At 65.4% G+C, this 115343-nt stretch carries 113 protein-coding genes (2 of these 113 cut by a window edge); 78 read left to right on the forward strand and 35 right to left on the reverse strand.

The annotated features are described in order from the left end of the window. Positions 1-288: the final stretch of a class II fructose-bisphosphate aldolase gene (gene fbaA / locus DFR67_RS02990; RefSeq protein WP_110467961.1), read on the forward strand. The gene continues 750 nt to the left of window position 1, outside the view; 288 of the gene's 1038 nt are visible here — the last part of the coding sequence; the start codon falls outside the window, past its left edge; its stop codon occupies positions 286-288. Between the two features lie 7 nt (positions 289-295). Here the strand turns inward: fbaA and DFR67_RS30155 are convergent, their stop codons facing one another. Both DFR67_RS30155 and DFR67_RS02995 read right to left on the reverse strand, forming a co-directional pair. Further along, positions 296-739: a hypothetical protein gene (locus DFR67_RS30155; RefSeq protein ID WP_146240351.1), complete on the reverse strand. Its 444-nt coding sequence runs from the start codon at positions 737-739 to the stop codon at positions 296-298. A gap of 75 nt (positions 740-814) precedes the next feature. Next, a complete protein-coding gene (locus DFR67_RS02995) occupies positions 815-2173 on the reverse strand; it encodes an Rv0361 family membrane protein (RefSeq protein ID WP_158539882.1) in 1359 nt (452 codons plus the stop codon). A 308-nt stretch (positions 2174-2481) separates the two neighbouring features. Between DFR67_RS02995 and DFR67_RS03000 the strand changes: the two genes are divergently transcribed. Further along, entirely contained in the window at positions 2482-2898 is a 417-nt protein-coding gene (locus tag DFR67_RS03000) for a DUF3151 domain-containing protein (RefSeq protein WP_110467963.1), read from the forward strand. After that, positions 2861-4033, forward strand: coding sequence for an FUSC family protein (locus DFR67_RS03005; protein WP_110467964.1), 1173 nt, complete (start codon positions 2861-2863; stop codon positions 4031-4033). The genes DFR67_RS03000 and DFR67_RS03005 overlap by 38 nt, the downstream gene beginning before the upstream one ends. A 10-nt stretch (positions 4034-4043) precedes the next feature. On the opposite strand, the gene DFR67_RS03010 is transcribed toward DFR67_RS03005, so the two are convergent. Next, positions 4044-5231 (reverse strand): Cmx/CmrA family chloramphenicol efflux MFS transporter, encoded by a 1188-nt coding sequence (locus DFR67_RS03010; protein WP_110467965.1) that lies wholly within the window; start codon positions 5229-5231, stop codon positions 4044-4046. Positions 5232-5534: 303 nt separating this feature from the next. Here DFR67_RS03010 and DFR67_RS03015 point away from each other — a divergent pair, with 303 nt between their 5' ends. Continuing rightward, positions 5535-6452: a cation diffusion facilitator family transporter gene (locus DFR67_RS03015; protein WP_110467966.1), complete on the forward strand. Its 918-nt coding sequence runs from the start codon at positions 5535-5537 to the stop codon at positions 6450-6452. Between the two features lie 72 nt (positions 6453-6524). On the opposite strand, the gene glgX is transcribed toward DFR67_RS03015, so the two are convergent. The 3 genes from glgX to DFR67_RS03030 form a co-directional block, all read right to left on the reverse strand. Beyond that, positions 6525-8636 carry a glycogen debranching protein GlgX gene (gene glgX, locus DFR67_RS03020; RefSeq protein WP_110467967.1) on the reverse strand — a complete coding sequence of 704 codons (2112 nt, stop codon included), beginning with the start codon at positions 8634-8636 and terminating at the stop codon, positions 6525-6527. A 95-nt stretch (positions 8637-8731) separates the two neighbouring features. Beyond that, entirely contained in the window at positions 8732-9520 is a 789-nt protein-coding gene (locus tag DFR67_RS03025) for a site-2 protease family protein (protein WP_110467968.1), read from the reverse strand. A 13-nt stretch (positions 9521-9533) separates the two neighbouring features. Continuing rightward, positions 9534-10223 carry a hypothetical protein gene (locus DFR67_RS03030; RefSeq protein ID WP_245937691.1) on the reverse strand — a complete coding sequence of 230 codons (690 nt, stop codon included), beginning with the start codon at positions 10221-10223 and terminating at the stop codon, positions 9534-9536. A gap of 165 nt (positions 10224-10388) precedes the next feature. Between DFR67_RS03030 and DFR67_RS03035 the strand changes: the two genes are divergently transcribed. The 8 genes from DFR67_RS03035 (at position 10389) to DFR67_RS03070 (ending at position 20969) form a co-directional block, all read left to right on the forward strand. Further along, a complete protein-coding gene (locus DFR67_RS03035) occupies positions 10389-11675 on the forward strand; it encodes an adenylosuccinate synthase (protein ID WP_110467969.1) in 1287 nt (428 codons plus the stop codon). 111 nt (positions 11676-11786) lie between these two features. Beyond that, a complete protein-coding gene (locus DFR67_RS03040; protein ID WP_110467970.1) occupies positions 11787-13595 on the forward strand; it encodes a hydroxysqualene dehydroxylase in 1809 nt (602 codons plus the stop codon). A gap of 20 nt (positions 13596-13615) precedes the next feature. Continuing rightward, positions 13616-14248 (forward strand): TetR/AcrR family transcriptional regulator, encoded by a 633-nt coding sequence (locus DFR67_RS03045; protein WP_110467971.1) that lies wholly within the window; start codon positions 13616-13618, stop codon positions 14246-14248. Positions 14249-14387: 139 nt separating this feature from the next. Further along, a complete protein-coding gene (locus DFR67_RS03050) occupies positions 14388-15338 on the forward strand; it encodes a type IV toxin-antitoxin system AbiEi family antitoxin domain-containing protein (RefSeq protein WP_110467972.1) in 951 nt (316 codons plus the stop codon). A gap of 205 nt (positions 15339-15543) precedes the next feature. Further along, entirely contained in the window at positions 15544-16980 is a 1437-nt protein-coding gene (locus DFR67_RS03055) for a CitMHS family transporter (protein ID WP_110467973.1), read from the forward strand. 59 nt (positions 16981-17039) lie between these two features. Then, complete coding sequence (locus DFR67_RS03060) at positions 17040-18707, forward strand: ATP-binding protein (RefSeq protein ID WP_110468290.1); 1668 nt, start codon at positions 17040-17042, stop codon at positions 18705-18707. Beyond that, positions 18704-19369 (forward strand): response regulator, encoded by a 666-nt coding sequence (locus tag DFR67_RS03065; RefSeq protein ID WP_110467974.1) that lies wholly within the window; start codon positions 18704-18706, stop codon positions 19367-19369. The genes DFR67_RS03060 and DFR67_RS03065 overlap by 4 nt, the downstream gene beginning before the upstream one ends. A 52-nt stretch (positions 19370-19421) precedes the next feature. Then, entirely contained in the window at positions 19422-20969 is a 1548-nt protein-coding gene (locus DFR67_RS03070) for an adenylate/guanylate cyclase domain-containing protein (RefSeq protein WP_110467975.1), read from the forward strand. Here the strand turns inward: DFR67_RS03070 and DFR67_RS03075 are convergent. Continuing rightward, positions 20966-22561, reverse strand: a complete 1596-nt coding sequence (locus DFR67_RS03075) for a Na+/H+ antiporter (protein ID WP_110467976.1) — start codon at positions 22559-22561, stop codon at positions 20966-20968. The two genes, DFR67_RS03070 and DFR67_RS03075, sit on opposite strands and share 4 nt — an antisense overlap. Positions 22562-22699: 138 nt before the next feature. On the opposite strand from DFR67_RS03075, the gene DFR67_RS03080 reads away from it, so the two are divergent. The 3 genes from DFR67_RS03080 to DFR67_RS03090 all read left to right on the forward strand — a co-directional run bounded on the left by DFR67_RS03080 (position 22700) and on the right by DFR67_RS03090 (position 25158). After that, positions 22700-23038 (forward strand): UBP-type zinc finger domain-containing protein, encoded by a 339-nt coding sequence (locus tag DFR67_RS03080; protein ID WP_110467977.1) that lies wholly within the window; start codon positions 22700-22702, stop codon positions 23036-23038. A gap of 198 nt (positions 23039-23236) precedes the next feature. After that, positions 23237-24673: a formate-dependent phosphoribosylglycinamide formyltransferase gene (gene purT / locus DFR67_RS03085; protein ID WP_245937728.1), complete on the forward strand. Its 1437-nt coding sequence runs from the start codon at positions 23237-23239 to the stop codon at positions 24671-24673. 5 nt (positions 24674-24678) lie between these two features. Then, positions 24679-25158: a DUF456 domain-containing protein gene (locus tag DFR67_RS03090; protein WP_110467979.1), complete on the forward strand. Its 480-nt coding sequence runs from the start codon at positions 24679-24681 to the stop codon at positions 25156-25158. A gap of 128 nt (positions 25159-25286) precedes the next feature. On the opposite strand, the gene DFR67_RS03095 is transcribed toward DFR67_RS03090, so the two are convergent. Genes DFR67_RS03095 through DFR67_RS03105 form a run of 3 tightly spaced genes read right to left on the reverse strand, consistent with a single transcriptional unit; the run spans position 25287 to position 28262 of the window. Then, the gene (locus tag DFR67_RS03095) at positions 25287-26099 is read right to left on the reverse strand and encodes an ABC transporter ATP-binding protein (RefSeq protein WP_110467980.1); all 813 of its coding nucleotides are present in this window, start codon (positions 26097-26099) and stop codon (positions 25287-25289) included. Continuing rightward, positions 26096-27196 carry a FecCD family ABC transporter permease gene (locus DFR67_RS03100; protein WP_110467981.1) on the reverse strand — a complete coding sequence of 367 codons (1101 nt, stop codon included), beginning with the start codon at positions 27194-27196 and terminating at the stop codon, positions 26096-26098. Before DFR67_RS03100 ends, DFR67_RS03095 begins: the two co-directional genes overlap by 4 nt. 13 nt (positions 27197-27209) lie before the next feature. Next, positions 27210-28262: a FecCD family ABC transporter permease gene (locus DFR67_RS03105; RefSeq protein ID WP_110467982.1), complete on the reverse strand. Its 1053-nt coding sequence runs from the start codon at positions 28260-28262 to the stop codon at positions 27210-27212. A gap of 188 nt (positions 28263-28450) precedes the next feature. Between DFR67_RS03105 and DFR67_RS03110 the strand changes: the two genes are divergently transcribed. The 5 genes from DFR67_RS03110 to DFR67_RS03130 all read left to right on the forward strand — a co-directional run bounded on the left by DFR67_RS03110 (position 28451) and on the right by DFR67_RS03130 (position 31745). Continuing rightward, a complete protein-coding gene (locus tag DFR67_RS03110; RefSeq protein ID WP_084891202.1) occupies positions 28451-28864 on the forward strand; it encodes a hypothetical protein in 414 nt (137 codons plus the stop codon). Positions 28865-29093: 229 nt separating this feature from the next. Then, entirely contained in the window at positions 29094-29537 is a 444-nt protein-coding gene (locus DFR67_RS03115; protein ID WP_110467983.1) for a DUF6325 family protein, read from the forward strand. A 21-nt stretch (positions 29538-29558) separates the two neighbouring features. After that, on the forward strand, positions 29559-29849 hold the full coding sequence (locus DFR67_RS03120; RefSeq protein ID WP_110467984.1) for an SHOCT domain-containing protein: 291 nt from the start codon (positions 29559-29561) through the stop codon (positions 29847-29849). Positions 29850-29940: 91 nt separating this feature from the next. Further along, positions 29941-30588 (forward strand): response regulator transcription factor, encoded by a 648-nt coding sequence (locus tag DFR67_RS03125; RefSeq protein WP_110467985.1) that lies wholly within the window; start codon positions 29941-29943, stop codon positions 30586-30588. Continuing rightward, positions 30585-31745, forward strand: a complete 1161-nt coding sequence (locus DFR67_RS03130; protein ID WP_110467986.1) for a sensor histidine kinase — start codon at positions 30585-30587, stop codon at positions 31743-31745. Before DFR67_RS03125 ends, DFR67_RS03130 begins: the two co-directional genes overlap by 4 nt. Positions 31746-31821: 76 nt before the next feature. On the opposite strand, the gene DFR67_RS03135 is transcribed toward DFR67_RS03130, so the two are convergent. Next, entirely contained in the window at positions 31822-33246 is a 1425-nt protein-coding gene (locus tag DFR67_RS03135) for an FAD-dependent oxidoreductase (protein WP_110468291.1), read from the reverse strand. A gap of 185 nt (positions 33247-33431) precedes the next feature. Further along, positions 33432-34448: an ABC transporter substrate-binding protein gene (locus tag DFR67_RS03140; protein ID WP_110467987.1), complete on the reverse strand. Its 1017-nt coding sequence runs from the start codon at positions 34446-34448 to the stop codon at positions 33432-33434. Between the two features lie 137 nt (positions 34449-34585). Here DFR67_RS03140 and DFR67_RS03145 point away from each other — a divergent pair, with 137 nt between their 5' ends. The 6 genes from DFR67_RS03145 (at position 34586) to DFR67_RS03170 (ending at position 38802) form a co-directional block, all read left to right on the forward strand. Further along, positions 34586-35056 (forward strand): Rv0361 family membrane protein, encoded by a 471-nt coding sequence (locus tag DFR67_RS03145; RefSeq protein WP_146240352.1) that lies wholly within the window; start codon positions 34586-34588, stop codon positions 35054-35056. Then, on the forward strand, positions 35053-35466 hold the full coding sequence (locus DFR67_RS03150; protein WP_110467989.1) for a rhodanese-like domain-containing protein: 414 nt from the start codon (positions 35053-35055) through the stop codon (positions 35464-35466). The genes DFR67_RS03145 and DFR67_RS03150 overlap by 4 nt, the downstream gene beginning before the upstream one ends. A 45-nt stretch (positions 35467-35511) precedes the next feature. Then, positions 35512-36708, forward strand: a complete 1197-nt coding sequence (locus DFR67_RS03155; protein ID WP_110467990.1) for an O-succinylhomoserine sulfhydrylase — start codon at positions 35512-35514, stop codon at positions 36706-36708. 40 nt (positions 36709-36748) lie between these two features. Beyond that, complete coding sequence (locus DFR67_RS03160) at positions 36749-37372, forward strand: DedA family protein (RefSeq protein ID WP_245937692.1); 624 nt, start codon at positions 36749-36751, stop codon at positions 37370-37372. Positions 37373-37501: 129 nt separating this feature from the next. Continuing rightward, entirely contained in the window at positions 37502-38323 is an 822-nt protein-coding gene (locus DFR67_RS03165; RefSeq protein WP_146240353.1) for an aminotransferase class V-fold PLP-dependent enzyme, read from the forward strand. After that, positions 38320-38802, forward strand: a complete 483-nt coding sequence (locus tag DFR67_RS03170; protein ID WP_110467993.1) for a hypothetical protein — start codon at positions 38320-38322, stop codon at positions 38800-38802. The genes DFR67_RS03165 and DFR67_RS03170 overlap by 4 nt, the downstream gene beginning before the upstream one ends. Before the next feature lie 100 nt (positions 38803-38902). Here DFR67_RS03170 and alc read toward each other — a convergent pair whose 3' ends face one another. Then, the gene (gene alc / locus DFR67_RS03175; protein WP_245937729.1) at positions 38903-39901 is read right to left on the reverse strand and encodes an allantoicase; all 999 of its coding nucleotides are present in this window, start codon (positions 39899-39901) and stop codon (positions 38903-38905) included. Between the two features lie 217 nt (positions 39902-40118). Between alc and DFR67_RS03180 the strand changes: the two genes are divergently transcribed. Further along, on the forward strand, positions 40119-40589 hold the full coding sequence (locus DFR67_RS03180) for a MarR family winged helix-turn-helix transcriptional regulator (RefSeq protein WP_110468293.1): 471 nt from the start codon (positions 40119-40121) through the stop codon (positions 40587-40589). After that, complete coding sequence (locus tag DFR67_RS03185; RefSeq protein WP_245937693.1) at positions 40586-42280, forward strand: MDR family MFS transporter; 1695 nt, start codon at positions 40586-40588, stop codon at positions 42278-42280. Before DFR67_RS03180 ends, DFR67_RS03185 begins: the two co-directional genes overlap by 4 nt. A gap of 59 nt (positions 42281-42339) precedes the next feature. On the opposite strand, the gene DFR67_RS03190 is transcribed toward DFR67_RS03185, so the two are convergent. Beyond that, entirely contained in the window at positions 42340-42852 is a 513-nt protein-coding gene (locus DFR67_RS03190) for an inorganic diphosphatase (protein WP_110467994.1), read from the reverse strand. Positions 42853-42970: 118 nt separating this feature from the next. Between DFR67_RS03190 and dacB the strand changes: the two genes are divergently transcribed. The 3 genes from dacB to tilS are packed head-to-tail and all read left to right on the forward strand — an operon-like array spanning position 42971 to position 46304. Further along, on the forward strand, positions 42971-44344 hold the full coding sequence (dacB, locus tag DFR67_RS03195; RefSeq protein ID WP_245937694.1) for a D-alanyl-D-alanine carboxypeptidase/D-alanyl-D-alanine endopeptidase: 1374 nt from the start codon (positions 42971-42973) through the stop codon (positions 44342-44344). Continuing rightward, on the forward strand, positions 44341-45357 hold the full coding sequence (locus DFR67_RS03200) for a zinc-dependent metalloprotease (RefSeq protein ID WP_110468295.1): 1017 nt from the start codon (positions 44341-44343) through the stop codon (positions 45355-45357). Before dacB ends, DFR67_RS03200 begins: the two co-directional genes overlap by 4 nt. Further along, entirely contained in the window at positions 45354-46304 is a 951-nt protein-coding gene (tilS, locus tag DFR67_RS03205; protein ID WP_110468297.1) for a tRNA lysidine(34) synthetase TilS, read from the forward strand. The genes DFR67_RS03200 and tilS overlap by 4 nt, the downstream gene beginning before the upstream one ends. A 9-nt stretch (positions 46305-46313) precedes the next feature. Here the strand turns inward: tilS and DFR67_RS03210 are convergent, their stop codons facing one another. After that, the gene (locus tag DFR67_RS03210; RefSeq protein ID WP_110467995.1) at positions 46314-46967 is read right to left on the reverse strand and encodes a DUF8020 domain-containing protein; all 654 of its coding nucleotides are present in this window, start codon (positions 46965-46967) and stop codon (positions 46314-46316) included. 291 nt (positions 46968-47258) lie between these two features. On the opposite strand from DFR67_RS03210, the gene hpt reads away from it, so the two are divergent. From hpt to DFR67_RS03290, 16 genes are all read left to right on the forward strand, one after another. Further along, on the forward strand, positions 47259-47822 hold the full coding sequence (gene hpt, locus DFR67_RS03215) for a hypoxanthine phosphoribosyltransferase (RefSeq protein WP_084837317.1): 564 nt from the start codon (positions 47259-47261) through the stop codon (positions 47820-47822). 8 nt (positions 47823-47830) lie between these two features. Next, on the forward strand, positions 47831-49255 hold the full coding sequence (locus DFR67_RS03220) for an amidase (protein WP_110467996.1): 1425 nt from the start codon (positions 47831-47833) through the stop codon (positions 49253-49255). Between the two features lie 318 nt (positions 49256-49573). Next, a complete protein-coding gene (gene ftsH / locus DFR67_RS03225) occupies positions 49574-51955 on the forward strand; it encodes an ATP-dependent zinc metalloprotease FtsH (protein ID WP_110467997.1) in 2382 nt (793 codons plus the stop codon). Then, positions 51952-52554: a GTP cyclohydrolase I FolE gene (gene folE, locus DFR67_RS03230; protein WP_110467998.1), complete on the forward strand. Its 603-nt coding sequence runs from the start codon at positions 51952-51954 to the stop codon at positions 52552-52554. Before ftsH ends, folE begins: the two co-directional genes overlap by 4 nt. A gap of 25 nt (positions 52555-52579) precedes the next feature. Further along, the gene (gene folP / locus DFR67_RS03235) at positions 52580-53473 is read left to right on the forward strand and encodes a dihydropteroate synthase (RefSeq protein WP_245937695.1); all 894 of its coding nucleotides are present in this window, start codon (positions 52580-52582) and stop codon (positions 53471-53473) included. Beyond that, complete coding sequence (gene folB, locus DFR67_RS03240) at positions 53466-53840, forward strand: dihydroneopterin aldolase (protein ID WP_110467999.1); 375 nt, start codon at positions 53466-53468, stop codon at positions 53838-53840. The genes folP and folB overlap by 8 nt, the downstream gene beginning before the upstream one ends. Further along, positions 53837-54370: a 2-amino-4-hydroxy-6-hydroxymethyldihydropteridine diphosphokinase gene (folK, locus tag DFR67_RS03245; RefSeq protein WP_110468000.1), complete on the forward strand. Its 534-nt coding sequence runs from the start codon at positions 53837-53839 to the stop codon at positions 54368-54370. Before folB ends, folK begins: the two co-directional genes overlap by 4 nt. Further along, complete coding sequence (locus tag DFR67_RS03250; protein ID WP_245937696.1) at positions 54367-54867, forward strand: DUF3180 domain-containing protein; 501 nt, start codon at positions 54367-54369, stop codon at positions 54865-54867. The genes folK and DFR67_RS03250 overlap by 4 nt, the downstream gene beginning before the upstream one ends. A 112-nt stretch (positions 54868-54979) precedes the next feature. Then, entirely contained in the window at positions 54980-56158 is a 1179-nt protein-coding gene (locus DFR67_RS03255; RefSeq protein WP_110468001.1) for a DUF6779 domain-containing protein, read from the forward strand. A gap of 151 nt (positions 56159-56309) precedes the next feature. Continuing rightward, positions 56310-57203, forward strand: coding sequence for a Rossmann-like and DUF2520 domain-containing protein (locus tag DFR67_RS03260; protein WP_110468300.1), 894 nt, complete (start codon positions 56310-56312; stop codon positions 57201-57203). 46 nt (positions 57204-57249) lie between these two features. Further along, on the forward strand, positions 57250-58152 hold the full coding sequence (panC, locus tag DFR67_RS03265) for a pantoate--beta-alanine ligase (protein ID WP_245937697.1): 903 nt from the start codon (positions 57250-57252) through the stop codon (positions 58150-58152). Beyond that, positions 58149-58577 (forward strand): aspartate 1-decarboxylase, encoded by a 429-nt coding sequence (gene panD / locus DFR67_RS03270; protein ID WP_110468003.1) that lies wholly within the window; start codon positions 58149-58151, stop codon positions 58575-58577. Before panC ends, panD begins: the two co-directional genes overlap by 4 nt. Before the next feature lies 1 nt (position 58578). Further along, a complete protein-coding gene (locus DFR67_RS03275) occupies positions 58579-59391 on the forward strand; it encodes a type III pantothenate kinase (protein ID WP_110468004.1) in 813 nt (270 codons plus the stop codon). 177 nt (positions 59392-59568) lie between these two features. Beyond that, a complete protein-coding gene (locus DFR67_RS03280) occupies positions 59569-60036 on the forward strand; it encodes a hypothetical protein (RefSeq protein WP_245937698.1) in 468 nt (155 codons plus the stop codon). Between the two features lie 165 nt (positions 60037-60201). Beyond that, complete coding sequence (gene lysS, locus DFR67_RS03285) at positions 60202-61659, forward strand: lysine--tRNA ligase (RefSeq protein ID WP_245937731.1); 1458 nt, start codon at positions 60202-60204, stop codon at positions 61657-61659. Between the two features lie 146 nt (positions 61660-61805). Further along, the gene (locus DFR67_RS03290; protein WP_110468006.1) at positions 61806-62138 is read left to right on the forward strand and encodes a histone-like nucleoid-structuring protein Lsr2; all 333 of its coding nucleotides are present in this window, start codon (positions 61806-61808) and stop codon (positions 62136-62138) included. A 185-nt stretch (positions 62139-62323) separates the two neighbouring features. Here the strand turns inward: DFR67_RS03290 and DFR67_RS03295 are convergent, their stop codons facing one another. Continuing rightward, a complete protein-coding gene (locus tag DFR67_RS03295; protein ID WP_245937699.1) occupies positions 62324-63919 on the reverse strand; it encodes a FadD3 family acyl-CoA ligase in 1596 nt (531 codons plus the stop codon). A gap of 139 nt (positions 63920-64058) precedes the next feature. On the opposite strand from DFR67_RS03295, the gene DFR67_RS03300 reads away from it, so the two are divergent. The 6 genes from DFR67_RS03300 (at position 64059) to DFR67_RS03325 (ending at position 70892) form a co-directional block, all read left to right on the forward strand. Continuing rightward, positions 64059-65309, forward strand: a complete 1251-nt coding sequence (locus DFR67_RS03300) for an acyl-CoA dehydrogenase family protein (RefSeq protein WP_110468302.1) — start codon at positions 64059-64061, stop codon at positions 65307-65309. Next, positions 65309-66139: an SDR family oxidoreductase gene (locus DFR67_RS03305; RefSeq protein ID WP_110468008.1), complete on the forward strand. Its 831-nt coding sequence runs from the start codon at positions 65309-65311 to the stop codon at positions 66137-66139. Before DFR67_RS03300 ends, DFR67_RS03305 begins: the two co-directional genes overlap by 1 nt. Before the next feature lie 60 nt (positions 66140-66199). Then, the gene (locus tag DFR67_RS03310; RefSeq protein ID WP_110468009.1) at positions 66200-67354 is read left to right on the forward strand and encodes an acetyl-CoA C-acetyltransferase; all 1155 of its coding nucleotides are present in this window, start codon (positions 66200-66202) and stop codon (positions 67352-67354) included. Between the two features lie 190 nt (positions 67355-67544). Beyond that, positions 67545-69059 (forward strand): aldehyde dehydrogenase family protein, encoded by a 1515-nt coding sequence (locus DFR67_RS03315; protein WP_110468010.1) that lies wholly within the window; start codon positions 67545-67547, stop codon positions 69057-69059. A gap of 124 nt (positions 69060-69183) precedes the next feature. Then, the gene (locus tag DFR67_RS03320) at positions 69184-69813 is read left to right on the forward strand and encodes a TetR/AcrR family transcriptional regulator (RefSeq protein ID WP_110468011.1); all 630 of its coding nucleotides are present in this window, start codon (positions 69184-69186) and stop codon (positions 69811-69813) included. 98 nt (positions 69814-69911) lie between these two features. Next, positions 69912-70892, forward strand: coding sequence for a DUF389 domain-containing protein (locus DFR67_RS03325; protein WP_110468012.1), 981 nt, complete (start codon positions 69912-69914; stop codon positions 70890-70892). Positions 70893-70926: 34 nt separating this feature from the next. Here DFR67_RS03325 and DFR67_RS03330 read toward each other — a convergent pair whose 3' ends face one another. The 4 genes from DFR67_RS03330 to DFR67_RS03345 are packed head-to-tail and all read right to left on the reverse strand — an operon-like array spanning position 70927 to position 74481. Next, a complete protein-coding gene (locus tag DFR67_RS03330; RefSeq protein WP_110468013.1) occupies positions 70927-72003 on the reverse strand; it encodes an NAD(P)H-dependent flavin oxidoreductase in 1077 nt (358 codons plus the stop codon). Further along, positions 72000-72779 carry a CoA-transferase gene (locus DFR67_RS03335; protein ID WP_110468014.1) on the reverse strand — a complete coding sequence of 260 codons (780 nt, stop codon included), beginning with the start codon at positions 72777-72779 and terminating at the stop codon, positions 72000-72002. The genes DFR67_RS03330 and DFR67_RS03335 overlap by 4 nt, the downstream gene beginning before the upstream one ends. After that, positions 72776-73681, reverse strand: coding sequence for a CoA transferase subunit A (locus DFR67_RS03340; RefSeq protein WP_110468015.1), 906 nt, complete (start codon positions 73679-73681; stop codon positions 72776-72778). Before DFR67_RS03340 ends, DFR67_RS03335 begins: the two co-directional genes overlap by 4 nt. Before the next feature lie 20 nt (positions 73682-73701). Continuing rightward, positions 73702-74481, reverse strand: a complete 780-nt coding sequence (locus DFR67_RS03345; protein ID WP_110468016.1) for an enoyl-CoA hydratase family protein — start codon at positions 74479-74481, stop codon at positions 73702-73704. 91 nt (positions 74482-74572) lie between these two features. Here DFR67_RS03345 and DFR67_RS03350 point away from each other — a divergent pair, with 91 nt between their 5' ends. The 3 genes from DFR67_RS03350 to DFR67_RS03360 are packed head-to-tail and all read left to right on the forward strand — an operon-like array spanning position 74573 to position 76723. Continuing rightward, entirely contained in the window at positions 74573-75343 is a 771-nt protein-coding gene (locus DFR67_RS03350) for an SDR family oxidoreductase (protein WP_110468017.1), read from the forward strand. 46 nt (positions 75344-75389) lie between these two features. After that, positions 75390-76310, forward strand: coding sequence for an SDR family oxidoreductase (locus DFR67_RS03355; RefSeq protein ID WP_110468018.1), 921 nt, complete (start codon positions 75390-75392; stop codon positions 76308-76310). A 47-nt stretch (positions 76311-76357) separates the two neighbouring features. Beyond that, on the forward strand, positions 76358-76723 hold the full coding sequence (locus tag DFR67_RS03360; RefSeq protein ID WP_110468019.1) for a nuclear transport factor 2 family protein: 366 nt from the start codon (positions 76358-76360) through the stop codon (positions 76721-76723). 76 nt (positions 76724-76799) lie between these two features. On the opposite strand, the gene DFR67_RS03365 is transcribed toward DFR67_RS03360, so the two are convergent. The 5 genes from DFR67_RS03365 to DFR67_RS03385 all read right to left on the reverse strand — a co-directional run bounded on the left by DFR67_RS03365 (position 76800) and on the right by DFR67_RS03385 (position 82764). Beyond that, positions 76800-77453 (reverse strand): GNAT family N-acetyltransferase, encoded by a 654-nt coding sequence (locus DFR67_RS03365; protein ID WP_110468020.1) that lies wholly within the window; start codon positions 77451-77453, stop codon positions 76800-76802. Positions 77454-77506: 53 nt separating this feature from the next. Beyond that, entirely contained in the window at positions 77507-79087 is a 1581-nt protein-coding gene (locus DFR67_RS03370) for a hypothetical protein (RefSeq protein WP_170135190.1), read from the reverse strand. Between the two features lie 221 nt (positions 79088-79308). After that, on the reverse strand, positions 79309-81012 hold the full coding sequence (locus DFR67_RS03375; RefSeq protein ID WP_110468021.1) for an alkaline phosphatase D family protein: 1704 nt from the start codon (positions 81010-81012) through the stop codon (positions 79309-79311). Between the two features lie 99 nt (positions 81013-81111). Then, complete coding sequence (locus tag DFR67_RS03380) at positions 81112-81591, reverse strand: nitroreductase family deazaflavin-dependent oxidoreductase (protein ID WP_110468022.1); 480 nt, start codon at positions 81589-81591, stop codon at positions 81112-81114. Positions 81592-81597: 6 nt separating this feature from the next. Next, entirely contained in the window at positions 81598-82764 is a 1167-nt protein-coding gene (locus DFR67_RS03385; protein ID WP_110468023.1) for a steroid 3-ketoacyl-CoA thiolase, read from the reverse strand. 154 nt (positions 82765-82918) lie between these two features. On the opposite strand from DFR67_RS03385, the gene DFR67_RS03390 reads away from it, so the two are divergent. Continuing rightward, the gene (locus tag DFR67_RS03390; RefSeq protein ID WP_110468304.1) at positions 82919-84187 is read left to right on the forward strand and encodes a cytochrome P450; all 1269 of its coding nucleotides are present in this window, start codon (positions 82919-82921) and stop codon (positions 84185-84187) included. Positions 84188-84305: 118 nt separating this feature from the next. On the opposite strand, the gene DFR67_RS03395 is transcribed toward DFR67_RS03390, so the two are convergent. Genes DFR67_RS03395 through DFR67_RS03410 form a run of 4 tightly spaced genes read right to left on the reverse strand, consistent with a single transcriptional unit; the run spans position 84306 to position 88044 of the window. Next, complete coding sequence (locus DFR67_RS03395) at positions 84306-84749, reverse strand: nuclear transport factor 2 family protein (protein ID WP_110468024.1); 444 nt, start codon at positions 84747-84749, stop codon at positions 84306-84308. A 36-nt stretch (positions 84750-84785) separates the two neighbouring features. Further along, entirely contained in the window at positions 84786-85961 is a 1176-nt protein-coding gene (locus tag DFR67_RS03400) for a thiolase domain-containing protein (RefSeq protein ID WP_110468025.1), read from the reverse strand. Further along, positions 85961-87007 (reverse strand): thiolase domain-containing protein, encoded by a 1047-nt coding sequence (locus tag DFR67_RS03405; protein WP_110468305.1) that lies wholly within the window; start codon positions 87005-87007, stop codon positions 85961-85963. The genes DFR67_RS03400 and DFR67_RS03405 overlap by 1 nt, the downstream gene beginning before the upstream one ends. A 17-nt stretch (positions 87008-87024) precedes the next feature. After that, positions 87025-88044, reverse strand: a complete 1020-nt coding sequence (locus DFR67_RS03410) for a Zn-ribbon domain-containing OB-fold protein (protein WP_110468026.1) — start codon at positions 88042-88044, stop codon at positions 87025-87027. Positions 88045-88110: 66 nt separating this feature from the next. Here DFR67_RS03410 and DFR67_RS03415 point away from each other — a divergent pair, with 66 nt between their 5' ends. After that, positions 88111-89148: an LLM class F420-dependent oxidoreductase gene (locus DFR67_RS03415; RefSeq protein ID WP_110468027.1), complete on the forward strand. Its 1038-nt coding sequence runs from the start codon at positions 88111-88113 to the stop codon at positions 89146-89148. A gap of 87 nt (positions 89149-89235) precedes the next feature. On the opposite strand, the gene DFR67_RS03420 is transcribed toward DFR67_RS03415, so the two are convergent. Continuing rightward, positions 89236-90156 carry a hypothetical protein gene (locus DFR67_RS03420; protein WP_110468028.1) on the reverse strand — a complete coding sequence of 307 codons (921 nt, stop codon included), beginning with the start codon at positions 90154-90156 and terminating at the stop codon, positions 89236-89238. Positions 90157-90311: 155 nt separating this feature from the next. Beyond that, entirely contained in the window at positions 90312-91736 is a 1425-nt protein-coding gene (locus tag DFR67_RS03425; protein WP_110468029.1) for a cytochrome P450, read from the reverse strand. 75 nt (positions 91737-91811) lie between these two features. Here DFR67_RS03425 and DFR67_RS03430 point away from each other — a divergent pair, with 75 nt between their 5' ends. From DFR67_RS03430 to DFR67_RS03450, 5 genes are all read left to right on the forward strand, one after another. Then, complete coding sequence (locus tag DFR67_RS03430) at positions 91812-92465, forward strand: TetR/AcrR family transcriptional regulator (protein WP_158539883.1); 654 nt, start codon at positions 91812-91814, stop codon at positions 92463-92465. Then, positions 92458-93822, forward strand: coding sequence for an ABC1 kinase family protein (locus tag DFR67_RS03435; RefSeq protein WP_425451246.1), 1365 nt, complete (start codon positions 92458-92460; stop codon positions 93820-93822). Before DFR67_RS03430 ends, DFR67_RS03435 begins: the two co-directional genes overlap by 8 nt. A gap of 66 nt (positions 93823-93888) precedes the next feature. Further along, positions 93889-94245, forward strand: coding sequence for a hypothetical protein (locus tag DFR67_RS03440; protein ID WP_342766707.1), 357 nt, complete (start codon positions 93889-93891; stop codon positions 94243-94245). A gap of 11 nt (positions 94246-94256) precedes the next feature. After that, positions 94257-94934, forward strand: coding sequence for a TetR/AcrR family transcriptional regulator (locus DFR67_RS03445; protein WP_110468032.1), 678 nt, complete (start codon positions 94257-94259; stop codon positions 94932-94934). 6 nt (positions 94935-94940) lie between these two features. Next, a complete protein-coding gene (locus tag DFR67_RS03450; protein WP_110468033.1) occupies positions 94941-95579 on the forward strand; it encodes a TetR/AcrR family transcriptional regulator in 639 nt (212 codons plus the stop codon). On the opposite strand, the gene DFR67_RS03455 is transcribed toward DFR67_RS03450, so the two are convergent. Next, entirely contained in the window at positions 95580-96371 is a 792-nt protein-coding gene (locus DFR67_RS03455) for a crotonase/enoyl-CoA hydratase family protein (RefSeq protein ID WP_110468034.1), read from the reverse strand. It lies immediately after the preceding gene. 104 nt (positions 96372-96475) lie between these two features. Here DFR67_RS03455 and DFR67_RS03460 point away from each other — a divergent pair, with 104 nt between their 5' ends. The 5 genes from DFR67_RS03460 (at position 96476) to DFR67_RS03480 (ending at position 101449) form a co-directional block, all read left to right on the forward strand. Beyond that, complete coding sequence (locus DFR67_RS03460) at positions 96476-98113, forward strand: acyl-CoA synthetase (RefSeq protein WP_110468035.1); 1638 nt, start codon at positions 96476-96478, stop codon at positions 98111-98113. Between the two features lie 5 nt (positions 98114-98118). Next, complete coding sequence (locus DFR67_RS03465) at positions 98119-99246, forward strand: NAD(P)H-dependent flavin oxidoreductase (protein ID WP_110468036.1); 1128 nt, start codon at positions 98119-98121, stop codon at positions 99244-99246. A 9-nt stretch (positions 99247-99255) separates the two neighbouring features. Then, positions 99256-99672 (forward strand): DUF1810 domain-containing protein, encoded by a 417-nt coding sequence (locus DFR67_RS03470; protein ID WP_110468037.1) that lies wholly within the window; start codon positions 99256-99258, stop codon positions 99670-99672. Positions 99673-99777: 105 nt separating this feature from the next. Next, on the forward strand, positions 99778-100572 hold the full coding sequence (locus DFR67_RS03475) for an enoyl-CoA hydratase (RefSeq protein WP_110468038.1): 795 nt from the start codon (positions 99778-99780) through the stop codon (positions 100570-100572). Positions 100573-100579: 7 nt separating this feature from the next. Continuing rightward, the gene (locus tag DFR67_RS03480; protein WP_110468039.1) at positions 100580-101449 is read left to right on the forward strand and encodes an SDR family oxidoreductase; all 870 of its coding nucleotides are present in this window, start codon (positions 100580-100582) and stop codon (positions 101447-101449) included. A 67-nt stretch (positions 101450-101516) separates the two neighbouring features. On the opposite strand, the gene DFR67_RS03485 is transcribed toward DFR67_RS03480, so the two are convergent. The 3 genes from DFR67_RS03485 to DFR67_RS03495 are packed head-to-tail and all read right to left on the reverse strand — an operon-like array spanning position 101517 to position 105460. Continuing rightward, positions 101517-103109: a long-chain-fatty-acid--CoA ligase gene (locus tag DFR67_RS03485; protein WP_110468040.1), complete on the reverse strand. Its 1593-nt coding sequence runs from the start codon at positions 103107-103109 to the stop codon at positions 101517-101519. A 2-nt stretch (positions 103110-103111) separates the two neighbouring features. Then, positions 103112-104248, reverse strand: coding sequence for an acyl-CoA dehydrogenase family protein (locus DFR67_RS03490; protein ID WP_110468041.1), 1137 nt, complete (start codon positions 104246-104248; stop codon positions 103112-103114). A 24-nt stretch (positions 104249-104272) separates the two neighbouring features. Continuing rightward, positions 104273-105460, reverse strand: coding sequence for an acyl-CoA dehydrogenase family protein (locus DFR67_RS03495; protein ID WP_110468042.1), 1188 nt, complete (start codon positions 105458-105460; stop codon positions 104273-104275). Positions 105461-105599: 139 nt separating this feature from the next. Here DFR67_RS03495 and DFR67_RS03500 point away from each other — a divergent pair, with 139 nt between their 5' ends. The 10 genes from DFR67_RS03500 to DFR67_RS03545 all read left to right on the forward strand — a co-directional run. Further along, positions 105600-105791 carry a ferredoxin gene (locus DFR67_RS03500; RefSeq protein ID WP_084892462.1) on the forward strand — a complete coding sequence of 64 codons (192 nt, stop codon included), beginning with the start codon at positions 105600-105602 and terminating at the stop codon, positions 105789-105791. A 158-nt stretch (positions 105792-105949) separates the two neighbouring features. Then, positions 105950-106855 (forward strand): 3-oxoacyl-ACP reductase, encoded by a 906-nt coding sequence (locus DFR67_RS03505; RefSeq protein WP_425451240.1) that lies wholly within the window; start codon positions 105950-105952, stop codon positions 106853-106855. A 270-nt stretch (positions 106856-107125) separates the two neighbouring features. Further along, complete coding sequence (locus DFR67_RS03510; protein WP_110468044.1) at positions 107126-107890, forward strand: MlaE family ABC transporter permease; 765 nt, start codon at positions 107126-107128, stop codon at positions 107888-107890. Positions 107891-107894: 4 nt separating this feature from the next. Next, positions 107895-108746, forward strand: coding sequence for an MlaE family ABC transporter permease (locus DFR67_RS03515; protein WP_110468045.1), 852 nt, complete (start codon positions 107895-107897; stop codon positions 108744-108746). Positions 108747-108750: 4 nt separating this feature from the next. Continuing rightward, a complete protein-coding gene (locus DFR67_RS03520) occupies positions 108751-109929 on the forward strand; it encodes an MCE family protein (RefSeq protein ID WP_110468046.1) in 1179 nt (392 codons plus the stop codon). 38 nt (positions 109930-109967) lie between these two features. Continuing rightward, positions 109968-111029: an MCE family protein gene (locus tag DFR67_RS03525; RefSeq protein WP_110468047.1), complete on the forward strand. Its 1062-nt coding sequence runs from the start codon at positions 109968-109970 to the stop codon at positions 111027-111029. Beyond that, complete coding sequence (locus DFR67_RS03530) at positions 111029-112222, forward strand: MCE family protein (protein ID WP_110468048.1); 1194 nt, start codon at positions 111029-111031, stop codon at positions 112220-112222. Before DFR67_RS03525 ends, DFR67_RS03530 begins: the two co-directional genes overlap by 1 nt. Before the next feature lie 14 nt (positions 112223-112236). Next, positions 112237-113487, forward strand: a complete 1251-nt coding sequence (locus tag DFR67_RS03535; RefSeq protein WP_245937700.1) for an MCE family protein — start codon at positions 112237-112239, stop codon at positions 113485-113487. Next, on the forward strand, positions 113487-114758 hold the full coding sequence (locus DFR67_RS03540) for an MCE family protein (protein WP_110468050.1): 1272 nt from the start codon (positions 113487-113489) through the stop codon (positions 114756-114758). The genes DFR67_RS03535 and DFR67_RS03540 overlap by 1 nt, the downstream gene beginning before the upstream one ends. Next, positions 114755-115343, forward strand: the 5' portion of a protein-coding gene (locus DFR67_RS03545; protein WP_110468051.1) for an MCE family protein. It continues 932 nt past the right edge of the window; only the first 589 of its 1521 coding nucleotides appear in the window; the start codon lies at positions 114755-114757; its stop codon lies off the right edge, out of view. The genes DFR67_RS03540 and DFR67_RS03545 overlap by 4 nt, the downstream gene beginning before the upstream one ends.

Raw genomic sequence — 115343 nt, forward strand, 5'->3', positions numbered from 1 at the left:
GTCTTCCACGGCGGATCGGGCTCACTCAAGAGCGAGATCGAAGAGGCCCTGGGTTACGGCGTCATCAAGATGAACGTCGACACCGACACCCAGTACGCCTACACCCGGCCGATCGCCGGTCACATGTTCGCCAACTACGACGGCGTCCTCAAGGTCGACGGCGACGTGGGCAACAAGAAGGTCTATGACCCCCGCGTCTACAACAAGAAGGCCGAGGCGTCGATGACCGAGCGTGTCATCGAGGCCTGCACCGACCTCAAGTCGACGGGTAAATCCATCAGCGCCTGATCGGCACCTAGAGGAGAACCCCCACCAGGACGGCGACTCCCAACAGCACCAGCGCAGCGGCCGCACACAAGACCGAGGTATCCACCCGGCGGTGTGGCCGCTGTGTCGTTGTGATGCGCGGCGGGTCGAACGGGTACGGATCGGCCGCGGGCGGGAACTGTTGCGCCGGCGGGGCGATGTACTGCTCGGGCCGCTGGACGTAATGCCGGGGTGGGCCCTGCGGGGGATAGGGCGCCGGTCGAGGTGCGGCCTGCGGTGGAGTCGGGCGCCTGACCGGTGCCGGCCCTCGAGGGACCGGATTCGGTTGCGTCGGTGGCTCATACGCGCGCGGCGACGCAGGTGCGGGAGGCCGTTGCGACGCGATGGGCATCGTTGCGGCATTGACGACCCGCTGAGCGGGTCGCTGAGGACGAACCGGTTGCCACGGCGGCCGATCTTCCGGAGAGGACACTCCGAAAGCCTATCTGCCGCGCCCCGCCCGCGTGTCAACATGCGGGCGGGGGGTCATTCGGTCAGTGGTACGCACCTACGCCTTGCAGACTTTCCATTCGCCGTCGATCTTGCTGAGAGTCAGGGCGACATCGAGCTTTTCGTCGGGCGTCGCCGTCTTGAACGCGATCACCTCGACCACGGCGCTGTTTCCGTCTTCGACAATCTTGGACGCCTTGACGCCGTCGACCCCGACCAATTCGTTGTTGGCCTCCTGGATCCGGTGATCTTCGGCGAACTCCTCGTCGGACATCGCCGCAAAACGTGCCTGCGCTTCGCCGCAGGTGATGGAGCGGAGTACGACGATGTCACCGTCGCGAAGCGCCGTCGCGTATTCCAGCGCGGTGTTCGCGGCGACATCGGCAGCGGGTACCGGCTCGTCCTTGTTCGCAGCGGCCACGCCGATTACGGCGGCCACCACTCCGACGATCACGATCAGCGCCGCGAGGCCGATCCACAGGCCTTTCTTGGATTTCTTGGGTGGGCCGCCGGTCGGCCGATCCTGCGGGGTGCCGCCAGGCGCGATGTACTTCGGTGCAGACGGCTCGGCTTTCCACCCGGACTCCGGGGCCGGTCGCTGCTGGGGTCGGGTCGCCTTGGTGACGCTGATCCGCTCGGTTTGTGCGTCGATGACCTCAGTCGGTGCGGAGGAGTCGGTCGCGATCACCTGCGTCTCGGTCTCGTCGGCCGGCGACCCGACCGCCGGCGGTCGTGGCTCCTCGGGTTTTGTCTTCTTCTGGAGGCCGGCCGGCACAGCCGCTGCTGCGATTTCGGTGGTGGGCTCGGCTGTCTCGCCGGCGACGATCGCGGCGGTGTCTGCGTCGGATTCTGCGGTGGCGGTCGATTCCGTTTCGGCGGTGTCGTCGACTGCATCGGTGGCTGCGACCTCTGCGGGCGACGGTTCCGGGGGCAGAGCTTCTGTGGTCTCTGGAACCTCGACAGGCTCTGCTTTCTCGCCGGTCTCTGCTGCCGCGACAGGCTCTGCTTTCTCGCCGGTCTCTGCTGGCTCGACAGGCTCTGCTTTCTCGCCGGTCTCTGCTGGCTCGACAGGCTCTGCTTTCTCGCCGGTCTCTGGTGCCTCGACAGTCGCTTCGTCCTCGACCTCGGCTTCTGCGTCACCGTTGGCTTCGTCGACCCCGACCACGTCGTCGGCCTCAGTTACTTCCTCGGCCTCAGCTACTTTCTCGACCCCGGCTTCCTCGTCGACCCCGGCTTCTTCGTCGCCCCGAGCTTCTTCGTCCGAGATCTGCGGGTTTCCATCGAGCGCGGTGTCATCGTCGGCGGACTCCGGTTCCGCGGAGCCGGGAGCGGCGGCCCCGGATTCGGTCGCCGGAATGTCGGTCGAATCGACGACCGGTTCCGTCGGCTGATCCCGGTCCGGTTCTTCCTGCGACAACTGTTCCCCCTGTGGTGAGTGATCCGGACCTGGAGCAGGCTCCCGTTGCAACGAGGCCTGACCCGGGCCCGTTTTTACTTCGCGACGCTTACGGATTGCCGAAAGTGCGCGGCTGACAACAGAATTGCCTTCATCGTTAGGATGTGACATGCACCAAGCCTCGTCCTCGAGCGAAATCGATTGCGACCTGCGAGGTCGCGGCCGATGATCGGCTCGACGTTCCCGCGCAGCGTCGGGCCCACCCTATCGAATCGATCGACGACCGGACGGGTCGCCCGGGCCGCGACCGAAGCTGCGACAATGGGCCGATGACGTCGTTCGGAGATCTTCTCGGCCCCCAGCCCACCTTGTTGACCGGAGACGATGAGGCGGAGTCGGAATTGCTCAATGGAGCCGACCCTGCCGCCGTCGCAGCCGCCCACCCCACCGCGTCCGTGGCGTGGGGCGCCCTCGCCGAAGCGGCCCTGAACGACGGCGCGACCATCACCGCGTACGCGTATGCGCGCACCGGATATCACCGCGGACTCGATCAGTTGCGTCGCCACGGCTGGAAGGGTTTCGGTCCGGTGCCGTGGAGCCACGAACCGAACCAGGGATTCCTGCGTTGCGTCGGGGTCCTGGCGCGCGCTGCGCAGATCATCGGTGAAGAAGACGAATACCTCCGCTGCCTCGACCTGCTGAACGAAAGTGACCCCGCAGCCGCCGGCGAGCTCGGACTCGCCTGAGCCGCGCCCGGCCGGTCCGCCGGTCGAGCGGATAAAGCTCCTGCCGACCCTGGGTCGCGACCGACTGCCACCGCGCGTGCGAGCGCCGCTGCATCGAGTTCGGCTGTCGCTGCTGCCCGTTCTGCAGTGCTCTCTGGCGGCTGGTCTCGCGTGGTGGATCGCAACCCAGATCTTCGATCACGAACGGCCATTCTTCGCGCCTATCGCTGCAGTTGTGTCCCTCGGGCTGTCGCTGGGGCAGCGCTGGCGTCGCGCTCTCGAGGTGGCCATCGGCGTCACCGTCGGAGTCGCGGTCGGCGACCTGATCATCTCGGTCATCGGCTCCGGGACTTGGCAGATCACGGTGGTCGTCGCCATCGCGATGTTGTGCGCGGTGCTCGTCGACAAGGGGCCGCTGGTCCCGATTCAGGCGGCCAGCTCGGCGGTGTTGGTGGCCACCCTGTTGCCGCCGGGCGGAGTCGATGGCTACCACCGGGTGATCGACGCGCTGATCGGTGGTCTGGTGGCGATCGGTGTGGTCGCGCTCATCCCAACCCACCCCGTCCTCCGCGCCCGCCGCGACGCGGCCAACGTGCTGACCACCATGTCTGACGTGCTCGCAGAGGTTGCCGAAGGTCTTCGGCGCATGGACCATGAGCGGCTCAGCGAAGCCCTCGAGAATGCTCGGACAACGCAGGCCGGCATCGACGCGCTGCGGTCGGACATCTCCGGCGGCCAGGAGATCAGCCGGATCTCGCCGCTGCACTGGGCACGTCGTTCGCGACTCGATCGTGTCACTGCGATGGCCGACCCGATCGACAACGCCGTCCGCAACGTCCGCGTGCTGACACGTCGCGCCGCGTCCTCGACCGAACGAGGTCAGAAGATCAAACCCGAGATCGTCGACCTCATCGGCCAGCTCGGCCATGCCTTCGACGTCCTCAACGACATGATGCTCGCCGATCCCGGGCAGATGCCTGACCAGGCCGAGGCGGCCAGGGTGTTGCGGAGTATCGCGCGCCGGGCCAAACCCGAACTGGTCGAGGGCAGCGCGCTGTCGGAGACCGTGATCCTCGCCCAGCTCCGCTCGACGCTTGTCGATCTCCTCATGGCCTGCGGGCTTTCCCGAGTCTCTGCGATGGCGACGTTGCGGTAGTTCCCTTCGGTCACTCGCGAATCGGGATACCTCCGGAACGGGGTGCGACGACACGCAGCAGCGGTAGGGCAACCACCAGTGCGAGTGCGACCAGTGCGCTGCTCACCCAGACCGGTCCGAGTTCACCTGTGCCTGCACCGAGAAGGACGACGGCGAGCGCCGGGCCACCGGCCGCGCCGATGTTGAGTGCAGCGGTTGCATACGATCCACCCATGGTCGGTGCGCCTTCCGCTTCATACAGAACCCGTGCGATCAGGGTGCTGCCGAGTGCGAAAGAAAGCGCTCCCTGGACGAACACCAGACATACGAGCAGTTCTGGGATCGCGGCCAGCATCGCCATCGCGATCCAGCCGAGCGACAGCAACGGGCCGCCGACAGCGATGAGGGTGGCAGGTCGTCGGTCCGAGACCCGCCCGGCAACGGTGATGCCGACGAACGATCCCAGCCCGAAGAGTGCCAACACCGCGGGAATCCAGATCGCATCCAGGCCCGCAGTAGCGGTCACGATGGGAGCAAGGAAGGTGAAGGTGGCGAAAGTTGCCGCGTTTATCAGCGCGCCGAGAACGATGACCAGTATCAACGTGGGTTTGGCGAGCTGTGCGATCTCGGTCCGGAGCACCGGCGACTGCCGAGCGCAGCCGGTGGTTCTCCCGACTCTCACGGGAACTCCCTTGGCCACCCCGATCGCAGCAGGCACACAAAGCAATGCGATCGCCCAGAACGTCGCCCGATAGCCCAGCAGCTCACCGAGCACTGCACCCCCCGGGGCTCCGGCCACGGTCGCCAATGTCGTACCCGACAGCAAGATTGCCAGAGCGCGTCCCTTCTGGTCCGTAGCGACGATGGTTGCGGCAGTGGTCAGCGCGACGGCAAGGAACCCGGCGTTCGCCAGCGCCGCCACGACCCGGCCGACCACCAGTCCGGCAAAACTTGTGGTGAGCGCGCCGGTGACGTGGGCAACCGCAAAGACCGACACAAACAGCAGCAGGGTCTGTCGGGGCGGCCAATGCCGTGCCAACGCTGCCATCAGCGGCGCCCCCACGACCATGCCGACCGCAAACGCAGAGGTGAGTAGCCCGGCCGCACCGATCGATACATCGAGGCCGGCAGCGATGTCCGGCACCAGTCCGGCGAGCATGAATTCAGAAGTGCCCATCGCGAAGGCTGCGAGGGCAAGCATGTAGAGCGGAAAGAACATCGGAACTCCGAGGTGAGAGAACGAGTGAGGAATTTCTCGTCACCGCGGTCAGCGCCCGGATGCGTGCTCTGTCACCCCCGTGCAGCGAGGGCTGCGGGTTGCGAACTAGGGGTTCAGGAGTTCAGGTATGAGGGGGCTGACGGCGTGACCGAAAGCCCCGCCCCTGTCCGATTCCGGGCTCGACATGACTGTCACGTTAGCCCATCACGACGAAGCGCGGTTCGCGCGGTTGCAACTCATGCGTACTCATGCATATATTGATGATCGGTCCTGGCGTCAGGACAAGAACAGGGGATTGAACTGATGGGTCACACGCACAGCCACGGTCCTGGTGCGTCCGGCGAGGCCGACGGCACCGAGCGCAGGCTCTGGCCGATGGTGGCCGGTGCGGTCATCATCTCGGTGTTCTTCGTCGTGGAACTGACGGTCGGCATCTCGGTCAATTCGCTTGCCCTCATCGCCGACGCCGGGCACATGCTCACCGACGTGGTGGCCATGCTGATGGGTCTCGGTGCGCTGCTCCTGAGTCGGCACGGTAGCTCGGACGGAGTGAAGACCTTCGGCTGGCATCGCGCGGAGGTCTTCACTGCCGTCGCCAATGCGATTCTGCTCATCGGCGTGGCCGTGTTCGTGCTGTACGAGGCCATCGAGCGCATCGGCACCGACCCGCACGTTCCCGGGCTGACCCTGGTGGTCGTCGCCCTGGTCGGTCTCGCCGCGAACATCGTCGTCATGCTGCTGCTGCGCAGTGACTCCAAGGGCAGTATCGCCGTGCGCGGTGCGTACATGGAGGTTCTGGCCGACGCCGTCGGTTCGGTCGGAGTCCTGATCGCCGGCATCGTCACCATGACGACCAGTTGGCCATACGCCGACCTCGTCGTGGCCGTTCTCATCGCGCTCTGGGTGGCGCCCAGAGCCGTGCGGCTCGCGCTCGACGCGCTGCGCATCCTGGCCCAGCAGGCACCCCAACATGTGGACGTCGACAAGGTCCGCGCCGACCTCACCGAACTCGCAGGAGTCACCGAGGTCCACGACTTGCACATCTGGACCCTGACCACCGGGATGGACGTCGCCACGGTGCACGTCACCGCCACAGCGGACAATGCCCAGGTACTCGGTGCCGCTCGCCGGGTTCTCGACTCACACGGCCTGACTCACGCCACAATCCAGGTCGACCCCGTCGGCACCCAGGCCGACTGCCACAAGAAGATCACCTGGTAACACCGAAAATGGGGCCTTCTGGCGAAGCCCACCAGGGCTTTTGCTCGCCAGAAGGCCCCACTATCGAGCGGGTCAGGAGTCTTCGGGCTCGATCCGCCGCAGGACGGTGATGGCGCGGGGGCCGACGGAGATCGTCGCCGGCGACGACAGCGGATCGACCTCCTCGTCCGAGTGCATCGTGTCGATCACGACCTCCCACTGGTCGCCGTACTCCGCGGGTACGGCGAAATCGATGGGCTCGTAGTGCGCGCTGAGCAATAGTAGGAATGAGCTGTCGGTGATCCGTTCACCGAAGTCATCGACCTCGGGGATCGCGCTGCCGTTGAGGAACAGTCCCACCGCGCGGCCGAAATCCGCGGACCAGTCGTCCTCGGTCATCTCGCTGCCGTCGGGCCGGAGCCACGCGATGTCGGGCAGGGCGTCGGCGGACCGTTGCATAGGCCGGCCCTCGAAGAACCGGCGGCGACGGAAGACGGGATGCGCGGCACGCAGTGCGGTGACCTTTCGGGTGAAGGCGAGCAGGCCTTCGTCGACGTTCTCCCAGTCGATCCACGTCAGCTCGTTGTCCTGGCAGTAGCCGTTGTTGTTGCCCTGCTGGGTGCGGCCGAGCTCGTCGCCGTGGCTGATCATCGGGACACCCTGCGACAGCAGTAGAGTCGCAATCATGTTGCGGCTCTGACGCGCTCGCAGTTCGAGGATCTCCGGATCATCCGTCTCGCCCTCGACGCCACAGTTCCATGACCGGTTGTGGCTCTCGCCGTCGGCGCTGTCCTCGCCGTTCTCCTCGTTGTGTTTCTCGTTGTACGACACCAGGTCCCGCAGGGTGAAACCGTCGTGTGCGGTCACGAAGTTGATCGACGCGGCGGGCCTGCGGCCATCGTGCTCGTACATGTCGGCCGAACCGGTGATACGCGAGGCGAATTCGCCCAACGTGTCGGGCTCACCGCGCCAGAAGTCGCGGACGGTGTCGCGGTACTTGCCGTTCCATTCCGTCCACTGCGGAGGGAAGTTGCCGACCTGATAGCCGCCGGGCCCGACGTCCCAGGGCTCGGCGATGAGCTTGACCTGACTGACGATCGGGTCCTGCTGGATCAGGTCGAAGAAGCTGGACAGTCTGTCGACGTCGTAGAACTCGCGGGCCAGTGCCGAGGCGAGGTCGAAGCGGAATCCGTCGACGTGCATCTCGGTGACCCAGTACCGCAGCGAATCCATCAGCAGCTGCAGGGAATGCGGGTGGCGGACGTTGAGGGTGTTGCCGGTGCCCGTGTAATCCATGTAGTACTGCAGGTCGTCTTCGACCAGCCGGTAGTACGACGCGTTGTCGATGCCCCGGAACGACAGGGTGGGTCCGAGGTGGTTGCCTTCGGCAGTGTGGTTGTAGACGACGTCGAGGATGATCTCGATGCCTGCCTCGTGGACGGCCTTCACCATCGACTTGAAGTCCTGCACCTGGCCAGAACGCGAGTCGGCGCGGGAGTACTTGGAGTCAGGGGCGAAGAAGCCGATGGTGTTGTAGCCCCAGTAGTTCGACAATCCCTTGTCCTGCAGCACCGAGTCGTCCGCGAAGTGGTGCACCGGCATCAACTCGAGTGCGGTGACCCCCAGCTCGGTCAGGTGGTCGAGGATCGCGGGGTGCGCGATGGCCGCGTAGGTGCCGCGAAGTTCCTCGGGGATGCCGGGATGGGTTTCCGTCAAGCCCTTGACGTGTGCCTCGTAGACGACGGTGTCGGGGTAAGAGTGTCGCGGCGGGCGGTCGACGCCCCAGTCGAAGAACGGATTGATCACCACCGACTTGGGCATGTAGGGCCCGGAGTCGTCGTCGTTGCGAGACGACGGATCATCGAAGTGGTAACCGAAAACGGCTTCAGCCCACTCGAACTTGCCGTCGATGGCCTTGGCGTACGGGTCGAGCAGCAACTTGTTCGGGTTGCACCGTTGCCCCTGGGCCGGATCGTGTGGTCCGTGGATTCGATAGCCGTAGCGCTGCCCGGGTTCGACACCGGGAAGGAAGCCGTGCCACACGAAGCCGTCCCGCTCGAGCAGGTCGATCTGGGTCTCGGCGCCGTCGTCGTCGATCAGGCAGAGCTGCACCCGTTCGGCGACCTCACTGAACACGGCGAAATTGGTACCTGCCCCGCTGTAATTTGCTCCCAGCGGATAGGCGGTACCCGGTCGAATCTGCAAGTGTTCCTCCTGGCATCGGACTGATGTACGTGGACGACAGCGCCGGTGCTGACCGCGTGGGACTACCCGGAACCGCTACAACACAAACAATTGTCCTATCGCCAGAAGACAAACAACTGCCAACCCCAGGACGCCAGGGCCCGGTCTGCTCCGCCGAGTTCGAAAAGGGAGTAGACGAAGTCGAAAAAAGCCCGGTTGAGCTGTGGAATCAGCAAGAGTCCGAAAATGATCAAGAATCCGTATTGTCCGACCGGTGCCACTTTCCGGCGGGTCTCGATGGACAGATACGGCTCGATGATCCCGTAGCCGTCGAGTCCGGGGATCGGGAGCAGATTCAGCAACGCCGCGGTGATCTGCAGTACCGCGAGCATCGATAGAGCAGACCAGAAATTGAGTTCACCGAACACCGCGTAAAGGTCTTGGCTCCCGACGATGCCGAGCAGGATCACCGCGAGCGCAATGTTCGTCACCGGACCTGCGGCGGAGACGATACTGCGCTGAGCCTTGGTGAAACCGGCCTGGTTCACATAGACGGCGCCGCCGGGGAACCCGATCCCTCCGAGCAGGATGAACAAGAGCGGCAAGGCGATCGAGAGTCCGGGGTGCGCGTACTTCAGGGGATTGAGGGTCAGGTACCCGCGGAGTTCGGCGCCGTGGTCGCCGAACTTGAACGCGGTGACGGCGTGGGCGAACTCGTGCAGACACAGCGAGACCACCCAGCCGCCGATCACCATGAGCAGCGCTCCGATGATCGCCACGGCGGTTCGATCTCCGCCGGAGTTCCACAGGATCACGCCACCGAGAACTGTCGCAGCGACCACCGCGAGAAACACCGGACCCGGCCGGACGGCGCGTGCGACGGCCCGAGTCGTGCCGGCGCTCACGTGGTTCTTGCGCTCATGGCCGGACCAGCTTCCAGTTGTGTTGATGCCGATAGAAGGTCGATCGCTTCGTCGGCCTCGGGGCGGTGATGCCGTCCCTCTCGACGATGAGTGCAGGCGCCCCGGTCTGCGCTGCTCGGCCGAGGTGCCACTTCGCGCGGAACCTCTTGTCGAGGCGTGCCCGGACGCCGGGCATCGTCGTCGTCGGTTCGATGACCACGGCCTTGGCCTTTCCCCGGATCAGGAGCTCACTGTCGACGTAACTCTCACCGTCGAACGGTCCATCGACGCCACGTTGCCGCGCCTGCCCGAGCAGGACGATCGCCATGTCGTCGCGGATCAGGGGTAGCTCGGCAGCCGCTCCTTCCACGGCGAGGGCAGCGGCGGCGGCACCCGTCGGCAGTCCGTAGACCTTGCTCGCAGGCGTCGCATGGGGCAGCACCAGCGCGATGTCGAGGTCGAGCCGCTCGGCGAGCATGATGCGGCCGACGACGGCGGCACAGAAGGCGTCGGGGAGCTGCGGCCCGGCGACCACGACGATCCGCGTGAGCGACTCATCCGAGAGCGCACCGGTGAGCGCAGCCAGGATCGAGGACCGCTCGCGCACCGCTTCGGTGTGTCCGACGCCTGCCGGGATGAGTTCCGGGTCCGCCCCGGCTTCGGCGATCACTTGCATATGTCCTGGTCCCACCGCATCCTCGCTCACCTCGCACGCCTGTCGTCAGCGATCCTACGGACCGAATCCCGTAGGCCGTTCGGCCACGTCAGACGTGCCCGAGAGACCTCGATCACGTAAATCCCGGCTCGACCCAGTAGGGTTGACCCACGGTTCGGCGTGCGCATCTGCATGTCGTCCGGAAGGAGCGCGTACATGCCTGCGATCGTGCTGATCGGCGCCCAGTGGGGCGATGAAGGTAAAGGCAAGGCCACTGATCTCTTGGGTGGTCGCCTGCAATGGGTGGTGCGGTACCAGGGCGGAAACAACGCCGGGCACACCGTGGTTCTGCCCAACGGCGAAACATTCGCCTTGCACCTCATCCCCTCGGGAATTCTCACCCCCGGCGTCAAGAACGTCATCGGCAACGGTGTCGTCGTCGACCCCGGTGTGCTGTTGACCGAGTTGGGCGGTCTGGAGGATCGCGACGTCGACACCAGTGGTCTGCTGATCTCCGCGGACGCCCATCTGCTGATGCCGTATCACGTGGCCATCGACAAGGTCACCGAACGGTTCCTCGGCAACAAGAAGATCGGCACCACCGGACGTGGCATCGGGCCCTGCTATCAGGACAAGATCGCGCGTGTCGGTGTCCGGGTCGCCGATGTGCTCGACGAGAGCATCCTGACCCAAAAGGTCGAGGCCGCACTGGAAATCAAGAACCAGATCCTCACCAAGATCTACAACCGGCGAGCGCTCGATCCGGCGAAGGTCGTCGAAGAGGTCCTGGGCCAGGCCGAGGGTTTCAAGCACCGCATCGCCGATACCCGCCTGCTGCTCAACCAGGCGCTCGAAACCGGTGAGACCGTGCTGCTGGAAGGGTCGCAGGGCACCCTGCTCGACGTCGACCACGGCACGTATCCCTATGTGACATCGTCGAATCCGACTTCCGGTGGCGCGGCGGTGGGGTCCGGTATCGGCCCCACCCGCATCACCACGGTCCTCGGAATCCTCAAGGCGTACACCACCCGCGTCGGCTCGGGTCCGTTCCCGACGGAGCTGTTCGACGAATGGGGCGCGTACCTGGCCAAGACCGGCGGCGAGGTCGGTGTCACCACCGGCCGGGCCCGCCGATGCGGCTGGTTCGACGCCGTCATCGCGCGATATGCGACGCGGGTCAACGGCATCACCGACTACTTCCTGACGAAGCTCGACGTCCTCTCCAGTCTCGACACGGTCCCGATCTGTGTCGCCTACGAGGTCGACGGCGTCCGGGTCGATGAGATGCCGATGTCTCAGACAGGTTTTCACCACGCGAAGCCGATCTACGAGGAGATGCCCGGCTGGTGGGAGGACATCTCGCAGTGCCGGACCTTCGACGAGCTGCCGCAGAACGCACAGAATTACGTGCTGCGACTCGAAGAGCTCTCCGGGGCCCACATCTCCTGCATCGGGGTCGGTCCGGGACGAGACCAGACGATCGTGCGTCGCGAGATTCTCTGATCGCTCGACCCGTGGGACTAATTTAAGAAATCGTCCCGAACTCCATCGTGCCCTGTGGTAGACATCACGCCAGGGAAGCAGTCAGCACTGACTGTGGGATGGGGGAGTGGGATGGAGCAGCTAACTCGGCGGACGGTACTGAAGGCCGTAGGTGTGGGCGTCGCCGTAGCCGGCACCACTCTCGTCGTGCCGTCGCTGACGGGTCCCGCAGCCAAGGCCGTACCGCCGACGGGTGGAGGTCGCGGACGAGGGGTCGCGATCTTCGGCGGCGGTATGTCGGGGTTGACGGTCGCGCACGAGTTGATCGAGCGGGGATTCGCGGTCACCGTCTACGAACCGGCGTTCCTGGGCGGCAAGGCCCGCAGCATGGATGTTCCGAACACCGCAGCAGGCGGGCGGCTCGCGCTACCGGGTGAGCACGGATTCAGGTTCTTCCCCGGCTGCTACCAGCACGTGCCGGACACGATGCAGCGCATCCCCGTCGGCCGCGGAGGCAACGTCAAGGACACCCACCTGATCAACGTCGAGGGTGCGGTGATCGCGCTGGACGAGGCCGGCTACGCACCGATCACCGTGCCCCAATCGGTCAACGGATTCGTCGAACATGCCAGCGCGATGGTCAGCCTCGAGAACTTCAGGAACGCCCTGACCACATCGCTGAAGATCGTCGGGGACATTCCTCCGCACGAGCTCGCCTACTTCGTCACCAGGGAACTGATCATCGCCACGAGTTGTCAGGAGCGCCGCATCGGGCAATGGGAGGAGCAGTCCTGGATGGAGTTCGTGAAGGCGAGGGGCAAGTCCAGTGCGTACCAAAAGTACCTGGTCAGTGCCCTCACGCGAGCGACGGTGGCGGCCAAGCCCGACCTGGGCTCGGCCCGGACGATCGGTCAGATAGGCCTCGCTCTTGTCACCTCGGCAACCGGGCTGATCAGTCAGTACTCCGGCACCATCGTCGGTGGTGGTGTCGACCGGGTCCTCAACGCACCCACCGATCACGCCTGGATCAACCCGTGGGTCGACTACCTCCGGGGACGCGGAGTCCAGTTCGTGATGGGCCAGGGCGCCACCGCATTCGACGTCTCCGGAGGGCAGGTCACCGGCGTTCAGGTCTCGGGCACGTCGGGGTCGACGACGGTGACGGCGGATCACTACGTCGCCGCCATGCCACTCGACAAGCTCAAACCTCTGCTGCGACCGGATGTGTTGGCTGCGGCGCCTTCGCTCGCGGGGATCGCCGAACTGCAGGACGACTGGATGGTGGGTATCCAATACTTCCTGTCGCGTCGCTCCGACGTGCCGCCCAGTCACATCGCGTCGCTCGGCACCCCGTGGGCGCTGACCGGACTCTTCCAAGCCGGTCCGTGGGATGTCGATTTCGGGCGGAAATACGGCGACGGCCGGGTGCACGACTGCCTGTCCATCGACATCTCGGATTGGGATACGCCAGGGATCCTGTACGGGAGGACCGCCAAACAGTGCACCAAGGGAGAGATCGCCAAGGAGGTGTGGGCGCAGATGAGCAGGGCCATGAACAGGGGGTCCACGCCGATCTTGCGGGAAAGTGAGGTGGTGAGTTGGCACCTCGATCCCGGGATCACCTGGAGCCCAACAATTTCGAACGAAACACCGTTGATGGTCAACACGGCGGGCTCGTATCGGTATCGCCCGACCGCAGACACTGCCATTCCCAACTTCTTCATCGGCGGCGACCACGTCCGAACCAACATCGACCTCGCAACCATGGAGGGTGCCAACGAGTCCGGCAGGCGCGTGGCGAACGCAATCCTCGATGCGTCGGGGAGCAATGCAGAACGGGTAGCGGTACACCCGTTGTGGGAGTTGCCGTTTCTCGATCCGTTCAAGCAGACCGACCGCGACCGGTACCGGGCCGGCCTGCCGCACATCATGGATGTTTGATCCGGCGGTAGTGTTGCTCCATGACGGACGAACCCGTATCTGTGGGCAGCACACAACAACTCGGGGTCCAGCAGCTCAAGAGCACCAAGAGTCGCAATCAAATTCTCGACGCAGCCCTCGACGTTCTCGTCAGCAAGGGGTACGCGCAGGCCAGCACGCTCGCGATCCAAGAGGCGGCAGGCGTCTCGCGGGGTCGGCTGTTGCATCATTTTCCGTCGCGCGACGATCTGCTGATGGCTGCCGTGCATCACCTGGCGCGGGTGCGTATCGAAGAACTGCCGCAACGCGTCGAGTGGCCGGATGATCCGGTGGAGCGGATCTCGGTCGGGATCGACACCGGGTGGTCGACGTTTCATCAGCCGTACTTCGTCGCCTCGATCGAACTGTGGACCGCGGCCCGCACCAACGAGCGGTTGAGAAGTGCGCTGCTGCCCGCCGAACGTGAGCTCGGACCGACGGTGCGCGCGGCCGTCGACTCCTTCCTGGGCCCGGTGCTCACGGCTGCTCCCCGCACCGACGAGCTGTATCCGATCCTGCTGTCGAGCATGCGTGGTGCGGCGATGACCTATCTACTCGATCGGCGCGACCCCACGGATGACCCGCATCTGCCGCTCTGGAAGACGTTGACCGCCGAATACCTGCTCGACGACTGACAAACCCACCCCGTCCAGGCAAAATCACGTGCTGCAGCACCTGGGTTTGCCTGGAGCGCCTGGGTTTGTCTCGGTGTCCACAGATGCGCCATCGATCCACAGCTCGGTCGGAAATCGGTCTACTGCAGACGATCACCGCATGGACGCGTTCGATGATCCGTCCATGGACTTCTTGCCTGCACCTGACGGTCTGATCCGTCGAACGGACGGCCAATCCGACGACGAGGAACTGCGGCGCGGCGTACGCCGCGGGAAGCTGGTTCGCGTCACACGAGGCGTGTATCGCCCCGTCGACCCGGATGGGAACACCCGAGACCCTGATCACGACAAGCAGTACGCCGAACTCGTGATCGCCGTGGCCCGGCGGTCGAAGCAACGGGTGGTGAGCCATGTGTCCGCCGCCGCGATCCACGGCCTGAACCTGCTGGCGCCGGACCAGCGGCTGGTTCACTTCTACGTTGCGGCCGGTGGATGCCGCACTCGAGAAGTTCATCTGCACGAGGGTGGCGCACTGCGGGAGTCCGACACCACCGTGGTCGACGGCGTCCTGCTGACCAAACTGGCGCTCACCGCCTGCGATGTCGCGCGTCAAGGAACGTTCGCCCAAGCGGTTGCCGTCCTGGACCACGCTCTGCGTTTGGGCGTGACCCGCAGCGAACTCGGTTCCATCGCGCAGCGGTTCGGCGAGACCAAAGGGATCGCGACACTGCGCCGTGCTCTCGAGGTCGCCGACAAGAACTCCGAGCCCGTGGGCGAATCCCTCAGTCGGGCATTGATGATCGAGTGGTCCGAGATACCGGTGCCGTCGCTGCAGGCCGAATACCGCGACGGGCACGGCCAGCTCATTGCTCGCGTCGACTTCGACTGGGACGGCAAAGTCGTCGGTGAGTTCGACGGAAAGGTCAAATACGAAAAGAACCGCCGACCCGGGGAGAGCGCTTCCGATGTCGTGTTCCGCGAAAAACAGCGCGAGGACCGCCTGCGTGACGAAGGTCTGACGGTCGTCCGGTGGGTGTGGGACGACTTCAGAAAGCCCCAGGTCCTGCGGGCGCGGATACGCAGAGCGCTCACGCAGGCCGGCGTCATCTGACCCGCAAAACCAGGTCGTGCAGGCAAAACCAGGTGCCGCAGCAGCTGGGTTTACCTGGAACGAGTGGGTTTGTGACGAGTGAGCGAAACGCGCAAAAGGCTACTAATGCGCTCAAGCGTGACTGTGATCTGGCGCACCTCCAGACTCTTTTTTGTAGCGCGGATCACTCCGGTCCCGCAGTCCGCAAACGAGAGCGACGTTCGTCATGTTGGTAGCACTGGGCCTTGCGATGGTGGCCACATTCATGTTCCTGATCATCACCAAACGCGCCACCCCCGTGGTGGCCCTGATCTTGGTGCCCGTCGCGTTCGGCCTGTTCGCCGGCGCGGGCATGGGGATCAGCGACATGATCACGGACGGCATCAAGGATCTCGCGCCGACGGCCGCGATGCTGTTCTTCGCGATCATCTACTTCGGCATCATGATCGACGTCGGACTCTTCGACCCGATCGTGCGCGGCGTCGTCAAAGCCGTCCGCGCCGACCCCGCCAGACTGGTGGTGGGTACAGCACTGCTGGCGATGATCGTCTCGCTCGACGGTGACGGGTCGACGACGTTCATCATCGTCACGTCGGCGTTGTTGCCGCTGTACCTCAAACTCGGTGTCAGCCCCGTGGTCCTGACCGTCACCGCAGGCCTGGCCAACGGCACCCTGAACATCCTGCCCTGGGGCGGCCCGACCGCACGAGCCGCTGCCGCACTGGGAATCTCGCCGTCCGACGTCTTCATCCCGATGATCCCGTCGCTGGTCGCAGGCCTCGTCATCGTGTTGCTGTTCTCGTACCACCTGGGCGTCATGGAGCGTCGCCGGATCGGCAAGATCACCATCCGGGAATCGGTCCTGTCCCGTGAGAACGAGGCCGTGCTGGTGGGTACCGGCGGCGGCACCGGCTCCAACGGAACGGGTGGCTCCGGTCGCAGCGGTGGCACAACCGGCGGCTCGACCGGTGAGAACGCCAGTGGGGGCGGCGATTCGTCCGATGGCGGATTCGTCGGTAATGCCCTCGACCCCCACCGCACCACCCTGCGGCCCAAGCTGTTCTGGGTCAACGCCGGACTGACGATCGCATTGCTCGCCGTCCTGGGTATGGATGTCATCGCCATCCCCGTGCTGTTCATGGTCGCGGCAGCTCTGGCATTGGTCATCAACTTCCCGCACGTCAAAGACCAGCAATCGGCCATCACCCGGCATTCGTCGAGCATCGTGTCGGTTGTCGCGATGGTGCTGGCAGCCGCTGTGCTCACCGGGGTGTTCGCCGGTAGCGGCATGGTCGAGGCGATCGCCGAATGGCTGACGTCGATCCTTCCCGACGCCATGGGACCGCACCTGGCCGTGGTCGCAGGAGTGCTCTCCATCCCGTTCACGTTCCTGATGAGCAATGACGCCTTCTACTTCGGGATCCTGCCGGTGCTGTCCGAAACGGCCGCGACCTACGGGATCGCACCGGTAGAGATGGCACGGGCCTCGATCACCGGACAGACCGTGCACATGCAGAGTCCGCTGGTGCCCGCGATCCTGCTGCTGGTCTCGCTGGCAGGTGTATCACTGGCCGACCATCACAAGAAGGTGCTGTGGCGGGCCGTGGTGGTCTCCCTCGCCATGCTGGTCGTCGGAGTCCTCGTCGGCTCCATCCCGTTCTGACCCGCTCGCATTCCTCACACGTAGGCACCCGTCTCATGGCGGGTGCCTACGCTGTTGTGATGCGGCTGCGTAACCAGGTCTTGCTCTTGCAGGTGGTGGTGATCGCGGTCAGTCTCGCTGCCGGCTTCGGGGTGGTGATCTCTACGAGCGACGACCGGCTCCGCGACGAATACGGGCAGCGAGCTCTCGCGATCGCACGGACTGTCGCCACCGACACCGACGTCCGCGAGGCTGTGGCGAGTTCGGGTGGGACAGCGCTCGATCCTGCCGAGCTGGTTGCACGTCCACTGCAGGCCGAAGCCCTCGCCGTGGCGACGCGTACCGACGCGCTGTTCGTGGTGATCGCCAACGATCAGGGCATCCGGCTGGCGCACCCCGACCCCGCGGAGCTGGCCCAGCCGCTGAGCACCGACCCCAGCCGTGCGCTCGCCGGACAGGAAGACCTGGCCACCGACCGCGGAACGCTCGGACAGTCGGTGCGGGCAAAGGTGCCGATCTACGCACCCGGCGGAACCGAGGTGGTGGGCCTGGTGAGCGTCGGCATCTCCACCGAAGAAATAGCCGACGACCTGCGCGGCGACATAGGCACGCTGGTCCTGATCGCGTTGTCCGCTCTGTCGATCGGAGTGGTCGGATCGGCTCTGCTCGCCCGCCGCTGGCGCCGGCTGACACTGGGTCTGGAACCCGACCAACTGGCCGAATTGGTCCGTGAGCAGGAGGCGGTACTGCACTCGATGGGCGAGGGGGTGGTAGCGATCGACCCGAGCGGCGTGGTGCGCGTCATCAACGACAAAGCCAGACTGTTGCTCGGCGTCGCAGCGCCGACCGGCAGCGCGATCGACGCCATCGGGCTCACACCCCGCGTGCTCGAGGTGGCCCGCACCCCGGTGGACATCCCGCGCTCGGCCACGGTCGCGGATCGGGTGGTGCTGGTGAGCTCACATCGCGTGGTGCGCGACGGAAAGGATCTCGGCATGGTTCTCTCGGTGGTCGACCGCACCGATGTGGAAGACCTGACCCGCCAGGTGGATTCGATCCGGTCGATGACCGACGCCTTGCGGGCGCAACGCCACGAGTCCGCGAATCGGATGCACGTCGTGGCAGGACTTCTTCGGCAGGGCAACGCCGCCGCCGGCCTCGACTATCTGGACGAGGTGATGGGCACCGGTCCGTACGGCACCGAACTGCCCGGCCTGGAAAACCTCACCGAACCCCACCTGCGAGCTTTTCTCGAGGCCAAGGCCGCCGCGGCCAGGGAACGGGGCGTCACACTCACCCTCGGCGACCAGACCTTCCTCGACGGCACCCTGCGCGACCCCGTCGTCGTGACCACCGCCGTCGGTAACCTCATCGACAATTCGATAGAGGCGGCCTCCGGCCGGGCAATCGACGCAGCCTCCGGCCGGGCCATCGAGGCGGTGGTAGAAGTCGAACTGATCGCCGACGAGGCCACCCTCCTGGTCACCGTCGCAGACTCCGGGCCGGGCATCGGCTTCGCAGATCCCGACTCGGTCTTCGTCGAAGGCGTCACCACCCACGACGACCCGGCTGTCCCCGGCGGCCGGGGCATGGGGCTGGCACTGGCCCGGCAATTGGCCCGCCGCACCGGTGGCGATCTGATCGTCGGCGACCCCGGAGGCGAGGGCGCAGCGACGGACAACACCCTCGGCGGTGCCGTTTTCGTGGCGCGGCTGCCCGGCATCGTCGCACCGGCAGGTCCGGCATGACCGGGGACGATTTCGGCGTCCTGATCGTCGACGACGACTTCCGGGTCGCCGGCCTGCACGCATCGATCGTGAACGCGGTATCGGGGTTCTCCGTTCTTGCGCAGGCAGGCACCCGTGAGGCGGCGGTCACCGCCCTGGCCGACCATCCCGAGATCGCCCTCGCCCTGATCGACGTCCACCTGCCCGATGGCCCCGGGCTCGACCTTCTCCCCAGGCTCAACTGCGATGCCTTCGTGATCAGCGCCGAGACCGACAGCGCGGCAGTCCGTAGAGCCCTGCGCGGTGGTGCGCTGACGTACCTGATCAAACCGTTCGAGAACACGGAGCTGGCGCGCAGGCTCTCGGCGTACGCGCAATACCGCCGCATCCTGGCCACAGCCACCACGGAACAGAGCGCCGTCGACGCCGCGCTCGGCGCACTGAGAACCGGACGCGCGCTCAAGGAAGCCGCGGACACCGGGTCTCAGACGGAAGAACTCATCCTGAAAGCGTTCGAGGGATCCGAGCACGTCATGTTCGCCGACGAGGTCTCGGCCGTTGTCGGGATCTCGCCGCCGACTGCCCGCAGGCATCTGGCGAATCTGGTGTCGTCGGGAAAACTGACCATGCGGCTTCGCTACGGCGCGACCGGACGACCCAAACAGGAGTACCGGCTTCCCTGAGCGCCCGGGTAGATTGCCCTGAGGTCAATCGGCGGTACAGGTGGGGGAGTGGATGAGGTTTCCGGGTCAGGAGTCGGACTTCGGTTCGGTGTTGCTCGGTTCGGCCAACGACCCCGTCCGGCGCCAGCGGATCCGGATCCAGTTGCTGATCACGGTGTCGCTGCTCACGGCCAACGCGATCGGCGCGGGCATGGCGATCTTGCTGGTGGTCGTCGGGATCCCCGAGCCCAGCGTGCTCGAAGCCCAATTCTGGTGGGTCAACTTCATCGTGGTCCCGGTGTACGTGGGGATCGCATTCTGTTTCGGCTGGGTGGTCGGGACGACAAGGGTCCTCCGGAAGCTGCGCTGGGCGCTGCGCGATGAACGCCCCAGCCCGAAACAGGCTCGCGACGCGCTACGTGCGCCGTGGACGCTGACCCGTATGCAACTGGGGTTGTGGCTGGTCGCCGACGTGCTGTTCACGCTCTGCTACGGCATCCAGGACCCGGGGTTGATCCCCAAGATCGTGCTGGTGATCGGGCTCTCCGGTGCAGTCGTCTGCGCCATCTCGTACCTGCTGACGGAGTTCTCGCTGCGACCCGTCGCCGCGCAGGCGCTCGAGACCGGCATCACGCGGCGCAGCAGATTGCGTACCCGGGGCATGCTCAGCTGGGTGCTGGGGTCGGGCATCCCGATCGTCGGGATGATGCTGGTGGTCCTGTTCGCCGTCTTCCGCGACGACACCACCAAGACCGACGTCTTCATCGCGATCATGGTGCTGGGCGCCACCGCGTTGTTCACGGGTCTGCTGCTGAACTACCTGAGCATCGACGCGATCAAGGCTCCGGTCGGGTCCGTCCGGCAGGCCATGACCAGGGTCGAGGGCGGGGACACCGACGTGAGGGTCGTCGTCTACGACGGCACCGAGATCGGTGATCTGCAACGCGGATTCAACCTCATGGTCGGAGGTCTCGGTGAACGCGAACGAATGCGTGACCTCTTCGGCAGGCACGTCGGTCGTGAGGTCGCCGAGGCCGCGCTGGCGCAGAATCCCGAACTCGGTGGCGCCGAGCGCGTGGTCGCGGTGGTCTTCATCGACGTCATCGGATCCACCACCCTCGCGGCCAGTCGCCCCCCGAACGAGGTGGTGGATCTGCTCAACCGGTTCTTCGCGGTGGTGGTCACCGCTGTCGAGCGGCATCACGGTCTGGTCAACAAGTTCGAAGGCGACGCGGTGCTCGCGGTGTTCGGGGCGCCTCTCGAATTGGACGACACCGCAACAGAGGCGCTGGCCGCCGCCCGGGAGATCTCGATCGACCTGGCCGCCGACGTACCCGAACTGGCTGCGGGAATCGGTGTTTCGCACGGACCCGTCGTCGCGGGCAATGTGGGCGCCATCCAGCGTTTCGAGTACACCGTCATCGGCGATGCCGTGAACGAGGCGGCACGGCTCAGCGAATTGGCGAAGAAAGACCCGACCCGCCCGCTGGCATCGGGGCGTGCGGTCACGGCAGCCACCACAGCGGAAGCGGCGCACTGGGACTGGCAGGAGAAGACCGAACTTCGCGGCCGCTCAGAGGTGACCGAAGTGCACGCGGCGAAACACCCGCCGACGGTTTAGAGCCGCTTGCGGCTGTCGCCGAGGCCTTCTGCAAGGTCGAGTTGCCGTAAGGCGCTACGCAGCACCTCGTCGTCGATGCGTCCGCGGTCCCGCTCGTCGATGAACACCTCGCGCTGAATCTGGATCAGCTCGTTGCGAATCCGGTTGTACGCCTCGGTCGGACTCTCACCGAGTTCGTCGGAATCGCGGCCGAGCCCCTCCCAGGCCAGATTCTTTCTCGTCCGGATCCAGTGGCGCAGGATGTCGACCTGCTCGCTGCGAGCGTCGTCGTCGGGGATTTCGGCCGCGATCTCATCGAGCCGCGTGATGGCCACCCGTCCGGCGCGGTCCTGGGCCCTGGCCAGGGCCACCAGATCGGCCTGACGGTCATCTCCCTGGACGTTCAGCCATCGGATGATCAGCGGCAGTGTCGTGCCCTGTAGCAACAGTGAGCCGACCACGACCACAAAAGTGAGGAACAGGATCGCGTCGCGGGCCGGAAACTCCGAACCATCGTCGATGGTCAGCGGAATGGCAAAGGCCGCAGCCAAACTCACCACCCCTCGCATACCGGCCCAGGACACCACGAAGACAGCGCCTGCCGACGGTTTGACCTCTCGGTTGCGAATCCGCGGGAACAGCCGGGCACCGTACGTCGCCGTGAACACCCAGACGATCCTGATCAGCACGGTGGCCAGGAAGACCGCCCCTGCGGCCCAGCAGATGCCGCTGACCGACCGCCCGTCCAGTCCCTCGATGACCCGCGGCAGTTGTAGTCCGATGAGCAGGAACACAAACGACTCGAGGATCGCGTCGATCGACTTCCATACGGCGTTGTCCTGCAACCGGGTCGCATAGCCTTCGCGGACCGATCGCTGGCCCAGGTACAGGCCGGCAACCACGACGGCGATCACTCCGGACGCATGGATTTCCTCGGCGACGAAATAGATGACGAATGGGGCCAGGATCCCCAGCGCCGTCTCCATCGGGGGGTCGTCGAGGAAGTGACGGGCGAACGCCACGGCGATACCGGCAGCCAGGCCGATGACCACACCACCGACCGCGGCTTCGGTGAACGCCAGGATGCCGTCCCACACCGTGGTGGTGGCGCCGATGGCGGCAGCGAGCGCGAGTCGGTAGGCGGTCAGCGCGGTTGCATCGTTGAGCAGGCTCTCACCGCCGAGCAGGGTCATCACGCGCCGCGGCAGTCCGAGCCGACGCCCGACGGCCTGCGCCGACACCGCGTCCGGCGGCGCGACGATGGCGCCGAGGACGAACGCGGCAGCCCAGGGTAGGTCGGGGACCGTGTAATAGGCGACCACCCCCACGCCCGCGGCGGTCGCGAGCGGCAGTCCGACGGCGAGCAGCCCCACCGCGCGGATGTTCTTCCGGAGAGCAACATAGGAGCTGTCCTGTGCTGCGGAGTAGAGCAGCGGCGGGAGGATCGCGAACAGGACGAGCTCGGGTTCGAGGGTGAACTCGGGCAGTCCTGGAATCCAGCCGACACCGAGTCCCACCACGACCAGAACCAACGGTCCGGACAATCCGTACCGGCGACACAGCGCGGAGACGATCACGGCGACCACGGCGACGATGAGCAGCCCTTCGTTCACCCGCGAATTCCTCCCTCAGCTGACTTCTGGCCGAACCAGGCAAAGATACGGGAGAATTGCCGAAGACGAAGCCGGCGGAAAGAGCTCATAGAGACCACTGCCAAACTCCAGAGGCGGAGCTCGACCAGATTGGACTGTATGCGACTGCCACGAAGATCGGTGATGCACCGAAACATCAAGGCCTCTGATGTGAAGCCGGACGACGACTTGTGCGTCGAATTGCGCGACGCGGCGAACTCGCCCGTCGAAAATCCCGCGGCGAACGACGTCGAAGTGTGTCAGGACTGTGCCGCCGAGGGTGTCGACCACTGGGCACATTTGCGACGATGCCTCGCCTGCGGGCATGTGGCGTGCTGCGATTCGAGTCCGCGCAAGCATGCGACCGTCCACTTCAAGTCGACCGGACACGCCGTGATGCAGTCGGCAGAGCCTGGTGAGACCTGGCGTTGGTGTTACGTGCACGCGCGAATGGACTGATCTGCCCCGTCATATGTCCAGAACACGGTGCCCGAAACCCGGTGCCCGATCCCGCCACGAGGGTCTACCCGTACAAAAGCCGTCTGGTTTGCCGCTAGCCTTACCAAGGTGACTACGAATACCTCGGGGAGCGGCGTTGTCATCAACGCGGTGCCCGACCGTATCGGCACCCCACTGACCCCGGGCGCCACCAAGGTGATGCTGCTCGGCGCCGGAGAGCTCGGCAAGGAAGTGGTGATCGCCTTCCAACGCTTGGGCGTCGAGGTGATCGCCGTCGACCGATACCCCGATGCTCCCGGCCATCAGGTCGCCCATCGTTCGCATGTGGTGGACATGACCGACCCCGTGGCGCTGCGTGCGGTGATCGAGGCCGAGCAGCCCGACTACGTGGTCCCGGAGATCGAGGCGATCGCCACCGAGGTGCTCGTCGACATCCACGAGGAGGGCTTCACCGAGGTCATCCCGACCGCCCGTGCGACTGCGCTGACGATGAATCGCGAGGGTATCCGCCGGCTCGCGGACGAACGACTTGGCCTGCCGACGTCGCCGTACGCGTTCGCGGACTCGGCTGACGAGATCCGCGCGGCCACAGCCCGTGTCGGGTATCCGTGCGTGATCAAGCCTGTGATGTCGTCATCGGGCAAGGGCCAGAGCGTGGTCCGCGGTCCGGACGAGATCGACGCCGCCTGGGATCACGCGGTCGCAGGTGGACGCGTCAAAGGAGGCCGGGTGATCGTCGAGGGTTTCGTCGACTTCGACTACGAGATCACCTTGCTCACCGTGCGGGCGGTCGACCCGGCGACCGGGCGCCTGTCCACCTATTTCTGTGCACCCATCGGGCATCGCCAACAGCAAGGCGACTACATCGAATCGTGGCAACCGCAGCCGATGAGTGAGGTCGCGCTCGGCGGTGCGACCTCGGTGGCCGCGCGTATCGCGGCGGCTCTCGGTGACGGTCACCTCGGTGGCCGGGGCATCTTCGGGGTCGAGATGTTCGTGAAAGAAGACGATGTCTATTTCTCGGAGGTCAGCCCCAGGCCGCACGACACCGGGCTCGTGACGCTTGGTACCCAACGTCTTTCGGAGTTCGAGATGCATGCCCGGGCGATCCTCGGCCTCCCCGTCGACGTCACGCTCGCCTCGCCCGGGGCCTCCGCGGTGATCTACGGCGGACTCGACGAGCCGGCGATCGCCTTCGAGAATGTCGCTGCGGCGCTGGCCATCCCGGAGACCGATATCAGGCTGTTCGGCAAGCCCGAGAGTTTCGCGCGCCGCCGCATGGGCGTGGTCATCGCGACCGCCGACGACGTCGGCACCGCCCGGCAACGCGCCGGCGACGCCGCTCGCCTGGTTCGCCCCATCAGCACCTCGCCGCAGGCCGACACCGCTGCGGTGGCGACGGCGAGCCGAGCGCCCGCACCGAAGCCGGATGCTGGGCACGATGACCTGGCGCAGACCCGCATGACCCGCAGGCCCCCGCCCGCTGGGCCGCCCCCGCCTGTACGACAGACCCCGCCTGCCGGGCCGCCCCCGCCTGCCGGGCCGCCCCCGGCTGCAGGGCGGCCACCTCAGCAGGGGCCGCGTCCGGATGCCCGGCTCCAGAAGCCGGTCCGTTCTGGCGAAGATCCCCGGTAGCGCGGATGTCTTTTGCCGGCGAGATAGTCGTCGCCGTGGTGATCTTCATCGGTCTCTGCGGAGTGGTGTTGCCCGTATTGCCGGGTTTGATCCTCATCTTGGCGGCAATCGGGGTGTGGGCGTTCGTGGTGGGCGGGTGGGCGTGGCTGGTGTTCGCCGTCGCCGCCGGTTTTCTGGGTGTAGCGGCGCTGGTCAAATATCTCGTCGCCAACAAGTCGATGAAGAACTCGGGTGTCCCGGGACGCACGGTGATCGCCGGTGGTCTGCTCGGGATCGTCGGTTTCTTCGTGATCCCGGTCGTCGGACTGATCATCGGGTTCGTGCTGGGTGCGTTTCTTGCCGAGTGGTATCGGAACAAGAGCATCGAAGCCGGTTGGCGTGGCGCGGTTGCCGCCACCAAGGCCGCGGGCATCGCGATGATCATCGAGCTCGCGGGCGCCTTGTTTGCGGCGTCGATCTGGCTGGGCGCGGCGTTCGTCTACTAGCCCTCGACCATGCCGAGCCGCAAACGCTCCGCCTTTGCAAAGACGCGCCACAAATAAGTGGCGCGTCTTCGTATTTGTGGAGCGTTTGCGTTGGGCGGCGGGTGCGGGTCGGTGGGCGGGGGTCGGTGCTAGCGCTTGCGGCCGATGGGGACGATCATCGGACCGCCGGAAATCGGATCGGTCATCACCTGAGACCGCAAGCCGAAGGCTTCCTGCAGCAACTCGGTGGTGATGACGTCGCCGGGGGTGCCTTCGCGGATGATGGCGCCTTCGCGCATCACGATCAGCCAGTCGCTGTAGCGAATGGCGAGATTGAGGTCGTGGAGCACCATGATGATCGTCTTGCCGTGCTTGCTGCACAGGTCGTCGACGAGGTCGAGTACGTCGATGGAGTGGGACAGGTCGAGATAGGTGGTGGGCTCGTCGAGCATCACCACATCGGTCTGCTGGGCCAGCGTCAGGGCGATCCAGACCCGCTGTCGCTGACCTCCGGAGAGTGCGTCGATGGTTCGTTCGGCGAGTTCGGTGCAGTTGGTCTGCTCGAGCGCGGTGGCGACTGCCAGCTCGTCCTCTGGGGACCACTGCCGGTACCACGCCTGGTGCGGATGGCGGCCACGGGACACGAGGTCGGCGACGGTCAGACCTTCTGGGGCCACGGGGTTCTGGGGTAGCAGGCCGAGTATCCGGGCGACGTCTTTGGTGCGCAGGGTCGCGATGTCGCTGCCGTCGAGCAGGACCTGTCCGCCGGTCGGCTTGAGCAGCCGCACCAGCGACCGCAGCAGCGTCGACTTCCCGCAGCCGTTCGGGCCGACGATCGTGGTGATCTTGCCGTCGGGGATGGTGACGTCGAGGCCGTCGATCACGGTGCGTTCGCCGTAGCCGACCTGCAGATCGGTTGCGGCGACTCGCGACGCCACCTTGTCCGAGAACGCGGCACTCATACCGAAGCCTTCCGGTTGATCTGGATCATCAGGTAGATCAGGGCGGGTCCGCCGATGCCCGCGGTCACCACGCCGACGGGGATGCCGGCCGGCAAGACGGTGCGGCACAGCAGATCGCCGCCGATGACCAGGCAGGCGCCCATCAGGCCCGAGGTGATGGGGCCGGGTATCTCGGCGCGTGCGAGGCGCATGGCGATCTGTGGGGCGAGCAACGCGACGAAGGCGATGGGGCCCGCCGACGACACGGCAACTGCGGCGACGACGACGGCTGCGATGAGAATCGCCGCCGACACCGCGTTGGCCCGTATGCCCAGCCCGCGGCACACGTCTTCACCGAGGCTGAGGATGGCGAGATTGCGCGACTGGATCGTGACAAAGATGATCGCCGGGATCAGCACGATCAGCGGTGGCCACACGGCCTTCCAGCCCGCACTCGACACCGATCCGACGATCCAGAGCTGCGCCCGCTGTACTTCGTCGATGTTGGCGCGGGTGAGCAGGTAGGCGATCAGGGCCTGCAGCCCCCAGGTCAGGGCGACGCCGACGAGCACGAGTCGGATGGGATCGATGCCTTTGCGCCAGGTCAGCAGGTACATCGCGAGGGCGGTGAGCAAGCCTCCGAGGAGCGCCGCGACCGCGAGACCGAGGTCGGCGAGCCATGATGCCCAGGTCGACCCGAAGGCGATCACGGCGACGGCGGCTGCGCTCGCGCCGGAGGTGATCCCCAGCATGTCGGGGGTGGCGAGCGGGTTGCGGGCGATCACCTGCGTCAGGGCTCCGGACATGCCGAGGCCGAAACCGACGAGCAGGCTCACCAGGCCGATGGGGAGTTGGGTGTCGAAGACGACGACGTTCTCGGCGCGGGTACCCCCGCCGAGCAGGATCCGGCCGACGTCGATCGGACTCATCGGGAAATCGCTGGTCCCGATGCTCACCGCGAACAGGAACAGCGCCACCGCAGCGAGGACCAGGCCCACGCCGGTGGCCCACGGGCGGATCACGAAGGTCCCGACACCGACCCGGACAACGGTGCGGCGCAGGTGTTGGGTGGGCAGCGGAGCGGGCGCTGTCTCCGGGGGCCCGGCGAATGTGGTCATGCCGGCACCAGACTCATACTGCGACCAACTTCTTGGCTCGGACCAATGCGATGAAGAACGGGGCGCCGACCGCGGCCAGCACGATTCCGGCCTGGACCTCACCGGGCCGGGCGATCATGCGGCCGAGGACGTCGCAGGAGACCAGCGCGACGGCACCGATGAGCGCGGAGTAAGGGACCACCCACCGGTAGTCGGGACCGGTGAAGAAGCGGGCCACATGCGGCGCCACGAGACCGAGGAACACGATCGGTCCGCACGCGGCGGTCGAGGCGCCCACGAGGAGGGTGATCGCCAGGATCCCGACGATGCGGACCTGCAGGATGCGGGAGCCTAGGGCTTTCGTCATGTCGTCGCCGAGCGAGAGGATGTTGAGGAAGAACCCGCTGGCCACGGCCAAGATCAGGCCGGGGACGACGAACGGCAGCGTTGCCGTGATGACGTCCCAGCCCCGGCCCGCGATGGAACCGACCTGCCAGAAGCGCCACGCCTCGAGCGATGCGGTGTCGATGAGCACGATCGCCGAGGTGATCGCGATCAGCATCGCCGACAGGCCGGTACCGGCGAGGATGAGGGTCAGTGGGCTGGCGCCCTTGCCGACCGACGCGAGAAAGAAGACCAGGCTCGCCGCCAGCATCGCCCCGATCAGACCGAAGCCCATGTATTGGATGGGCGTGGTGATGCCGAGCAGATAGACGCCGGCGACGACGGCGCAGGCGGCGCCCGCGTTGACACCGAGAATGCCGGGATCCGCCAGCGGGTTGCGCGTGTGACCCTGTGTGAGCGCGCCGGCCGCGCCGATCGCGAGGCCCACGATCAATCCGAGCACGGTGCGCGGGATGCGCAGAGTCTGGACGATGCCGACCGCATCCGGGGCGCCGGGAACGTTGTCCGCCCAGAGCGCGTCCCAGACCTCGCCGAGGGGGATCACGCGTGACCCGATGGCAATCGAGGCCGCGCACGCGACGACCAGCAGCGTCAGCAGCAGTATGGCGCCCGGCAGGCGCAGCGATTTCTTGCCCAAGACCACCGGTTCCTGCCTCTTCGAGCTCGGGTGCGTGATCAACATTGGCGAGGTTAGCCTAACTTGCGCCTCTACCGCGAAATCAGCTGTCCGGGGACCACTGCGATAACGGAACGATCACGAAACGAAGACATGGAGTTTCTTATCTGTTTCTTGGCTAACACTCAGCCTGTAGCTGACCGATTCACCTGCAAGGCCGCTGTGTCGGTGGCATTCACGAAGAAGGAGTGAAGATGAAGCAGAAAATGGTTCGCGCTGCGGTCGCCGCAGCGGCGGCGGTCGGGATTGCGGCGGGCAGTGTCGTGGCTGCAGCTCCGGCTCAGGCGGCGGCGCCTGATCTGGCTCTCACCGGCGGGGTGTACTGCTCGTTCGGCAAGCCCGGTGATCCCTGGCAGAACGCCTGGTACATGGTGCGCTGGATGGAGGTCACCGCACACGGACGCAACTGGCCGAACGTGACCCTGCACGAATTCGGTGGCGCCGAGAAGTTCTCCCCGAATCTGAAGGAGGGCCAGAAGCTGCGCATCGAGACGAAGTGGTTCGGTTGCTTCCCGAGTTCGATCTCCGGGTACACCATCTCCAGCGACATCGATCCGCTGCAGAACAACATCGGTTTCTGGGCCAACGTTCAGCGCATCGACAACTAGCTCCGACCCTCGGCCTGAGGTCGGCGCTGTGAGATCTCATGCCGGCAGCGATCCCTTTTCCTGACGTAGACCGTCCGCACATTCTCCCCGTCAGGAGAAGGGATCGTTTCTGTCTGCGGAACTCATCCGGAAGGGATGAGGGCACCGAGGAGCAGAGGGATCAGACTCGTCTGCAGGTCACGACAGTCGAGAACTGATCGCCAATCCACGCTCTGAGAAGGAGACACCAATGACGGAACCCGAGGCGGCCGAGGTGGGCCCCATCGACTATCTGGTGATCGAGTTCCCCGCCGATCGCACCCCTGACGGTTCGGCTCTGCCGCTGTTGGACGACCTGGTCAATCGCGGGATCATCAAGCTGCTCGACCTCGTCTTCGTGCGCAAAGAACTGGACGGGTCGATCTTTGCGGTCGCGATCGAGGATTTCGGCCTCACTGGCGACCTGGATGTGTCGATCTTCGCCGGAGCGACCTCGGGCCTGATTGCCCGCGAGGATCTGGACGAGGCGGCCTCCGCGCTCGAACCGGGTTGTTCCGGAGCGATCTTGATCTACGAGAACCACTGGGCCGCACCGTTCGCCTCCGCGCTACGACGCAACGGCGCACAGATGGTCGCCTCCGGACGGATACCCACCCAGGAACTGCTCGACTCCCTTGACGCGCTCGGCGTCTGAAGACAGCGAAAGGAACATCTCATGCCCGGTTTACTACGCGGCGTAGCCCGTACCGCCGTCATCGCCGGCACGGCGACGTCGGTGTCCAACCGTGTCTCACGCCGTCAAGGCAATCGATGGGCGCAACAGGCGCAACAGCAGGCCCCGCAACAGGCAGCGCCTGCGCAGCCTGCCGCTGCACCGCCCGCTGCGGCACCCGCGTCGAGCGTCGATCGGATCAGCGCACTGCGTGAACTCGGCGAGCTGCGTACCCAGGGGGTGCTGACCGAAGCCGAGTTCGCGGCGGAAAAAGCCAAAATTCTCGCGTCCTGAGTGCTTTTCCTCTCGCGGGTGACGAGGGGTTGACCTGCTGCGCCGCGGGCGAGTCGGCGCGCCCGGGCGAGCGGCGTGGTACGAGTTCTTCATGCGCGATTCGAGCGAGCGGGTCCGGGTGGTCGTCGCAGATGACCACCCGATGATCCGCGACGGTGTGGTGCGGGCCCTGTCGGGTAGCGGTTTCGTGGACGTGGTGGCCGAGGCAGGTGACGGCCGTGAGGCCTTGGCCGCGATCCAGCGCGAGTTGCCCGACGTCGCGCTGATCGACTTCCGCATGCCCGAGATGGACGGTGCCGAGGTCGCTGCTGCGGTGCGGCGGGACGGGCTCGCCACCAAGGTGCTGCTGCTGTCGGCGCACACCGAGAGCGCCATCGTCTACAACGCGATCGCCCAGGGTGCCTACGGCTTTGTGTCCAAGGACGCCGGTCGCTCGCAGATCGTCGACGCAGTGCTCGACTGTGCCGCCGGACGACCTGTGCTCGCAGGTGACCTGGCTGCCGGTCTCGTCGGCGAGATCCAGATGCGCCGCGACAGCTCTGCTCCCGTGCTCTCCGCGCGCGAGAAAGAGGTCCTCGGCATGATCGCAGAGGGCAAGAGTGTGCCCGCGATGGCCGAGGTGATGTTTGTTGCTCCGTCGACGGTGAAGACCCACGTGCAGAGGCTGTATCAAAAGCTCGGGGTCTCGGACCGGGGCGCTGCGGTGGCGGAGGCGATGCGGCACCGGTTACTCGAGTGACCGGCCCTCAATCCTCCGCGGACGCGAGTCTGGTTCGTATCACCGCGGCACTGCGACTGCTGCTGGTGGTCCTGTTCGGGTTGCTCGGTGTGGCGATCCCGGACGGTGAGGTCAGTAGCCCCGGCTATTACGTCATACTGGCCGTCTACGCGCTCATCGCCGTCGGATGGTTTGCCGTGGTCTACCGGCGCCAGGCCCCTCCCCGCATCCAGATCGCCTCTCCCGCAATCGATGTGCTCGGACTGATCGGGCTCGCCGCGTTCTCCGGCGGAGCCACGTCGATGTTGCAGCCGGCGTTCTTCCTCATACCCATCGCGGTCGCTTTCAAGGGAGCGCCCTGGGCCACCGGGTTGATCGGCGGCGTGACGTCGGTGGCCTATCTGGTTGTCTGGCTGACGGACCCGGGCGCCGCGGATGTCGACAAGAACGTCACCTGGCTGAACTTCGGATTCCTTCTCTGGTTGACCGCGGCCACCACCGGTCTGTCGTACGTCCTGCTGCGGCGATCTCGGCGGATTGATTCGCTGCTCACGGCGCAGCGGCAACTGGTCACCCAGACGCTGGCTGTCGCGGATCGCGAACGCGCGGTGCTGGCGGAGGCGCTGCACGACCGTCCGCTGCAGACGCTGCTCGCAACGCGAATGGATCTCGAAGACGCCATGGACAGTCCATCCGCTGAGAGTCTGGCGCCGGTGATGGCGAACCTCCGCAGTACGGCCACCGAATTACGGGAGCTGGTGTCGGGTCTGCATCCCCAAGTCCTGGCGCAACTGGGACTCGCGCCGGCGCTCGAGGAGTTGGCCCGGCGGTTCGAGGACCGTTCCGGGGTCGCCGTCCGACTCGAGCTGGCACCTGTCGATGTCGGTGAGTTTTCAGGACTTCTCCACACCGCTGCGGGGGAGTTGCTCACCAATGTCGCAAAGCATGCTCACGCCACCGAGGTCACCCTGGAACTCGGCGGCGACGACACCTCGGTGCTGCTGGTGGTCACCGACAACGGCGTCGGTTTCGACCCGTCGATCGTCCCGGACCGAATCGCGCAGGGTCACATCGGGATCGGAGCCCAGGCTGCCCGGGTGATCGGAGCCGGAGGCACCTTCACCATCTCGGAGCCGACCGGCGGCGGAACGCGTATCGCGATCACCGTGCCACGGTAGGGATCACCTGAGGCGAAGCCTCAACCCTTGTTCACCTGAGGCGGAGCCTCAACCCTTTTTGACCTGAGGCGGAGCCTCAACCCTTTTTGACCTTGTCTGGTTCTGATGCGGCGAGCATGTCTTCGCGTTCGACGACCTTGACGCGTTCGCGGCCTTCTGCGGCGCCGAGTTTGCGTTCGTGTTCGTCGAGGCGGTACCAGCCATCCCAGGTGGTGAAGGCGACGTTCTTGTTCTCGAGGTAGTCGATGATGGCGTCGTCACCGGGGGTCGCGGGGTCGAGGACCTTGCCGGCGAGGGCGTCGTCGAGGAGGCAGTCGACGGTTTCGTTGGCGTCGCCCTTGGTGTGGCCGATGAGGCCGACGGGGCCGCGTTTGATCCAGCCGGTGGTGTACATACCCGTCATGTGCGCGCCCTGGTCGAAGATCCGGCCGGCCTCGTTGGGGATGACGCCCGCCTGTTCGTCGAACGGGATCTGCGGCAGGTTGTCCGAGAGGTAGCCGACGGCGCGGTAGACCGCTCCGAGATCCCAGTCGGTGGTCTTGCCGGTGCCGCGAACGTTGCCGGTGCCGTCGAGTTCGGTGCGTTCGGTCCGCAGGCCGACGACCTTGCCGTCTTCACCGAGGATCTCGGTGGGGGATTCGAAGAAGTGCAGGAACAGTTTGTGGGGGCGGCCCTTGGGGTCGCGGATGGCGTACTGCTCGATGATCGTGGCGACCTGGTCGGTGATCTTGGACGAGCGGCGCGCGACGGTGGAGCCCTCGTCGTAGTCGATGTCTTCGGGGTTGACGATGACGTCGATGGTCGGCGAGTGGTCGAGTTCTTTGAGTTCGAGCGGGGTGAACTTGGCCTGGGCGGGTCCGCGCCGTCCGAAGACGTGGACTTCGACGGCCTTGTTGTTCTTGAGTCCGTCGTAGACGTTGGCGGGGATCTCCGTGGGGAGCAGTTCGTCGCCGGTCTTCGCGAGGACGCGGGCGACGTCGAGTGCGACGTTGCCGACGCCGATGACAGCGACCTTTTCCGCGTCCAGGGGCCAGGTGCGGGGGAAGTCGGGGTGTCCGTCGTACCAGGCGACGAACTGGGCGGCGCCGTAGCTGCCGTCGAGGTCGATGCCGGGGAGGTCCATGATCCGGTCGTCGGTGGCGCCGGTGGAGAAGATGACGGCGTCGTACATCGACTGCAGGTCCTCCAGGGCGATGTCGGTGCCGTAGTCGACGTTGCCGATCAGCCGGATCTGGGGCTTGTCCAACACCTTGTGCAGGGCGTTGATGATGCCCTTGATGCGGGGGTGATCGGGGGCCACTCCGTAACGGATCAACCCGAACGGTGCCGGCATCCTCTCGAACAGATCGATCGAGACACCGTCGAACTGGCCCGCTCGCTCCGCTCCCGGCGCCGCGAGGTCTTTGGCTTTGTCCGACTTCATCAGGGCATCGGCGGCATAGATACCGGCAGGGCCGGCGCCAACGATGGCCACGCGAAGAGGACGGTTCTGATCGCTCATGAGTCGGAGTGCTTTCTCGTACGAGTAGGAGTTCCGGCCTCCGCCGATGCGGAAGCCCGGACGGGGCTCAACACCCCACGGTAGGCGTTGGACCTGGCGGGAACCAAAATCGCCGGCCACTGTCGAGCTGAACTCGACGGCTTTGATTCGACTTCCGCCAGGCCCCGCGCGCCGGGGCAGGTGGGTCAGGCGCCCAGTTTGGGTGCCACCTGGTCGATCGCCCACGGGATGGTCAGCACGGTCGGCACCGACATCGCGCTGCCGATCCGCTGATCGAGGTAGACCACGCCGCCCCGCTTGACGATGTCGAGGTTGTTGAAGACGGCATTGTTCTTGAGCTGCTCGTTCGAACCTTCCCAGTCGATGGCGACGACTTGGTCGAGGTTGTTGAGCAGGTTGAGGTTCTCGTTCGAGATGGTGCCGTAGAAACCGCTGGTCACCAGGGGCTCGAGCTCTGCCGGGAAGATCTGGCCCAGCTCCACGAGCATCTGGCCGCGGCCGTCGCCCGGGCCGAAGATCGAAATCGAGCCGTCCGCGCCGGAGATGATGACGGCCGATTTCTTGCCCACCATGTTCGGGTACTGCGCCTTGGCCTCGTCGAACTTGGCGTTCGTCTGGTCGATCAGTTCCTGGGTCTTCTCCGGCATGCCGACGGCCTTGCCGATCTCAGCCGTGGAGGCCGCCCACGGGATCAGCCAATCCTGATACTGGGATTCGCGAACGATGGTCGGTGCGGCCTTGGTCAGGTTGTTGTACTGCTCCTGGCTGACCGCGTTGTTCACGGCGACGATGAAATCCGGGTTGGTGGCCAGCGCCTTGGGGATGTCGGCGCCCAGGTCCTGGGTGGCCTGGCCGAGTGAGACGGGGGTGTTCTCCGCGATGTACTTCTCGTTCCACGGTTCGACCACATTCTTGCCCGTCGGATCGTTGAACGGGACGATCGTGGTCGGGGTGATCCCGAGTGCCATCAGGATGTCGGCATCGCCGGGGCCGAGGGTGGCGATGCGCGCGGGCTCGGCCTCGACCTTGGTCTCGCCGAAGTTGTGGGTGATCGTCACCGGCAGGGCGCCTTGTTCGGCGGTGACCGATGCGGCGGCGCTGTCACTGTCCTCGTCGGGGGCCGAGCAGGCCGTGATCCCGATCAGTGCGGCGGCAGTTGCGGTCGCGATTGCCGCGCGGGACATCGTTCGTCGGGAGTTCATGAATCGCACGGGTGGATCCTCACCTTCGGGTCGGCCTGGCGAGAATCCTTCTTCTAAGGGTTGGCTCACCAATGTTCTGCGGTCAGCGTCTCACGGCGGTGATGGGGTGGGCAAATACGGGTTATAAGCTCGCGACCATGGCACCAACCGACAAGAATGCGGTCCCTCCGCTGGAAGACGACGAGCGGCGGACCCCGTGGCCGTTCCTCATCGCGGTCGCGATCGTGGTACTCGTGCTGGGCGCGATCGGGGTGATGCACGTGGTGCGGCCTGCCGAGGACCGGCTCACGGAGGAGTCGAAGGTGTCCCGGACGATCAACGACTACTACACGGCCCAGAATGCGCTCAATTACAGCAATTTCCGGGCGCTGACCTGCGCGGCACAGCGGGATTCGGCGGACTTCCCGTCCGAGGACGCGTTCTCCACGGAGCAGACCGAGGCCCGCGAGGCCGACGGGCAGATCGAGATCAGCAACATATCGGAGACGGTGGTCAACGGCGATCGGGCGACTGCCAACGTGCATTCGTTCCGTAAGCAGAAGACGCAGACCCAGATCACTCCGGTCACACTGGTCAAGGAGAGCGACTCCTGGAAGGTGTGTTCATGAGCTACGCAGGTGACCTGACCCCGCAAGAGGCATGGAAGATCATCACCGAGGACCCGACCGCGGTGCTGGTCGACTGCCGCACCAGGGCCGAATGGAGTTATGTCGGCGTACCCGATCTCACCGGGACCGGTAAACAGACCGTGTTCATCGAATGGGTGAGCTTTCCTGACGGCGCCAAGAACTCCGACTTCGTCGCACAGTTGCGGGCTGCAGGCGTCGCCGACGACCAGCAGGTGGTCTTCTTGTGCCGATCCGGCCAGCGGTCGATCGGAGCCGCGCAGGCAGCGACGGCCGATGGCATCGACAAGGCCTACAACGTGCTCGACGGTTTCGAAGGAGCCATCGACGCCGAGGGTCACCGCGGAGCGGCAGGGTGGAAGGCCGTGGGACTCCCGTGGCGCCAGTCGTAGCATCACCCCTGCCACGCGCGGCATCACCACATACGGAGGAAAAACGTGAATAGCCCACTGCCCGAAGGGGTCTCACCGGACACGCTGGCGGTTCGCGGCGGCTTGGCCCGCTCGAACTTCGAGGAGACCTCCGAAGCGCTGTATCTCACCTCCGGTTACGTCTACTCCTCGGCCGCAGCGGCCGAACGCGCCTTCACCGGCGAAGACGAGCGGTTCGTGTACTCCCGCTACGGGAACCCGACCGTCGCGATGTTCCAGGAGCGACTACGCCTACTCGATGGTGCCGAAGCCTGTTTCGCCACCGCGAGCGGTATGGCTGCGGTGTTCGTCGCGCTGGGAGCCCTGCTCAAGGCAGGCGATCGCCTGGTTGCCGCCCGCAGCCTCTTCGGCTCGTGCTTCGTCGTGTGCAACGAGATCTTGCCGCGCTGGGGTGTGGAGACGGTGTTCGTCGACGGCGAAGACCTCGAGCAGTGGGAGCAGGCCTTGTCGGAGCCGACCACGGCGGTCTTTTTCGAAACACCGTCGAATCCGATGCAGACGCTGGTCGACGTCGAGCGGGTCTGCGAGCTCGCACATGCGGCCGGCGCGCAGGTGGTACTCGACAACGTCTTCGCGACGCCGCTGCTGCAACGCGGCCTCGACCTCGGTGCCGACGTGATCGTCTACTCCGGAACCAAACACATCGACGGGCAGGGCCGGGTGATGGGCGGTGCCGTGCTGGGTTCGGCGGAGTACATCGACGGCCCGGTGCAGACCCTGATGCGGCACACCGGTCCGGCCCTGAGCCCGTTCAATGCCTGGACGTTGCTCAAGGGGCTCGAGACACTGCGGCTGCGCGTGGATCACTCGACCAACTCGGCATTGCGCATCGCTGAGTTCCTGGAAGCCGATCCCCGGGTTGCCTGGGTGAAATACCCCTTCCTGCAGTCTCATCCGCAACACGATCTGGCGCTGCGGCAGATGTCTGGCGGTGGCACCGTGGTGACGTTCGAACTCGCCCCGTCGGCCGGAGCCTCGGGCAAGGCACGAGCGTTCGAGGTGCTCGACGCGCTGAAGATCGTCGACATCTCGAACAATCTCGGCGACTCGAAGTCGCTCATCACGCACCCCGCCACCACCACGCATCGCGCGATGGGACCGGAGGGCCGCGCCGCGATCGGACTGTCGGACTCTGTCGTTCGTTTGTCGGTCGGGCTTGAAGGCATCGACGATTTGCTCAACGATATCGATCAAGCGCTGTAACTACCCGGCATAGAGGGGACGGTGGGTCATCCTGCACTCGGTGGCCGACTGGATTGTGTCGGTTGTTCAGTCAACGCCGCCCTGGGCGGTGTACCTCATCGTGTGCGGCGTCGTCTTCGGTGAGGCCGCAGCCTTGCTCGGCCTGGTGTTACCCGGCGAGACGGTATTGCTGGCCGGCGCCGTTGCCGCGGCCATCGGCAGCACCAACATCGCGTGGCTGATCGTCGCGGCGAGCGTGGCCGCGGTACTCGGTGACTGGACCGGTTACCTGATCGGCAGACGTTCGGGCGACAAGATCACCCATTCCCGCTTCGGTGGCTGGATCGGCGAGGAGCGGTGGGCCCGTGCCGAGACGCTGATCCGGGACGGCGGCGTCGTCGCGGTGGTCGGTGCCCGGTGGATCGGGTATGTCCGCACCGTCACCCCCTTCGTGGCGGGCATGAGTCACATGCCGACTCGGCAGTATCTGCTCGCGAACGTGGTCGGTGGGGTGGTCTGGGTGGTGGTCGTCTGTGTGGTCGGCTACGCGCTCGGGCAGACACTCGGAGCCAGCCTGCTGCTGTACTTCGCCCTCGGTGCCGCGCTGGTGGTGGTCGCCTATTTCGGCATCCGGCGACTCCTGCGTCGCAGGACTTCCGTGGACATCGGGTCGCCCACGGAGTGAGGGACTAACAATCACGACGACTTTTAGCCGCCGGGAAATAGTTCACCGGCGCTAAGTTGTTGCTCAGAGTACGAGTGCTCGAATCGGGTGCTCATCGACAGTCCCGACCCGAAAGGAACGTCCGCGGCGATGGTTCCAGCAGCGCATCCCAGAGATGTACTCGCCGGTTTCGTGCGGGCCCGTGTCGATGACCGGGTGCTGTTCGCCGAGGACGTCGACGAGGCGATCGCCCTGGTTGCAGATCAGGTGTCGGGTGACGTCGTCATGCTCGACGTACGTGCGGATCTGGCGACCTCTACGGCGTCGCCCGGATTCCGGGTCGTTGCGGCGCAGGTCGATCTCGCGCACACCCTCGCGGCCGTGGAGGCCGAGTTCGTCGCCGGAGATGCCGAACTCCTGATCGTCCCCGGTGTCGTCGACTCCACCGGCGAGGTGTTGCCGCTGCCCCGGCTGGCGGCGATCGCTCACCGTCACGGTGCCCGGTTACTGGTCGATGCCGGTCAGCTCGCACCCCGTCGCGTTCTCAATCTCACCAGTCACGGCATCGATTACGTCGTGTTGTCGGGCGCGACGATCGCCGGATTCGGGCCTGCCGCGCTGATCGGTCGCGGCGACCGGCTGCCTCAGGCCGACTCCGTCCATGTCGATGGGTCGGTCGCACATGGTTTCGCGCAGGCGGCGCTTGCCATCGCCGACCTCGGTTTCGATTGGATCGGTCTTCACGAGGAGTCGCTGTCCGCGGTGGTCGACGAGGCCGTGCGCGCACTGCCCGGCGCGCGCAGACTGCGGTTGTGGCCCGACGCTCGCGACCGGGTCGGCCTCACCGAGATCGCGGTGGCAGGCCGCTTCGAACCCGTACCCATCCGGTGGGGCGTCGGCACCGGACACAAAGAAATCGCACGTCAGCTGGATGTGCTGGCACACGTTGTTTTCGAGCAGGAGGCGTCATGACAGGTCGGACCCGACCGGAATTGCTGGTCGCGATCGACGGCGAGACCCCGATCGCCTGGAGCGGACCGCGTCCCGCCGACGCTTCGGCCTCGGTGGTGCGGCGTATCCGCCAGCCGGAATTGCGCGGCGGTATCAAGGAACGCGCGCAGCTGCGGGCGAGCTGGCAGGACCTCGGGGACGATCCCGCCGACCTGGTCGTCGCGCTCGAGGTCGACGTACTGATCGCCGAAGACGCCGGGACCGCCCGCGCCGAACTGCTGCGACTCGGGGAATCGCGTTTCGGTGACACCGTGCGATACGTCGGTACCCCCGCCGGCCTGCTGAGCCTGATCTTGGACGCGTACACGGCCGAGGTCGCGGACGCGGTCATCTTGCGCCCGCTCGACACCCGGCCGGATTCGGGGTCGGTCTCTGCGTCGGCCGAACTCATCGCCGAGCAGGTGCTGCCGCGCCTGCGCGAGCGCGCCGCTGCGGCCTGACCCGACGTCACAGAAAAGCACCCCGTACACAAAAGCACTCCGTCCGGTCAAGAACACTTGTTTGAACAGGTGCTTTTGACCGGACGGAGTGCTTTTGTCGTCAGGCCGGTGGTTGCGCGCGTTCGCCGTGATGCCATCGGTCGACGATCTTGGCGCGGGCGTCGTCGGTGAGCTGGCCGTAAAGCCGTAGGCGTGCCATCCCGCCGTCGGGAAAGATGTCCATCCGGGCCTCGGTGAGCGGCCGGTCGACGTCGACGAGAAAGCGGTGACGCGTGTCGGGCTGCAGCGCGGTGCGGGGCAGCAGTTCGAACCATTCGCCGTTCTCGCCGTCGCGTCCGCGGATCATCGCCGAGCCCGGCGCGTTACCCAAGAAGTAGCTGGTGTCGAGTTCGGCGAGACCGACGGTGGACTCACCTGCCAATTTGATCTGGACCCAGTCGTTGCCGGAGTCGCGGCGACGGGATGTCTCCCAGCCCTCTCCCATGGTGCGGGCGCGCCCGGGCATCAACAGATTGTTCGGCGAGCCGTAGAACATGTTGGAGCACGCCGTGATCATGCCGCCGTTCTCCAAGGCCGCGAGGTCGAAGTGACCGTACGACAGGAACTGCGGATCAGGCGTTCCTCTGCCGTGGACGCGGAACCGCGCCACACCGCCGTCTGGGTAGATCGATAGACGAACGTGGGTGAACCGCTCCATGGAGTCGACGCGAAACGGGTTCAAGGTGTCGCCGTTGACCTCGGTCCGGTCGACGATGGTCGTCCACTCGGTCTCTTCGATCAACTGGTTGGTCGTCGGAATGCCTTGCACCGCTGCGGCTTCGACGGAGACGTAGGGAGGGTAGTTGCCCACGAACCAGGAGGTGTCGACGACGACGCCGTAGATGATCCCGGGCACGCCCAGCCGGATGATCGCCTGATCCACGCCGTCTTCTCGACGCCGTCGGGTCTCCCAGCCGTCGTAGACCTGACCCTTGTGGCCGAACGTGGCCGGCTGGTATTCGGCCGACGGGGTCTTGATCAGATTCTGCGCTTCGGCGAACAGGTCATCGTTGGTCCAGATGACGGCGCCCCCGAGGGTCCGCAACGCCAGATCCGGCATCGACGTGAAATGCGGGCGGGAGGATGGAGGCGATGGGGTCACGACAACTGAGATTAGTGCGCGGGAGGTGGTGGGTCGAACCCGCCTGATCGGTTCGCGGTGGTTGCAGTCCAGATCTGGTTGCGCGCATACTTGCGGCGGCCAAGTAGTTGTGGGGCGAAACTCGTTGATCGCCGTAAGGAACAAGCGGTGGGAGCCGAGAGGGGTCGTGGAAGCGATGACACGGGTTGATCAGGTCGACGATCTCATAGAGGTCCTCGCCCGGTACGCACAGATCCGCGAGCGGCTCGCGGCGATGCGACTGCGAACGCCCGACGGAATCGTCGAGACCGCTGCCTACAACTGCTTGTTTCGGCTTGCGGACGCCCCGGCCCGGTCGGGCGAACTGGCCGAGGCGATGTTCGCCGACCCCTCGACCATCAGCAGGCACGTCGCCCACCTCGTGCGGCTGGGATACGTGCGGCGAGAGGCCGATCCGAACGACGGCCGCGCGACGATCCTGGTGGCCACCGACACCGGCCGCGAACGCGTTTCCGAATTGCGTAGTCGTCGCGGCGAGCAACTCAGGGCGATGATGAACGACTGGGCAGAAAGTGACGTCAACGCTCTGACCACGCTGATGGGCCGCTTCGTGGAAGACGCCGAGGCCACCCTGGCGTGCTCGGCGTCCGACGAGGGGTCGAGTTGAGCGGGCCCGCCGAGTCGGCTGTCTCCGGCGGCGGTGAACTCTCGCATCGCAAGATCCTGACGATTCTCGGCGGCCTCATGCTCGGCATGTTCCTCGCCGCCCTGGACCAGACCATCGTCTCGACCGCCATCCGGACCATCGCCGATGACCTCCAGGGCTATTCGCTGCAGGCGTGGGTGACCACCGCCTACCTGGTCACCGCGACGATCGTGACGCCGCTCTACGGCAAGTTGTCGGACATGTACGGGCGCAAGGCGCTGTTCATGACCGCGATCTCGATCTTCATCGTGGGGTCGCTGCTGTGCAGCACCGCGACGTCGATGTATCAACTCGCCGGCTATCGCGCGCTGCAAGGGCTCGGTGCAGGTGGCCTGATGTCGCTGGCTCTGACGATCGTGGGCGACATCGTGCCCCCTCGCGAGCGCGCCAAGTACCAGGGTTACTTCCTCGCGGTCTTCGGGACCTCGAGTGTCATCGGTCCCGTACTCGGCGGACTTCTCGCCGGCCAGGATTCGATCCTCTTCGTCTCGGGGTGGCGCTGGGTGTTCCTGGTGAACGTCCCGATCGGCCTGGTCGCCCTACTGGTCGTGTTCCGCGTGCTCGACTACGACCAGATCCGCAACGCGCGGCAGCGGGTGGACTGGTGGGGTGCCGGCCTGTTGGCCCTCGGGGTGGTGCCGCTGTTGATCGTGGCCGAACAGGGCCGGATCTGGGGATGGGGCAGCGGTTGGGCGTTGACCTGCTACATCACCGGGGTCGTCGGCATCGTCGCGTTCGTCTGGGTCGAACACAAGATGGGGGAGGCGGCGATCATCCCGCTGCGGATCTTCCAGAACCGGATCTTCGCCCAAGGCATCGTGATCTCCGTGGTCGTCGGAATGGTGATGTTTGGCGGGATCTCCATGCTGCCGCAGTACTTCCAGGTCATCCGCGGGTCGAGCCCGACGATGGCCGGGCTGCAGATGCTGCCCATGGTGCTCGGCCTGATGAGCGCGTCCATCATCTCCGGCCAGCTCATCTCCCGGACGGGTCACTATCGCATCTATCCGGTCGTCGGGTCGGTGCTGCTCACGGTGTCGACGTTCCTGCTGCATCTGATGAGCGTCGACACCCCGGTCTCACTCGTCATGGTGATGGCCTTCGTACTCGGATTCGGGTTGGGCAACATGCTCCAGCCGCTCACCCTGGCCCTGCAAAACGTGTTGCCGCCCAAGGACATGGGTGTCTCGACAGCGTCCGCGACGTTTTTCCGGCAGATCGGTGGAACCCTCGGTGTCGCGGTCTTCTTCTCGGTGCTGTTCAGTCTGATGGGCCCGAACATCACCGACGGCCTCAAGGACGAGGCGAGTTCGCCACAGTTCCGGCAGGCCGTGGCACAGGCGGTGCAGAGTCCCGATGCCCAGGTCTCGGCGTTCGGCAAGGGACTGGCCGCCGCGGCCCAGAATCCAGGGGCTCCAGCCGGGCAGGCCGGTAGTGTCATGGATGACACATCGGTCATAGCCAAACTGCCCGAACCGATCTCACGCCCGATCAAGGTCGGATTCGCCGACGCGATGGACAAGGTGTTCCTGAGCGTCTCGATCGTGTCGTTGATCGCGCTCGTCCTGGTGATGTTCTGGAAAGAAGTTCCTCTGCGCACTCAATCCGGCATGCAGGCGGCAAAGGACACACCTGACGCCGTGGAACCGTAGTTCCCGAGCAAAAGGCCCGACTCCCAAAGGGGGTCGGGCCTTTCTGCCGATGAATGCCGTCAGCCGCGGGAAGGCTCGTTGGCCTCGTCCGGGTGCTCGGCGAGACGGTCGATGGCCTCCTGTGCGATCTTCTCGGCGTCGGCCTTGCCGGTCCAGCCACCGGGGAAGACCTCTTTGCCCGGCTCCAGGTCTTTGTAGTGCTCGAAGAAGTGGGCGATGGCCTTGAGTTCGAACTCCGGCACGTCACCGATGTCCTGGATGTGGTCCCAGCGAACGTCCTTGGCCGGCACGGCCAGCAACTTGTCGTCGCCACCGGCCTCGTCGGTCATGCGGAACATGCCCACGATGCGGGCGCGGACGATCACGCCGGGGAACACGGACTCGGGCAGCAGGACCATCGCGTCCAGTGGGTCGCCGTCCTCGCCGAGGGTCCCGTCGATGAATCCGTAGTCGGCCGGATAGCCCATCGAGGTGTACAAATAGCGGTCGAGGTACACCTTCCCGGACTCATGGTCGACCTCGTACTTGTTGCGCTGTCCCTTGGGGATCTCGATGGTGACGTCGAAGTCCACGGTGCCTCCTGATGCATTGTGCGTAGCCGGTCCCAAAATCGACTCAACGATACTGTGGAGACCTGGAACCGTCGCGCTCGGCGGGACCGTGGCGGGAAACTCTGACCGGAGGTAACAAGTGGCAGGCAGTGCGCGCAGCCGCAAGGGGCTGCTGTGGACGCTGGTTCCGGTGGTGGTCCTGATCGTGGTGGCCGCAATCGTGCTGGTGATCGCACTACGTGTCGATCAGGATTCGGATGCGCTTCCCGAGGGTGCAGTTCCGCAACCGTCGCCGGCATCGCTGACCCCCCGGATCAACCCGGTGGCCGCGGATGCCCCGTCACCGACCCCGGACGGCGTGCGTGCCGATCTCACGCAGGCCCTGGCCAACCCCGATCTCGGCCAGCTGTCGGGCGAGATCTCCGATGCCGTGAGCGGTCAGACCCTGTGGTCGGCCACCCCCAGCCGGCCGATGGTGCCCGCGTCGACGATCAAGGTCCTCACCGCCTCTGCGGCGCTCGTGGCGCTGCCCCACGACAAGCGCATCACGACCACCGTGGTCGCGGGTGCGGGCGGCCAGGTGATCCTGGTGGGAGCCGGCGATCCGACGTTGTCGGCGCAGCCTGCGGGCGCGCAGACGTTCTTCACCGATGCCCCACGCATCAGTGAGCTGGCCGACCAGATCAAGAAAGCCGGCATCAACGTGACGTCGGTGGCCGTGGACACCAGCGGATTCAGTGGCCCGACGATGGCGCAGAGCTGGGACCCGGCGGATATCGCCGGGGGCAACATCACGCCGATCGAATCGCTGATCGCCGACTCCGGCCGGATCGATCCGCTCGAGATCGACTCGCCTCGAACCGCCACCCCTGCGGTCACGGCCGGGGCTGCGCTGGCGTCCGCGCTCGGGGTCGACTCCGCGGTGGCGCAGGCGACGGCGCCTGCCGAAGCCCAGGTGATCGCGCAGGTGGAGTCCGCGCCGCTGGTCACCCGGCTCGGCGACATGATGCGGGCCAGTGACAACGTGCTGGCCGAAACCGTGTCCATCGAGATCGCGGCGGCCACCGGTGGCAGGCCCACCATGGCAGGCGGAATCGACGCGGTGCGGAAAGCGTTGAGCGACTATGGGTTCAACATGAACGGCACAGTATTCGCTGACGTCAGCGGGCTGTCAGAAGACAATCGGATCTCGGCGGGTCTCCTCGACAAGGTGGTCAACGCAGGCGCCGGCACGGCGCAACCCAAACTCCGGCCGCTGTTGGACATGCTGCCGGTGGCCGGGGCCACGGGAACCCTCGCCGAACGCTTCGCGACCGAGAACCAGGCCGGAGCGGGCTGGGTCCGGGCCAAGACCGGAACCCTCACGGGCGCAAGCGCGCTGGTCGGCGTGGTACAGACGAGAGAAGGTCGCGTGTTGAGTTTTGCCCTGATGTCCAACGGGACATCGCCGGATGTCGCGAGACCCGCGCTCGACGCGATCGCGGTGGCGCTGCGCGACTGTGGGTGCCGATGAGTATCGACTGGCAGCTCGCCGCCACGGTCGGCAAGAAGGTCGCCAGGCCCGGGCCGATCACCACCGGCTACACCCTGACCGCGGCACGTGAGGAGTTGGCGTCCTCTGCGGTGGCCGCGGAAGCACCGGTCCGCGAGGTCACCGGTCTGGCAGATGGTCTGCCGGTCCCGACTGCCCGGATCCTGGACCGCGGCGGCTGGATCGAGGCGGCGACGCTGTCGATGTCGGCGATGCTCGACACCGAGGAGGAGGACTCGAAGCCGGGGATCAGTGGCCGCCTCGCCGGTGTTCAGGCGGGCGGAGTGCTGGCGTTGCTCTCGGGGGCGATACTCGGCCAGTACGATCCGTTCACCCCTGATCCGGAGTCGGGCAACGACGGAGTGCTGATGTTGGTCACCCCCAACATCATCGCCGTCGAACGAGCGTTGCACGTGGTGCCCGGTGACTTCCGGTTGTGGGTGTGCCTGCACGAGGTGACCCACCGGGTGCAGTTCTCGGCCAATCCCTGGTTGCGTGATTACATGTCGTCGAACGTCGAGGCCCTCACCGCAGAGAACAGCGAGTCGAGCAGCGAGATGGTCGGTCGTATCAGCGCCGCAATGAAGAACGGCCGGCAGCGCGAGAAGGGGATCGTCGGGGCGATGCAACTGCTGCAGTCGCCCGAGCAGTACGAGGCCTTCAGCCGCATGATGATGCTGGGGACCTTGCTCGAAGGCCACGCCGACCATGTGATGGACGCGGTGGGGCCCGCCAAGGTGCCCACAGTCGATCGGATCCGTACCGCCTTCGACAAGCGCCGCACCCGGCCGCAGAATCCCGTGCAGCGGCTGCTGCGTGCTCTTCTGGGAATGGACGCCAAACTCGCCCAATACATCCGGGGCAAGGCTTTTGTGGACGAAGTGGTGGGGACCGTGGGCATGACCCGGTTCAACGCCATCTGGACCGGTCCCGAGACGATGCCGTTGCCCACCGAGATCGAACAGCCACGATTGTGGATCGACCGGGTGCTGTGAGATCAGCTGCGGTCGCCGAGATCACCGGCGCCGTGGCCGACTTCGTCGATCGGTATCCGACGGGCACCGACGTCTGTGTCGCCTTGTCCGGTGGCGCGGACTCGCTGGCCCTGACCGCCGCGGCACTTCGTGCGGATCTCGGGGTCCGGGCGCTGATCGTCGACCATGGCCTGCAGCCCGGTTCTGCGGCGGTGGCCGAGCGCGCCGCCCTTGCCGCGACCGAACTGGGTGCGGACGCACGGGTACTGCGCGTCGAGGTGGGCCGCACCGGTGGATTGGAGGCAGCCGCCCGGACAGCGCGCTATCGAGCTCTGGACGACGCCCGAGAGGGCCTGCCGGTGTTGCTCGGGCACACGCTTGACGATCAGGCCGAAACCGTCCTCCTGGGACTGGCGCGGGGCTCGGGCGCCCGTTCCATCGCGGGGATGAAGCAGTGGGCTGCGCCGCTGGGTAGGCCGTTGCTGTCCATCAGGCGAGCAGCCACCCGGGCCGCATGCTCCGAGCTCGGGCTCTCGCCCCATGACGACCCGCACAACGTAGACCCCCGGTTCACGCGCGTGCGGCTACGCAACGACGTGCTGCCGCTGCTCGAAGAGGTTTTGCACGGAGGAGTCGCGCAGGCGCTGGCCCGCACCGCAGGGCAGCTGCGCGACGACCTCGACGTCGTCGAGCACGTTGTCGACCAGCACCAAGCGGTGATCGCGGCCGACGTCGTCGATTGCGCCGATCTCGCGGTACTCGCGCCGGCGATCCGGTCGCGGCTGCTGCGGCGGTGGCTGCTGCATCAGGGGGCGACCGAACCGTCCGAGAGTGTGGTCAAGGCGGTCGAGGCATTGGTGAACGACTGGCGTGGACAGGGTCCGGTCGCCGTTGGCGGCGACCACACTCATCGCCTGGAGATAGCACGACGCGACGCCCGACTGGTCGTCGAACGCCGCGTGCGCTGAAGGTTGTTGCTAGTTCGCCGGTGGGGTGAACGGCGAGTTGATGGTGTTGAAGAACTGGATCGCTGCCCCGACCAACGTCGGACCGCCGACGGCGATGGTTCCGATGATGGTGCCGATCCCGGCCCCGGCGACCAGGCCCGGGAAGCACCCGACCCCGACGCCGACGAACGCCCCGACGACGCAGCCGAGGACACCGCCGACGATGGTTCCGATCAGCCCACCGACCGCCACCGACACCGAGACGTAGGTGCCCAGTGTGGACAACGCCTGGGTGTCGCGTTCTTGCTGGGTCCGGGGACCGTCGGCGACCTGCTTGCGGACGGTGTCGCTGACGTTCACCTTGGTGCCGCCCTCGCGGACCGGGGTGAGGGTCGCGGTGTTGCCGGTGATGTCGGCGATGATCGGGAACTGCTGGTCTTCGAGGTTGTAGAGCAGCGGGATCGAGGCGGCGACGTTGCCCTTGGCATCGACGATCTGGAATTGACCACCCGAGGTGCGGAGTGATCCGACGTCGGTGGAGAAGACGACGTGGTCTCCGACGACGTCGGCGGTGTAACCGATGTCGGTCGACGGCGGAGCAGCGTTCGCCGGTGCCGCGGTGACAAGGCCCGCGACGGTCGCCGCGGTGGCGAAGATGGCGATCAATCCGTTTCTGAGTTTCATTCGAGTTCCTGAGTTCATGGGCGCTGTCGTTCTACCCGGTCCGTGTCTTCCCCCCACGCGCCCTGATTCGATCTTTCCGCCTCGTTCGACCGCGGTGGTCGAACGCCCCGAACTGCGTCTGGATTCGGCCCGTGGAATCTTGCGTACACTGCCTGCGTCTTTCAAGCTCCGTCAGTTAATCAGAAGTGAGCTTCAAGCTCATACTTTTCCCATAACTTCATTCGGTTGGGGGAGCGGACGGCGCATCCACGCGGTGACCTCCGGTCGGGTTGAGGCATGATGAGGTACGTGATGCAGCAGCGCGACCCATATGGCAACGACATCGAAGCGATTGTGGTCACCGAGGAGCAGATCTCGGCACGGATCGCTGAACTCGCGCAGACCGTAGGGGAGCGATATCGCGATGCTCCCGATGATCTGGTGCTCATCGGAGTACTCAAGGGCGCGGTGATGTTCATGACCGACTTCGCCCGGGCGCTGCCCATCCCGTCGCAACTGGAGTTCATGGCGGTGAGCTCGTACGGATCGTCGACGTCGTCATCGGGTGTGGTCCGGATTCTGAAAGACCTCGATCGCGACATCCACGACCGCGACGTCGTCATCGTCGAGGACATCATCGACTCCGGACTGACCCTGTCGTGGTTGATCAAGAACCTGCGTACCCGCCACCCGCGCTCCCTCGAGGTGTGCACCCTGCTCCGCAAGCCCGACGCGATCCGCGTCGACGTCCAGGTGAAGGACGTCGGGTTCGACATCCCCAACGAGTTCGTCGTGGGATACGGCCTCGACTACGCGGAGCGGTACCGGGACCTGCCGTACGTGGGACGGCTGCACCCACAGGTCTACACGGACTGAGGGCTGTCGTGACCGCCGTCGAGATCGCGTCGAGAGTACGCGCCGGGCAACTGGACCCGGTGTCGGTGACCAGGGAATCCCTGGAACGGATCGCCCAGCGCGACGGTGAGATCGGCGCGTTCGTGAAGGTGCGGGCAGACAAGGCGATCGCCGAGGCGGAACTCCTCACCGCTCATCCGGATCTGGCCGAGCTGCCGCTCGCCGGGGTGCCGATCGCGATCAAGGACAACGTCTCCGTCGCCGGCGAGCCGATGACGATTGGTTCCGAGGCGACCTCACGGGCGCCTCAGCTCAGTGACCACACCGTCGTGCGGCGGCTGCGCGCCGCCGGCGCGGTGGTGGTGGGCCTGACCGCGGTCCCCGAGCTGTGTATGTGGGGCACCACCGACAACCCCGCCGTGACCACGCGTAACCCGTGGAATCCCGCGCGTACCCCGGGCGGATCGTCTGGTGGGTCGGCGGCAGCGATCGCCAGCGGGCAGGTGGTCTTGGCCCACGGCAACGACGGTCTCGGCTCGATCCGGATTCCCGCCGCAGATTGCGGTCTGTTCGGGATCAAACCCGGCTTGGGCGTGGTGCCGCGCGAGTTCGGCGGCAACGGCTGGTTCAACATGAGCGAAAACGGGCCGCTGGCGACCACCGTCGCCGACGCTGCGCTGATGCTGGGCGTGATGGCCGACGATCTCGAGCTGGCGCGCGCCGGGACTGACTCCGATCCCGGACATCTGAGAATTGTTGTAGCGGAGAACTTCCCGCTGGCGGTGGGCAAGGCTGACAGGCACTGGGCCCAGGCCCAGGCCAGTTGCAGCGGGGTGCTGGCGGATCTGGGGCACCGCGTACCGCATGCCGACCTGCCGTACCCGGCCAACCCGGCTCCGTTGCTGTTGCGGTGGTTCGCGGGCGCTGCGGCAGACGCGGACAGCATTGCCGAGGCGGGCGGCGACCTCGCCAAACTTCAGCGCCGCAGCAAGACGCACACGGCTTTGGGCCGGGCCGTCAGCCGATTCGACCTGGTCCACGACGTGCAGGTGAGCACAGTGGAGCAGAAGGTGCTCGCCTACCTCGATCGCAACAAGGCCGATCTGCTGCTCACTCCCATGCTGGCCACCCCACCCTTGAAGGCGCAACGGTGGAGCGCCAAGGGCTGGGCGTCGAACATGTGGGCCAACTTCAACTACGCGCCGTATGCGGGATTGTTCAACCTGCTCGGTTGGCCGGCGATGTCGGTGCCCTTCGGTGTGCATCCCGTCTCCCGGACTCCGATGGCGGTTCAGTTCGCAGGCCGGCCCGGGTCGGAGGCGTTGCTGCTGAAGCTCGCCGCGCAACTCGAAGCTGCCCGCCCCTGGCAGAGGGTCGCACCAGGGTATGGAGGAGCCCGCTCGAAGAACTTCGCTTCGCTCGTGAAACTCCATGAGCAGGGCGAGGTTGTGTGAGCTATCCACACTTCTGTCGTGTCCACAGGCTTTGCCGTTGACGCCTCGGTGGGCCGTCCTGCTCGCAATGGGTCCGCAATGCTCTGGACGTGGGGGATTTCGGAGCCTACTGCTCACAGAACTGCGCTTCGCTCGTGAAGTTTCACAAGCATGCAGGAGGAAAGTGAGCGAAGTCCTAAATTCTGCCCGCAGGGAACGCTCGACCACGACGAATCGTTGACGGGTAGCCTGATGTTTCAGACATCCCGACTGGAAGGACGCGCCGAGATCACAGCGAGGGCCACCTGCGTGGCCGTCGGGATCGGCTGACACACCTCAATGAACCGCAAGACTGTCTTTCGCAACCTGGCGATCGTCGCCGTCATCGTGCTGGCGATCTGGGGTTGGACCGTGCTCCGGGACGACAACCGCGACTACAAGGCCGTCGACACCTCGGTGGCGATGACCCAACTCAACATCAAGAACGTCGACGAGGTGCAGATCGACGACCGTGAGCAGACGCTGCGGATGACGTTGAAGGATCCTGTCAACGGCGACAAGAAGATCTCGTCGAAGTATCCGGCCCAGACCACGGAAGAGGTCTTCGACCGGGTGGACGCCTCGGGCGCCGTCTACCAGACGAACGTCAACAAAGAGTCGTTCCTGATGCAGATGCTGATCTTCATCCTGCCGCTGATCCTGCTCTTCGGACTGTTCTTCTTCGTGATGAGCCGGATGCAGGGTGGCGGCAAGGGCGGCGTCATGGGCTTCGGCAAGTCCAAGGCCAAAGAGCTCAACAAGGACATGCCGAGCACCACGTTCGCCGACGTCGCAGGTGCGGACGAGGCGGTCGAAGAACTTTTCGAGATCAAGGACTTCCTGCAGAACCCGGCCCGTTACCAGGCTCTCGGCGCGAAGATCCCCAAGGGTGTCCTGCTGTTCGGCCCTCCCGGAACCGGTAAGACGCTGCTCGCGCGCGCCGTTGCCGGCGAGGCCGGCGTCCCCTTCTTCACGATCTCCGGCTCGGACTTCGTAGAGATGTTCGTCGGTGTCGGTGCCTCCCGCGTGCGAGACATGTTCGAGCAGGCGAAGAAGAACAGCCCCTGCATCATCTTCGTCGACGAGATCGACGCAGTCGGACGTCAGCGTGGGGCCGGCCTCGGCGGTGGACACGACGAGCGGGAACAGACCCTCAACCAGCTGCTCGTCGAGATGGACGGATTCGGTGAGCGTTCGGGGGTCATCCTCATCGCAGCCACCAACCGCCCCGACATCCTCGATCCCGCATTGCTTCGCCCCGGCCGTTTCGACCGGCAGATCCCCGTCGGCAACCCCGACATCGCAGGACGCAAGGCGATCCTGAATGTCCACGCGCAGGGCAAGCCGATCGACGCTGACGCCGACCTCGACGGTCTGGCCAAGCGGACACCGGGCATGTCCGGAGCGGACCTGGCCAACGTCATCAACGAGGCCGCACTCCTTGCGGCCCGCGAGAACCGCACCTCCATCACCGCCGAGCTCCTCGAGGAGTCCGTCGACCGCGTGGTGGGCGGTCCGCGCCGCAAGAGCCGGATCATCAGCGAACACGAAAAGAAGATCGTCGCGTACCACGAGGGCGGGCACACGCTCGCCGCATGGGCGATGCCCGATCTCGACCCCATCTACAAGGTCACGATCCTGGCCCGCGGACGCACCGGCGGTCACGCGTTGGCAGTCCCGGAGCAGGACAAAGACCTGATGACCCGGTCGGAGATGATCGCCCGTCTGGTGATGGCCATGGGTGGCCGTGCCGCTGAAGAACTCGTCTTCCACGAGCCGACCACCGGTGCCTCGTCCGATATCGACCAGGCGACCAAGATCGCGCGGGCGATGGTCACCGAATACGGCATGAGCGCGCGCCTCGGCGCGGTGCGTTACGGCCAGGAGCAGGGGGACCCGTTCCTGGGCCGGTCGATGGGAGCGCAGTCCGACTACTCGGCCGAGGTCGCCGGTGAGATCGACGACGAGGTGCGCCGCCTGATCGAGGCCGCACACACCGAGGCCTGGGCGATTCTCACCGAGTACCGAGACATCCTCGACGTCCTCGCGACCCAACTGCTCGAACGCGAAACCCTCACCCGCAAGGATCTCGAGAAGATCTTCGACAAGGTGGAGAAGCGTCCGCGCATCACGACGTTCAACGAGTTCGGTGATCGCACCCCCAGCGACAAGCCTCCGGTGAAGACCCCGGGTGAGCTGGCGAAGGAGCGGGGCGAGCCGTGGCCGCCGGAACCGCCGCGTTCCCCCGAGCTCGCCAAGGTCGGGCCGCATACGCAGCCGGGTCCCGGCGAACTACCGGGCCAGCAGTACCCGCCCCAGACCCCGTACCCGCAGCACCAGGGCACGCCCCAACAGGGTGGGGCGCCCGGTGGCACCCGCCCCGACTACGGCGCTCCCGCGGGTTGGTCGGCCCCAGGTTGGCCCCCCTCCGGTGGCCCGAACGGCGCCGGCCAGAACGGTGGACCCCACAACGGTGGTCAGCAGAACGGTGGTCAGCAGAACGGGGGCTACCAGAACGGCGGGTACCAGAACGGTGCGCCGTCCAACGGTGGACAACCGCCTGTGAATCCCTACGGTCAGCCTGGTACCCCCTACGGGCAGCCGCCGACGAACGGTCACCACAACGGCGGCCACGATGGCCAGAACGGCCATCCGCCCTCTAACGGACAGAACGGACAATGACGTCTCGCGAAAAGCTGACCGCAATCACCCCCTTCGACGCCGACCGCGCAGAACGAGCTGTTCGTGAGCTGCTGATCGCGGTGGGTGAAGACCCTGATCGTGACGGTCTCAAAGAGACCCCGGCCCGGGTGGCCCGGGCGTATCAAGAGATGTTCGGGGGGCTGCACTCCGACCCGGACGAGGTCCTCGCGACCACCTTCGATGTCGGACACGACGAGCTGGTGCTCGTCAAAGACATTCCGATGTACTCGACGTGCGAGCACCATCTGGTCTCGTTCCACGGCGTCGCGCACGTCGGATACATCCCGGGTGCCAGTGGCCAGGTGACTGGGTTGTCCAAGCTGGCCCGGGTCGTCGACCTGTACGCCCGCCGCCCGCAGGTCCAGGAACGCCTGACCACGCAGATCGCCGATGCGATCGTCCGCAAACTCGAACCGCGGGGCGTGATCGTGGTGATCGAGGCAGAGCACCTGTGCATGGCGATGCGCGGCATCCGCAAGCCCGGTGCGTCCACCACGACCTCCGCGGTGCGCGGGCAGTTCAAGACCAGCGCGGTGTCGCGCGGCGAAGCCCTGGATTTGATCTCCCGACGGAGTTGATTTCCGCAAGGGAGGGGCTGACCACATGAGCACGGTCATCGTGGGCGTCGTGAACGTGACAGCTGACTCGTTCTCCGACGGCGGACGGTACCTGGACACCGACGCTGCCATCGCTCACGGCATCGCACTTGCGAGCAGCGGTGCCGACATCATCGACGTCGGCGGTGAGTCGACTCGGCCGGGGGCGCAACGGGTCGATCCCGCCCTGGAGATCGCCCGGGTCACCCCCGTCATCAAAGGCCTTGCCGCTCACGGCATAGCGACGTCCGTCGACACCATGCGAGCCGTCGTCGCCGAGCAGGCGATCGAGGCAGGCGCCGCGATAGTCAACGATGTGTCGGGCGGACGCAGCGATGCCGACATGGCGAAAGTGGTGGCGAACGCCCGGGTTCCGTGGATCCTGATGCACTGGCGCCCGTCCGACCCCTCGTTCACCCATCGCCGCGGCGAGAAGGGCGGGTATCGCGACGTGGTCGCGGAGGTGAGCGGAGAACTGCTCGCGCAGGTCGACGCCGCGACCACCGCCGGGGTCGACCCGGCGACCCTGATCCTGGACCCGGGGCTGGGTTTCGCCAAGACCGCCGAGCACAACTGGGCTCTGCTGCATGCGCTGCCGACTCTTGTCGGTCTCGGGTACCCGGTGCTTGTCGGCGCCTCCCGGAAACGATTCCTCGGTTCATTGCTGGCCGACGCCGCCGGTGAGCCGCGCCCTCCCGACGGTCGAGAGATCGCGACGGCTGCGCTCAGCGCGCTGGCGGCAGCGAACGGCGCATGGGGTGTGCGTGTGCACGATGTCGCTGCGAGCCGGGATGCGGTGGCGGTTGCCGATGCGTGGGCCGCGGGCGCCGCCCGGCCGGCAGCGGCACACGGAACTCGACCGCACTTCGGGGTCGACCAGGCGAAGGGACACGATGGCTGATCGAATCGAATTGCGTGGGTTGAAGGTTCGGGGAAACCACGGCGTTTTTGATCACGAGCGCCAGGACGGTCAGGATTTTGTCGTCGACGTCATCCTGTGGGTGGATTCGCGGATCGCGGCGGCCACCGACGATCTCGCCGACACCGTCGACTACGGGGCGCTGGCCCATCTGGCGTACGACATCATCGCCGGGACCCCTCGCAATCTCATCGAGACGGTCGCCGCGGAGATCGCGGACCGGATCATGCTGGAGACCGAACAGGTGCTGGCGTGTGAGGTGACACTGCACAAGCCCTCGGCACCAATCGATCTGGCGTTCGACGATGTCGCGGTGGTGGCGAGACGCTCTCGCAAGGGTTCCCAGTGACCCGGGCGGTGTTGTCGATCGGCTCCAACATCGGTGACCGACTGGCCCATCTGCAGTTGGTGTGTGAGCGATTGGGGACCGCGGTCGTCGCCGCGTCCGGGGTGTACTCCACCCCGCCCTGGGGCGGCGTGGAGCAGGAAGAATTCCTCAACGCCGTGCTGATCGTCGATGATGACGAGCGTGATGGCAGGCAGTGGTTGGCGGCCGGTCAGGAATTGGAGCGGGAGGCGGATCGGGTACGCGTGCAGCGCTGGGGTCCAAGGACTCTCGACGTGGACGTGATCTCGATGCCGTACGACGACACCGAGGTGATCTCGGATGACCCGGTGCTGACCCTGCCGCACCCGCGCGCCGCGGAGCGGGCTTTTGTACTCGTCCCATGGCTCGAGGCCGACCCCGGCGCAGCCGTGTGGCATGCCGGTGTCAGGGTGCCGGTGGTGGAGTTGCTCGCCGCACTGCCCGCGTCCGAGCGTGACGGCGTCACCCGCACCGACGACCGGCTGGTCATCACCGGCAGCGGGCCTCGATGAGAGGCGATCCGCCCGAGAACGAGAACGCGATGGGTCCCACCCGGGTGCGCGACCTGTCGATCCTGGCCGCAGTGATCGCCGTCGTCGTCTTCCTCGTGGTCCGGATCAGTTACGGGTCCATGCCGCCGCTGCCGTTGCTCGCCGGAATCGTCCTGTATGTGCTTGCGGCCCTTGAAGTTGTCATCGCCTTTGTGGTTCGGGCCCGGGTCGCAGGCAGGCAGGTCGGCTCTCATCACGGCCAATTGCACCCGTTGACCGCCGCCCGGGTTCTGGCGCTGGCCAAGGCGTCGGCGATCCTCGGGGCCATCGCCACCGGTGTCTGGGCCGGCACCCTGGTGTATCTGCTCAGCCAACAGGGCGATCTGGCGGCGGCGGAGCACGACCGGCCCGGCACGATCATCGGGTTGATCGGCGGTGTGTTGCTGGCGGCCGCAGCGCTCTGGCTCGAATATTGCTGCCGCACGCCTGACGACCCGTCCGACGATCTCGTCACGTGAGGACGCGAGGCAACAGCGGATATCGGCGAACCGGCACCGGATCGAGCTCCCATAACGGGACTTGCCGAACCAAGTGTCGGATCGATGCGATCTCGAACGGTATGTTTGCCCAATGACCACCTCCGCTGGCCGTTCGGCTGATGCCAGAAGAGCCCGTCGTGGTCCCGGTCAGTGGCTGCTGGGTGTGCTGCTGCTGTTCGCGCTCGGTTCCAGCGTCTTCATGATCATCACCTCCGAGATGAGCATCGCCGGGTCACTCGCGGTGATCACCGCGCTCTGGGCGGCCGTCATCGGCGCCATTCTGGTGACCAAGTACCGCAGGCAGGCCGATTCGTCCGAGGCGAAGGCCCGAGATCTGCGATTGGTGTACGAGCTGCAGCTCGAACGCGAGATCACCGCTCGGCGGCAATACGAACTCGGCGTCGAGTCGCAGATCCGCAAGGAGGTCGGTGCCGAGTCCGGCGAGGAGTTGCGGGCACTCAAATCCGAACTCGCGTCGCTACGGGCGAGCCTGGAGCAGCTGCTCGGTGAGTTGCCCGACGAACGGATCGCGTTGGTACGCGAACGTCTGCCCGAACTCGAGCACCGCTCGCGGCACACGGGCTTCGGTGTCGACGAGTCACGCTTCGGGGGCGATCGGCCGAGCGGGTTCGCGTACTCCGAGCCTTCGTTCGGGAGTGCGCCGCTGGTTCCGGACGACGGTGCGGTCGCTGAACGCGACTTCGCCTCCACGGCGCCGCCGTCAGATCAGTCCGAGCGCGGTGACCGGAACGATATGACCGAGGTCATCCCGGTGGTCACCGACGACGACCCGTTGCCGGCCGAGGCCGCGGATCCCCCCGCTCCCCAGCCATACGATCCGCCTTTCGTTCCCGAGGCCTACGGCTCAGAACCCGAGGTACCTCAGCCGCTCGACCCCGAGCTGGTCGAAGACGGTGCTGCGCAACCCGAACCCCTTCGGGTCCCCGTTGCCGGTGCAGACGAGGCAGCTGCAGGCTCGGCGGCAGGACGTCACTCCGGTGGCACTCGCCACCGTGCCCAGACGCCCACCGATGGAGAGGCTCCCGGCGACGAGCAGCCGGTACCGGCGTTCGTGGACGAGACCCCGACCGATGAGTGGGAGGTCGCTGCGCCTCCCGAAGGCGGCATACCCGACGCGCTTCTCGCCGACGACGCCGACGGCGTTCCCGAACTACCCGGAGCTCACGCGTCCGGACGCTCGGTGTCCGAACTCTTGACGGGATTCGAGTCCTCGACTCCCGGCGGTGGTCGCCGCCGTCGTCGCGACTGACGGACCCGGCTGGGCCCAGAAGAAGACCTGAGGCGGGTGAGCCCGGTCACAGGTATTGGCGGTTCGGCTCGTACTGGTTCTATTCTCGCTGCGGAACGTCTGGTACCCGCGGCTGAGCCAACAGCGGGACTGGAACGAATGGAGGACGACGGTGACCTCGACGGGGATTACCAATTGGCCCGCGCCTGCCCGCCTGACGGTGGGCATCGTGTCTGCGGGCCGAGTGGGGACCACGATCGGTCAGGCACTCGAGCGTGCAGACCACGTGGTCGGCGCCGTCTGGGCCGGATCGGCCGCATCTCGCGACCGCGCGCGGCGTCGACTCCCGGAGTCACAGATACTCCAGCCCGCCGAGGTCGCGGCACGCTGTGAGCTGTTGATCCTCGCCGTCCCCGATGACCGATTGGTGACGGTGATCGCAGAACTCGCCGCGTCCGGATCGGTGCGGCCGGGCACGATCGTCGCCCACACCGCAGGAGCACTCGGCGTCCGCGTCCTCGATCCGTTGACCGACCTGGGGGCCTTGCCGCTGGCTCTGCATCCGGCGATGACGTTCATCGGCTCAGAAGAAGACACCGATCGCCTGCGTACCTGCTGCTTCGGCATCACCGCCGCCGACGATGTCGGGCTCGCCATCGGACAGTCCCTGGTGCTGGAGATGGGGGCAGAACCGGTTCACATCCGCGAGAGCGACCGGACGCTCTATCACGCCGCCGTCGCGCACGGCGCGAATCACCTGGTGGCGCTGGTCAGCGATGCTGCAGCGGCTTTGCGCACGGTGCTGGTCGGGCAGGATGTCAGCGCGGAACGGATCCTCGGGCCGATTCTCGTCGCAGCGCTCGACAACACACTGCGGTCGGGTCCGAAAGCCCTCACGGGCCCGGTGATGCGCGGCGACACCGCGGCGGTCGCGCGGCATCTGGCAGCCCTGTCGGCCACCGATGAGGGCATCGCGCAGGGATACCGGGCCATGGCCCGCCGCGCGGCCTCGTACACCGACCCACCTGCAGACATGATCGAACTGCTCGCAGGTGATCAGTCATGAGCGGCAAGATCGATACCAGGAGTGACGTGACCGGATCAGGAGCGATGTGACCGCCGAAAAGCCCTACACTGCAGGTCAACTGACGGTCCACCGCGACCCTGCGGTGCTGAACAAGGTCAGCCGGGCGCTGCGTTCGACCGGCAAGCGTGTGGTGTTGGTGCCGACGATGGGCGCACTGCACGACGGGCACCTCGAACTCGTCAGGGCAGCCAAAGGGAAGGGCGACGCGGTCGTCATCGTCTCGATCTTCGTCAATCCGCTGCAGTTCGGTGCCGGCGAAGACCTCGACGCCTACCCGCGCACGTTCAAGAAAGACTGTGACCTGTTGCGCAGGGCCGGCGTCGAACTCGTCTTCGCTCCAGGGGTCTCCGACATGTATCCGACCGGTCCGCGAACCACCGTGCATCCCGGCCCGCTCGGGAGTGAACTCGAAGGCGGTTCCCGGCCAACCCATTTCGCCGGAATGCTCACGGTGGTACTCAAACTCCTGAACATCGCAGCACCGATGGCGGCGTACTTCGGAGAGAAGGACTACCAGCAGCTGGTCCTGATCCGGCAGATGGTCAGCGATCTGAACCTGGACGTGCAGATCGTCGGAGTGCCGACGGTGCGGGAATCGGACGGCCTCGCGATGTCCTCACGCAACCGCTACCTCGACCCCACGCAGCGTGAGCTGGCGACCTCCCTGTCCGCGGCCCTGGTGGCGGGGGCCTACTCGGCCGCCGGCGGTGAAGCAGCCATCCTGGACACCGCACGATCGGTGCTGGCCCACCACCCGGAGATCGAGGTCGACTATCTCGAACTACGGGGGACGGGTCTGCAACCTCCACCCGAACGTGGCGACGGCAGGCTGCTGGTCGCCGCCAGAATCGGCTCCGCCCGGCTAATCGACAACGTCGGCGTGGCCATCGGCACCGGGTTTCTTGAAAGAGGAGAGAACACACCATGATTCGCACCATGATGACGTCGAAGATCCACCGCGCAACCGTGACCCAGGCGGACCTGCACTACGTCGGTTCCGTCACGGTCGACACCGACCTCCTCGATGCGGCAGGCCTCATCGAGGGGGAGCAGGTCTCGATCGTCGACATCACGAACGGCGCCCGGCTCGAGACCTACGTGATCGCCGGTCCACGCGGCTCCGGTGTCATCGGGATCAACGGTGCGGCAGCGCATCTGGTGCACCCGGGCGATCTGGTGATCCTGATCGCGTACGGCGGCCTGAACGAAGAAGAGGTGCAGCAGTATCGGCCCCGGGTCGTGTTCGTCGACGAGCAGAACCGGATCGTCGAGCTCGGCGCCGACCCCGCCCACGCGCCCGCCGGCACTGATCTGCGGGACCCGAGGGAGCTGCTCTCGGGCAGCACGGCCTGACATGCTGCTCGCGCTGGATGTGGGGAACACCAACATCCACCTCGGCGTCTATGCCGGCCAGGGCGCCCACGCGCGGCTGGTCCGGGATTGGCGCATGCGCACCGAACCGAGGATGACCGCTGACGAGCTGGCGCTCAACATTCGCGGCCTGCTGGGCTCCGACATCGATCAGGTGACCGCGGTAGTCGGTCTGTCGACGGTGCCGTCGCTCCTTCGGGAGATGCGAGTGATGGTGGGCAAGTACTACGGACCCGGACCTCACGTCCTGCTCGAACCAGGTGTGCGGACCGGGGTTCCGCTGCTCGTCGACAACCCCAAAGAAGTAGGCACCGACCGGGTCGCGAATGCGCTGGCGGCCTATACGGCCTACCAGCGCGGGTGCATCGTGGTGGACTTCGGTACCACGACGCTGGTGGACGTGGTCTCGGCCAAGGGGGAGTTCCTCGGAGGCGCGATCGCTCCCGGCATCGACCTCGCCGTGGAGGCGCTGGCCGCACGAACGGTCACGCTGCGCACGGTCGAGCTGCTGCCCCCGCGCAGCGTCGTCGGCAAGAACACCGTCGAAGCTCTGCAGTCGGGCATCTTGTACGGTTTCGCGGGCCAGGTCGACGGCCTCGTGTCGCGGGTGCGACGCGAGGTTCCCGGTTTCGACGGAGACGCGATCGCCGTCATCGCGACCGGTTACCTGGCGCCACTGGTCTTCGACGAATGCACGAGTCTGCAGCACCACGAGCCGACCCTGACCCTGGACGGGTTGCGCTTGGTCTATGAGCGCCAGCGGGATGCCCGTACCCGATCGCGGCCGCAGCTCTGAGCGAGCTCCGCGAAGATCCTCGGCGGTGCACTGGTGCGTGCGGGCCGGCTATGGCAGAATCTGCTCCGTGATGAACCGGAGCTGTCAGGAGTGTTGTCGGGGCTGAATGCCTCTCGATGACCCCTGTGCCCGATCTCGGCGGCCGCCGGCCGCTGATCACATCTGAAAGTTCTCCCGATGTCAGTGCTCACCGCACCCTTGTCAGACGTCCACCCTCACATCGACGCACCCAGTCGTCCCGCCGAGCCGATGACCGCCCGGGCTTCCGCGCCGTTGTCCATCTCCGCCGATCAGTTCGGGCCCGCCCTGCGCAGCGGCGCAACGGCGATCGACATCCGTAGCCAGACCGATCGGGATCTGGACGGAATCTTGTTGGGCGCGTTGGCGATTCCGGCCGAAGTCGTGCTCGCGCGGCTCGTACCCGGCACCGCTGCGTCGCTGTCGAGCGCTGATCTCGGGCGACGATGGGTGTTGGTGGGCCGCGACGGTCACGACGCCGAGATGCTGACCTGGCGACTGCAGGCGCTAGGTGTCACCGGCGCGCGGTTCGTCGCAGGCGGACAGCAACTGTTGTCTCGCTCGGGTACTCGCGGACCGCTCGGCGCGCATACCGCCCGCGACCTGGAGACCTACTCGGCACACTGACGCGGGCGGCACGGATCGCTGCGCGGCTCGATGAATTCGGCAGTGTTCTTCGCGGCCGATAGGGTCGCCTGTGTGAATGAAGTCCGTGGCCGAGGCCGAAATACCCCAGATGTCGACACCGCTGCGCAAGCACCGGAAGCAGATCAGACCCCGGAACAGCTCCGTATCCGCCGAGCCAAGCGTGAAAAAATCCTCACCGAGGGCGGCGAGGCGTATCCGGTGTCTGTGCCACGGACACATTCCCTTGCCGAGGTGCGCGCGAAGTATCCCGACCTCGAGGTGGACACCCAGACCGGCGACATCGTCGGGGTGGCCGGTCGCGTCATCTTCGTCCGTAACACCGGCAAGCTCTGTTTTGCCACTCTGCAAGAAGGTGACGGCACCCAACTGCAGGCGATGATCAGCCTCAATGGTGTCGGCGAGGACTTGCTGGCCGCCTGGAAGGCCGACGTCGACCTCGGTGATTTCGTCTTCGTCCACGGTGAGGTCATCAGCTCACGACGCGGCGAGCTCAGTGTGCTCGCCGACACCTGGCAGATGGCGTCCAAGGCCCTGCGCCCACTTCCGGTGGCCCACAAGGACATGAGTGAAGAGGCACGGGTCCGGCAGCGGTACCTCGACCTGATCATCCGGCCGCAGGCGCGCGAGACGGCCCGCATGAGGGTCGCGGTGATGCGGGAACTGCGCGCCGCACTGGAACGACGTGGCTTCCTCGAGATCGAGACCCCGATGCTCCAGACTCTGCATGGCGGCGCGGCGGCACGACCGTTCGTCACCCATTCGAATGCCTTCGACATCGACCTCTATCTGCGCATCGCCCCCGAGCTCTTCCTGAAGCGGGCCGTGGTCGGCGGCATCGAGCGGGTCTTCGAGATCAACCGTAATTTCCGCAACGAGGGCGCCGACTCGACGCATTCTCCGGAGTTCGCGATGCTCGAGACCTATCAGGCCTACGGCACGTACGACGATTCTGCGCAGATGACGCGGGAGGTCATCCAAGAGGTCGCGATGGGTGCACTCGGCACGCTCACCCCGGAGATGGCGGACGGCACCACCTACGATCTCGGTGGTCAGTGGCGGTCGGTGGAGATGTATCCGTCGTTGTCGCAGGCGGTCGACGAGGAGGTCACCCCGCGGACGTCTGTGGAGCGACTGCTCGAGATCAGCGACCGAGTGGGACTCGAGATCCCCCCGAACAAGGGATACGGCCACGGCAAGCTGGTCGAAGAGCTGTGGGAGCACACTGTCGGCGAGGAGCTGTCGGGGCCGGTGTTCGTGCGGGACTTCCCGATCGAGACCTCTCCGCTGGTGCGTGAGCACCGCACCATCGAAGGTGTGACCGAGAAGTGGGACCTGTATATGCGGGGCTTCGAATTGGCAACAGGGTATTCAGAATTGATCGACCCGGTCATTCAGCGTGAGCGGTTCGTCGACCAGGCGCGCCTTGCTCGAGCGGGGGATGATGAGGCAATGGTTCTCGATGAGGACTTTCTTGCCGCCATGGAGCAGGGTATGCCGCCGACCACCGGTACGGGAATGGGCATTGATCGACTACTGATGGCGCTTACCGGACTCGGCATTCGGGAAACGATCCTCTTTCCACTTGTGAAGCCGCAGCAATGACTTAAACAAGACATTTCTTCACTATTAGCGCGGATGGTTCATTCGCGCTATGCTGGCGGCCGATAGGCGGCCACTATGAATATGCGTGTTCGTGTTGGTGCCGGATCTATCAATGAAAGTCTCGGAGCCATCACGAATGGAGCACAATGGCTAAGAAAGTTACGGTCACGCTGGTCGATGATGTCGACGACAGCAAGACGGCGGATGAGACCGTGGAGTTCGGCGTCGATGGCGTCACCTACGAGATTGACCTGTCTTCCAAGAACGCGGACAAGCTGCGCGATGACGTCGCGAAATGGGCTGAGCACGCCCGTCGTGTGAGTGGTCGCAAGCGTGCCAAGGGCCTCACGACCAAGGCCTCGGTGGATCGTGAGCAGACCGCGGCAATTCGTGATTGGGCGCGTCGCAGCGGCCATCAGGTGTCCTCACGTGGACGTATTGCCGCAGGCATCGTGGACGCCTACAACGAGGCGCACTGACCCTGGTTTCTGACCACGGATGTAGTCTGAATAGACGAGCGACCCGAGTTATCGGGTCGCTCGTTTTTTCTTGCCCGCGGCGATCGGATCAATTGTGGATCGGGCGAAACCTCAAACAATCGGAAATAATTCTGACCGTCGCGATCATTTGTGAACCTGTATGACAAGAATTGATTCCGACTCCTTTATGAAAGCTCCCGTTTCAAGATCTTGCCTGCCGCATTGCGGGGGAACTCTTCGATGAAGACAACCGATCGGGGAATCTTGAAGTTCGCCAGTTTCTCGCGAGCGTGAGATATGACGGAAGCCTCATCTATCGACGCCCCGGCCGCCGTCGTGATGTATGCCCGTCCCACTTCGCCAAGTCGATCGTCGGGGACGCCGATTACCGCGACTTCGGTCACGCCATTGATTCGTGAGAGAACCTGCTCGATCTCGGCGGGATAGACGTTGAATCCGCCGCAGATGTACATGTCTTTGAGACGATCTGTGATCGTGAGGTTCCCTTTTGCATCAATTGTTCCGATATCGCCGGTGTGCAGCCAGCCGTCTGCATCGATGGCCTCCGCGGTCGCCTGGGGGTCGTCGAGGTATCCGGCCATGACCATTTTCCCGCGAGCCAGTACCTCGCCGGCGTCGGACAGCTTGAACTCCATACCTGCGAACGCCCGGCCGCAGGTGTGCGCGACGGTCTCGTTGTCGTCGTCGGGGGTGCAGGTGGACACGAAGCCGCTCGTCTCGGTCAATCCGTAGGCGGTCACCACCGTCTCGATGCCCAGGTCGTTCTGCATCCGCTCGACCAGCACCACCGGGACGATGGCTGCGCCGGTGACGGCAAGGCGCAGCGATGACAGGTCGTGATTTTCTCGTCCGGGGGCGTCGAGGATCGTCTGGAAGATCGTGGGAGCACCCGGGAACACGGTGACCGCTCTGGTTTCGATGAGCCGCATGGCCTCCGTCGGGGAGTACACCGCGAGCGGAACCATGGTCGTGCCCATCAGGGTGCACGGGAGGATGCCCGCCTTGTAGCCAAAGGTGTGGAAGTAGGGGTTCGCCATCAGGTAGGTGTCCTGCGGCCCCAGGCGACCGTTCTGGGCCCAGGCCCGTGCGCCGGCGATGGTCTGCTGGTGCTCGGCCAGAGCGCCCTTCGACTTGCCGGTGGTACCGGAGGTGAACAGCACGTCGGAGATGTCGGTCGGCGCGACGGCGGCGGCCCGGGTTCGTGCCTCGGTGGTGTCGTGATCGACGACGGAAGCGAGGAAGTCGGTCCAGTCCACGCCGATGGTGTCGCGCTGGTCGTCGGCCTCGAGGCGGATCCTGACGGCCACCGACAGGTTCGTCTGGGTGTCGAGGTCGCCGGCGGCCTCGGCCAGGCGGGCCAGCCGATCGGTGCCCAGGAACATGCCCGCGACCACCAGGGCCCGTGCGCTGGTGCGCTGGATGATCTCGAGCGCCTCCGTTGCGGTGTAGCGGGTGTTGAGTGGGACCAGAGTTGCACCTGCGACGTGGACGCCGAGTGCCGCGATCGGCCAGTGGTAGCTGTTCGGCGCCCAGATCGCGACGCGGTCCCCGGCGTTGATCCCCTGCTCGATGAGCGCCGTCGCGAAGGCGTCGACCGCAGTCTGCAGTTCCGACCAGGTCAGTTGGACCGGCTCGCCCCACTGGTCGTCGATGATCGCCGGCTGATCGGGCCACAGCCGGGCCGCGCGTTGCAGCGCCTGGGTGGTGGTGGCGACGTCCTCGAGGTCGACGACGTTGCCTGCCGGACGATCTGGTGTCACGCACATGAATTCCTCCCGGTGTTCACACCTGTTCGAATATGCTGCTCCCGTCGTGGTGAACGCGGGTGCCGAAGCAAAAACCTAGCACTTGCTTGGGTGGTCTGACCGAGCAAGTGCTTGGTCGGTTATGGTGGTCGTCATGACGGCGATCAACCTCGCTGACCGAGGCGTGGACCTGGCGCAATGGGATGGAACGACGGCAGACTTCGCCGATTCCGTCCGGACGTGGCTGGACCAACATCTGTCGGGAGAATTCGAGAATCTCAAGTCCCGCGGCGGCCCGGGTAGCGAGCACGAGTTCTTCGCCCGCCGGTTGGAGTGGGACAGACTGCTGGCCCGGGCGGGCTGGACATGTCTCGGCTGGCCGACGGAGTACGGCGGTCGCGGGGCCACCATCGAACAGCGGATCCTGTTCCATCAGGAGTACGCGCGGTCCGGGGCGCCGGCCCGGGTCAGTCACGTCGGCGAAGAGCTCCTCGGGCCGACCCTGATCGCGTTCGGTACAGACGAGCAGAAACGCCGGTTTCTGCCCGGCATCAGAGATGTCGACGAACTCTGGGCGCAGGGATACTCCGAGCCGGGAGCCGGCTCCGATCTCGCCAACATCTCGACGACTGCGCGCCTCGACGGCGACACGTGGGTCATCAACGGACAGAAGGTCTGGACCTCGCTGGCCCATGTGGCGCAGTGGGCCTTCGTCTTGTGCCGTACCGAACCGGGGTCGAGCCGGCACAAAGGGCTCAGCTTCCTGCTCGTACCGCTGGATCAGCCGGGCGTGACGGTCCGCCCGATCCAGCAGCTCACCGGGACGTCCGAGTTCAACGAGGTCTTCTTCGACGACGCCACCACCGAGGCATCGCTCGTGGTCGGCGAGCCGGGCGAGGGCTGGAAGGTGGCCATGGGGCTGCTGCAGTTCGAGCGTGGTGTCTCCACCCTCGGCCAGCAGGTCGGATTCTCGCGCGAGTTGGATCACGTCGTCGAGATGGCCAAGGCGAACGGCACCGCGAGCGAGCCCGTCATCCGGGAACGGATCGCGAGGGCGTCACTGGAGCTGCGGGTGATGCGCGCGCATGCCCAGCGGACATTGGCGATCGTGGACACCGGCGGGTCCGGTGGCGAGGCGTCGGTTGCGAAGTTGCTGTGGGCCAATTGGCATCGGGACCTCGGAGAGCTGGCGATGGCGGTGCAGGGTGCGCCGTCGCTGATCGCACCGGAGGCCACCAGCGAGGGTGCCGCGAACGACATCTTCGATCCGGAGCACCTCGAGTTGGACTTCTGGCAGAGGCTGTTCCTTTTCACCCGCGCAGACACCATTTATGGCGGATCCAACGAAGTGCAACGCAACATCATCGCCGAGCGAGTGCTCGGACTACCTCGAGAGGCACGATAGTGACCGCAGAACAGACCGTGCCCACGCAGGGCCGCAGGAGCCCGCTGGCCGAGGTACCGGAAGAGATCGCCGGACACGGACTGCTGGCCGGGCGCAAGGTCGTCGTCACCGCGGCAGCCGGCACCGGAATCGGATTCGCCTCGGCGCGAAGGGCTTTGCTCGAGGGCGCGGACGTGCTCGTCAGCGACTGGCACGAGCGGCGATTGGGTGAGACCGCCGACAAACTGCATGCCGAGTTCGGCGACCAGGTGGTGGCCCAGGCGGTGTGCAACGTCCAGCAGACCTCTGAGGTGAACGAGCTGATCACCTCGGCGGCAGAGCAACTCGGGCGCATCGACATCCTGATCAACAACGCCGGTCTCGGTGGCGAGACCCCGGTGGTGGACATGGACGACGACGAGTGGGACCGCGTCATCGACATCACCCTCAACGGGACCTTCCGTGCGACCAGGGCCGCGTTGCGCTACTTCCGCGACGCCCCGCACGGTGGTGTCATCGTGAACAACGCCTCGGTACTCGGTTGGCGCGCCCAGCACAGTCAATCCCACTACGCCGCAGCGAAGGCCGGGGTGATGGCGCTGACCAGGTGCGCTGCCATCGAAGCCGCCGAGTACGGGGTACGCATCAACGCCGTGGCGCCGTCGATCGCGCGGCACCCGTTCCTCGCGAAGGTGACCAGCGAAGAACTACTCGCCGACCTCGCCTCACGTGAGGCTTACGGCCGCGCCGCCGAGGTGTGGGAGATCGCGGCCACCATCGCCATGCTCGCCAGCGACTACACCACCTACCTGACCGGCGAGGTCGTCTCGATCTCCAGTCAGCGCGCTTGAACACTCGCCAGATCTTCCAGTAGACAGTCAATCTTTCCCAGATAGTTCGAGGAGCACAGCATGTCTCAGCCTCAGGCGTACATCGTCGAAGCACTGCGGACCCCGGTGGGCAAACGGAACGGGTCCCTGGCCGGGGTTCATCCGGCGGACCTGGGGGCCCACGTCATCAAGGCCGTGATCGAGCGGACCGGCATCGATCCGGTGGTCGTCGACGACGTGATCTTCGGATGCGTCGACACCATCGGCGCTCAGGCCGGCAACATCGCCCGCACCGCCTGGCTCACCGCGGGCCTGCCGCTGGACATCCCGGGTACCACGGTCGATCGCCAATGCGGATCGTCCCAGCAGGCAATTCATTTCGCGGCCCAGGCCGTGATGAGTGGTACCCAGGACGTCGTGATCGCGGGTGGTCTGCAGAACATGAGCGCCATCCCCATCTCGGCGGCGATGCTCGCGGGCCGCGAGTTCGGCTACACCACCCCGACGGCCGAGTCCCCGGGCTGGACCGAGCGTTTCGGTGATGCAGAGATCTCGCAGTTCGTCGGAGCCGACATGATGGCCAAGAAGTGGGACATCAGCCGGCTCGACATGGAGCAGTGGGCCCTGCAGTCCCACCAGCGCGCCCGCCGCGCGATCGACGAGGGTCGTTTCGCCGCGGAGACCGTCCCGCTGGGTGATTGTGTCGTCGACGAATGCCCGCGTGAGACAACGCTGGAGAAGATGGCCGGACTCAAGGTGCTGGCCGAGGGGTCGCAGCTGACCGCTGCGGTCGCATCGCAGATCTGTGACGGTGCGTCGGCGACCTTGGTGGTCTCCGAAGCCGCGCTCAAGACATACGGACTGACCCCGCGGGCCCGGATCCACCACATCTCGGTGCGCGGCGACGATCCCGTGATGATGCTGTCGGCACCGATCCCGGCGACCAAGTACGCCTTGGAGAAGACAGGCCTCAGTATCGACGACATCGACGTCGTCGAGATCAATGAAGCCTTCGCACCCGTGGTCCTGGCCTGGCTGAAAGAGACCGGCGCAGATCCGGCGCGGGTCAATCCGAACGGCGGCGGCATCGCGCTCGGACATCCACTCGGGGCGACCGGCGCCAAACTGTTCGCGACTCTGTTGCACGAACTCGAGCGCACCGGTGGTCGCTACGGCCTGCAGACGATGTGTGAGGGCGGTGGCACCGCCAACGTCACGATCATCGAGCGCCTCTAGCCTTTCCCGAAATTGGGGCCTTTTGGCGACCAAAAGCCCAAGTGGGCTCCGCCAAAAGGCCCCATGATCGGCGGGCGCGGCGGCGCAGGTGGCGCGGCAGGTGTGAGTTGGCGCATACTGGTTTGCGACATACTTGGAAAATCGTTCCAACGTTTCGCATGCGAACCAGAAGCACTTGGAGGTCCCCGCCATGACCAAACCCGCAGACGTGGCAAAGAAACAGGTCAGCGAGAACACATCCGCCGACACCCTGTCGCTGCAGGCGTTGCTCGACCTTCAGCGGGCGGCGTTCCTGCGCGACGGGATCCCGGACGCCGAGACCCGCATCGACCGGATCGTGCGTTTGCAGGCGATGCTGCTCGACAATGCAGAGGAGATCTCGGAAGCGTTGACCGCGGACTTCGGGTCTCGTCCCCGGGAACTGTCGATCGCCGCTGACGTCGCAGGCTGCATGATCGACCTGAATCATCAGAAACGGCACGTGAAGAAGTGGATGCAGACGTCCACGCCGGGCAAGGTGCTTGCCAAGGCCGGTCTGCGCCAGGAGGTCCGCCACGACCCCAAGGGGGTCGTCGGGATCATGGGTCCCTGGAACTTCCCGCTGCAGCTGACCATCGTCCCAGCCGGATCGGCACTCGCCGCCGGCAACCGCGTCCTGATGCGCCCGTCCTCGATCACCGCGAAGACAACAGCGGTGCTCGCGAAACTCGCGCCGCGATACTTCGCTCTCGAAGAGCTCGCAGTGCTGACCAGTGCGCACGGCGGTGGATCGGACTTCGCGAAGCTCGAGGTCGATCACATGTTCTTCACCGGCTCGCCGGAGGTCGGTGCCTCGGTCGCCGCCGAGGCCGGCAAGAACCTGGTGCCGGTGACCCTCGAACTCGGCGGCAAGAACCCTGTCGTCGTCGATGCCGAGGCCGACATCGAGAAGGCCGCCACCCGGATCGCCGATGCCCGTCTCGTCAACGGCGGTCAGGTCTGCCTGTGCCCCGACTACGTGTGGGTGCCCGAAGCCAAGGTCGGCGAGTTCACCGATCGGGTGCTGGCCCGCTGGCGCGCGAATCTGCCGTCGATCAAAGACAACCCGCAATTCACGGCGACGATCAACGAGAAGAACTTCAACAGGATCGTCGATCTGATCGATGACGCGGAATCCCTGGGCGCCACGAAGCATCAGGTGATCCCGGCGGGTGAGAAGCTACCCGACGCGCAGACCCGCAAGATCGCGCCGACGTTGCTGACCGGTGTGAAGGCCGGGATGAAGATCGAGGAGGACGAGGTGTTCGGTCCGGTCCTGACCGTGTACCCGTACCGCGAGCTCGACGAGGCCATCGCCCACATCACCAGCCACCCGCATCCGCTGACGATGTATTGGTACGGCGAATACAACGAGCGTTTCAGCAAGCTCGCCGACTCGACCCGGTCCGGATCCATCAATGGCAACGACTTCGCGATCAACATGTTCGGCCCGGATCTGCCGTTCGGTGGCGTGGGTCGAAGTGGCATGGGTAGCTACCACGGTAAGTACGGGTTCGAAACCTTCTCCCATGCGCGCGCGGTCGCGTTCTCGACGATGGGGATGGCGGTGTCCGAGATGATGACGGCGCCGTTCACGCCGAAGGATGTCAAGACCACCAACGTGCAGATGAAGCTCTGGAAGTTCTTCAACAACCGTGCTCGCAAGAAGCTCGGCCACAAGCTCTGAGCCACACCTGACACAAACCCAGTCGGTTCGGGTACATCCAGTTGCTGCTGCAACTGGGTATGCCCGGAGTGGCTGGGTTTGTGCGTGTCCGCGGTAACAACCAAGCGCTTGGTAGGCTCGGCGGGTGACACCAAGACGGAGTGAGACGACAGCTGTTGGGCCGTCGGGTGAGCGTACCCGGGTTTCGCGGCGCGATGAATTGCTCACCGTGGCGAGTGGACTGTTCGCCGAGCGCGGGCTGCGCACGACCACCGTCCGCGACATCGCCGACGCCGCGGGAATTCTCTCGGGAAGTCTCTATCACCACTTCGATTCCAAAGAGACCATGGTCGACGAGATCCTCCAGGGGTTTCTGGATTCACTGTTCGAGAGCTATCGGGAGGTCGTGGCAGCAGGTCTGCCCGCCCGCGAGACGCTGACCAGTTTGGTGACCGCCTCCTTCGAGAGCATCGACCGAGATCACTCGGCGGTGGCGATCTACCAGGATGAGGCGAAGCGGCTGTCCGGGCAGGAGCGGTTCGCCTACATCCGCGAACGCAACGTCGAGTTCCGGGCCCTGTGGAGCGATGTGCTCAAAAGTGGTGTTGCCGATGGCAGCTTCCGCAAGGATCTCGACACCGAACTCGTCTACCGATTCATGCGCGACACCGTGTGGGTTGCGGTTCGCTGGTATCGCCCGGGCGGCGAGATGACCGCACAGCAGGTTGCCGACCAGTATCTGAGCGTCGTGCTCGACGGTATCGTTCCCCGCTGACCCCGATTCTGGTGGGTTCGGGCGACCGTGACCTGCGCAAATGCTCGCCAGTACCCACCATTTCCGGGTGTTTCGCGCCGCAGTGGCAAGGTGTGCGCATGATGTTGTTACGGGTGGTCTCACCCGCCGAGCACACGCAAACGATTGTCGACCTGCTCACCGACGACACCGCCGTCAGTAACGTCGCCGTTCATCGCGGCGTCTCGGTGAAACCGGCCGGCGACATCATCGAGGCAGACATCGCGCGCGAGGGTGTCAATGAGATCGTCGACGTCCTCTTGCGCATGGAGATCCACAAGTACGGGTCCATCCAGCTCGCCGATGTCCCGACCTGGATGTCCCAGAACGGCTTCGAGGCCGATCAGGTCACGCCGGGGGCCAGCGCGGACGCCGTGGTCTGGAGTGAGGTCACCCAGACCGCGTATGAGGACTCCGAATTCAACTGGACCTTCGTCAGCTTCATGTTCCTGGCCACCGTGCTGGTCGCCATCGCCATCCTCCTGAACTCGACGATCCTGCTCATCGGTGCGATGGTGCTCGGTCCTGAGTTCGGTGCGGTCGCCGCGCTCGGCGTGGCGTTGGTGCGCCGCCGTCTCACGCTGCTGCGACGGGCCGCGGCCACCCTGGTCGGGGGCTTCGCAATCGCCATCGTCGCCACCACCGCCCTGACGCTCGTCGCCCGGGCATTGGGCTGGATCACGGTGATCGATGTCGTCGAATCGCGTCCGGACACCGAGTTCATCTACTCCCCGGACAAGTGGTCGTTCATCGTCGCAGTGCTCGCAGGGGCCGCCGGCGTCCTGTCCGTGACCTCGGCGAAACTGGGCGGCCTGTCAGGAGTCTTCATCTCCGTGACGACGATCCCCGCGGCAGGCAACGTCGCCCTCGGTCTCGCTTTCGGGCTCCGGGACACCATCGTCGGAAGCACCCTGCAGTTGCTTCTCAACCTCGCGGGCATGGCGGTTGCCGGTTGGCTGACCCTTGCATTGCAGCAGGCGAGTTGGGGTCGGGCGTCGGCGTACCGGGCCAGATTGCTCAAGAACCGTTCGGCGCGGCGTCGGCGAGCACCCGAACTGTAGTCACACCCCGGGCTGCTCGGAATTTCCCCGGCGCTCAGAGCTTCTTCAGTCGCTCCAAGCGATCCCAGGCCTGCGTCATGATCGATTGGACGAGTTCGTCACAGCTGGGCAGGTCGTCGATCATCCCGACGACCTGACCCGAAGCGAGCACGCCGGCATCGGTGTTGCCTTCGACCAGTCCGGCGCGAAGGAGCATCGGGGTGTTGCCGGCCATGATGATCTGCTGCCAGGTGCGTTCACCTGACTTGCGCATGGTGCGGCCGTCCTTGAGCATCGTCGACCACTTCATGCCGGTCAGCTGCTTGAACTTGTTGGCGTTGCCCGCCGCTGCTGCCAGAGCTGTTGCGCTGTTGCCGGATTCGAGCTTTTCGACGAGTTCGGTCCGCAGGACCCGGTGCGGCATTCCGTCGACCTTCGTGGAGACGACGGTGTCGCCGAGGCCGCGCTGAATGTACTCCTTCTTGACGGCGTCGGGCACCGCGCTGTCTGACGTCAGCAGGAACCGGGTCCCCATCGCGATGCCTTCGGCACCGTAGGACAGGGCTGCGACGAGTCCGCGCCCGTCGAAGAAGCCTCCGGCCGCCACGACGGGAATCCCTTCGGGGCCAAGCGCGTCGAGCACGCTGGGTAGCAGCAGGGTGGTCGCGACCGGTCCGGTGTGTCCGCCGCCTTCGCCGCCCTGGACGATCACGGCGTCGGCACCCCACGATGCGACCTTGACCGCATGTTTTGCGGCTCCGATCGACGGGATGACAACCACCCCGTGGTCCTTGAGCTTGGCGATAAGTTCAGGCTTGGGTGCCAACGCGAACGACGCAACCTTCACCTGCTCGCGAATCAGCAGATCGATCCGTTCGGGTGCGTCGGTGGCATCGGCACGGAGATTGACGCCGAAGGGCTTGTCCGTCAACGTCTTCGTCTTGGCGATGGCCGTCTCGAGCTCGGCGAAGGTCATCGTGGCCGACGCCAGGATGCCGAGACCTCCGGCGTTCGACGTGGCCGAGGTCAGCGACGGCCCCGACACCCAGCCCATCCCGGTCTGCACGATCGGGTACTCGATACCGACCAACTCGGTGAAGCGCGTGGAGAGCGCGGGTGCGGGGGAGGTCACTTCGCTGCTCCTACCGGCTTGACTTCTTTCTCCCGCAGACCCTTCGGGTCGATGACCTCGCGGATGAGCCGGAGTTCCTCGGCCGACGGAAGGCGGGTCACACCGGCGGTGTCGAGGTCTGCGACCTCGAAGCCGGTGTTGTCGGCGACCTCGTCCGCCTCGACGCCCGGATGCAGGCTCAGGGCGCGCATCGTGTGATCCGGACCCCCGAAGTCGAAAACGCCCAGGTTGGTCACCACTCGATAGATGTTGAGGTATTTGTAGGCGGGGTTCTCCGGATCGACCTTGTCGTAGCCGACGCCGGAGACCACGTCCACCACCCCGCCGAACACCCGCGAGGAGTGTTTGGCGACCCAGTAGCTCGTCGGGTGATTGATGGTGTTGCCCGGTGCGCCGCGTGACCCGAACATCTGGCGCGTCGGCTGTTGCAGCGGGCCGAACGCCGACAGGTTCTGGTTGCCGAAACGGTCGATTTGGTTGGCGCCCATCACAACATGACGACGGCCCGAGGCGACGACGTCGAAAACCTTCCGGAACGGCATGTAACCCTCGATGGCCCCGGACTTTCCGACCGCGGGGGTGTCGGCGAAGATCAACGCCTCACCGTCGGTGATCAGCAGGTCGGGTTCGGTGGTCAGCCTGGCCAGCCGAACTCCGATGAGGGGCGTGGTGGCCATCGGCGACGCCATCGTCTCGCCTGCACCGGCGAAGATCTCGGCGCACGCGATGACGCAGCTCTCTGCGCGGGTGACGTCTGCGGCTTGGGGTGAGGTCATTTTCCGGACTCCTTCGCGATGGCCGCCTGTTCGGTGGCCCATGTGCTGATCTCGCTCTGGTACTGGGGCTCGTCGACTGCGAGGAAGCGGTCGGAGAACGCCTGCCATGCCTCGGGGGTCTTGGCCGACTCCGCGTAGAACCGCTGGAACGCCTCGTCTCGGCCGTAGTCGCCCGCGAACGTGAAGTGGGCGCCGTTCGGGGTGTGCACCACGCGGTCGACATTGAGGCGGTTGAGCAGTACCCGTTGCAGCGGGACCGATTCCATCAGTTCCTCGGTGGACACCAGGCGATCGGTCTCGAGATACCGGCGCTTGGCTGCGCCGCAGTAGAGGTCGTCGAAGTAAGGGTCGATGCCGGTGTATGCGGCGTTGCCGTGCTTGTCGGCGAGGTCGAGGTGCACGAAGGCGGCATCGAGGTTCAGTGCGGGCATCGCGATGAGGGTCTGGTGTCTGCCGTCGTCATCGGGATAAGGGGAAGTGACGGTGGAGAGTTCGCCGTCCCAGAAGTTCGGGACATCGGAACCGAGCCCGGCGCGGATCGGCAGGAACGGCAGCCGGGCGGCAGCGGCCTCGAGTCCACACTTGACCATGCCCTCGTCCATCTCACGAACCGTGATGGATCCGGAGGTTCGGGCCGCGGCGAACCACGGGTCGTAGAACGGTGGTGAGTCCAGCGACACGAACCCGTAGTAGGCCTTGCTCACCTTGCCTGCGGCGCAGAGCAATCCGAGATCCGGTCCACCATAGGTGACCACGGTCAGGTCCGTCACGGTCGAGCGTGCGAGCGCGCGTACGAGTGCCATCGGTTTGCGGCGTGATCCCCAGCCTCCGATGCCGATGGTCATGCCGCTCTCGATTTCGCCGATGACGTCGTCGAGGGTGCTTGTCTTGTCCTTGGCCATTACTGCTCAGATCCCCACTGCTAGTTTGATTGTCCGTGTGCAGAACTCGTCTTGGGTTGTCCGGTCTCGACGAAGGCGTCGCGGTGTTCGTCGGCGACGCCTGCGAGGTTGAGCTCGAAGGTGAAGCCCTGTTCGAAGCGGTAGCTGGACTTCACGTCGACCGGATCGATGCCGTTGAATGCCTCTTTTGCGGCCCGGATCACGCGGGTGTCCTTGGCCGCGATCCTGCGGGCGATCTCCAGTGCGGCCTCGTCGAGTTGTTCCCGGGGGACCACCTTCTGCACTGAACCGAAGTGTTCGAGCTGCTGGGCGGTGACGTTCTGCGCGGTGTAGTACAGCGCGCGCATCGTGTGCTGAGGAACAAGGCGTGACAGGTGGGTGGCCGCGCCGAGTGCTCCGCGATCGACCTCGGGAAGGCCGAAGACCGCATCGTCGGAAGCGACGATGATGTCCGCGTTACCGACGAGGCCGACCCCGCCCCCCACGCAGAAGCCGTTGACCGCCGCGATGACGGGGACGGCGCAGTCGTACACCCCGGCAAAGGCGACGGCGCACCCGCGGTTGGCGGCGATGAGCGCGCCGTAGCCCTCGGTGGCCTGCATCTCTTTGATGTCGACACCGGCATTGAAGCCCCGGCCCTCGGCTCGCAGGATCACGACGTGGGTGCTGTTGTCGCGGCCGGCGGCGAGGATTGCCTCACCGAGTTCGAACCAAGCCGCCGACGGCAGGGCGTTGACCGGCGGGAAGTCGACCGTGACGGTGACGATCCCCGGCTCGACGGTGGATGTGGTGATGGGCATCGATGCTCCTCGCGTACCGTACGTCTGTAGACCAACCAAGCAATTGCTTGGTACCTTAACACTCTCATTCGATGAAGAGATGGGGCAGTGGATGGACTTGGGATTGTCGGGGCACGTGGTGCTCGTGACCGGCGGCGTGCGCGGCGTCGGGGCCGGTATCAGTGCCGTGCTCACAGAGCTGGGCGCGACGGTCGTCGCCTGCGCCAGACGGCCGGCCGACGAAGGCTCGCCGGCGCCGTATGCCGAGTTCGTCAGCTGCGACATCCGCGACGCAGAGGCCGTGACCGCCATGATCGAGCAGGTGGTGGCGCAGCACGGCCGGCTCGACGGTGTCGTGAACAATGCGGGGGGTGCGCCCTTCGCGTTGGCGGCAGACGCCTCACCCCGCTTTCATTCCAAGATCGTCGAGCTGAACCTGCTGGCGCCGCTGATCATCGCGCAGGCCGCCAACAAGGTCATGCAACAACAGGACTCGGGCGGCTCGATCGTGAACGTGTCCAGCATGAGCGGACGCAGACCGTCACCCGGAACCGCGGGATACGGCGCCGCCAAGGCGGGCCTCGACTCATTGACCGGGTCGCTGGCGGTGGAGTGGGCTCCGCGGGTGCGGATCAACTCCGTGGTCGCGGGCGCGGTGCGCACCGAACTGGCGGACCTGTTCTACGGAGATGACGACGGTGTCGCGGCCGTGGCGCGGACCATCCCGATGGGCCGGCTGGCACTACCCGGAGATGTCGGCAACGCGGTGGCATTCCTGTTGTCTCCGTTGGCTTCATACATGACAGGTTCGACGATGGAAGTCCATGGTGGCGGCGAACGCCTTGCTTTCTGGGACGTCGGATCGAACGAGATCCCCAGCTGATCGCACACCCCTGAGTTCTCAGACGACAAACCGAAGGAGCTAATTGATGAGTGGAATCGTGGCCGGCCGAGTGGTCATCGTGACCGGGGCGGGCCGGGGCATCGGCAGGGAACACGCCCTGGCGTTTGCTGCCGAGGGTGCCAAGGTCGTCGTCAACGACATCGGAGCCGGTCTCGACGGGTCTCTTGCCGGCGAGAGTCCCGCCGAGCAGGTGGTCGCCGAGATCAAGGCCGCCGGCGGTGAGGCAGTGGTCAACGGCGACGATGTGGCCGATTGGGCGGGCGCCGAGAACTTGGTGCGCACTGCGATCGATTCCTTTGGCGCGTTGGATATCCTGGTCAACAACGCGGGATTCCTTCGCGACAAGATGCTCGTCTCGATGAGTGAAGAGGACTGGGACAACGTGATCCGAGTCCACCTGAAGGGGCATTTCGCGACGCTGCGTCACGCTGCTGCCTATTGGCGAGCCGAATCCAAGGCCGGGAACCCGCGTGCGGCGCGAGTGATCAACACCTCCTCGGGCGCCGGACTCTACGGCTCTGTGGGACAGGGCAACTACTCCGCGGCGAAGGCCGCGATCGCGGAGCTGACGATTCAGGCAGCGGCCGAGATGAAGGCATATGGTGTGACGGTGAATGCCATCGCACCGTCGGCACGAACCCGGATGACCACGAGCTCCGGCGACGCGATGGCCGCGCAGATGGCCGCCCCCGAAGACGGTTCCTTCGACGCGATGGACCCCGCGAACGTCTCACCACTGGTGGTCTGGCTCGGCTCGGTGGAATCGGGCTCGGTCAGCGGCCGGGTCTTCGAAGTCGAGGGTGGCATCGTGTCGGTGACCGACGGCTGGCAGCGAAGCATCAAGCGCGACAAGGGTGCTCGCTGGGATCCGGCGGAACTCGGGCCCGTGGTCGAGGACATCCTGGCGCAGGCCCCGACCCCGATGCCGGTGTACGGCGCTAGATAGGAGGTCAGGTTCGTCAGAGGGGCAGGCACGATAGAAGGGCAGGCACGATGAGCACGGAAACCGACCTCGTCGCGGCAGCGAAGTCGTACGTCGACGCGTTGGTCAGTCACGACCCAGCGGCGGTCCCGTTCCATCCGGACTGCGTGCGGATCGAAATGGGCGCCAAGACGGGTCGAAACGGTGATCACCTCCGACGTAGTCTGGCCAGAGGACCGCAGTATCGGGTCATCCACGCGATCAGCGACTTCACCCCGCGCGTAGAGGGGCCGGTGGTGCACGTGACGTTCTATGTACACGTGCAGCCGAAGCCGTTGCGGTTGGCGGCCAAGGTGACCGAGAGCTTCGAGTTCGACGACGAGGGGCGAATCGTCAAGATCATTGCGAAGTTCGGCGTGCCGCGCCGCCGCCACTGACAGCAGACGCTCCACAAATACGAAGACGCGCCACATATAAGTGGCGCGTCTTCGTATTTGTGGAGCGTTTGCGGGATCAGGAACCCGGCGCGCGGATCACCAGGGGGACGCCCGGGAAGTAGGCGGCCAGCTCGGACCGCGAACGGCGTAGCGCAGCGGTGCCGTACCCCTTTTTACGATGGTCGGGGGCGATCCAGATCCGGACGTGGACCTCCCCGTCGGCGAGCTCGCCGAAGACGAGACCGATTTTGTCCGAACCCTCGACGGCGACGAGCCAGACGGCCTCCTCGGCGTGCATCCGGCTGTTGGCTGCTGAGATCTCGTCGGCGATTTCCGAAGCGGGGGAGCCGCTTCCGTCCCCAGCGGCACCGACGTCGGCGGTACGCGCCTTGAAGATGTCGGCGTCCTCATCGCTGAATGGGCGCAGCCCCAACGTCTCGGAGGTGCTGGCCGGACGCTCGGTCTGGGTGAACGTCAGCTTGGAATTGAGGTCTTCGAGTTCGGCCGCGTTCTCGCGGCGCGCACTCACCGTCAGGCGGTCGAAGGACATTCCCAGCACCGCTTCGGCTCCGATTGCCGGTACCGAGAGCAGGGTGGCGATGGACGAGATGGCCGACTCGCGGTCCTCGGCATCGACGATCGCGTCGAGGACTTCGTGGCGCCGTTCGAAGGCCGCCTCGAGGGCAGCTGTGATGTCGCGGCGAGTCGCCGCACGATCTGGAGCAGTCATGCAGCCAAGTCTATGGCGAATGACTCCGGGTGGTCGGCTGACCCCGGTAAAGCTCACCCGACGGTCATCGGATGGTTCTGCGATCCGACTCGGAACATCAGCGGGGTCGTTCCGTCCCACGTTTCGGCAGCCACCGAACCGGTGGTGCCGACGGGGATGGCCACCGACCCGTTGGTTCGGGCGATGTGGTCGGCGGTGGTGTCGCTGCGTTTGACATCGACGTGCAGTGACCCCGGGAGACCGATGCCTGCGAGACCGAAGGTGTAGTCGCCATCGGTGTCTCGGCCGACCGAAACGGTGCTGCCGGGCAGGAGGTTCAGGCCGGTGCCCTTGGCAGCCACGGACCAGTCGGCTTCCTCGCTTGCGACCGTCAGCCGCGGGGTCAACGGGTACGTGCTGGACAGGCGCAGTGCGCGTTGATCGTCGTCGACGGTCACCGAGGCGCTGGCACCTGGGAGGAGCTCGAGGTCGTCGACCTCGTTGATCCAGCCGTCGCCGAGGATCGAGATGTCCATGTCGGCGGTCTGCCCGAGGGGGACACCCCCGATCGTCAGCTTGAACGCCGCGCCGGCGGGCACCCGGTAGAGCTCGCTTCTCGCGGTGTTGGCGTGGGCCAGCTTCTCGAGGCCTGCCACGGGGCGCCCATCGGGCGTGGTGATCCCCAGTGTCCAGTCGTTCGCGCTGCCGTCCGGGTTCTTGGCCGTGTCTTTGACCAGGAGCAGAACCGAATCGTCGCCGACGTCGCGGCAGGTGGGACATTCATGCACCCTGGTCATCTGAGACAGCGGGAAGATGATCATCTGATTACTGGGAGACCCGACGAACAGATAACTTTTGTCCGCCGGATTCAAGGCCGTCGTGTAATACCACGTGTCTGAGGCCGCGTCTGCCACCATCATTTTCTCGACGCCCGGGAAATTGTTGTCATAAACGACTATTCCGGTTTTTCCGTCGCCGAGATCACGTAAGGCGATCGGGGTGATGCCGTGGCCGCCGATCTCGCCGAGAATCCCCAAGACGACGTGGTCGCCGCGTTGCCAGGCGGCCTCGAGCTGATCGAGGGTCGAAGCAACCGATGACCTGCTGGGGCTGTCCGACGTCGGCACGGCGTACTGGGTGTTGAAGTAGCGCGAGATCAATCCGTCGAGTCGGTCCGAGGGGCCGACGTCGTAGAGATTCTGTCCCGCGGGCACGTAGCCGGTCTTGTCGAGCTGTCCGCTGGCGAACAAGCCGGCGACGGCGGCCAGCCCGAAGCAATGCCCTCCGTTCGACGATTCGTTCGAGTCCTGTTCCAGCACTTCGCCGGTCGCACTCAAGACGCACGCGCCGTCGACAATACGTGCGCAGATGCGATCGCCGTAGAGCGACTGCATGGTGGCGGGTGTCATGCTGCGCCTGTGCAGGGCGTCGGACTCGCCCCAGTTCGCGAAGGAGAAGCCGTCACGCTTGACCTCGAAACCGCTGTCCGCGATCAATGTGCCCGACGTCGGATCGGGTGCCACATAGGAACCGGGAGTGCCCGGCTGCTCGAGCGACCCTGTGTCAGGGAGATCGATGAGGGGGGCCGCGCCTGCACTGACGGGAAACGCGAGCAGCATCGCCGCAACGAGCATCGATAGATAGCGCTTTCGCACTACGCCTCCTCAGGCCGCATGATCACAGGGGGTGGACAATTCCCGCCGAATCAAACGCCCAACGGGACCGATAAATGTCCGCTTTGAGAATAAGTTAGCTTATCGCACGAGAAATTGCACCGGCTGGTGTGGATTGTTCTCCGGTGATGAACTCCAGGTCGCTGAAGAAGACTGCCGATTCGAATGCGTGATAAGCCCGTGATAGGTGAGGGAGTACGCGACTACACGGCAGGGCGGCCCACCGGGCCGACCTTCTGCGATCCGTTCGGTACCCGCCACGACTGGCCGTAGCGCTGTCCTGACCGCGGGTCGTCACGGTTGTTGACGAAGTACCAGTCCATCTGGGTCGCGGCGTCGGTCACCGTGAGCACCGCGTAGCCGTGGGCATCGGTGTCGACCCAGCGCAGATGCCGGTTCACATTGGTCAGAGCCGCCGCCGCTACGTTGCCCACCGTGTATTCCGGGGCCCCGACGAGGTCGTCGACGTTGCTCGATGTCACCGAAGGCGTCACCAACTCTGTGCCGACCGTGCCTGCCCCCGGATAGTTCGCGGGGTCGTTCGGCAGGTCACAGGCGAACGACATATGGATGTCGCCGGTGATGAAAACGGTGTTCTGGGTGTTGTTGTCCCGCAACGCCTGATAGAGGCGCTGACGGTCGGCGGTGTAGCCGTCCCAGGGATCCGAGCTCAGCGGGATGCCGGCCTTGGGTATGCCGAGCAGCTCGGTGAGCGCTGCGGTGGTGCGGGGCTCGAGCGGCGGGATGAGGATGGGGCTGATCATCACCGGGTTGCCGACGATCTTCCATCGGGTGGGAGCCGACACGACGCCGTTCGTGAGCCAGGACATCTGGGCAGCGCCCGTGATCGTGGCCGCGGGATTGTCGGCGGCGTTCGAGGTCGTGCCCGGTTGTTCGGTCCGATACGTCCGCAGGTCCAGCATCGACAGTTCGAGCAGGTTGCCGTACCGCAGCCTGCGATAGAGGTGCCTGCCGCCTGCGTCGGGCACCGGGCGCACCGGCATCCACTCGTAGTACGCCTGCTCCGAGGCGGCCTTGCGGGCCGGCCAGTCACCTTCGGCGGCACTGTGGTTCTCGGCGCCCGAGGCCCAGGAGTCGTTCGCCGACTCGTGGTCGTCCCAGGTGCAGATCCAGGGCAGGTCGCGGTGGGCCAACTGCAGATCGGGGTCGGTCTTGTACTGCGCGTGGCGGATCCGGTAGTCCGCCACGGACACGATCTCGTGTGCTGGTTCGTGCCGTCGGACCGGGCCGTTCTTGCCGGTGTATTCGCCGATCCCGTATTCGTAGATGTAATCGCCCAGGTGCACGATGGCGTCGAGGTCCGGCTGCGCGGCCAGGTGCCGGTACGCACTGAAGTAGCCGGCCTCCCAGTTCGAGCACGACACGACGCCGAAGCGGACCCTGGCCACCTCGGCGGCCGTCGCGGGGGCGGTCTTGGTGCGGCCCACCGGCGACACCGCTCCCGCTGCCGGGCCGTCGACGACGTGGAACCGGTAGTGATAGCCGGTGTTCGGGTTCAGCCCGCCGGCATCGACTTTGACGGTGAGGTCGCTGCCGGCGTCGGTGGTCGTGGAGCCCGACGACACCACCGAACCGAATCCCGGATCGGTGGCCACCTCCCAGCGGATCGTCGTCGCGCTACCGCGACCCGAGCCCGCGACCGCGTCCGGAGTGGGCGTCACACGCGTCCACAGGATGACGCGGTCCGGCAGCGGGTCGCCGGAGGCGATCCCGTGCCGAAAGACGTCCGCGGCAGCCGACGACCCGGCGGAGGCATTGCCTGCGTAGACGGTCCCGAGAACGCCGACGGTGCCGATCACGGCGCCCCCGATGAATGCGCGACGCGACGGCTGGGTCCAGGAGGGCTGCAGGACCGGCTCTGGGAGGGAGTCAGGATGTGATGTCATTGCGCATCGAATCCTGGCACACCTGGTGAACCGGGGTGTACCAACCGGTGACCTTCACGGAGAATTCTCGCCACCCCGCAGGTGAATTTCCCGTCCGCTTCAGCGCGGCTCGCAGATGATGACGGGGATCTTGCGATCCGTCCACGCCTTGTACTGGTCGAAGTCGGCATAGACGTCGACGAGTTTCGGCCACAGCCGCTCCCGTTCGGTGTCATCGGCCTCGCGGGCACGCATCACCGACGTCTTCTTGCCCTCCTGGATGCTCACATCGGGGTTGGCCGTGATGTTGAGATACCAGGCCGGGTTGGACGCCATCCCACCCTGCGAGGCGACCACCACGACGTTGGCGCCGTCTCGGAGGTACAGCAGCGGAACGGTGCGCGGTTTGCCGGACTTGCGGCCGATCGTGGTCAGCAGGATGACGGGCACGGGATCCTTGAACCCCGCCCCGACCCGCCATTTGGCGCCGACCTTGCCTCCGGTGAGCTGGTAGATCTTTGTGTTCGCCCGAGACGACAGCTTGACGATGGTGCTGACCGCCTTGGAGTTGAGGGCCTTGGGTGGTTCCTGGGTCGGCACCGGACCTCAGATCCTCTCGATGATCGTGCCGCTCGAGAGCGCCCCGCCGGCGCACATCGTGATGAGTGCGGTGGATTTGTCCGAGCGTTCCAGCTCGTGGAGTGCGGTGGTGATGAGCCGGGAGCCGGTGGATCCCACAGGGTGTCCGATGGCGATGGCGCCACCGTTGACGTTGACTTTGTCCATGTCCGGATTGTGCACCGACGCCCACGACAGCAATACGGAGGCGAAGGCCTCGTTGACCTCGAACAGGTCGATGTCGGAGATGCTCATCCCGGATCTGGCCAGCACACGCTCGGTGGCTTGGACGGGTCCGTCGAGGTGGTAGTAGGGCTCGGCGCCGACCAGTGCTTGAGAGACGAAACGCGCTCGTGGTTTGAGCCCCAGTGCCTTTGCCTTGTCCTCGTCCATGATCAGGACGGCCGCGGCGCCGTCGGAGACCTGCGAGGAGGTGCCGGCCGTGTGGATGCCGCCCTCGATGACGGGTTTGAGTTTCGCGAGCGATTCCAGGCTCGTCTCACGCAGGCCCTGGTCACGGACGACGTCGAGGATGTTGCCGGTCAGTTCGCCTTCTTTGGTGCGTTCGGGGGCCTTGAGGGAGAAGACCTCACGGTCGAAGCGGCCCTCGTCCCACGCCTGCTTGGCCAGCCGCTGGCTGCGTTCGCCGAGGCCGTCGACGTCGGCGCGGGTGATTCCGCGGCGATTCGCGATCCGCTCGGCTGCCTCGAACTGGTTGGGCATGTCGATGTCCCAGGATTCGGGTCGCCGCAGACCCGCGTTCTCCACCATGACGTTGGCGCCGAGCGGCACCGTCGTCATCGATTCCACGCCGCAGGCGATGCCGACGTCGATGGTCCCGGTCGCGATCAGACCCGCGATGAGGTGATTGGCCTGCTGTGCCGATCCACACTGGCAGTCGATCGTGGTGGCGCCGGTCTGCCAGGGCAGGCCGGCATGCAGCCACGCCGTGCGGGTGACATTGTTCGACTGTGCACCGACCTGCATCACGCAGCCGCCGATCACCTGCTCGATCTCGGTGGGGTCGATCCCGGCCCGCTCGATCACGGCTTTCTGTGTCGCGCCGAGGAGTTCGGCCGGATGAAGGCCCGACAACCACCCTGCTCGCTTGCCGATCGGCGTACGGGTGGCCTCGACGATTACCGGTTTTCCCATGTCAATCCCTTCAAAGCGTTGTTGTCTGAATTCGAAACTAGAACAAGTTGCCAACTGGACACAAGTCCTATTCCAGCAGGTAGTAGCCATTGTTCAGCAATGTGCTCTACCATCGAACTAGAACACGTTCATGTCTAGCATTTAGGTGGTTGCAATGACGCAGGCCGAGAAGGTGTGCCCGTTCGCGGAGGGTTTCGACTTCACCAGCCCTGACCTGTTGGAACAAGGGATACCGGTGACTGAGTTCGCAGAGCTGCGAAAAACGTCGCCGGTCTGGTGGAACGCCCAAGCCCAGGGTAAGGGTGGTGGCTTCTCCGACGGTGGCTACTGGGTTGTCAGCAAGCACGAGGACGTGCGCGCGATATCCAAGAACAACGAGGACTGGTCCACCAACGAAAACGGTGTGATCATGCGTTTCGACGACGCGATGACGTCCGAACAGCTCGACATCACGAAGGCGTTGCTGATCAACCACGATCCGCCGGAGCACACCCGCCTGCGCAAGCTGATCTCGAAGCTCTTCACGCCGAAGGCGGTGCACGCGATCGAGGAGAAACTCGAGGACGCGGCACAGAAGATCGTCAAGGATGCTGCGGCCAAGGGCACCGGTGAGTTCGTGGAAGACGTCGCGATCAACCTGCCGTTGATGGCGATCGCCGACCTGCTCGGCGTTCCGGAGGACGACCGGGAGAAGTTGTACCACTGGTCGAACAACATGATGAACGCGGACGATCCGGAGTTCAACGCGGTGGATGAGGAGTCCGGGTTGACCCCCGCTCAGCTCTCTTCGGCCGAGATCCTCGGTTACGCGTACTCGATGGCAGAAGAGCGCAAGAAGTGTCCGGCCGACGACATCGTCACCGCGCTCGTCAACGCCGACATCGATGGACAGTCACTCGACGAGATCGAGTTCGGCTACTTCGTCATCCTGCTGACCGTCGCCGGCAACGAGACCACCCGTAACGCCATCAGCCACGGCATGAATGCGTTTCTCGACAACCCCGAACAGTGGGAACTGTTCAAGCGGGATCGTCCGGCCACCACTGCAGACGAGATCGTCCGCTGGGCGACTCCGGTCAACGCCTTCCAGCGCACCGCCCGTCACGATCTGGTGCTCGGCGGCCAGGAGATCAAAAAGGGTCAGCGCGTCGGAATGTTCTACGGGTCGGCGAACTTCGACGAGGACGTGTTCGAGAAGCCTTTCGAGTTTAACATCCTGCGTGACCCCAACCCGCACGTCGGCTTCGGTGGCCACGGCGCACACTACTGCGTCGGCGCCAACCTGGCCCGCATGGAGATCAACCTGATCTTCAACGCGATCGCAGATCACATGCCCGACATCACCAAACTGGCCGAGCCCCGCCGACTCCGCCACGGCTGGATCAACGGCGTGAAGGAACTGTCGGTCAACTACGGCAGCTGAACCCACGAGAAAGCCCCCGGCCGAAAGGTCGGGGGCTTTCTCGTGTCCGATCTTGGTGGGTTTTGGTGAGCGTCACCTGGGCAAACAGTCGCCGAAACCCACCAAGATCGGAGCTCGGCTATGCCTTGCGGACGGAATTGATCGTCTTCTCGACTTCCCAGAACGCACGGAGGGCGGCGAGTTTGCCGTCGGCGTTCGCCCGGTAGGTGAACACCCCGCGGGCCTCGGAGATGTGACCGTGGATGTGGGTGATGATCTTGCCGATGTAGGCGACCTCGTTGCCGCAGATGATCTCTTCGTCGAAGGCGAACTCGATCTGCTCGGTGGTCCCGATCGACAGGTCCCAGAAATCGCTGATGCGATCGTGCCCGGTGAAGCCGATGCCCTCCTCGTCGAACATCGACGGTCCCACGGGGTCCTGCACGATGCCGTCCTCGGCAAAGAGGTTGACCCAGGCTGCCTTGTTCCTCGACCCCACGTACTCGCGGGACAGGCGTCCGGCGACCACCGCGGGGTTGTTGGAGCGGTCAATGTTCAGGTAGGCGGGTTCCGCTTTTGTCATGGTGAATCCGATCGGTGAGTAGGTTGGTCCGCCGGGTCAGTGGGTGGGCTTGTCAGCGCCCACGAGCCACATCGAGAAGTATTGCGAACCACCGCCGTAGGCGTGGCCGAGTGCCTTGCGGGCATCTTTGACCTGGTGATCGCCGGCTTTACCCTGCACCTGGATGGCGGCCTCGGCGAAACGGATCATCCCGGACGCACCGATCGGGTTCGACGACAGCACACCACCGGACGCATTGACCGGGAGCTTGCCGCCGATCGCGGTCTCGCCGGACTCGGTCAGCTTCCAACCCTCGCCTTCGGGTACGAATCCCAGATTCTCGAGCCACATGGGTTCGAACCATGAGAACGGTACGTAGATCTCGGCGGTGTCGATCTCCTCGAGTGGGTTCGAGATGCCGCCGGCCTTCCACAGCGCGGCAGCGGCGTCGCGTCCGGCCTGGGGGCTGACGGTGTCACGGTGCGAGTAGGCGAGTGGCTCGGTGCGCATCGCCGACGCGTGGATCCATGCGACCGGAATGCCTTTGGCGACAGCGTCGTCGGCGGTCTGCTCGTCTGCGATGACCACTGCGCAGGCGCCGTCGGACGACGGGCAGGTCTCGTCGTAGCGGATCGGGTCCCACAGCATCTTCGACTCCATCACGCTCTCGACGGTGATGTCGGGCTGATGCAGGTGCGCCAACGGATTGAGGGCACCGTTCTGACGGTCCTTCGCAGCGACGATGGCGCCGATGTGATCGGGTGCGCCGGTCCTCCGGATGTAGGAGCGGATGTGCGGCGCGAAGAAACCGCCGGCCCCGGCTCCCACCGGCATGGTGAACGGAACCGGAATCGACAACGCCCACATGGCATTCGACTCCGACTGCTTCTCCCAGGCGATCGCGAGCACCCGTTGGTGCACTCCGGAGGTGACCAGCGATGCACCGACGTTGGCGGTGGATCCGCCGACCGAGCCCGCGGTGTGCACGCGGATCAGCCGTTTGCCTTCCGCACCCAGTGACTGCGCGAGCGCGAGCTCGGGCATCATCGCACCCTCGAAGAAGTCGGGTGCCTTGCCGATGACGATGGCGTCGATGTCGTCCATCGACACCTGGGCGTCGAGCAGCGCCTTGTCGATCGCTTCCCGGCACAGGCCGGCCATCGAGACATCTTGGCGTTTGGCGACGTATTTGGTCTGGCCGGTGCCCAGCACCGCCGCGCGATAGCGACCCATCAGATGTTTCCTCCGCGTGATTCGGGCTTGTTTCCGGCGAGCGCGACGACCATGTTCTGCTGCAGCAACGGACCGCTGGTGGCGTGGGCCAATGCGGTATCCGCATCCCCGTTGAGGATGGCGGTGGCGGCGAAGCCGATGCGTTCGAGCCCCGCCGAGAACAGCGGATTGGCGGCCAGGGCGCCGCCGGACGGGTTGATGAGGACCGAGTCGTCAAGGCCAAGTTCGGCCTTGAGGATCAACTCTTGATGGGTGTAGGGCGCGTGCAGCTCGGCGACATCGAACTGGCGGTTGCTGCCGAGTGCCGTATCGCCTGCGAGTTTCGTCGACGGCGACTTCGTCAGGTCGCGCGATCCGAAGTTGGGGGTGTCGATCCGGTGATCCCAACCGGTGATCCACGCCGGGTTGGCGACGAGCTCGCGCGCGCGGTGTTCGCTGGCGATGATGATGGCGGCGGCGCCGTCGGTGTACCGGCAGGTGTCATGGGCCCGCAGGGGATCGGCGACATACTCGCTGCGCAGGAGCTCCTCGGCAGAAGTGTTGTTACCGCGAGCTGCGACCGCGGCCATGTCGGCCTCGGTCCACGCTCCGGAGTCGATGCCGGCGCGGGCTTGCAGCGCGGCAAGTGACCGGGCGTCGGGCCACAGCGGCGCGACGGTGTGGGGGTCGGTTTGCAGCGTCAACACCTGATCGGTGTTGGACGCCGATGGCTTGCCGAATCCGTAGGCGAGCGCGACGTCGACCTCGCCGGTCGCGATCTTCACCCAGGCCTCGTAGAGTGCCCAGGCTGCGTCCATCTCGACGTGCGACTCGTTGATCGGCGGAACGGCCCCGATGGAGTCGATTGCCGAGATGAATGAGAATGCCCGGCCGGCGAGGTAGTCCGACGACCCCGAGCACCAGAAGTCGATGTCGGTGCGGACGATGCCGAGGTCGGCGTAGAGCTTCTGGAAGCACGGCACCAGCATCTCGACGCCGTTGGTGGTGCCGAAGGTCTGATCGACGTGCGGGCTGTGTGCGAAGCCGATGACGGCGATCGGCGGCATCTCCCGATGGGTGCTGGTCACAGGTGATCCTTGTAGGAGTCGTAGTCGGCGTCGGGTTCGCCCGACGGTCGGAAATGGCTGATGTTGCGAAGCGTGTGGTCCCACTCCTCGCGGGGGCGCCACACGGCCTCGACCCGCATGCCCATGTGCACCTCGTCGGCCTCGACGTCGAGGATCAGATGCAGGAAGGGGATGTCGGATCCGTCGAGCAGCACATATGCGGCGACGTACGGGGGTTTGATCTGCTGACCCAGGAACGGCACGTTGACGATGCAGAACGTGGTGACCACGCCCTTGTCGGAGACCTCGACGCGTTCGCCGGTCGGGTTGCCGTCGGTGGGGTCGGCGCCGCGGGGCGGGAAGTAGACCGGCGCGCCCGGCCCGGTCCGGCCACCGTAGAGCTTGCCCTCCTTGAGGCCCTGGAGGTACCAGGTCTCCTCGATGGACGCGGTGTGCTCGATGGTCAGGCCCAGCGGGGTCGTGATCATGACACCGTCGGTGTCGGACGGTTCGCTGGTCCGTGGTGCCGCGGGCTCGGCCTCGTCGCCGAGTGCGAAGTGGGCGATGTCGTCGATGCGGCCCGTGCGGTCTGTCTTCCAGACGGCATGCACGCGGGCTCCGGTGCTCAGGGCGTCGGGCCCATCGGCGGCCACTGCGTGCAACAGGCTGGTGCCGGCGCCGTCGAGCTCGATGAGTGCCCATGCGAAGGGCTCGGAAAGCGGTTGCCCCTCTATGGGTTCCGCCATCCAACTCCATGACTTGACGGTCCCCACCTCGGACACCTCGACGAAGTCGTCGATCTGGGCCCTGGTGACCGGGTCGAACTCGACGGGTGGGACGTACACTGTGCCGTCCGCGCTGCGACCACCGATGATTTTGCCCTCGAGAAGGCCGCGGGCAAAGCGCCCGAGCACCGGCCCGAGAGACCGTGTGTAATCAAAGGAGTTGTGCAGTGGTGCGGACAGGACTGGATCGTCCGGGTCCTCGATCGGTGCGACTACGGCTGCGAATCCTGCGGATATCTGGCTGACGCTCACAGAATCGAGTAGAACAGGTTCTAGATTTGTTCGCAAGGACTTGGTTGATCAGGAGGTCACGGGCGCATGAAGCTGGGTTTGCAACTGGGGTATTGGGGTGCCGCGCCGATACCTGACGCACCGGCGCTCATCGCGGCCGCCGAGGCCGCCGGCTACGAGGCCGTGTTCACCGCTGAGTCGTGGGGATCGGACGCCTACACACCACTGGCCTGGTGGGGTTCGCAGACGTCCACGATCAAGCTGGGGACCGGCATCGCGCAGCTGTCGGCGCGGCCGCCGACATCCGCGGCGATGCATGCGCTGACCCTCGACCATCTGTCCGGCGGACGGCACATCCTGGGGCTCGGTGTGTCGGGGCCGCAGGTGGTCGAAGGGTGGTATGGCGAGCCGTTCGCGAAGCCGCTCGCACGCACCCGGGAGTACGTCCAGGTGATCCGCGACGTACTCGCCCGGGAGGGCCGGGTGACGAATGACGGGCCGCACTATCCGCTGCCGTATCCCGCAGACGCCCCCGGCTCGACGGGCCTCGGTAAGTCGCTGAAGCCGATCACGCATCCTTTGCGGGCTGACCTGCCGATCTGGCTCGGTGCAGAGGGTCCCAAGAACGTCGCGCTGAGCGCCGAGATCGCGGACGGATGGCTCGCGATCTACTACACGCCGCGGCTGGCGGACATGTACGAGCAGTGGCTCGCCGAAGGCTTCGCGAGGGCCGGCGCCAGGAAGACCCGTGACACGTTCGAGGTTGCCGCCACGGTCCAGGTGGAGATCACCGACAACGTCGCCGCCGTCATCGACGCCTACCGTCCGTCGACCGCGTTGTACGTCGGCGGCATGGGCGCCAAAGAACAGAACTTTCACGCCGAGGTGTACCGGCGCATGGGCTACGCAGACGTCGTCCGCGACATCGGGGAGAAGTTCCTGTCGGGACGCAAGGACGAGGCCATCGCCGCGGTACCCGACGAGATGGTTCTCGAGACGTTGATCGTCGGCGACGAGGAGTCGGTGCGAGGCCAGATCAAACACTGGGAACAGGCCGGCGTCAGCATGCTGATGGTGACCACCCGCGACGTCGACCAGATCACCCGATTGGGCACCCTCGTCTGAGTGAACATGTTCTAGAATTGCTCGCGCCCGCCTTGGTGCCCGACGCCCGAGTTCAAACATGGGCGTCGCGCTTCCTGGTGGGCGCGGTCACGCAACCCGTGACTGCGAGAGCGCATGACGGATACGGTTGGCGACCAGGCGCGGTGTGTCGAGATCCGCGGATGACCACCGAACGATCCGCCAGCCCTGCTCGACGATCCTGTCGGCGCGATATTTTTCTCGGTTGAGCACCGATCGGACGTCATCGGTTTTGTACTTGACCACGCCGTCGGCCTCTCCGATCACCCGGTGCTCGACCCAAGCGAAATCGACGCGGGCCAGAAACTGTCCGTGAGCGTCGAGGACCTCGTACTGGAGTGTGGGCAGCGGAAGTCGGGCATCGAACATCGACACACGGCTCCGGCTCTCCAGTGCCGATTCACTCCGGGCATCCATCATCGCGATGGCCCGCCGTGCTTTCGGATGGCCGGGAAAGCCCGCGATTACGTCGAGTTCTGCGAGCAACTCCGTGACTGTGCACAGTCCGCGGTGAAGTGCGGCGTCGCCTGTCACAACTGCGGATGCGGTCGACGACCGACGCGCCAGGTCGACGATCGCGCGTGCGGGGCTGCTGACCAGGACGCCGTCGATCCGCAGCGAGGCGGTCCGGCGTGCGTCGCGGTGAATCCGAATGCGCTTGGAATTTCGGGACCCGGTCCCGGAGTTATTGGTCGGCTGAACGAGGTGGACAACACGCGGATCCACACCCCACAGCGGCAATCCGTAGACGGCGGCCGCGGATTGAGCGCCGAGAACATAGTTGCCGCCGAGCTTGCGCAACGTTGCCTTGCTGAGTTCGCCGTGTCGCGTCTCCATCGACTCATTCCACAACGCCGGGCTCGCGTAGATGCCAGGTGCGAGCGACCTGATCGTGTTGCCAATTAGAGCTGTCCGGATCTCAGAAGGCGTGTGCCCCTTTGTAATCAATTCCGCGCGGGTGGCGGCACCCTGCCACTGGTTGGTGTCCATGGACTGATGATGGACCCATCTCACATGGGCTCGACCCCGGCGGAGGCTTGCCTGTGGAGGGCTGATCGAACTGTGGATAACCCCCTCGCGCCCATTGCAATGCGCCGCGCCCATGTTCGAACATGTGCGTGGCGCATCAAACGATGCGGCAGCTGTCAGCGTCGCCGGATGCGCAGCCGCAGGCCTGACGGCATCAGGGTGAGGCGTTCGGTGATCGCCAGTTGGTAATCGGGATCGGCGGGTTCGAACTCGTAGCGCTGCAGCAGGCGAGCAAGCAGCAGGACGGATTCGTGGAGTGCGAATTGCCTGCCGATGCAGGCCCGTTCGCCGGTGCCGAAGGGTTTGTACGAGTGCGCAGGCCTCTTCTTCACCTCGGCCGCCAGGAAGCGGTCGGGGTCGAAACGTGAGGGATCGGTCCAGACGTCGGGGTCGCGGTGCAGCTTCGGGAGATGGACGATGGCCCAGTCGCCGGGCGACATGTCGTAGCGGTCCGCGACGACGGTCCGTTCGATCGGTCCGCGTGAGAACCCCGGAGCGGTGGGCCACAGCCGCAATGATTCATCGATGATGCGTCGCAGGAGCCGGAACTTGGCCACCTGCTCGAAAGCCGGCTCGGCGTCGGAGTCGACGATCGAGTCGACCTCCGCATGCGCGCGGGCGAGGAGTTCGGTGTCTTGAGAAAGATGGTGAAGTGCGAATGACAGTGCGCCGGAGGTTGTCTCGTGACCGGCGACGAGAAAGGTGAGGATCTGATAGCCGATGTTTCGGTCGTCGAGAACGTCGTGCTCCCGAGCGGCGTTCTGGCTGAGCATGATGGCCAGGAGGTCGGTCTCGCCGTTGTCCCCGCGCTGCCGGCGGGCGGCGATCAGCTCCTCGAGCATGGTGTCGATATAGCGCTGATGGCGAGCGTTTGCCCGGATCATCAACGCGGACAAGGCCTGAGACCCGGGTAGTCCGGACAGGCCACCCGTTCGCTGGCCCGTCTTCAATGCGGCGACCATCGCCGACACGAAGGCGTGCGGGGTGTCGCGCTCGAATGACCCGAGATCTTCACCGAATGCGGCGCGGCTGATGGTCTCCAGGGTCAGCCGCGTCATGTCGGGCGCGACATCGATGACATCGCCGCGACGTTCCCAGAAGGTGAAGAGATCGGAGATCGCATCCAGCATGAGCGGGTGATAATTCTGCATCGCCGATCTGGTGAACGCGGGCATCAGCAGGTCATGTGCCAGGCGCCAGTTGCGCTCGCCCGTCGCTGCGGTGAAAAGTCCGTCGCCCGCGAAGGAGCGCAGGGCGGCGACCCCGGGGGTCAGGACCTTCTGGAACCGGGACTCGTCGCAGAGTTCGGCGGTGACCGCTGCATTGCCGACGAATACGAATCGCTGCCGGAAGGCCTGGAATTGCACTATCGGCCAGATCTCGTCGGGCCAGTCGAGCATGCTCAGGACCGGTCCGCCGATCTTGATCGAGCGGACATCACCGAGCAGGCGGAGCCGGCCGGGTGGATGGGGGAATTGTTGTCCCCAACGGTTCGGGCCGACGAGTTCACGAAGGGTGGGCAGCTCGGTGGTTGCGGCCATGACGCTCCTTATTGGAGATGGGTTCAATAGCGAGTGTGTGCCGCTATTGAACCTGTGTCAAGTAGTGTGGGCCGGGTGGCCGCACGTACTCGTCGCTCTCCCGAGGACCGCCGCAAACAGTTGCTGGATCTGGGCGCTCAACTCTTTGCCGACCAGCACTACGACGACGTCCACATCGAGCAGGTCGCCGAGCTGGCGGGGGTCTCGCGGGGCCTGCTGTATCACTACTTCCCGACCAAACGTGCGTTCTTCGCCGAGCTCGTCAGACGCGAGACGCGCGCGATGATGGCCGATTCGACGCCCGATCCTGCGCTCGGTGTGCTCGACCAACTCCGGCACGGCATCGATGTCTATCTCGCCAACTGCCTCGCCAATCGACGCGGTTCCCAAGCCATCTACCAGGGGGCGGCCAGCTCGGATCCCGAGGTACTCGCGCTGATCGAAGAATCGACCAGGGTCCAGGAAGAACGCATCTTGAACGCTCTCGATCCCGGTTCGTCCCACCCGCGGCTGTTGCAGATCACCGTGCGCAGCTGGCTCGTCATGATCCGTAGTGCATGCCATGCCTGGCTGGCCGATCCCGATGACGGAGTCGATGCCGTCGATCTTCGCCAGATGGCCGAGCATGCGCTGCTCGGCGCCTTGTTCGGTTTGCCTGACTCTGCCCGGCCTGCGAACTTGGCGGTCCTGATCGATGACGCCGCGCGACGCGAGCCGGCCGATGGCTGATCGGGTGGGTCGTGGCCAGAAACTGGGCCGGGTGGTCGCCGGGCACGCGGCGAGGTCGACGGCGGCCAGGCTGAGCGCGCCACTGCGCAGCGAGGACGCGATCGCGCGCAAACGCGACGAGGCGATCCTGCGTTTCGCCGACGAGTTGGTGACCGTGATCGGAAGCATGAAGGGCGCCGCGCTCAAGCTCGGCCAGATGCTCTCGATGTTCGATGTCGGATTGAGCTCGCCGGCCACCCGAGAGGCGTTCGCGGCCCGGCTGGCTCCGCTGTTCGACAATGCGCCTGCTGTCGACGACGCGGTGATGCTGTCCGTTCTCGACGCACAGTTGGACAAATCCGCGCGGGCCAGGCTTTCAGTGACCCCCACTCCGGTCGCTGCCGCGTCGATCGGACAGGTGTACCGGGGCACGCTCGACGGCCACCGTGAGGTCGCGATCAAGATCCAGTACCCGGACATCGGGTCGGCGGTCCGGGCCGACCTGAAGAATCTGGCGTTGGTGATCCGGCTCGGTCGCGGCAGGCTGCCGGGCGTCGACCTCGATCCGATCGTCGCCGAGGTGAGCAGGCGGGTCCTCGCCGAGCTCGACTATCGGACCGAGCTCGTCAATCACGTTCGGATGTACGAGTTCTACCGCGACCATCCGGCCTGGCGGATACCCGAGCCGATCGCCGAGGTGTCCACCGACCGCGTGCTGGTCACCGAGTATCTCGACGGGACCACCTTCGCCGAGGCCGTCGACCTGCCGGTCGCGGACAGGGATCGGATCGGTGAGGCCGTGTACCGGTTTTACTGCGGCGGCGTCTACGACCTCGGTGAGTTCTGTGCCGATCCGCACCCCGGCAATGTCCTCGTCATGTCGGACGGCAGGCTGGGGTTCCTGGACTTCGGCCTGTATCTGAGGATGGCACCGGATGATGTGTCACTGCAGCGCAACGCTTTCAGGGCGCTGGTGGAGGGACGCGACGCAGACGTCTACCAGATGATCGTCGACGCAGGCTTCATCGCCGACCCGGCTGCGATGCCCCTCCAGGACGCTGCCCAGTACATGCGGAGTGTGGCGGGGTGGCACCTCGATCCGGAGCCGGTGACGGTGACAAGCGACCTCGCCCGGCGGGTGTTCGCGTCCGCCGTACTGCCGGGGTCGGGGCATTTCGGGCAGATTCGTCAGCAGAATCTGCTCGACACACACGCATTCTCGCGCCGCACCGAGATGAGCGTGTGCGCCCTGCTCGGACAATTGGGGGCGACCGCTCCCTGGGGGTCGATCGCACGCGAATGGATCTACGAAACGGCGCCGCCGGCCACACCGATGGGTGAGTCGATTGCCCAGTGGCGCCGAAAGAATCCCGGATGAACTCCGCCCGTCGGTCGTCGGTGCCGCAAATGCTTCGATAGTGTTGACCGCGACGAGAGGTGGAGCATGACAGTGGTGGGTAAACGGCGTGGCAAGAAGGTCGCTGCGGTGGAAAAGGTTGTCGCAGGTGTGGCGTCGAAAAATCCGACGGTGATCGCGGTGAAAACCGCCGATTCGGTGCTCCCCAGGATCATCGGTTTCGGAATTGCCGGTACCGGAGTGGCGCATTTCGTCCGTCCGGAATTGTTCGAATCCATCACCAAACCGGCTTTTCCCGAGAACACCCGGGAATGGATATATGCGAACGGGGCGACGGAAACGGTGATCGGGCTGGCAATTGCCAATCGCCCGACTCGGCTGTTCGGGCTGGTGGGACTGGTCGGCTACGTCGGTTTCCTGGGTAGCCGGATCGCCTCGGCCTGAACGCGTGTGTGATGACAGAGCAGACACCCGCGCGGCAAACCCCCGCGCGCCGGCCCCGCGGACGCCCCAAGGTTGAAGGTCTGGCCGACCAACGTCGCACCCAGATCATCGAAGCCGCCTTCGAGGTCTTGACCGAACGCGGGTATCACGGGACGTCGATCGCGGAAATCGCGCAGCAGGCCGGGATCGGCCAGGGCACCGTGTACCGATACGTGAGCAGCAAGCGTGAGTTGCTCGACCAAGTCTTCGACTGGGCGGTCGAGCGAGCGTTCGCGACCGTGGACCCGAATGCGCTCCTTGCGGCCGACCCGGACTCCGCACAGGACATGGTCACGCAGATAGGTGTGGTGAGCGAGCGACTCTACGCGATGATCGACGCAGAGCCCGCGATGCTGAAGTTGATCGGGGTGCAGGCCAGCGCGATCGACAAGGAGCTCAAGGCGCGCGTGGTCGGCCTCGAGGCGATGATCAATGCGCTGGTCTCGCAGTCCCTGACCCGGGCGATCGACAAGGGGTGGCTGGAGTTGTCCGCCGAACAGAAACCGATCATCGCTCGCCTGCTGATGATGATGGCGATGCCCGGTCTGGTCAGATCGATCGTCTCGGACGACGACGCCGACAAGCGTGCGCAATTCGTAGGTGGCGCCAGCGACATCGCGTTCCACGGGCTGATGAAGCGCGGGGCGTAGAAGCTGATGGCACAACCCCTGGTCGGATCAGGCGCAGGCCGATCCGACACCAAGCGGACGAGGATACGCCGGATCCAACTGCTCGATGCCGCGCTGGAAACGTTTGTCGAGTACGGCTACGGAGACGTCGGGGTGGCGGAGATCGTCGCTCGCATCGGATGCAGCCACGGCACGTTCTACAACTATTTCGACAACAAGCGGGACGCCCTCGACGCGCTGCTGTCCCGGGAGTTGTCCGAACTCGTCTCGGTGGCCGAGCTGCATCGGCCGCGTCCACGTTCGGAATCCGAGTTCGTCGACGCCCTCGGCACGCTGGTCCGCAGATTCGTCGAGTACGGGAACGAGCGTCCGCATGTGCTCACGTTCCTCGCTATGGAGGCTCCGGGGATCGATGAAGCCGCGCTGGCGACCATGGTCGGCAGTTACGGCCAACTCGGGCAGTTGTGTGGTCAGTACATTCGGCACGGCATCGAGGACGGGTACCTGCGCGAGGACATCAACGTCGAGTTCGCCGGTGAGGCCGTGGTGTCGTGCCTGATGGGTGCGGTGCTACCACTCATCCTGGACAACACGGCGCTCATCGACGTGGACTCGACCGTGCAGACGGTCGTCGGCTTCCTCTGCTACGGCACCAACGCCGGATAGCTATTCGCCCGTGAAGACCGGGGTCTGCTTCTCGGCGAACGCCTTCGGGCCGATCTTCGCGTCTTTGCTCATGAACACCTTGGCGCCGAGATCTCCGTCGAGCTTGAAGGCGTCCCGCTCGTGCATGCCCTCGGTGTCGCGGATCGTCTTGAGGATCGCCTGCACGGCGACGGGCCCGTTGGCCGAGATCTGTGCGGCGAGCTCGAGGGCTTTCTCGAGCGCTGTCCCGTCGGGGACGACGTGGCCTATCAGGCCGTAGTCGAGGGCTTCGGTCGCGGTGATGTGCCGCCCGGTCAGCAGGATCTCGGCAGCGACGGTGTACGGGATCTGCCGGACGAGGCGAACGGCGCTGCCGCCGAGCGGATAGAGGCCCCACTTGGCCTCGGATACACCGAATTTCGCGCTCTCGCCGGCCACCCTGATGTCGGTGCCCTGGAGGATCTCGGTTCCGCCCGCGATCGCGGGGCCCTCGACCGCCGCGATCAGCGGCTTGGTCAGTCGGCGCCCCTTGAGGAGTGCGTCGAGGATGCTGGGATCGAAACCCTTGCTCTTGAACGAGTCGCCGGGGGCGGACTTGTTCATGTTCTTCAGGTCGGCTCCGGCGCAGAAATATCCGCCGGCGCCGGTCAGTATCGCGACCCGGATGTCGCTGTCGGCGTCGACCTGATCCCATGCGGTGTTCATGATCCCGAGCATCTCGCCGGACAGCGCGTTCCGCGCTTCGGGGCGATTCATGGTCACGATCAGCGTGTGATCACGCTTTTCGACGAGACAGTGAGGCGCGTCGGACATGTTTGCTCCTGATTTGTGACAGCACTCGGCGACCGGTGGCGCCTGCGGGTAGGTATCTCGCAGGCCCTTGCCATCAAACGGTAACACGTTCTAGTTTTGACGGTATGGCATACAACATCGCCGACCTCATCGAGCACGCCGTCGACTTGATGGGCGACCGGATCGCGCTCGAGACCGACGGCCGACACGAGACCTACACCGAACTCGACCAGCGGGCCAACGGCCTCGCGCACACCTTGCGGCGACTCGGCGTCGAGCCCGGCGAGTCGGTGGGGCTGTACAGCAGAAACAACATCGAAGCCGTCGAGTCGATGGTTGCGATCTTCAAGGCGCGCGCGGTGATGGTCAACGTCAACTTCCGGTACGTCGAGAGCGAACTCGAACACATCTTCACCGACTCCGACATGAAGGTGCTCATCGTCGAGCGCCAGTACGTCGACAAGGTCGCGAACGTGTTACCGAAAGCGCCGAAGCTGACATCGGTGATCGTGGTCGAAGACGGTTCCGATCTCGACACCTCGGTTGTCGACGGGCTGGCGTACGAGCAGGCGATCGCCGAGGGGGGCAAGGAGCGCGACTTCGGGCCACGATCGAACGACGACGTGTACATGCTCTACACCGGTGGCACGACGGGCAACCCCAAAGGTGTTGTGTGGCGGCAAGAAGATGTCTTCCGGGTCCTCGGTGGCGGCATCGACTGGTACACCGGCGACCCCGTCACCGACGAGTGGCATTTCGCGAAGACCGGCGCCGACGGCGGACAGCTGGTGCGTTTCCCGATCCCGCCCTTCATCCATGGCGGCTCCCAGTGGGCGGTGTTCCAGGCCCTGTTCCAGGGGGGCAAGGCCATCGTGTACCCCGAGTTCGGCGCCCACCAGACCTGGGAGATCGTCGAGCGGCACAAGGTGAACGTCATCTTCATCACCGGCGACGCGATGGGCCGCCCGATGATCGACGCGCTCGAGGAGAAGGACTACGACATCAGCTCGGTGGTCTCGGTGGCCTCGTCCGCGGCGCTGTTCTCGGCATCGGTGAAGGACCAGTTCATCGAGAAGTTCCCCAACGCGATCATCATCGATGCCATCGGCTCCTCGGAGACCGGCTTCTCGGGGATGGGTGTCATCTCGAAAGAGACCTCGCACAGCGGCGGCGGCCCCCGGGTCAAGGCGGATCTGTCGACAGTGGTGCTGCGCGAAGACGGCTCGATCATCACCCCCGGAAAGGGCGAGGTCGGGATCTTGGCCCGCACCGGCCACATCCCGCTGCGCTATTACAACGACCCGGTCAAGACCGACAAGACGTTCAAGACGTTCAACGGGGTTCGGTACTCCATCCCGGGCGATCAGGCCCGCGTCGAGGACGACGGCACCGTGACGATGCTCGGCCGCGGTTCGGTCAGCATCAATTCCGGTGGCGAGAAGATCCACCCGGAAGAGGTCGAGTCGGCGCTCAAGGCCCACCCCGACGTCTTCGACACCGTCGTCGTCGGTGTCCCGGACGAGCGCTACGGTCAGCGCGTGGCCGCGGTCATCGCCACCCGCGACGGCCTGCGTCCCACCCTCGACGAGATCAATGCCGTTGCCCGCCAGGACATCGCCGGATACAAATGTCCGCGCTCGGTCTGGTTCGTCGACGAGATCAAGCGATCGCCGGCCGGCAAACCCAACTATCGTTGGGGTGTGGAGATCGCCGAATCACGGCCTGCCGATGAAACTCTCACAATCGCGTCACGAAAGGCCTGATCACAGTGCGTACCTCTCTGTCCGATGAGTTCGGAATCGAATATCCCATCTTCGGCTTCACGCCGTCCGAGCACGTCGCCGCGGCGATCAGCCGGGCAGGTGGACTCGGAGTGCTCGGCTGCGTCCGCTTCAACGAGGCCGACGAACTCGACGCCACCCTGGACTGGATGCGCGAGAACACCGACGGCAAACCGTTCGGCGTCGACATCGTGATGCCGGCGAAGATCCCGACGGAGGGATCGCAGCTCGATCTGGACTCGATGATCCCTCCGGAGCACCGCGCCTTTGTCGAGCGCACTCTCGACGATCTCGGCGTCCCGCGACTACCCGACGGCGACCGCGTGAACGCCGGTGTTCTCGGTTGGCTGCACTCGGTGGCCCGCTCCCACGTCGACGTCGCGATGACCCACGCCGACAAGTACGGCCAGATCAAACTGATCGCCAACGCGTTGGGGTCGCCGCCGGACGACGTGATCGCAAACGTGCACGCGCATGGCATCAAGGTCGCTGCGCTGGCCGGCGCCAAAGAACACGCGCTTCGGCACGTGGCTGCCGGGGTCGACCTGGTCATCGCCCAGGGGTACGAGGCAGGAGGACACACCGGGGAGGTGACGTCCATGATCCTGTGGCCCGAGATCGTCGACGCCGTGGGAGATGCGGCGCACGTGCTGGCAGCTGGAGGGGTCGGCAGCGGTCGTCAGATCGCTGCCGCGCTGGCACTGGGCGCGACGGGTGTCTGGATGGGTACGTACTGGCTGACGGCCGCCGAGTACCAGCTAGGGGTGCGGGGCGTCGGTCCTTCGGTCATCCAGCAGGCCATCCTGAACGCGACGTCGCGGGACACGGTGCGCCGGCGGATCTACTCCGGCAAGCCGGCCCGCCTGCTCAAGACCAAGTGGACCGATGCGTGGGACGCCGCGGGCGCTCCGGAGCCGTTGCCGATGCCGCTGCAGAACATCCTGGTCGCCGAGGCGCACGCCCGGATCTCCGCCGCCGACGACCCCGGTGTGGTCGCCATGCCCGCGGGCCAGATCGTCGGCCGGATGGACGCCATCACCCCGACCGACGATCTCATCAAAGATCTCGTCAGCGAATACGACGTCGCGGTGGAGCGGATGCAAAAGGCCCGCTAGCCTCGCGGTATGGCGAGTGACCTGAAGCGATTTCACGACGCGCAGGCGGCGGTGTACGACGACGTCACCGCCGAACTGCGCGCCGGACGTAAGCGTTCACACTGGATGTGGTTCGTTTTTCCGCAGCTGGACGGCCTCGCCCACAGTGGGACTGCGAAGCGGTATGCGATCACGGGCATCGACGAGGCCCGCGACTACCTGGCGGACGACGTGCTCGGTGCCCGGCTCCGGGAGTGCGCGCGGCTCGTCCTCGATATCGAAGGGTCCTCAATCGAGGAGATCTTCGGTTATCCGGACAACCTCAAATTGCGATCGTCGATGACGCTCTTCGCCGCTGTCGCTGCGGATGGTGGTGTGTTCGATGCGGTGCTCCACAAGTTCTTCGGCGGCGAGGGCGACGCCCGGACCCTCGAACTGCTCGGCTGAGGGGTACTCCGAACTCGTGGGCCTGGGTCGGCGCGTCTGCTGACGGTTGTGATCAGATATGGTCGCAGCCGTCGGCTTTTTTCAGCGCAGCAGGAGGTACGACCCATGTCCGAGAGCGTTGATCTGGTGCTATCCGAGCGGATCCCGACCGAGACGGGTGCCACGGCGGTGATCACCCTCAATCGTCCGGAAGCGCGGAACGCGTTGACCGGCACCCTGATCGTTCAACTGCGGCAGGCGCTGGCCGCCGCGGACGCCGACGACAGCGTCGGCGCGGTGGTCCTGACCGGTGCAGACCCCGCGTTCTGTGCGGGCGTCGACCTGAGGATGCTGGGCACCGATGGTGGCTGGGACGAGGTCAACGTGCCCGGCGTGCCCACCGGCTTTCCCTGGGTGCCGCTCTCGAAGCCTGTCATCGGTGCTGTCAATGGCGCGACGGTCACCGGAGGACTCGAACTGGCTCTGGCCTGCGACATCCTCATCGCCTCCGACAAGGCCCGCTTCGCGGACACCCATGCCCGGGTCGCGATGGTGCCGGCCTGGGGCCTGACCGGACGCCTGCCGGCAGCCGTCGGCTGGGGGTTCGCCCGCAGGATGAGCCTGAGCGGTAACTTCGTCGACGCCGAGACGGCGCTGCGCGTCGGACTGGTCACCGAGGTCGTCGGACACGCAGATCTGCTGCCGAGTGCCCTGGCCCTGGCGGCGGACATCGGGGGCAACAATCAACGCGCTGTCGCAGCGTTGCTGACGTCCTACCGAGAAGCCCAACAGCACGGCCTCGGACCTGAATTGGACACCGAAGCAGCGCATTCCGAGGCATGGATGGCGGCGTTCGACCCGGCACAGGTGGCAGCAGCGCGCGAGAAGGTCATGGACCGTGGCCGCAAGCAGATGAAGTGAGGATGCGATGAGCAGGTCGGGTGGCACGGTGCGGTTGTCGGTGCGCAAGCGCAGGGGACAGGCGATCACGTTGCGGGACAAGGTGGTTGTCATCACCGGGGGAGGGCGCGGGATCGGGCTGGCCACTGCGGAGTTGTTGCAGCAGCGGGGAGCAACGGTGGTTCTCGGTGACATCGATGACGAGGTCGTGGCGAAGGCCGCCGCCAATCTCGGATGTGAGGGATATCCGCTCGATGTCACGAACGAGGAGTCGTTCGCGCAGTTCCTCGACCGCGTGGACACCGAGTTCGGCCGCATCGACGTGCTGATCAACAACGCCGGGATCATGCCCACCGGACCGTTTCTCGACTTCCCGGATGCGGTGATCACCCGCAACTTCGAGATCGACCTGCTCGGTGTCGTCCGGGGCAGCAAACTCGTGGCCCGCCGGATGGTCGAGCGCGGAGCGGGGCAGATCGTGAACGTGTCGTCGGTGGCGGGTCTGATGCCCCTTCCGGGGCTGAGCATCTACAGCGCGGCCAAGGCCGGTGTCATCGCGTTCTCCGAAGCTCTCGACGGCGAGCTGAGTCCGCGGGGCGTCCGGGTGCTCGCAGTGATGCCGAACTTCACCAATACCGGCCTCATCGACGGACTGCAGACCACTGCCATCATGCCGCCGATCGAGCCCGATGACGTCGCCCGGCAGATCGTTCGGACGATCGAGACCAACCGCGACCGGGTGGTCATCCCACGCCAGAGCATGGCGGCGCTCGGCTGGATGGTCACGCCACGCTTCTTGAAGAATCTTTACGGCAAGCGCTTGGGCTTCGACACCATGTTCATGGAGTTCGATCGCGACCAGCGCGCCAAGTACCTCGACCGGGTCACCCGCAGCTGACCGATTTTGGTGGGTTCTGGCGAACTCGACCTGGGGAAATGTCCGCCAGAACCCACCAAGATCGGGGCTAGGGGGCGACGTATTCCAGGGCTCGGGGGGTGCGGACCCAGGTCGGGGGTGCATCGTCGGCCGCGAGGGTGCGCTTGAGGATCTTGAAGGTGTCGGTCCGGGGCAGGTCGGTGACGACCCGAACCCGGCTCGGCCATTGTTTGGGTCCGAGGTCGGTCTGTGCGGACAGGAATTCGGTCAGGTCATCGGCGGTGAGGTTCGGGGCCACCAGCGCGGCGGCGAGTTCGTCCCCGATGTCGGCGCGCACACCGTAGACGGCGGCCATCGCGATGCCCGGATGGCGGAGCAACACCCGCTCGATGGGGCCGGTGCCCATGTTCTCCCCGTCCACCCGAACCCAATCACCCAGTCGCCCGGCGAAATACACGTAGCCGTCGGCGTCGACGTACCCGAGGTCGCCGCTGTGGTAGATCCCGTCGCGCATCCGTTCGGCATCGGCCTCGGGATTGCGGTAATAGCCGGTGAACAGACCGCCACCGGAACTGTTGACGATCTCTCCGACTGCCTCGTCCGCGTTGACAAGCCGGCCGTGATCGTCGAACAGTGCGGTGGCGCAAACCTTTCCGGTGGACGGGTCGCGGATCTCGTTCGGCGGCATCAGCGGGCCAAGCGCATCCGGGGGAGTGTCGGGAGTGCGGGCGATGGCCACGCCACCTTCGGTGGAGCCGAAGCCGTCGACCACCCGGACGTCAAATCGCTCTGACACGGCGACGATGTCGGCGGCCGAGGCCTCATTGCCGTACAGGATGCGCAGGGGATTGTCGGCGTCGTCAGGCCGCGGCGGTGTGGCCAGGACATAGGACAGGGGTTTGCCGACGTAGTTCGCGTAGGTGGCGCCGTAGCGTCGGATGTCGTCGAAGAAGGCACTCGCAGAGAATCTGCGCCGCAATGCGACGGACGATCCGCCCGCCACCGCGACCATCCAGCCGGCGATGATCGCGTTGGAATGGAACAGTGGCATCGACAGGTAGACGACGTCGTCGGGGCCCAAACCGAAACGCGTCGCCAGCATCGCCCCGCTCGCCGCGAACTTGCGGTGACTGCACTGCACGGCTTTCGGATCGCCGCTGGTACCCGAGGTGAAGATGAGCATCAGCAGGGCCTCTGGATCGATCTCCGAGAAGTGCGGCCTGGCATCGGCGTAATCCGCCAGCAAGTCCGACCATTGCGGCCGGTCGACGTTCAGGACCGTGACACCGGTCAGGTCCACGTCGTCGAGTAGATGGGCGGTGGCGTCTTCGACCAGGACGATCTGGCAATCAGCGGTCCGGATGTCGCCTGCCAGCGCCGCACCCCGGCGGGTCGGGTTGAGGCCGACCACCACGAGTTCGCCGAGCACCGCCGCACCGAGGAGGTAACTGAACTCCGGGATGTTGTCGAGCAGCAGTGCCATGTGCCGCGGCCGCTTCGGATCGATGAGTTCGTCGATCGCCGCCGCACGGCTCGCGGAGAGCTGTAGATGGTCGCGCCAGCAGACGAACTCGTCCTGGAAGTACAGGCCCGCTTCGGTGACCTCGGTCAATGGCTCCAGCAGCTCACCGACGGTGGCGGGGCTGCCGGAGGTCGAGTTCGACGGTGATTGCGCTGTCACCGTCAGGCCGGCTCGGCGGCCAGGGCCGCACCGATCCGCCGCAGCTGTGTCGGTGCTGATCCGAGGTTGAACTCGTTCTGTTTGGCCCGCAGGAAGTAACGGTGCACCGGATGGTCGACGTCGATGCCGACTCCGCCGTGCACGTGCACCGCGGTGTGAGCGACCCGGTGTCCGGCGTCGGCAGCCCAGAATTTCGCTGTCGCGAGCTCTGTGGTCGCATCGAGGTGTTCCGACAGCAGCCAGGCGGCCTGCAGGGTGGTGAGCTTGAGTCCCCGGACGTCGATGTACGCATCGGCGAGCCGTTGCGCGACCGCTTGGAACGAGCCGATCGCGCGGCCGAACTGCTCGCGCTCGCGTCCATAGTCGGCCGTGAGTTCCAGGGCCCGCTCCAGGATCCCGGTTTGTTCGGCACACAACGCAAGGGTCATGCGGTCCCGCAAGAATCCCACGACCGCGGCCCCGTCGGTGCCCAACACGTGATCCGCGGGCACCCGGGCGCCATCGAATTGCACCAGGGCACTAGGTCCTTGGCCGGTGGACAGGGCGGGCGTGATCGTGACCCCGGCATCGGAGGTGCCGACCAGCAGCGCCAGCACTCCCTCGGGTCCTTGCGCAGTGACGATGACGGCGTCGGCGAACTCGCCGAACGGCACGTTGACCTTCGCACCTGAGAGCACCCATTCCCCGCCCTCGAGGGTCGCGGTGGTCACGGGGGCGAACGGATCGTCGTTGAGGTCTTCGTCGAGGCCCACGGTGATCACTTTGCTGCCCGAGATGACGGGGTCGAGCCATTGCTCGATCACGGGCCCGGTGCCGAACTCCGCGATCGCCGGAGCGGCGGCGAAGGCGACGGGCCCGAACGGGACGAGTGCGACGGCGCGGCCCAGTTCCTCTGCGACCGCTACATTCTCGAGAACAGAGAGGCCGGCGCCTCCCTTGTCCTCGGTGACCTCGAGGCCGAGCAAACCCGACGCTGACAACTGCGACCACAGGGTGGGATCGATGGCGCCCTGGTTCGCGCCTGGCGCATCGCCGGTCTGCTCCAGCTGTACCAACCGGTCGGTGGTGACCAGCTTTTTGACGATGTCTCGGGTGAGCCCGGCGAGATCGGTGGTCTGTTCGCTGCGGTGGAAATCCATGATGTGTTCCCTTTTCCTGGTCTCTCAGCGCCGCGCGGGTGGCTGGCCGAGGGCGAGCATGGCGATGATGTCGCGCTGGATCTCGTTGGTGCCGCCACCGAAGGTGAGGATCAGAGACGAGCGGTGGAACCGTTCGAGCCGGCCGCGCAGGTGGGTGCCCGCACTGCCCTGACGCAGAGTCGCGGCAGGCCCGAGCACCTCCATCAGCAGGCGGTAGGCCTCGGTGGCGAACTCGGTCCCGAAGACCTTGGTGGCGGAGGCGTCGGCGGGCGACGGGGACCCGCCACCGGTGGCTTCGGAGGCGATGTTCCAGTTGATCAGCTTGAGGAACTCGGCCTTGGCGTGAACCTTGGCGAGGTTCATCTGGACCCACTCGGAATCGATGACGCGATTGCCGCGAGCGTCTTTGGTGTTCTGCGCCCACTCGATCGTCTCGCGCAGAGCGGTCTGGATGGGGGCCGCGCTACACAGCGACACCCGCTCATTGTTGAGCTGGTTGGTCACCAGCGGCCATCCGCCGTTCAGTTCGCCCACCAGGGAATCCGCCGGAACCCGGACGTCCTGGTAGTACGTGGCACTGGTGTCGACACCGGACATCGTGTGGACGGGCGTGTACGAGAAGCCCTCGGCGTCGGTGGGCACGATGAGCATGGAGATGCCCTTGTGCTTCTTCGCCTCCGGGTCGGTCCGGACCGCCAGCCAGATGTAGTCGGCGTACTGGATGAGGCTGGTCCACATCTTCTGGCCGTTGATCACGAAATCGTCGCCGTCGCGTACCGCGGTCGTCCGCAGGGAGGCGAGGTCGGTGCCGGCGCCGGGTTCGGAGTAGCCGATCGAGAAATGGACATCGCCCGATGCGATCGGAGGCAGATACTTCGCCTTCTGCTCGTCGGTGCCGAAATGCATGATGGTCGGAGCCACGGAGTTGATGGTCAGGAAGGGTACCGGCGCGCCCGCGATGGCGGCCTCGTCGGTGAAGATCAACTGGTCCATCATCGAACGGTCCTGGCCGCCGTATTCCTTCGGCCATCCCAGCGCCAGCCAACCGTCGCGACCCATCTGGGCCACGACTTCGCGGTACACGTTTCCCTCACCGAATTCACCGCTTGTCGAAGACAGGGCCAGACGACGCTCAGGCGTGATCAACTGGGAGAAGTAGGACCGCAGCTCGCGCCGGAGTTCCTGTTGCTGGTCGGTGTAAGCAATTCGCATCGGGGCTCCTGCTTTCTCCGCGCGTGAGACTAAGACCGGGGACCCGGTCGCGCAGTTCTATAACACGTTCTAACCTGTTAGTTGGTTGCTCGTCAACATGCGACGCCGCCTGGTCCTGCGATGGAAGGAATCTGAACCGATGAAGATCAAAGCTGACTTCGATCTCTGCGAGTCGAATGGGGTGTGTGTGGGCATGGCCCCTGATGTTTTCGATCTCGACGATGACGACTACCTGGTCATCTTGGAATCCGACGTTCCAGAGGACCGCCGCGAGGAGATGCGCCAGGTGGTCGGTAGCTGCCCCAAATCTGCCTTGTCGATCGAAGATTGAACTTCGCCCGACCCCGGCGTGCGGCCTGCTGTGCGCTGGGGGTCAGCGATCGATTTTCGCCGATAGTTGTCTCAAACCGAGAACACGTTCTACATTTGGTTCACAGCCGCTGGGGTTCCGAGCCCGAACGCCCGGCGAGTACCTGATGGAGGACAGTGGTGAGCCAGTCAGCAAATGGGGATCTCAACGGCAAGGTCGCGGTCGTGACGGGTGCCGGCGCAGGACTCGGCCGGGCCGAGGCGATCGGGCTCGGTGCGCTCGGCGCGACGGTGGTCGTCAATGACCTGTCCTCGGCACTCGACCGTAGTGACGTCCTCGACGAGATCAGGGCGGTAGGCGGAGTGGGTGTCCCGGTGGCCGGTGACATCTCGGACTCTGCGACCACGACGGAGATCATGCGGGTGGCGACCGAGGACCTCGGCGGACTGGACGTGGTGATGAACAACGCGGGCCTGGTCCGCGACAAGATGCTCTTCAACATGAGCGACGACGACTGGGATGTCGTCATCCGCGTACACCTGCGCGGCCACTTTCTGATGAGCCGCAACGCCGGTGCCTACTGGCGCTCGCAGTCGAAGGCGGCCGGGGCGCCGGTGTACGGGCGGCTGATCAACACTTCGAGCGAGGCTGGCCTGTCCGGGCCCGTGGGGCAGGCCAATTACGGCGCCGCGAAGGCCGGGATCACGTCGCTGACCTTGACGGCCGCGCGGGGGCTGGCGGCATACGGGGTGCGCTCGAATGCGATCTGCCCACGCGCCCGCACGGCGATGACAGAGGGCACTTTCGGAGACGCGCCCGACGGCAGCGTGGACCCGTTGTCGACCGACCATGTCGTCACGCTGGTGCAGTTCTTGGCCGGTCCCGATTCCGATGGTGTCAACGGCCAGGTGTTCGTTGTCTACGGTCCGAAGGTGACCTTGATGGCGGCGCCGACCGTCGAGCAGAGCTTCGTGTCCTCGCAGGACGCGTGGGACCGCAGTGACCTGACGAAGACGCTCTCCGAGTACTTCGTGGGCCGCGACCCCGAGCAGACTTTTTCCGCAGGTAAAGCCCTTTTTGCGTAGGTCTACTTATGGTGCGGTGAGTGGCGTTGAATCGCAGATTATGTGAACTGGACGTGTGATAAGTTCGCGATCATCCGCTGGCTCGCAGCACCGGTTCGGTAGGAATCTCGGGTGGTGGAACACGTTTCAGTTATCGGGCGTCGGGGTGGTCGTCGGAAGGCGGAACTTTCCTGCTTGCAAGTGTCGATAATCGTCGATTTCAGAACTAGAACACGTTATGATCGAGCGGCTTCGATCGAACCGGGAACGCCTCATGCTGAAGGAGAGTTGGTGAACCGCAGACTGGCAGTCCCGTTCGAAGGTGTTGGCGATTTCGTCTCGATGAGCGTGAGCACCGCGCGGGAGTTGTTCAGGCCGCCCTTCCAGTGGCGCGAAACCATCGAACAGTCGTGGGCGATCGCCCGGGTGTCGATGGTGCCGACGGTCCTCGTCGCCATCCCGTTCACGGTGCTGGTCAGCTTCACCCTCAACATCCTTCTCCGCGAACTCGGCGCCCAGGATCTGTCGGGCGCCGGTGCGGCATTGGGCACCATCACGCAGATCGGACCGATCGTCACCGTGCTGATCGTCGCAGGTGCCGGTGCGACCGCGATCTGCGCCGACCTCGGCGCCCGCACCATCCGCGAGGAGATCGACGCGCTGCAGGTGCTGGGCATCGATCCCATTCATCGCCTGGTCGTGCCCCGCGTGATCGCCTCGACGATGGTCGCGATTCTGCTCAACAGTCTGGTCTGCACCATCGGCATCGGCGGTGGGTTCGTCTTCTCGGTGTATCTGCAAGACGTCAACCCCGGCGCGTTCATCGCCAACCTGACCCTGTTGACCGGGTTCCCCGAGCTGATGATCTCGATGATCAAGGCCGCTCTGTTCGGACTGGCCGCCGGACTCGTCGGCTGCTACCGCGGACTGCACGTGGCCGGCGGCGCCAAGGGCGTCGGCGACGCCGTCAACGAGACCGTCGTCTACTCCTTCATGGCGCTGTTCGTCGTGAACGTGGTCGTCACCGCGGTCGGTCTCAAAGCGACGGCGGGATAGAGCCATGATCCTTCCGCATACGGTCCGACTACGATCCACACGTGTGGCGTTCAGACGGGCCGGCAACGGCTGGAACCGTATCGGCGACCAAGCCTTCTTCTACTGGGACAGTCTCGTCGCCATCCCGCGTGCGCTCCGTGCGTACAAGAAAGAGACCCTGCGACTGATCGCCGAGATCTCGATGGGCTCGGGTGCGCTCGCCCTCATCGGCGGCACCGTGGTCGTGGTCGGGTTCCTCACCCTGTTCACCGGCGGCACCATCGCCGTCCAGGGATACAGCTCGCTGTCGAACATCGGGGTCGAGGCCCTGACCGGGTTCTTCTCGGCGTTCATCAACGTGCGCATCGCGGTGCCGGTGATCGCCGGCATCGGACTGGCGGCGACGATCGGCGCCGGTGCCACGGCACAGCTCGGCGCGATGCGGGTCAGCGAAGAGATCGATGCCCTCGAGGCGATGTCGATCGCATCCATCCCATACCTGGTCAGCACCCGGATCGTCGCCGGCCTCATCGCGATCATCCCGCTGTACTCACTCGCGTCGGTCGCCTCGTTCTTGGCGAGTCGGTTCGCGACCGTCTTCTTGTACGGCCAGTCCTCGGGCGTCTACGACCACTACTTCTCGACGTTCCTCATCTCCACCGACATCCTGTGGTCGTTCGTGCAGGCGATCTGTATGGCGGTGGCCGTGATGATGATTCACACCTATTACGGGTTCAACGCGTCCGGCGGTCCGGTCGGGGTCGGGATCGCGGTCGGTAACGCGGTGCGGGCCTCCCTCGTTGTCGTCGTCGTGATCACCCTGCTGACATCGCTGGCGATCTACGGCGTCGACGGAAAGTTCAACCTCTCGGGGTAGGGCCATGGCACAGACAATCGAGCGTCCCAGTTGGGCCAAGAAATTGGCCGCCACCTTCATGGTGGCCTCCCTGGTAGCGGTATGCGCGCTGGCTGCGTTGCAGTTCCTCGGCAGTTTCCAGTCCACGGTTCCGGTGACCTTGACCGCGGACAGGGCCGGCCTGGTGATGAACCCCGACGCCAAGGTCCGCCTGCGCGGCGTGGTGGTCGGCCGGGTCGGCAACATCAGCGAATCGACCGACGGTGTGACGCTGAAACTGGACATGAACCCCGATCAGCTGAAGTACATCCCGGCGAACGTGCGTGCGGACATCAAGTCCAACACGGTGTTCGGTGCGAAATCGGTCAACCTGGAGATGCCCGAGAATCCGTCGCAGGCGCGGCTTTCGGGCGGTTCGACGATCGAGACCGAAGACGTCGTGGTGGAACTGAACACCATCTACGGACGGCTGGTCGACGTGCTCGCCGAGGTGCAGCCCGAAAAACTGAACGCCACGATCGGAGCCATCGACACCGCGCTGTCCGGGCGGGGTGAGCAGATCGGGCAGGGTTTCGCCGATCTGTCAGACCTGTTGCGCAAGACCAACCCGCACCTGGACGCGCTGAGCCGCGACATCGAGGCGGGCGCGGAGTTCACCAACGTCTACGCCGATGTGATGCCGGATCTGCTCAAGGTCGTCGACAATTTCACGTTCACGGGGAACACATTGGTGGACAATGCCTCCGATCTCGATGCGCTGTTGATGAACGTCACCGGTATGGCAGACACCATCAACGGTGTGATCGCGCCGTCCAAGGCAAACATCATCTCCACCCTCGCGAACCTGAACCCGACTGCTCGCCTGCTCGGCTATCAGTCGCCGGGGCTTGCGTGCTTCATCGAATCGACTGCCGCCGCGGGTCAGAAGGCGTTGCCGGTCTTCGGTATCGAGACCGGGTACGTGGCCCTCAACGCAGGTCTGCTGCCGGGTAAGGAACCGTACCGGTATCCCGAGGACCTACCGCGTGTGAACGTCGACGGTCCGCCGACGTGCCAGGACGGTCTGAGCGATCCGGATTCGGCCGTTCACACCGACTTCTATGTCGGCGACAACGCTGCCTACCCGTACCAGCCGAGGACCACCGCGAAAGCCGATCCCACCAAGCTCTTCCAGGTGATGTTCGGGCCGGCCCCTCGTGGCTGATCGCGCAGTGACCAGTAACCAGAACAAGGAGGTGTGAGATGGCAGTGTCGAGGGAGCGCGCGTTTCGCGCCACCGTCATCAAGCTGGGCACGTTCGCTGTGGTCATGCTGCTGATCTTCGTGGCGCTCGTGGTGGTGTTCAGCCAGTACCGCAGCGGTTCGACGTACGGATACAAGGCGACATTCACCAGTGCGTCGCAGCTGAAGTCGGGCAGCAAGGTGCGTATCGCCGGCGTCGAGGTGGGCAAGGTCGGCTCGGTCGGCCTCAACCCCGACAACGAGGCCGTCGTGGAGTTCGACGTCAGCGAGAAGTACCGACTTCCGACAGCTGCGCGTGCACTCATCCGTTACGAGAACCTGACCGGCGACCGTTTCCTGGAGTTGCAAGAGGGCACCGGTGACCCCACCGACCTCATCGGCGACGGCGGGTCCATCCCGATCACGCAGACCGAGCCGGCGCTCGATCTCGACAAACTCCTGGGTGGTTTCAAGCCACTGTTCCGCACCCTCGATCCGGCGGAGGTGAACGAGTTGTCGGCGTCCCTGGTGCAGGTGTTCCAGGGTCAGGGGCCGGCGCTGAACGAGTTGCTGCGCAACACGGCGACCTTCACCGACTCGTTGGCCGACCGCGATCAACTGATCGGCCAGGTGATCGACAATCTCAACACCACGCTCGGCATCATCGACGCCGACAACGCCGGATTCGACAGCTCGCTCAATCAGCTCCAGTTGCTGATCTCGGGTCTGGACTCGCAGCGCGATGTCATCGGAGAAGCGGTCACCAACACCTCTGAGGTCACCAATGACCTGAACGACGTGCTGGCCACCAACCGCGCGGACCTGAAGTCCATGATCACCGCGACCGGTCAGGTCTCGAGCGAGGTGCTCAAAGGCGAGGACTACGTCCGCGGCCTGATCAGTCGACTGCCCGGCGACTTCAAGACCCTGTCGAATCTGGGCAGTTACGGTGCCTGGCTGCAGATCTGGCTCTGCCAGGTCAATATCATCTTCACCGCCCCCGGCGGCCAGGAGATCGTGTGGAACAACATCGACACGACCGGTGTCAAACAGAATCCGGGCGGGAGGTGTGACCCCATATGATGGCGGCACTGTTCAAGGGACAACGTACGGCGACCGATGAGGCCGACGACGCCCGGCGTCTGAAGCGTGGCGAGCCCGATCGTGCTCGCGTGGGTTTGATCGGTGTCGTCATCGCCGCCTTGGTCGTCATCGTCGCCCTGCAGATGGACAAGCTGCCGTTCCTGTCGAACGGCAGTGTCTATACGGCCTACTTCGATGATGCAGGCGGCCTGGCCAGCGGCGACATCGTGGTGGTCTCCGGAGTGAATGTCGGCACCATTCAAGGGATTTCCCTGGCAGGAACCGACAACGGCACCAAGGCCAAGGTGACCTTCAACATGGCCGACAAGGTCCGGGTCGGCAGTGACAGCGAGGCTGTCATCAAGACCGAGACCGTCCTCGGTCGCCGCAACCTGACCTTGATACCGCGTGGAACCGGAGAGCTGAAGCCGGGTGACGAGATCGGCAGCCAGAACACGGTGGCGCCGTATTCGCTCACCGATGCACTCGAAGGCGCCACCGACACGATCGAGGAGACCGACACCGATCAGCTCAACGAGGCGTTGAACACGTTGTCCGACACGTTCTCCGACACCCCTACGTCGGTGCGCTCGGCCGTCGACGGCATCGCGCGCCTGTCGAAGGCCATCGCCGACCGGGACGAGTCGCTCGATCAACTCCTGAGCCGGGCGAGCAGTGTCACGGATGTGATCGCCAAACGCAGCGGCCAGATCAACACCCTGCTTCTCGACGCGAACTCTCTGCTCGGCGAATTGCAGGCCCGTCGATACGCGCTGGGCCAACTGATCTCGGGCACCGAGAACGTCACGGCACAGATCAGTGGGTTCATCAACGACAACAACGCACAACTCAAACCGGTGCTCGAGCAGCTGAACGGAGTGCTGGCGATCCTGCAGGACAATCAGGTGACGCTGGGTCAGACCTTGGATGAACTGGGGCCGTATGCGAACACGCTCGGTGAAGCGGTGGCCAGTGGCCCGTACTTCTCGTCACTGGTCGGCATCGCCACCTTCGGCGACTACACCGACGTATTCCTGAACATCATGCAGCAGAAGTATCCTGAGGCGTACCGGGCGTTCCAGTTCGCGTTCCCGATCCCGCCGGCGATCACGACCAGACCCGATGCGGCCAACGATCCGAACTCGACGATCGCGCCCGCCCCGGCACCCCGCTACCCGGGTCCGAACGGGTGATGGGAATGGGACGAATGAGTAAGCGTTTCTGGATGTCGACGGCAATCGTCGTTGCCGTGGTCGTTGCACTCGCGGTCGTGTACGTCGGTTACCAGAAGGTCAGCTACAAGACGTACAACGCATATTTCGCCACCGTCAACGCCATGTACGAGGGCGACGCGGTCAAGGTCCTCGGTGTCACCGTGGGCACGGTCGGGAAGATCACCCCGCGGGACGGCGACGTGAAGGTGGAACTGAAGGTCGACCGCGATCAGGAGATCCCTGCCGATGCCGAGGCCGTCGTGGTCGCGCAATCGCTGGTCTCAGGCCGGTTCGTTCAGCTCACGCCGGTGTTCGAGGGAGGTCCCGCACTGAAGGACGGCGGTTCCATCCCGATGGAGCGGACCGCGGTTCCGGTCGAGTGGGACGAGGTCAAGGCCGAGCTGAGCAAACTCACCGAGGCCGTCGGCCCCGACGGCGCCGACCCCGGCTCCGTTGCCAACCTCGTCGACGTCGCCGACGAGAACCTGAACGGCAACGGCACCGCCATCCGCCAATCGTTACAACAACTCTCGGATGTCACGAGCACTCTGGCGGATGGTCGCGATGACCTGTTCAATTCCATCCGCAACCTGCAGGCGCTCACCGAGGCGTTGTCGCAGAGCTCGGAACAGCTGGTGCAGTTCAACGGCCGCATCGCCTCCGTCAGCCAGGTCCTGGCCGACAACACCGACAGCCTGAACGGCGCCTTGGTGAACCTCGACACCGCACTGACCGATGTGAAGTCATTCATCGAGACCAACGGCGCCACCCTCAGCGACTCCATCGCCCGGCTCGGCGACGCCACCAACGTCCTTGCGCAGAAGGACGAGGAGATCCGGGGACTGCTCCACTCCGGACCGACTCAGTTGTCGAACTTCTACAACATCTACAACCCACTCCAGGGCTCGTTGTCCGGCATCTTCGGACTCGGTATGGGCGGCAACCTGATCAACCTGTTGTGCGGCTCCATCCAGGCGAACGATCGTCCCGGCCAAGAGGCCGACGTCGAGAAATGCGTCGACGTGCTCGCGCCGGTGCTGGCGTCCATCTCGGTCAACTACCCGCCGGTGCTGATCAACCCGGTCTCCGGCATCGACGCCAGGCCGGACCAGATCCAGTATCAGAACGCCAGCGTGAAAGCCCGCGCACAGCAGAGCATTCGCGATCAGGACGCGGAGACCCGCAAGAAGTACAACAACCCGGGGCTCGCGCAACTGTTGGTGCCGTTCGGGGGTGAGGGCTGATGCGCGGCATCTCATCGAAACAGAACGCCAGGGGCAGAACTGCTCTACGCAACGTGATCGGCGCGGCGGTGGTCAGTTCGGCCCTCGTCGTCACCGGTTGTTCTTTCGACGGGCTCAACTCACTTCCGGTCCCGGGTGCCGAGGGCACCGGCAGCGGGTCCTATGAGCTGATGGCCATGATCCCCAACGCTGCCAACCTGGTTCAGAACGCACCGGTTCTGATCAACGACGCCACCGTCGGCAGCGTCGGCAAGATCGAGGTCAAGAACTGGCAGGCCGAGCTGACCCTGCGCCTGAACGAGGGCACACAGGTTCCGGTCGGTTCCTACGTCATGGTCGGGCTCACCAGTGTGCTCGGCTCGCTGAACCTGCAGATCGTGCAGCCAGAGAACGCGGACCGGGGCACGATGGCGCCGGGAGATCAGATCCCCGCGACCAGCTGCCCCGAGCAGGAGAACATCGCTCCGCCGACCAACACCGAGCCCATCCCGGACATCAACTCGGCCCAGCAGGTTGCGGCATGTACCTACCCGACCACCGAGCAGGTACTGAGTTCGCTGTCGGTCGTACTCAACGGCGGCGGGCTCGCGCAGGTGGGCGACATCGTCCACGAGATGAACGCGGCCCTCGCAGGACGGCAGGATCTGCTGCGCGACCTGATCCCGCGTCTGAACACCCTTGTCGGTGAGCTGAACGACCAGCGCGAGAACATCATCCGCGCGATGGAGGGGCTCGACCGACTGACCGGGACGATCAACAAGCAGGCGCCCGTCGTAGAAAAGGCGCTGGCAGACGGACCCAAGATCCTCAAACTGCTCGTCGACCAGCGGGTGCACTTCACCGACGCGCTGGGGGCCTTGAGCCGGATGAGCCGCACCACCGACGACATCTTGAAGGCGAACTCCGAGGACATCGAGGTGCTCACCAGCAACCTCGTCCCGGTACTCGACCAACTGCAGTCCACGGGGCCGTCGCTGACCCAGTCCCTGGGCATCTTGCTGACCTTCCCGTTCGCGGAGCAGGCGATCCCGCAGGTCGTTCGCGGTGACTACCTCAACGCCGTCATCAACCTCGACCTCACCTTCGGGCGGCTGCAGCGTGGCGCTCTCGCCAGCGTCGGGGTCGCCAGTCAGTTCTACGGTCCTGAAGGCATGTTCGGTAAGCCGGCCGGCGCGGCCGGGCGGGGCGACAACCCTTTCACCGGACCGCTCACCGACGACCCGCCGCCCGTCACCGCGGGCGAGCAACCGACAGGGGAGGAGGGCCCATGAGGATCACGCCTTTCGTCCGGATGCAGCTGATCATCTTCTCGATCGTCACTGTCATCGCGGTGATCGCGGTCGCCGTCTTCTACATTCGCGTCCCCAGCATGGTCGGCGTCGGGGAATACGACGTCGAGGTCGAACTGCCCAGCACCGGTGGGCTCTACCAGAACGGCAACGTCAGCTACCGCGGCGTGGATGTCGGCAAGGTGCAGTCGGTGACGTTGACCGAAGAAGGCGTGATCGCGAAGCTGTCGATCAACTCCGACACGAAGATCCCGAACAACTCGATCGCCTCGGTACACAGTGTCTCTGCCGTCGGTGAGCAGTACCTCGAGTTCCTGCCAGACCCGGAGACCGAGGCCACGGGCAATCTCAAGGACGGGGCCGTGGTCGAGAACGGCACGGTTCCGGTCGAGGTGGGCACCCTGCTCGATCAGACCAACAACCTGTTGGAGCAGGTGCAGGACACCAAGCTTCGGCGGGTCATGGACGAGGCGTTCAACGCGTTCAACGGCACCGGCGAAGACCTGCAACGGCTTCTCGACTCGATGGCGTTGCTCGTCGGCGACGCAAACAAGAACTCGGACGCGA

Source organism: Williamsia limnetica (assembly GCF_003217475.1).
GTDB lineage: Bacteria > Actinomycetota > Actinomycetes > Mycobacteriales > Mycobacteriaceae > Williamsia > Williamsia limnetica.

Coding starts and splice junctions, on each gene's coding strand:
- DFR67_RS03000 (WP_110467963.1), top strand. CDS start 2,482: ATGACGTCGTTCGGAGATCTTCTCGGCCCCCAGCCCACCTTGTTGACC.
- DFR67_RS03010 (WP_110467965.1), bottom strand. CDS start 5,231: ATGTTCTTTCCGCTCTACATGCTTGCCCTCGCAGCCTTCGCGATGGGC.
- DFR67_RS03015 (WP_110467966.1), top strand. CDS start 5,535: ATGGGTCACACGCACAGCCACGGTCCTGGTGCGTCCGGCGAGGCCGAC.
- DFR67_RS03035 (WP_110467969.1), top strand. CDS start 10,389: ATGCCTGCGATCGTGCTGATCGGCGCCCAGTGGGGCGATGAAGGTAAA.
- DFR67_RS03040 (WP_110467970.1), top strand. CDS start 11,787: ATGGAGCAGCTAACTCGGCGGACGGTACTGAAGGCCGTAGGTGTGGGC.
- DFR67_RS03045 (WP_110467971.1), top strand. CDS start 13,616: ATGACGGACGAACCCGTATCTGTGGGCAGCACACAACAACTCGGGGTC.
- DFR67_RS03050 (WP_110467972.1), top strand. CDS start 14,388: ATGGACGCGTTCGATGATCCGTCCATGGACTTCTTGCCTGCACCTGAC.
- DFR67_RS03055 (WP_110467973.1), top strand. CDS start 15,544: ATGTTGGTAGCACTGGGCCTTGCGATGGTGGCCACATTCATGTTCCTG.
- DFR67_RS03060 (WP_110468290.1), top strand. CDS start 17,040: ATGCGGCTGCGTAACCAGGTCTTGCTCTTGCAGGTGGTGGTGATCGCG.
- DFR67_RS03065 (WP_110467974.1), top strand. CDS start 18,704: ATGACCGGGGACGATTTCGGCGTCCTGATCGTCGACGACGACTTCCGG.
- DFR67_RS03070 (WP_110467975.1), top strand. CDS start 19,422: ATGAGGTTTCCGGGTCAGGAGTCGGACTTCGGTTCGGTGTTGCTCGGT.
- DFR67_RS03080 (WP_110467977.1), top strand. CDS start 22,700: ATGCGACTGCCACGAAGATCGGTGATGCACCGAAACATCAAGGCCTCT.
- purT (WP_245937728.1), top strand. CDS start 23,237: ATGCTGCTCGGCGCCGGAGAGCTCGGCAAGGAAGTGGTGATCGCCTTC.
- DFR67_RS03090 (WP_110467979.1), top strand. CDS start 24,679: ATGTCTTTTGCCGGCGAGATAGTCGTCGCCGTGGTGATCTTCATCGGT.
- DFR67_RS03095 (WP_110467980.1), bottom strand. CDS start 26,099: ATGAGTGCCGCGTTCTCGGACAAGGTGGCGTCGCGAGTCGCCGCAACC.
- DFR67_RS03100 (WP_110467981.1), bottom strand. CDS start 27,196: ATGACCACATTCGCCGGGCCCCCGGAGACAGCGCCCGCTCCGCTGCCC.
- DFR67_RS03105 (WP_110467982.1), bottom strand. CDS start 28,262: ATGTTGATCACGCACCCGAGCTCGAAGAGGCAGGAACCGGTGGTCTTG.
- DFR67_RS03110 (WP_084891202.1), top strand. CDS start 28,451: ATGAAGCAGAAAATGGTTCGCGCTGCGGTCGCCGCAGCGGCGGCGGTC.
- DFR67_RS03115 (WP_110467983.1), top strand. CDS start 29,094: ATGACGGAACCCGAGGCGGCCGAGGTGGGCCCCATCGACTATCTGGTG.
- DFR67_RS03120 (WP_110467984.1), top strand. CDS start 29,559: ATGCCCGGTTTACTACGCGGCGTAGCCCGTACCGCCGTCATCGCCGGC.
- DFR67_RS03125 (WP_110467985.1), top strand. CDS start 29,941: ATGCGCGATTCGAGCGAGCGGGTCCGGGTGGTCGTCGCAGATGACCAC.
- DFR67_RS03135 (WP_110468291.1), bottom strand. CDS start 33,246: ATGAGCGATCAGAACCGTCCTCTTCGCGTGGCCATCGTTGGCGCCGGC.
- DFR67_RS03140 (WP_110467987.1), bottom strand. CDS start 34,448: ATGAACTCCCGACGAACGATGTCCCGCGCGGCAATCGCGACCGCAACT.
- DFR67_RS03145 (WP_146240352.1), top strand. CDS start 34,586: ATGGCACCAACCGACAAGAATGCGGTCCCTCCGCTGGAAGACGACGAG.
- DFR67_RS03150 (WP_110467989.1), top strand. CDS start 35,053: ATGAGCTACGCAGGTGACCTGACCCCGCAAGAGGCATGGAAGATCATC.
- DFR67_RS03165 (WP_146240353.1), top strand. CDS start 37,502: ATGGTTCCAGCAGCGCATCCCAGAGATGTACTCGCCGGTTTCGTGCGG.
- DFR67_RS03170 (WP_110467993.1), top strand. CDS start 38,320: ATGACAGGTCGGACCCGACCGGAATTGCTGGTCGCGATCGACGGCGAG.
- alc (WP_245937729.1), bottom strand. CDS start 39,901: ATGCCGGATCTGGCGTTGCGGACCCTCGGGGGCGCCGTCATCTGGACC.
- DFR67_RS03180 (WP_110468293.1), top strand. CDS start 40,119: ATGACACGGGTTGATCAGGTCGACGATCTCATAGAGGTCCTCGCCCGG.
- DFR67_RS03200 (WP_110468295.1), top strand. CDS start 44,341: ATGAGTATCGACTGGCAGCTCGCCGCCACGGTCGGCAAGAAGGTCGCC.
- DFR67_RS03210 (WP_110467995.1), bottom strand. CDS start 46,967: ATGAAACTCAGAAACGGATTGATCGCCATCTTCGCCACCGCGGCGACC.
- hpt (WP_084837317.1), top strand. CDS start 47,259: ATGCAGCAGCGCGACCCATATGGCAACGACATCGAAGCGATTGTGGTC.
- ftsH (WP_110467997.1), top strand. CDS start 49,574: ATGAACCGCAAGACTGTCTTTCGCAACCTGGCGATCGTCGCCGTCATC.
- folE (WP_110467998.1), top strand. CDS start 51,952: ATGACGTCTCGCGAAAAGCTGACCGCAATCACCCCCTTCGACGCCGAC.
- folP (WP_245937695.1), top strand. CDS start 52,580: ATGAGCACGGTCATCGTGGGCGTCGTGAACGTGACAGCTGACTCGTTC.
- folB (WP_110467999.1), top strand. CDS start 53,466: ATGGCTGATCGAATCGAATTGCGTGGGTTGAAGGTTCGGGGAAACCAC.
- DFR67_RS03250 (WP_245937696.1), top strand. CDS start 54,367: ATGAGAGGCGATCCGCCCGAGAACGAGAACGCGATGGGTCCCACCCGG.
- DFR67_RS03255 (WP_110468001.1), top strand. CDS start 54,980: ATGACCACCTCCGCTGGCCGTTCGGCTGATGCCAGAAGAGCCCGTCGT.
- panD (WP_110468003.1), top strand. CDS start 58,149: ATGATTCGCACCATGATGACGTCGAAGATCCACCGCGCAACCGTGACC.
- DFR67_RS03275 (WP_110468004.1), top strand. CDS start 58,579: ATGCTGCTCGCGCTGGATGTGGGGAACACCAACATCCACCTCGGCGTC.
- DFR67_RS03280 (WP_245937698.1), top strand. CDS start 59,569: ATGTCAGTGCTCACCGCACCCTTGTCAGACGTCCACCCTCACATCGAC.
- DFR67_RS03290 (WP_110468006.1), top strand. CDS start 61,806: ATGGCTAAGAAAGTTACGGTCACGCTGGTCGATGATGTCGACGACAGC.
- DFR67_RS03300 (WP_110468302.1), top strand. CDS start 64,059: ATGACGGCGATCAACCTCGCTGACCGAGGCGTGGACCTGGCGCAATGG.
- DFR67_RS03310 (WP_110468009.1), top strand. CDS start 66,200: ATGTCTCAGCCTCAGGCGTACATCGTCGAAGCACTGCGGACCCCGGTG.
- DFR67_RS03315 (WP_110468010.1), top strand. CDS start 67,545: ATGACCAAACCCGCAGACGTGGCAAAGAAACAGGTCAGCGAGAACACA.
- DFR67_RS03325 (WP_110468012.1), top strand. CDS start 69,912: ATGATGTTGTTACGGGTGGTCTCACCCGCCGAGCACACGCAAACGATT.
- DFR67_RS03335 (WP_110468014.1), bottom strand. CDS start 72,779: ATGACCTCACCCCAAGCCGCAGACGTCACCCGCGCAGAGAGCTGCGTC.
- DFR67_RS03340 (WP_110468015.1), bottom strand. CDS start 73,681: ATGGCCAAGGACAAGACAAGCACCCTCGACGACGTCATCGGCGAAATC.
- DFR67_RS03345 (WP_110468016.1), bottom strand. CDS start 74,481: ATGCCCATCACCACATCCACCGTCGAGCCGGGGATCGTCACCGTCACG.
- DFR67_RS03350 (WP_110468017.1), top strand. CDS start 74,573: ATGGACTTGGGATTGTCGGGGCACGTGGTGCTCGTGACCGGCGGCGTG.
- DFR67_RS03355 (WP_110468018.1), top strand. CDS start 75,390: ATGAGTGGAATCGTGGCCGGCCGAGTGGTCATCGTGACCGGGGCGGGC.
- DFR67_RS03360 (WP_110468019.1), top strand. CDS start 76,358: ATGAGCACGGAAACCGACCTCGTCGCGGCAGCGAAGTCGTACGTCGAC.
- DFR67_RS03365 (WP_110468020.1), bottom strand. CDS start 77,453: ATGACTGCTCCAGATCGTGCGGCGACTCGCCGCGACATCACAGCTGCC.
- DFR67_RS03375 (WP_110468021.1), bottom strand. CDS start 81,012: ATGACATCACATCCTGACTCCCTCCCAGAGCCGGTCCTGCAGCCCTCC.
- DFR67_RS03385 (WP_110468023.1), bottom strand. CDS start 82,764: ATGGGAAAACCGGTAATCGTCGAGGCCACCCGTACGCCGATCGGCAAG.
- DFR67_RS03390 (WP_110468304.1), top strand. CDS start 82,919: ATGACGCAGGCCGAGAAGGTGTGCCCGTTCGCGGAGGGTTTCGACTTC.
- DFR67_RS03395 (WP_110468024.1), bottom strand. CDS start 84,749: ATGACAAAAGCGGAACCCGCCTACCTGAACATTGACCGCTCCAACAAC.
- DFR67_RS03400 (WP_110468025.1), bottom strand. CDS start 85,961: ATGGGTCGCTATCGCGCGGCGGTGCTGGGCACCGGCCAGACCAAATAC.
- DFR67_RS03405 (WP_110468305.1), bottom strand. CDS start 87,007: ATGCCGCCGATCGCCGTCATCGGCTTCGCACACAGCCCGCACGTCGAT.
- DFR67_RS03415 (WP_110468027.1), top strand. CDS start 88,111: ATGAAGCTGGGTTTGCAACTGGGGTATTGGGGTGCCGCGCCGATACCT.
- DFR67_RS03420 (WP_110468028.1), bottom strand. CDS start 90,156: ATGGACACCAACCAGTGGCAGGGTGCCGCCACCCGCGCGGAATTGATT.
- DFR67_RS03425 (WP_110468029.1), bottom strand. CDS start 91,736: ATGGCCGCAACCACCGAGCTGCCCACCCTTCGTGAACTCGTCGGCCCG.
- DFR67_RS03435 (WP_425451246.1), top strand. CDS start 92,458: ATGGCTGATCGGGTGGGTCGTGGCCAGAAACTGGGCCGGGTGGTCGCC.
- DFR67_RS03440 (WP_342766707.1), top strand. CDS start 93,889: ATGACAGTGGTGGGTAAACGGCGTGGCAAGAAGGTCGCTGCGGTGGAA.
- DFR67_RS03445 (WP_110468032.1), top strand. CDS start 94,257: ATGACAGAGCAGACACCCGCGCGGCAAACCCCCGCGCGCCGGCCCCGC.
- DFR67_RS03450 (WP_110468033.1), top strand. CDS start 94,941: ATGGCACAACCCCTGGTCGGATCAGGCGCAGGCCGATCCGACACCAAG.
- DFR67_RS03455 (WP_110468034.1), bottom strand. CDS start 96,371: ATGTCCGACGCGCCTCACTGTCTCGTCGAAAAGCGTGATCACACGCTG.
- DFR67_RS03460 (WP_110468035.1), top strand. CDS start 96,476: ATGGCATACAACATCGCCGACCTCATCGAGCACGCCGTCGACTTGATG.
- DFR67_RS03470 (WP_110468037.1), top strand. CDS start 99,256: ATGGCGAGTGACCTGAAGCGATTTCACGACGCGCAGGCGGCGGTGTAC.
- DFR67_RS03475 (WP_110468038.1), top strand. CDS start 99,778: ATGTCCGAGAGCGTTGATCTGGTGCTATCCGAGCGGATCCCGACCGAG.
- DFR67_RS03480 (WP_110468039.1), top strand. CDS start 100,580: ATGAGCAGGTCGGGTGGCACGGTGCGGTTGTCGGTGCGCAAGCGCAGG.
- DFR67_RS03490 (WP_110468041.1), bottom strand. CDS start 104,248: ATGGATTTCCACCGCAGCGAACAGACCACCGATCTCGCCGGGCTCACC.
- DFR67_RS03495 (WP_110468042.1), bottom strand. CDS start 105,460: ATGCGAATTGCTTACACCGACCAGCAACAGGAACTCCGGCGCGAGCTG.
- DFR67_RS03500 (WP_084892462.1), top strand. CDS start 105,600: ATGAAGATCAAAGCTGACTTCGATCTCTGCGAGTCGAATGGGGTGTGT.
- DFR67_RS03515 (WP_110468045.1), top strand. CDS start 107,895: ATGATCCTTCCGCATACGGTCCGACTACGATCCACACGTGTGGCGTTC.
- DFR67_RS03520 (WP_110468046.1), top strand. CDS start 108,751: ATGGCACAGACAATCGAGCGTCCCAGTTGGGCCAAGAAATTGGCCGCC.
- DFR67_RS03525 (WP_110468047.1), top strand. CDS start 109,968: ATGGCAGTGTCGAGGGAGCGCGCGTTTCGCGCCACCGTCATCAAGCTG.
- DFR67_RS03530 (WP_110468048.1), top strand. CDS start 111,029: ATGGCGGCACTGTTCAAGGGACAACGTACGGCGACCGATGAGGCCGAC.
- DFR67_RS03535 (WP_245937700.1), top strand. CDS start 112,237: ATGAGTAAGCGTTTCTGGATGTCGACGGCAATCGTCGTTGCCGTGGTC.
- DFR67_RS03540 (WP_110468050.1), top strand. CDS start 113,487: ATGCGCGGCATCTCATCGAAACAGAACGCCAGGGGCAGAACTGCTCTA.